This is a genomic window from Myxococcus xanthus (genome assembly GCF_013116825.1).
GTDB lineage: Bacteria > Myxococcota > Myxococcia > Myxococcales > Myxococcaceae > Myxococcus > Myxococcus xanthus_B.
Window position 1 is genome coordinate 56,071 of record NZ_JABFNS010000003.1, and the last position, 94,084, is coordinate 150,154.

Here is a 94,084-nt window from a genome sequence, read left to right on the forward strand (position 1 = left end):
GCTTTGCGGCTCCCTCACCACCATCCAGCGCAGGTCCTTGGACACCGCGAAGCCGCCCGGCACGTACTCGCTCCAGGTGGAGATATCGATGCTCTTCCGCGTGAGGCCGGGTTCGGCCTGGACGAGGAGCGTGCGTCCATCCGGCGCGACCAGGGCTCGCTCCGCCCGGGATTCCAAAGGCCCCTGGCGGAACATCCAGCGCAGGGTTGCCTGGGGAACCCGGATGAAGGGATGGGGGCTCACGGGATTTTCGGCGAACTCGACGGCGCGCCGCCCGTTCTCGAAGAGGCGTCCATGGAGGGGAATGGGCGTCCAGCGTGTCCGCGCCCGGGGGGACGCCGCGCTTCCGGTGGCGTTGCCAGTCCCTCTGTCACAGAAGCGCACGGTGAGCGCCGAGGAGAAGATGTCGTCGAAGGCCGAGAGGCTGCATTCGTCTTCGAAGGACGGCATGAGCGCGTGCCCTTCGAGTTTCGTGAGCGGGCGATGAAGGTCCTGGCCCGAGGGCAGCTCCAGCAGACGGAGGCTGGCATCGCCGCGCCGGTCGCCGAGTACGGCAAGCCTGCTCGAAGGGGAGAAGGCGACCGAGGGGCCTGGGTCATGCGTCGTGATGCACCGGATGAGGCGCACATCGGAGGTCAGGTCATAGAGGCACGTGTGTTCTTCGCCGCCCACCCATGCGTAACGCGAGTCGCCCGACAGCACGGCCTGGGTGCAGGGCTCCTGGAAGGTCAGCTCGCGCAGTGTCCGTCCGGTGTTCGCATCCCAGAGCTTCACCCTGCGGTCGCGGCTGGCGGACAGCACGCGGTCGCCGCTGTCCGAGAACGAGATGGCTGTAATCCTGTCCTGGTGGGCATCCGGAATGGAGGGCACAGCGCCCGGGTGGCTCCACCTGAACAGGGTGCCTCGGCGCCCTCCCAGCCAGAGCGTTCCATCCCCAGGCGAGAAGCCAAAGGCGTGGGTGTCCTCCCCTGAAATGTCGGCGTACAGCGCGTCCGTGCATTCCACGAGCGCGCCTTTCGGGCACAGGTCGGTGGACTCGAACTCGCGCAGCAGGCTGGCGGTGCGGACATCCCAGAGCCGGCTGACGAACCGCATGGATGGAGTCAGCACGACGCCTCGTGTGAGGAGATGACGTGAGTCTGGAGAGAACGCGCCGACGGTGCGCGCCTCGAGCTCCGTGGACAAGGGGGCCGAGTAGAGGAACGCGGCGATGGCCTCGGTCAGCGCTTCGGTCACTTCGTCCTGGGCGGGGTCCGCGCCTGTCGGTGGGTTTCCCGCGAGTTGGATGGCCTGCGTGAGCGCCTCCACCTCGCGGCCAGGGCTCCGCGACAGGCTCACCACGGAGTCGGCCTGGGAGATGCGCAACTGCAGGGAGAGCTGCTTCGAGGTCGCGGCTTCGGCGGCCACGGCAATCTCAGCCGCATCCTTCGCGGCCACGGCCTGCTTCTCGGAATCCACCGCCCGGAGGTAGAACCCGCTCACGCCCAGCAGCGCGCTGACGGAGGCACCCAGGGCGAGCCACAGGTTTCGCCGCGTTCGCCCGTACCGGCGCCGCTCCGCTTCCTGGCCGCGCAGGACATACCGTTGGGCCAGCGCGCTCGTTTGCTGCGGATGGCGAGTGACCATCGCCTGCGCGTGGGTGAGCGCCTCGCCTCGCAGCAGCCGGTGCTCGGCCTCCTGGCGCTGCTGCGCGCGCTCCGCTTCCCACCAGCGCTCCGCGTCGGCCTGCACGGCTTCGTGCCACCGGCGGAAGGCCCGGTCCTCGGTGCGCAGCTTCACGAAGCGCTGCCAGTGCGTGAGGAGCGCGTCGTGAATCAGCTCCACCGTCTCCCGTTGCCGGTGCCCGTCCTGGGCCGTCACCAGGAGCCGTCCGTTGACGAGCACCTGGAGCACCGCGTCCACCTCGGCCTGCTCACCCAGGCGCCCGCGCAGCACCTCCAGCGGCACTCGGCGCCCCTTGTCCTCCAGGCCGCTGTCCGCCTCACCCAACTGCACCAGCTCCAGCAACAGCCGGTCCGCCAGCCGGCGCTCCGAGGGCTTCAGCGGTTCGTAGACACTGTCCGCCCAGCGCGCCAGCGAACCGAGCAGCCCCGCGCTGGCGTTGAAGGCCTCCAAGGTCATCGCGCCATCCCGCGACGCCTGCCACAGCTGCGTCAGCGCGACCTCCAGCAACGGAAGCACGGTGACGCGAGCGCCCGCGCCGGACTCCACGCGGAACTCCTCCTGCGCGGCCAGGGTGATGGAGTCCACCACCTCGGGTGGGTCGAAGCGCAGGCCCACCTCCCGGGCCGGGCTGACGATGATGTCCCGCAGCTCCGAGGGCGTCAGCACCGATGGCATCTGCACCCGGTGCTCACCGAGCAAGGTGCGCAGCCTCGGCGCGCGCTCGGACAGCACCGCGTCGAAGCCCTCGCGCAGCGCCACCACGCACGTCACGGGCAGTGACTCATCCGCGAGCGCGGAGAGCTGCTGGAGGAACCGTTGATGTTGCGCCAGCTCCGTGCTGCTTCCGCGAAGGAGCACGTCCTCCAACGCGTCGATGACCAGCACCAGCCGCTTCCCTGGCTCCGGGTTCGCGGCCCGCCACGCCTGGACGCGCGCGACCAATCCCTCTCCAGCGGGCAGTCCCGCGCCATCCAACGCGGCGAACGGCTCCAGCCCCGGGCGCAGGGCCCGGACGTCCCAGTGCTGGCTGCCTGGAATGAACGTTCCGTCCCGCAGCGCGGGAATCAGCCCCGCGTGGAGCAGCGACGACTTGCCACTGCCCGAAGGGCCGGAGACCTCCACGAACCGGGGCAGCCTCGCGAGCAGCGGCAGCAGCTGTTCGTCCAGCACCCGCCCGCGTCCCTTCCAGAAACGCGCGTCCGATTCACGGAACGACGCCAGGTCCCGGTAGGGGCAGTCCTCCGAAGCACGCAGCTCCGGACAGCGCGCGAGCAGCTGCTCCGTGGGTGTCGCGTACGCCTCCCGGGCCTCCGAGGCCACGGCCTTGAACCGGACCACACCCACCACGCGCCGCGTCTGCTCATCGAAGAGGGGCGCGCCGCTGAAACCCTCCCGGATGTCCGAGCCGTGCAGCAGCAGCTTGCGGAAGTCGCCGTCCCCCGTCGCGTAGCCGATGGTGCCGCGGGCCCACGTCCCCGTGTCATCGAAGCCCCGTGGAAATCCGAACGTGGCGAAGCGGTGGTCCGCGCTCCGCTCCGCACTGCCCAGGGGCAGCGGCGTGGATGGCCCTCGGAGCGGGCGCGTCAGCTCCAGCAGCGCGAGGTCCGCCACCTGCGTGGGGCTCGATGCATCGAGCCGCAGCCGCGCCGTGGCCTTCTCGTGGCTCTGCAGCACCTCCAGGCAGATGGCGTCGCGCTCGCTGTCGCTGAGCGTGTCGAGCACGTGCCAGCACGTCACCACCAGGCGTTCGGTGACGAGGAACCCTGTCCCGAGAACGCGCTGCCGATCCCGGCTCAACACGCGAACGACGCCTTCTCGGAGGTCACTGCCTTTCATGATGCGCGCGAAGCTAGCACGCGCACCCTGCGCTGATTCCAGGCGCACTCACGAGGTGGATTCCGTCTCCGTGAGCGCTTGCACGATTCGGCGGGCGGCCCGTCCCAGGGGAATGCCCGCGTGGTGGTGGAGCTGAGGGCGGAACGCGTGGGTGGCGTCACCGGCCAGCTTCAGGGCCTTCAGCTCGCCCCGGCGCAGCTCGCGGGTGGCCATGTATTCGGGCAGCCATCCGAAGCCCAGCCCCTCCAGGATGGCCGCCTTCTTCGCCGCGAAGTCATTGAGATGCACCGTGGAGCGTGCCTCCAGCTCACCGGTGCTGAGCTGGAGCCGAGGGTCCGAGCCGCGCACCGTGAGCACCAGGTGCTCGGCCAGATCCTCGTCCTTCAACGGTCCTCGCCGCCGGGCCAGGGGGTGGCCCCGGTGGGCCACCAGGATGGCCTTGAGCTCCGGCAGGCGGTACGTGCGCAGGCCCGGCACGGTGGGCGGCAGCAGCGTCACCATCAGGTTCGCCTCCTCGCGCACGAAGGCCGCCTCCACGCCGGAGAGGAACTCCGCGGAGATGTGGAATCGGGTGCTGGCGCCCTCGGCCCGCAGTTCCTTCACCACGCGCAGCAGGGGCTCGGCGGGGAAGATGCCATCGAAGACGATGCGCAGCGCGGGCTCCCATCCAGCGCGAATCTCCGCGCACGCCGCCTCCAGCTCGCGCTCGGCGGCCAGCAGCTTGCGGCAGTGCTCTAGAATCCGTTCCCCGGCGGGCGTCAGCCGGGTGCGGTAGCCGCGCCGGTCGAGCAGCGTCAGCTCCGTCTGCGCCTCGAGCGTGCGCAGCGCGTACATCACCGCCGTGTGTCCCTTTCGCAGGGCCTCCGCCGCGGCGGTGAAGGTGCCGTGGCGGGCGAGGGCGTCCAGGGCGCGGGCATGCTCCAACGTGACGTTCATGCCCGACATTGTGCAGTCTTCAGACAGACACAGGCAGTTCTCTGTGCTCGAGCCGCGTCCTCTGCGCTGGGCCGGCTGCTTCATGACGCATGACGCAGTGCGCCTTATGCCGGGTGTGCGGGCCGCCCTACAGTCCCTCACAGGGAGGTGCTCCGAGAGCACCCATCTCGACGGAGGGGTATATGACGGGAAAGCTGTCTTGGGCCCTGGCTGTGGTGTCACTGCTGGCCTCCACGAGCGCGAGCGCGCAGGAGGAGGCGCAGGCGCTGGAGTCCTCCGCGCGGGATGAGCGCAGGGGCCTGGAGCTCACCGTGGGCGTCGGCTTCCAGGTGGGCGCCGGCTACGTCTACCGGGAGGGTGCGGGGTTGGACCGGCAGGTCCGCGACCTGAAACTCAGCGACGCGGCCAATGGTGGCATCGCCTTCCTGCTGGAGGCGGGCTACCGCGTCAACTCGCGCTGGTACGTGGGCGCGTTCGGCCAGTACTCGCACGTGCTGACGAAGACGAACCCGTACACGTGCCCGGAAGGCTACGACTGCTCCACGTCGCAAATCCGCTTCGGTCCCCACGTGCAGTATCACTTCGCGCCGGACGCCTCGTTCGACCCCTTCGTGGGGCTGGGCGTGGGCATGGTCCTGCTCAACAACAAGGTCTCCGGTCCCATCACCCAGCCCGCGCCCGGAACGGTGGAGATTGACAGCCAGTCGCGCGGCCCTGAGTTCGTGAACCTGACCCTGGGTGGCAAGTGGCGGCTGTCGGATTCGCTGTCGTTCGGCCCATACCTGACGGGTACGTATGCCCGCTACACCACGCGCAGCGGCACCTCGACGGTGAACATCCCCGCCGTCAACCTCACGCAGGAGACGCCGCTGGAGCAGGTGGGTGATGGCCCCTATGGCTTGCTCATGCTCGGGGTTCGCGGGACCTGGAACCTCTAATCCGGAGTAGCCGGGTTTGTGTTTCACGCGCAGTCTCAAGTGACGCGGTGCCAACACGTCGCGTCACATGTTTCGCTATCAGGGACGTCGTCGTTCGGGATTCTCAACGCCTGCCGGCTGCGTAGAGTGCGGGCAGAGACATTCATCCCGAGGAGTCGCCCATGGTTCGTGGTTGGCAGCGGTGGAGCGCGTGCGGAGTCCTGGGGGGATGGGCGCTGCTGAGTCTTCCGGGGGTCTCAATCGCGAAGGCGCCTCCGTTGCAGCAGGTCACCAGCTGGGTGCACCAGTCCGGCGGCCCGCAGGACGAGCTGGCACAGGCCGTCACCACCTCCGGCGACGCCGTCTATACGGCGGGCTACACCAGCGGACAGCTCGGCGCGGAGCCCTCGGCGGGGGGGCAGGACGCCTACGTTTCGAAGTACGACGCCTCGGGCGCGCTGCTATGGACGCGGCAGCTGGGAACGTCCGCGAATGACCGCGCGCTCGCGGTGTCCGCGGATGAAGCCGGCAACGTCTACGTCGCGGGCTACACGTGGGGCAGCTTCAGCTTCTACGAGAACGCCGGTGGCACGGACTTGTTCGTGGCGAAGTACGACGAGAAGGGGGCCTTCCAGTGGGTCCGGCAGTTCGGCACCGCCACGGATGACTACGCCACGGGCATCGCCGCCACGCGGCTGGCGTCGCATGACGTCGTCTTCGTCAGTGGCTACTCTCTGGGGCGCTTCGATGGCTCGGCGCCGCAAGGCAACTACGACGTGGTGGTGGCCAAGTTCGACACGGGCGGCAATCCCTATTGGCTGCGCCAGTACGGCTCCGCGCGCAGTGACGTGGCGCTGGGCGTGGCCGTGAGCCCCAACGAGGACGTCTACGTCACGGGCTACACCTACGGCAGCTTCGACGGCGTGACGAACCCGGGCAACACGGTGGACCTGTTCCTGGCGAAGTACAGCGCCCTGGGAGAGCCGCAGTGGATTCGTCAGCTCGGCTCCTTGCATGACGAGTTCGGCACCGGCGTCGCGGTGGCGGACGACGGCGGCGTCTACGTGTCGGGCTACACCTCGGGCGCGCTGGAGGGGAGCACCCGCCTGGGCTCCTATGACGCCGTGCTGGTGAAGTACGACACCCAAGGCAACCGGCATTGGACGCGGCAGATTGGCACGGCGACCACCGACTACGCGCAGTCCGTGGCGGTGGGCAAGGAGGGCCGAGTCTACCTGGCGGGATTCACCTCCGGCGCCATGGGCGGCGAGCCGTCGCTCGGGAGCTCCGACATGTTCCTGGCCGCCTTCGACATCCACGGCACGTGGCTGGATTTCCGGCAGGTGGGCTCCACGTCGGCGGACCGTGGCACGGGCGTGGCCGTCGCGGCGGACGGCGCCGTCTATCTGGTGGGCTACACCTTGGGGCAGACGTCCAGCTTCCCCAGCGCGGGGGGCTACGACGCGGTGCTGTACCGCTTCCTGGATGGCGCCGCGCTGCCGGATGAGCCAGGGCCGTGGGGGCCCCGGTGGGACTCCAAGTTCCTCTGAGCTGTTCGCCGTCCAGCACGGGACATCGCGCGCGGAGGGAGGCGGCCACCGCGCGAAGCCGCGCTACGCTTCCGCCATGAGCCAGCAGGGCGACGGCGCGGCGAAGGCCCGCTACAAACAAGCGGCCGCCGAATGGGCGGTGGACGGCTTCGTCCAGCCGGGCATGTGGGTGGGGCTTGGCACGGGCAGCACCGCGGCCTTCGTCGTCCAGCGGCTGGCCGCGCTGCGCGCGCGGGGACGGTTGCTGGACGTCGTGGGCGTACCCACCTCGCGCGCCACGGAGGCGCTGGCTCGCTCGCTGGGCGTGCCCGTGTCGACACTGGACGCGCACCCCGAGCTGGACGTCACCCTCGACGGCGCGGATGAAGTGGCGCCGGACCTGTCCCTCATCAAGGGCGGAGGTGGCGCGCTGCTGCGCGAGAAGATCGTCGCGCAAGCAAGCCGGCGCGTCGTCATCGTGGTGGATGCGGGAAAGCTCTCCCCCGTGCTGGGCACGCACTGGCCGGTGCCGGTGGAGGTGGTGTCCTTCGGCTGGCGCTCCCAGGCGCGGTTCCTCGAATCGCTCGGCGCGCGCGTCACCGTCCGGCAGGTCGCCAGCGGCGAGCCCTTCCTCACGGACCAGGGCAACCTCGTGCTCGACTGCACCTTCGGCCCCATCGACGCGCCCGCTGCGCTGGCCGCGAGCCTGGGCGCGCGCGCGGGAATCGTGGGCCACGGCTTGTTCCTGAACCTCACCACGGACCTGGTGGTGGCGGGGCCGAAGGGCGTGGAGCACCGCGCGCGTTGATGTCAACGCGGTGTGAGCGCGCACCCAGAGTCCTGTCTCACCCAGAAGACAAACAGCGGCAACGTAGGCGACTGTGTGGCCTGTATATTCCGTAATCCTTGCATTCACTGGCGTTTGAAGCCAATTCCAGCGCAATCCCGCAGTTCGCCTGGACGCTCAGGGGCACTGAAGCGCCGCGCTAGAATCGTGACGGACCGTGTTGGTGAAGCGGTTAGAATCGTCTGCCAGCCAGCACTTCAGAGGGGGCCAATCTGGGGGTGGCTGGTCCGAGGGTGCCTTGCGTATGCGACTCTTCCGTTTCTCTGTTTCCGCGGCCTTGCTGCTGTCAGCAGCGTCGTGCTCTTCCGACAAGACCCCGCCAGGGGGGGCGCCTCCTGAAGTCGACGAGGCTTCGGCGACGCGTGTGCGACGTATGACGCGTGCGGAGTACGACAACAGCGTCAACGCCATCTTCCCCACGACGGTGCCGCTGGTGATGACGTATGCCTTCGCGCCGGAGGACACCATCCTCGGGTTCTCCACCCATGATCGGCTGCAGGTCACGTCCTTGCTGGCGGACCAGATTGACGTGGCCGCCAACAACCTCGCGGAGTACGGCAAGGTCCAGCTGCGCGCGGACTGGACGTGCGCGGCGGGCGTTCCGGAGCTGGAGTGCGCGGAGAAGTTCATCCGCGGCATCGCCTCGCACGCCTACCGCCGGCCCGTCACCGACGACGAGGTCGCCGACCTCCTGGTGCTGTGGCAGGAGTCGAGCAGGGGGACGGACCCGGGCACCGGGGCCCGCATGGTGCTTCAGGGCATCTTCTCCTCTGCCTCCTTCCTGTACCGCACCGAGCTGGGCGCGGAGGGGGCCGGCGCCAGCCGGGTGGTGCGGATGACGCCGCATGAAGTCGCCACCGCGCTGGCCTTCGCCATCACCGCAGGCCCCGCCGACGCGGAGCTGCTGGCCGCGGCCGAGGCGGGCCAGCTCGACTCTCCGGACGAGCGTGAGAAGCACGCCCGCCGGCTGCTGGCCACGCCCGCGGCGCAGCGGCACCTGTACCGCTTCGTCGAGGAGTGGCTGGGCATCACCGGCCAGGCCAACCTCACCAAGAACAACCAGGTGTTCCCGGTCTTCAGCGCGGCCTTCAAGGTCTCCAGCCAGGCGGAGACAAAGGCCTTCATCAACCACATCCTGAAGGAGCGCAACGGCTCCGTCCGCGAGCTGCTCAACGCCGACTACACCTACGCCGACGCGCGCATGGCGTACTTCTACGGCAAAGAGCCCTCCATGCCGGACGGCACGCTGGGCCGGCTGTCGCTGCCGCCCGAGCGCGCGGGCATCCTCACCCACGCCAGCGTGCTGGCCACCTACGCGCTCTTCGACTCCAGCTCGCCCATCCGCCGGGGCAAGTTCATCATGCACCGCCTGCTGTGCCGCGAGGTGCCGCCGCCGCCGGCGACCATCTCCATCATCCCGCCGGAGCCGGTGCTGGACCGCACCACGCGCGAACGCTTCGCCGCCCACACCAACAACCCGACGTGCGCGGGCTGCCACCGGACCCTGGACCCCATCGGCTTCGGCTTCGAGGACTTCGACGGCCTGGGCAAGCACCGCACGGTGGAGAACGGCCTGGCGGTGGATGCCTCCGGCGCCGTGGAGCTCTCCACGGGGACGGTCCCCTTCACGGGCGCCGCGGCGCTGGCGCGCGCGCTGGCGACCAGCGACGACGTGGGGGACTGCGTGCCGCTCCAGCTCTTCCGCTTCGCCATGGGACGTGACGAGACCCCCGTCGACGAGCACATGCTGGCCGACATGCGGTCCATGTTCCGGGCCAACCCGGAGTGGCGCATGGGCGATGCGCTCGTCGGCCTCGTGCGCTCCCCGTATTTCGTCCACCGGCGTACCTCTTCCCCCGAGTAGCCCCCATGCTCCGCGAACTTTCCCGACGCTCACTGCTCCAGGCGCTGGCCGGCTCGACGGCGGCGCTCCCCTTGGCCAACCTGCTCGGCACCACCGACGCCTATGCCCAGGGCACCACGTCGCCGCTGCGCTTCGTGGCCCTGTTCACCTCGCACGGCTGCCTCCCGGAGCTCTGGAATCCCCAGGGCTCGGAGACGAACTTCACGCTCGACTTCCCCAACTCCATGCTCGCGCCGCTCCAAGAGCACAGGAACAAGCTCCTGGTGCTGGACGGCCTGGACTACCAGGTACTGTACGAGCAGGGCCTGACGGGCCATGAGGGCGGCCCGGTGACGTTCCTCACCGGCAGCAAGGTCAACACCGGCAGCGGTGACCACCTGCCGGAGAGCGCCTCGCTGGACCAGGTGCTGGGCAACCACATCGGTGGTGGCACGCGCTTCCGCTCCCTGCAGCTCAACGCCTGGGAGCAGTTCGGCGGCCAGCACGTCTACAACAGCATCAGCTTCACGGCGAACGGCTCGCGCGTCCCCTTCGAGCGCGACCCGGCCAACGTGTACCAGCGCCTCTTCGGTGACGCGCCCTCGCCGACCGCCGACCCGGCGCAGGTGGCGAGCAGCCGGGCGCGCCGCAAGAGCCTGCTGGACTTCCTGATGAAGGACGCCGCGCGCCTGCGCAACCGCCTGGCGGGCGCCGAGCGCCAGAAGCTGGAGACGCACCTGGAGGCGCTGCGCGACATCGAGCGGCGCCTGGGGGCGCTGGCCGTGGACCCGACGCCGCTCCCCAAGCAGCAGTCCGGCGAGACCGCTTGCGGTGGCGGCGCCGCGCCGCCGTCCTACGGCCTGGGTGGCCTGGGGGACCTCAACAACATGCCGGCGCTGACGCGGCTGCACATGGACCTCATTGCGCGCGCCTTCGCGTGTGATTTGACGCGCGTCATCACCATGACGATTCCGGGGCCGTCCATGCCCTGGCTGCGCATCCACGAGGACACGCACAACGACATCGCCCACCTGCTCGACGTGCAGGATGAGCCCCGCCGGAGCACCATCCGCGGGAAGATGGTGCTGATTCAGCGCTGGTACGCCGAGCAGTTGGCCTACCTGATGACGCAGCTGGGCAACATCCCGGAGGGCAGCGGCACCGCGCTGGACAACACGCTCATCTACTGGGGCAACGAGCTGGGCGACGCGTCCGGCCACATGAACGTGCGCGTCCCCACCGTGCTCGCGGGCGGGGCGGGGGGGCGCTTCCGCATGGGCCGCTTCCTGCGCGTGCGCCCCGCGGGCTCCAACCCGCTGGGCGGCTGGACGGGCCCCGGCACGCCGCTGCATGGCGCCGTGGCGCACAACAAGCTGCTGGTCTCCATTGCCCGGGCCTTCGGCGTGAATGTGAATACGTTCGGCCACCCCGACTACACGGGGGAGCTGCCGGGCCTCACCTGAGCGGCGCTCGGGCTTGAAGTCCGGGCCCCGGTGGGAGCTGCGTGCTTCCGCCGGGGCCTTCGTGTTTCTTCAGGGCGCCGCGGTGTCCGCGCTGCGCCACTTGCGCAGCAGCTCGCTGGCGCTGCCGCCGCGCTCCAACTGCGCGTGGGTCACCGCGTTGGACGCGTCCAGGTGGATGACGAAGGCCAGCGTCGGCTCGCCGCGCAGGTGGTAGCGCAGGTCGGCGATGCGCACCTTCTGGCCTCCTTCTGCCAGCGGCTCCAGGTGGACGAGTGGGAAGCGGGCCCAGGCGAGCGCCTCGCGCACCGTTGGCACGGCCTGCACGTGCTCCGGCAGCGTGCTTCCGGTGGCTTCCGCGCGCCGGGCCTCCGAGGGCGGACCCGCCAGGGGGACCTCTCCCGCGGCGAACACGTCACCGGGCAGCGTGGCCACGTAGCGCCACGTGCTCACGGAGAAGGGCTGGGGAAAGACGCGCACCGCCTGCGCGGCGGGGTAGGCCGCCTCCACCCGCTGCGTCAGCACCGCCCAGGTGGCCACGCGGAAGCCCACGTACGCCACGGAGCAGGCCGCGCTCCACAGCAGCGTCCGCCGCCAGTCCGCGCGCCGGCGCCAGGCCAGGATGGCTCCGGCGAGCAGCGGCAGCGTCACCCAGGGGTCCACCACCATCGTCCAGTCCAGGCTCAGGCGGCTGTCGGAGAAGGGCAGCAGCACCCGCGTCCCCCAGCCCGTCCACAGGTCGGGCAGGAGGTGCGCGAAGACGACGGAGGCCAGGCTGGTGAGGAACACGGGCGCAAGCCGCGCGCCGCGGAAGCAGGCGCGGGCGGCCAGCGTGGCGGTGAGCGCCACCAGCGGCGCGGCGACGAGCGCGTGGGACAGCCCCCGGTGGGCCTGGAGCGCCACCGTCACCGCGTCGCCGCGCGCCAGCAGGGTGTCCAGGTCCGGCAGCTCCGCGGCGAGCACCGACGCCACCAGCACCGCGCGGTCCGTGGGGGAGGCGCGCTCCGGGGCGCTGGGGCGCACGTCGGGCCGGCGCATGGCGCCAATGGCGAGCCCGAGCAGTCCGTGGGTGAGGTTGTCCATGGCGTGGCTTCGTCTATCGCCCCGCGGGCCGCGTGGCCAGCGGCAGGGGAGACGCCACTCGCCCGGCTCCTGAAACGGCGAAGCGGGACGCCGGGAATCCCCGACGTCCCGCTCCAGGTGTGGCGTCACCGGGCCAGGCCCGGCGTCAGCGGCTGGCTACCCGCCCAGCGCGCCGTTGATGAGCGGCGCGACAATCTGCATGCCCGGGTCCTCGGCGTTGTAGCCGTTGGCGGGCTCGTAGATGCGGACGCGCTGGTTGCCGTTGATCCACCGCGACAGGAACGTGTCCATGCCCACGAACTCGCTGTAGCACTTGTACGTCTGGCCCCACGGGAACTCCATGTACTCGTACCAGTAGCGCTTCTTCTCCATCTGCTGGCAGGCGTGCGCGCCGATGAAGGTGATGATGGTGCTGCAGTGGCTGGAGTTGATGGCGCGCTCGTGCGGGATGAAGTAGCTGAAGTTGTTGTACTTGTTCAGCTCCGTGACCAGCGCGTCCTGGTCCTGCTTCCAGTAGCCCAGCACGGACTCCTTGTCGTTGGGCGAGTGGAAGCGGTCATACGAGAAGCGCGAGTAGTTGTAGTCGCGCGAGTAGCCCGTGTAGGCCAGCTGGTCGTTGGGGAACTCCTGCGCCACCATGCGGTTGATGGTGCCGAAGTCGCTCTGGCTGAACGTGCCCGGCAGCAGGGAGAAGACGGAGTCCAAATCCCAAGACTGGCGAATCTTGTCGTGCAGCGCGCGCGAGCGGAAGTTCGCGTTGGGCGCCAGGAAGATGGGGCCGGAGTCGTTGAGCAGGTAGCCACGCTCCGGGTTGATGGCCTTGCGCAGGAAGTAGTAGCCGGCCGACGTCGCCGTGCCACCCGCGCTGTAGCCCGTCATCAGCATCTTCTGGACGTTGGGGAACTGCGTCTTCGCGTAGTTCGCCACCGCCAGCGTGTTGTTGTAGCCGTTGTGGTGCCACGTCAGCGGCGGGTTCTGCCCCGTCGAATCGACGTAGGTGGCCACGTTGTTGCCCACGTGCACGTCACCGGTGCAGTACGGCACGTAGACGATGTTCCAACCCTTCGTCACCAGGTCCGTCTTGCTGCGCCCCGGCAGGCCCGGGTCCGCGCCGTTGACGAGCGGCGACACATACTTGGCCGTGAACTGGGTGATGTAGTCGTCGGCGATGCCGTTCGGATTGGCGGCGCCCAGCACGCCCGCGCGGCCGCTACACGTGTCGTAATCCCAGCACGCGCCGCCACCCTCGAACAGGAACATCAGGTTGGGCGAACCCGTGCGGTGCACCCAGAACTTGAACTGGGAGCCATTGCCACACTTGGTTCCCGGCAGCTCCACCTTCTGCCAGTTGTAGTTGTTTCCACCATCCACCAGCACGTCGACGATGGAGGACATCACCACCTCCGCGCGTGCGGCTGCGGGCACGAGCGCGGCGGCCGTGAGTCCAGCCAGGACAAGGTTCTTCATTCGGGGACCTCCAGGTTTAGTTGGGAAATCCGTGTATACAATGGCATTGCATCCGAGTCAGGAGGATTGTGGTTGTTTCACGTTTCCGACGAGAGGGACGCGGGTGCTGCATTGCGCCAAGGATGCGACGCATTGCGGCATTTGATGTGGTGCGTTGCGCTATCTCGCGGTGGGAGGTTGCCGCGCCCACTCCGTGCGCGGTATTCGGAGCGGCATGGCCGTGAATGCATGGAGAAAGGGCCTGCCCGGCCTTGTGGTGGCGACGGGCCTCGTGGTGGCGGCGCTGGTATACGCGCTTCGTCAGGAGCCGGAGCCGGTGACGCCGGAGTCTCCCGCCGTCGTCAATCAGGGCGCCGCGTCCATGGCGCCGCATTCCGGGGCGCGCACGCCGCCGCCTCCGCCGCGGGCCACGCCGCCGCCGTTGGACCTGACGCGGCCGCCCGAGGAAGTGCCGGACGATAACACGCCCAAGGTGCACCCGGTGGACCTGCAGGTGATTCGCGCGAAGCTGCCCGACAACCTCTACTGGCGGATGGGCGCGCCCACGCAGGACCCGGCGGAGCTGGAGCGCCGCGAAGCGGAGTCCCGCCGCTGGAACGACCTCTACGGCAAGGTGCTGTCCGCCGATGCCACGGTGGAGCAGATTCGTGAGTACTACGGCCACCGCCGTCAGGTGTCCGAGGACTTCATCACCTTCTCCACCGAGGTGTTGTCCCGGTTCGGTGACGTGCTGCCGGAGCGGGACCGCGGGCTCTACGAGCTGAGCATCAACATGCACCGCACGCGGCTGGCGGAGCTGCCGGCGCAGGAGCAGGACGCGCTGGACCGGCGGGAAGCCCAGGAGCGCCGCCGCGAGGCCTGGCGCCAGGGCCTCCAGTCGCCCTGAGCGCGCTCCCGGACGGGCGCGGAGACTGTTCATCTCCGGACAGTGTCTCCGCGGGCGCGCGCGGCACGCCGCGGGGGGGGAAGGGCGTTTCCCCCGCGCGGAGAGAGTGTCGGCTGCCTTGCAGATTTCCGGCGCGTGACAGTGGGGTGGGCGCGGCGGAAATGTTAAGCGGCAGGTACATCGCCTTGGCCCGTTCTCACACCGACCGCGTGGACTCACTCTCGACCGGACACGACCCTGGTGGCGCCAGCCACGGCGGGTCGGAGGCCAGCGGGCTGGATACCGCCCTGCTGGACCAGATGCCGGAAGCGGTCGTTGTCTGCTCGCTGGACGCAGTCTGTGTCCATGTGAATCCTTCCCTGGAGCGGCACCTGGGCCGGCCGCGCCAGGAGCTGCTCGGCCGGAGGCTCTGGGAGCTGCACCCGGAGTGGACGGAGCGTTCCTTCCAGGAGCGTTTCCTCCAGGTGGCCCGGACGGGCGAATCCGCCGAGTTCGAATGCCACGCCGAGCCCCAGGACCGCTGGTTCGTGAAACGGCTGTTTCGCGTCCATGAGCGGGTCGTCCTGTTCTCGCGGGACATCAGCGCGGAGAAGAAGCAGGAGGCGACGCTTCGGGCCCTCTACGACGAGATGCGCCGGGCGCAGCGGCACGCGGCCTTCCTGGCTCAGGCCAGCGAGGTGCTGGCGTCGTCCCTGGAGCACGACCTCATCCTGCAGCGCATGGCCCACCTCGCCGTTCCCATCCTGGGAGACGCGTGCTCGGTGGACCTCCCCATGCCGGACGGGCAGGTGCGCCGCGCCGCCGCCGCCTTCTCCAGGCAGGAGATGGTGGCGCCCGCGCAGGAGTTCCAGGCGCGCTATCCCATCCGCCTGGAGGACGCGGCGGGTATCGGCAAGGTGCTGCGCACCGGCGTCACCGAGTTCACCCCGGACTTCCCCGCCATGCTCGCCGCCACCCAGGGGGGCAGCTCGGCGTACCGGCGGGCCGTGGAGGCGCTGGGCATCAGCGCGTACATCATCGTCCCGCTCATCAGCCGGGGCCGGGTGCTGGGGGCGCTCACGCTGCTCAATTCGGAGTCCCGGCGCAGGTACACGGAGGCGGACGTGCGGCTGGCGGAAGACCTGGCCCGCCGCGCCGCCACCTCGTTGGACAACGGCCGGCTCTACACGGAGGCGCAGGAGGCCGTGCGCGCCCGGGACTCGTTCCTGTCCGTGGCGTCTCACGAGCTCAACACGCCGCTGACCTCGCTCATGCTCAACATCCAGGCGTTGCGGCGCGACATGGAGCCGCGCGCCAGCAATGGCCCCGCGTCACCGGAGGCGCTCTCCACGAAGGTGGTGGCGGTGCAGCGGCAGGTCTCCCGCCTGTCGAGCCTGGTGCGCGAGCTGCTGGACGTGTCCCGCATCACCGCGGGGCGGCTGCGGCTGGAGCGCGAGGACCTGGACCTGGCCGCGCTCACCCGCGAGGTGGTGCCCCGCTTCACCGAGGACCTGGCGCGCGCGGGCTGCGCGCTGCACCTGGATGCGAGGGACGCCGCCACCGGCCATTGGGACCGGCTGCGGCTGGAGCAGGTGCTGCAGAACCTGCTCTCCAACGCCATCAAGTACGGCAGGGGCCGCCCCATCGAGGTGCGGGTGGGGGCGGATGCGTCGCGCGCCTGGCTGTCGGTGAAGGACCAGGGCATGGGCATCCCGCCGGAGGGGCGCGCGCGTCTCTTCCAGCGCTTCGAGCGGCTGGCCAGCGAGCGGCACTACGGCGGACTGGGGCTGGGCCTGTGGATCGTGAAGCAGATTGTGGACGCCATGGAGGGCCGCATCCACGTGGAGAGCGTGCCCGGCCAGGGCTCCACCTTCACCGTGGAGCTGCCGCGCCACCCGGCGTGAGCAGGTGCGAGCGGACGCCGGAGGACACCACCCACAGCTGATGGGAGGTGCGCGTCACCGCCACGTGCAGGCGGCGGCGTGACTCGTCGTCCACCGGGTAGGCCCGCGCCGTCACGTCCGGGAGGATGACGTAGTCGAACTCCAGGCCCTTCACGCTGCCCACGTCGGTGACGTCCACGCCGGGCTCGAAGGTGAACTCGCCGTCGCTCACCAGCCGCGCCCAGGGCTGGTCGGAGACGACGCGGTAGATGGCCTGCGCGGACTCGGGGCTGCTGGCGATGACACCCACGGAGGCGTGGGGCTCGCGGGCCACGAGGTCCCGGAGCGCCTCGCCGATGAAGAGCTGCGCCTGGGCCTCGTCGGGGAAGTGGTGGAAGCCCACCGGAGCGCCCGCGCGGCCGGTGGCGGCTTGCTCCGGGGCCTGCGCGCCCAGCACCTGCCGCGCCAGCTCCACCACGGGCCGGGGGCACCGGTAGGAGACCTGAAGCCGGCAGGTGGCGGCGTCGCGGATGTTGAGCTCGTTGAGGACGGCGGGCCAGCCCGCGAAGCCCGCGTCCGTCTGCTGCATCTCGTCGCCGGCCAGCGTGCAGCTCTTGCCCTTGCCCAGCAGCTGGCGGACGGCGAAGAGCTCGAAGAGGGAGAAGTCCTCGGCCTCGTCCAGCACCACATGCGCCAGCCGCTCCAGGCCCAGCGAGGTGTGCTGGGCCTTGAGGAACATCAGGACGGGCAGGTCGTCCAGGTCCACCGTGCCGGCCATGGCGTCCGGCGTGTCGTCCTCGATGGAGCGCCCATCCACGGTGATGAGCCGCTCCGCGTCGGTGATGTGCTTGAGCGCCTTGGACAGCGGCGTGGCGAGCTGGAGGCGCGTGTGCTCCAGCGTCTCGTCGATGGCGGTGCGAGGAATCTCGCCCTTGGCGGCGGTGACGACGCTCTCCAGGAAGTGCCGGTCCATGTACGCGTCCGTCATCCGCGTGCGCAGCCGCTCCAGCGTGGTGCCCGCGTCTGTCTTTGGCACGCCCACCCGGGCGGCCAACGCGCGCCGCAGGGTGGGGTGGCGCTTGAGCCGGGACACCAGCGGCGGCGTGTCATTCCATAGCTTGATGCCGGGCACGTTGAAGGCGGAGCGCGCGCTGGCGAGCAACCAGGCATCCCGCGTCTGCACGGCCACGTTGCCCAGGCCCAGCGGCGCCAGCAGCCGGCGGGACAGCCGCGCCAGCCCTTCTTCCGGGACGATGAGCTTCATGCGGGCCTGGGGGAACGTCTTCGGGTCGTCGAAGGCCAGCTTCGCCAGCCGGTGCAGCGCCACGGTCGTCTTCCCACTGCCCGCGCTGCCCAGCACCAGCAGCGGCCGGTCCGGACCGGTGCTGAGGGCCTCGTACTGCTCGGCGTCCAGCATGGCGGTGACGCCAAAGGCATCCTCGATGTGCCGCGCGCCCTTGCCGGTGCCCAGGAACTCCGGCCGCGCCGCCGTCCCCGCGCCGCCCGACTGGAGCGTGGCGAAGTCGCGGCTCACGCTGCGCCATGTGCCGTCCGCCAGGCGCTCCAGCACCAGCGCGCCGGAGATGATGCGCGTCAATACGCCGCGCTCGATGATGACCAGCCGGCGCGTCTCCACGCTGCCCTCGGCGAGCCGTTCACCGAAGTACTCCTCGTAGTCGTCGCCTTCCTCGTAGCAATAGAAGACACGGGCCACGGGGGCGAAGCGCCAGTCGATGACGCGCACGCCGGCGCCCACGTCCGCGAACGTGGTGCGGCCCAGCAGGTAGTCGCGCGGGCCGCCTTCGCCATTGAGGCGCAGGTGCGCGAAGTAGGGGGCCTGTGGGTCCGGAAGCTTCACGCCCTCCTGGCGTTCCAGGAGGGAGCGCATCTGGTTCATCTGCGCGAAGATGTGCGGCAGGTCGGCCACGGCCGCGGTGGAGGCGTCGTCCCGCAGCACCTGCAACTGGGCGACAAGTCCCTGGGCGTCCTGTCCACGTGCGGACTTGCGCCGCGCGGCCTCCAGCGTGGACTGAACACGGGCCAGCAAGGCCTCTTCCTCGGCGATGATGGCGCGGGCATGGTCCGGCAGCGACGCCTCGACGTGGCTCATGCGCGGCAAGGTGAACCTCTGCACCGTATGCGTCAACCTGTTGTTTTTCCTGAGGGAAGTGCTGTCTTTTTGGTACTCTGTTCCAGAAAGGGATGGACATGCGCGGTGTGAGCCAGCGGCTGCTGCTGGTGGGGCTGGTGTTCCTGGCATGTACGGCCTCCGCGTCCCGCAAGGTCCTGTACGAGAAGGAATCGCCCTACACGCTCATCTCGGTGACGGAGGATGAGGAGGGGCGCCGGTACCTGGGCTTCGATGCCTCGGGGGCGTTGCAGAGCGTGGTCCGGCCGGGCAAGCCGCTGGACCTGGTGCTGCCCTACACGCAGGTCTCCATGGTGGGGCTGGCCTACGTGCCCGCGCCCAAGCGCATCCTCATCGTGGGACTGGGGGGCGGGGCCATGCCCATGTTCCTGCGCAAGGTGGTGCCCCGGGCGCACATCGACGTGGTGGACATCGATCCAGATGTCGTGGCGGTGGCCAGGCGCTACTTCGGCTTCCGGGAGGACACGCTCCTGCGCGCGCACGTCGGAGACGGCCGGCGCTTCATCGAGGCCGAGCGGCCCGCATATGACCTCATCTTCCTGGATGCCTATGGCCCGGACAGCATCCCCGAGCACCTGGCCACGCAGGAGTTCCTGGCGGCGGTGCGAGCGAAGCTGAGCCCCCAGGGCGCGGTGGTAGGCAACGTGTGGGCCTTTCCGCCCAACCGCCACTATGACGCCATGGTGCACACGTGGCAGGTGGCCTTCACGCAGTTGTATGAGTTCATCGTGCCGCAGAGCTCGAACCGCATCCTGGTGGGCGTGGCGTACGAGGAGAAGGTGGCCGCCAAGACACTGGAAGCGCGCGCGGAGAAGCTGGAGCGCACCCGGGGCGTGCCGTTCGATTTGAGCGGGCTGGTGGATCGGGGCTACACGGACGCGACGGAGCGGCAGCTGCGGGGCAAGGTGCTGAAGGACGCGGACCTGCCGAAGCCCGCGTCTGTGACGACGCCGGCGCAGGTCCGCTGAGCGCTCGTAGGAGGGCTCGGGGCTGCCTCACATCGACGTGTCTGCCTTCAGCGGTCCGTCCATGGGGGGGACCACGCCTTGGGATGCCGATAGCGGTCCTTTCGTGCGTCGAGGTAGGCGCGGAGCTTCGTGAGCGCGGGGTGCGCGTTGTCGCTACGCCAGACCAGGGAGTGTGGGTACACGAGCATCGGGTTGCGGATGGGAATGCGGCGGAGGTTGTACTCGGCCGGCCACACCAGCCGGATGTGTTCGCCTACGAGTGTGGCCAGGCTCGAGGAGCCGGCAATCACCTCCAGGAGCGCATCGATGCCGAAGTCGGGACCGAGGGTGTCGATGGTGAGCCCGAATCTCGCGGCGAGCTCGTCGTAGTAGGCGGCCCACTCTGTTCCTGGGGCGATGAAGGGCATCCACACCTTGTGCTTCGCGAGCTCGGCCGGCGTCAGCGAAGTCGCTGCGGCGAGCCTGTGCGTATGGCTCGTCAGGAGTTCCACGGCGTCGTCGAGAACTCGGGTCGCCACGACGCCGTCGGTCAGTTGTTGCGCGGGCCGGGTGATGGCGCGAAACGTCGCGTCAAGCGTCCCGGCCCGCACAGCGGCCAACGCGGTCTTCGCGTCGAAGAGATGCGTGACGACGTCAATCTCGATTTCTGGATGAGCGCTGTGGAAGTCCCGAAGGATGCGTGCGCTCCCGAGGTTCGGCTTGACCACGTCGACACGCAGTCGACGGCGGCCAGGGCGCACGGAGTCGGCTGCCCGCTCCGCCGCTTCGACGAGGCTGCGAGCGTGAGGCAGGAACACCTGTCCGTCGATGGTGAGCTGAACGCCGCGTGGCGTCCGGACGAACAACCGGGCCCCGAGGCTGGCTTCGAGCGCGGCGATGCGCTTGGAGACGGCTTGCTGAGTCAGTGACAGCCTTGATGCCGCCTCTTGGAACTGTCCCGTGTCGGCGACGGCAATGAAGGTCCTCACCCCATCGAAATCCACGCGGCCCCGCCTCCGTTGCTCCGTGTCGTCGGGGGAGGGTACCGCACGGGATTGGAGGGGGCCAGGGAACGGCACAACCCGCGGTTGTGTCTCAGGGGATATCAAGTTGTTTGATGTCTCAGCGATGCACTGGCTAGGGTCCTGTTCAACGGCACGCACGTCTTCGATGGCTGCCGTGACTCCAGGAGAACCGTTCCATGCATGGCGAGAAGCCGTTCCTTCCCCGGGAGGTGCTGATGGGCACCCCTGAATCAGAGGTCATGTTCAGCAACATCCGGCGAGCGATGCGCCTGGCCGTGGAATTGAACAAGCGCACCTTCGATGATGCCGAGGAGATCAGGGCGCTCTTCAGTGAGCTGACCGGCAGGAATGTCGATAGGACGTTTTCGCTCATCCCGCCGTTCTATACCGACCATGGCGTCAACATCCGCGTCGGGCGGAATGTGTTCATCAACCAGTGCTGCACGCTGATGGACATCGGTGGAATCGACATCGCTGACGACGTCATGATTGGCCCGAAGGTGAACATCCTCACGTCGAGTCATCCCCTGGAGCCCGCCAGGCGGCGTGCTTCCGTGGTCGCGAAGCCCATCGTGCTCGAGCGGAATGTCTGGATTGCGGCGGCCGTCACGATATTGCCGGGCGTGACGGTGGGCGAAAACTCGGTGGTGGGCGCCGGAGCGGTGGTGACCGAGGATGTGGCGCCGAACAGCTTCGTGGCGGGGGTCCCCGCCCGGCTGGTGCGACACCTGACTTGAGGGGCCGGGAGGCACGTCTCGGTGCCCCCTGGCCTCGCTCGATGTCACGCGTTGGCGATGGACTTGGGCGGCAGCTTCAGCACCTGCCCGACCTTGATTTTGTCCGGGTCCTTGAGCTGGTCCTTGTTGGCCTCGAAAATCTTTGGGTACAGCTTCATGTCCCCGTAGATGTCCTTGGCCAGCTTGCTCAGCGTGTCACCCGGCTTGACGGTGTACAGGCCATACGGCGTCTCGTGCGTGACGGTGAGCATGACCATGACCTCGTTCTGCCAGTTCGGATGTCTGGCCTTGATCTGGTCCCACATCCGGTCCCGGTCCCAGGCGTAGTCCACCGTCCCCTTGATGATGAGCTTGCCGTTCTCCTCGCGCGACTCGACCTTGGCGCCCACGTTCTTCGCCACGTCGAGCACGTCCTGGTAATCACTCTGCAAGGCCATGGTTGCTCCCTTTCGCCTGCGCACGCCGGAACGGGCGTGGTGCTGGGCGGGGCGCAATGTAGCCGCCTGACCCGATGTGCCCGTCGCGACTCGATGTCTCTGGGCGCGCGGATGGCGAACGGTCAACAGAGCCTGTCCCGCGCCTGTCTCGGATAGACGGCGGGCGGAGGGAGCGGCGCTCCTCCCGCCCCGCGCGTCAGCGCCATGCGTTCGGCGCGCGGTCACGGACAGTACTGCAGCGCGCACTCGTGCCGCTGGTCGATGCAGACCTGCGTCTCCTCGGGGTCCCCAAGGGCCTGACGAATGCAGACGGTGTAGGTGGCATGGCAGTCTTCACAGGTGGTCAGCGCCTGGACTTCGCTCCGTGCGCCTCGTCCGTGCCGGCGGGGCCGCTCAGTCCCGGGTCCAGGTCGCCACAGCCCGTCCCCATGAAGACCGCGGCCAGTGCCACACTCATCCACGTTGCTCGCATGATGCCTCCCCCGTCGCGGAGACGGTCCTGTTGCGTTGTGGATTGCCACGATTGTGGAGGTGCCTGGAGGTGGCAATCGCGCCAGGAAGTCCCGGCCCTTGGCCTGTCTTCCGTCGGATGGTATGAGCATTCCCTCCGTCTGGCCTTGAGTCCGGGGCCAGCGCGGTTCGTGCACGGTCTTCGCCTCGTCACTGTCGAGATTCACTTCCGCTCGGGGGAGGCGGTGGGGCGTGCCCCAGCGCGCCGCTCCCGGGTTCGTCCTTGGAGCTTGGATGTTTCGCCCGCGTGTCTCCCTCCCTTCCATCTGGCGGCCCCGCGCCGCCGTCGTCGCCCTGACGCTGCTGCTGAGCGCGTGCGCCACGCTGCCCCAGCGTGGGCAGATCGTCATGCGTGACGTGGCCTTCCCGCTGCGGGACTTCCGCTTCCCCTCGGGGCTCCGCGTGGTGGTGGAGCAGGATGCCCGCTCTCCCGTGGTGGCGGTGGTCGCGGTGGTGGGCGCGGGAGGCTCCAGTGACCCGAGTGGCAAGGAGGGCCTGGCGCACGTCGTGGAGCACCTGGCGTTCCGTTCCCGCCACGCGGGGGGGCCGTCGGTGTGGCGGCGCCTGGAGGCGTCGGGCGCGGGCTTCTACAACGCCTCCACCAGTTTGGATTACACGTCCTACGAGACGCTGGGCCCCAAGGAGGCCCTGCCCGCCCTCTTGAAGCTGGAGGGCCAGCGCCTGGCCGCGCCGCTCGCGGGTGTGAGCCCGGAGGTGTTCGCGGTGGAGCGCGAGGTGGTCCGCAACGAGCTCCGCCAGCGCAACGAGACGGGCTACGTGGGACAGGTCTTCAGCTGGTTGAACGCCGCGGCCTTCCCCGGCGGACACCCCTACGCGCGTCCTCTCGCCGGGACGCATGAGTCGCTGTCCGCGCTCAGCCTGTCGGACGCGCAGCGCTTCGCCCGGGCGCACTACCGCCCCGACAACGTCACGCTGGTCATCGCCGGTGACGTGGACCTGGCGGCCGTGGAGGCCACGCTCCGCACCAACCTGCCCGAGGCCTGGGTGGGCACGGGAGCACCCCTGGCGCTGGAGGCGCGCCTGTCCGCGCAGCCCGCGGCCCCGGCCACCACGCCCGCCCAGAAGTCGGTGCCTGTCTTCACTGCCGCCGTGCCCACGCCGGAGGTGTATCTGTCCTGGGTGCTGCCGCGCGGCTTCGACGAGGCCAGCGCGGTCCAGGACTTCGTGCGCGCCACCTTCGGTCAGAACCTCTGGGGCGCGGTGCGCAACGACGGCGACATCGCGGACATCTCCACCAACCTGATTCCGGGGACGCGCGCCTCGCTGCTGGTGGTGCGGGTGCGGCTCAGCCGGGGCGACGACCCGACGCGTTCGGCGGGGAAGGTGTTGGACCAGGTGCAGAACGCGTGGGTCCAGGAGATTCAGCCCGGCTCCGTGCTAGGCCGCGAGTTCGACTTCCAGGCGACGCGCCGGCAGGTGGTGACGGGCATGGTGCTGGAGTCAGAGGACCTCATGTCCCGCACCGAGCGCCGGGCGTTGCTCACCCACTTCACGCAGGACGTGCGCTCCTACACCCGCTCGCAGGTGGCGCTGATGGGGCTCGGCGGCGGCAAGGTGACGGACTTCTCCTACCAGTGGCTGCAGCGGGACCGGGTGCGAATGATTGTCGTCCGTCCCGGTGAGGTGCCGGGCGCGGCGACGGCGGCCGCCACGCTGTCCGCGGACGAGGAGCCCTGGACCACGCCCGCCGAGCAGGTGACGCCGTCCATGACGGCGGCGCTCGATTCGCCCGTGCAGGTGCTCAAGCTGGACAATGGCATGGAGGTGCTGCTCGCTCCGCGTCCGGGCCTCCCGGTGGTCCGCATCGGCGCGGCGCTGGGCGGTGGTTCGTCCCACGGCGCGAAGTCGGGGGTGGCGGACCTGGCCAACTGGGGCTCCTTCCGGGAGGCCTGGTTCGAGGGCCGCCCCAGTGACTGGGGTCTGCATTCGACCTCGTCGTTCCAGCGCGACCACCTGCGCGTCGGCATCTCCGGCACGGCCGGTAACGTCGGCAACATGCTGGCGATGCTGGCTGAGCAGCTCGACTCCACGCGGACCTCCGAGGACGTGGTGCGCTTCTACCGCGAGCAGGTGCTGCCCTGGCGCCAGGCGGTGGACTCGAATCCGGAGCTCCTGGCCGAGCGTCACCTCCAGAAGGCGCTGTATGGCACGCATCCCTTTGCGCGCGAGGCCACCAGCGCGGACCTGTCCCAGGTGTCCTGGACGGAAGCCGAGGCGTGGCTGAAGGACGTGTATCGCCCGGCCAATACGGTGGTCGTCATCGCCGGTGAGTTCGACGTGAAGGAAGTGGAGGGGCTGGCGCGCAAGTACCTCGGCGGTTGGAGCCGGGGGAAGGCGGCGCCCGTCGCCACGCCGGCCGCGCCTGAGCTGCCGGCGGCGTCTTCGGCGACGGTCCTGCTCTCGCCGCGTCCTGGCGCGAGCCAGGCACAGGTGCAGCTGGCCTGCCGGCTGCCCACGGCCACGCCCGAAGCAGAGGCTCGCTACGCGTTGATGGCGGAACTGATTCACAATCATGCCTCGGGGGAGATGCGCTCGCGCCGGGGGGCGACGTACGGCTTCTCCGCGCGGCCCTGGCTGGGGCGCGGCGGCGCGGCCCACCTGGTGGTGGAGGGCGCGGTGGATGCGCAGCGCATGGGTGAAGGCGTCAGCACCGTGAGGGGGCTTCTCTCGTCCTTCGCGAAGGACGTGCCCGAGCACGCGCTGGAGCGGGCTCGCAGGGGGATGCTGGCGTCCCAGGCCGTCTCCTTCATCAGCTCGGAGGCCTGGGTGAACGCGCTGCTGACCGCGCGCGTCCGGGGCTTCGAGCCGGACACGGTGACGCGCCGGCCCGCGCTGCTCCAGACGGTGACGGCCGAGTCGCTTCGGAAGGAGTTCGAGGGTTGCTCCCAGCGGCTCGTCGTCTCCATCACCGCGGATGAGGGCAAGGCGCGGCCCGTCATCCAGGCCATGTCCCAGCCGTAGCCCGCCACGGCCCCCCGCCTGCTGGCCGTCCCGCCTGGCGGGGGCTGTCGTCCACCTCCGTGTCCCTGGCTGCTTATCTTGAGGCCGCCGGGGACCAGCCAGGGGGCGACGCGGGCGTCGGAGCGCGCTGACGGTGTGTCCGTGGGGGCGGGGTCAGCCGAGCCGGTCCACAGGGACCAGCAACACGTCGCGCAGGCGCCAGTCCAGGCGCTTGAGGTCCGCGGCGGCGTTGCCCAGCCGGGTGACGAGCTCCGGTCCCCGCTCCTTCGGCACCAGGCGAACGTCCGCGCAGAAGACGTGTCCGTCCTCTCTCACGCGCACCTGCGCGGCCTCTACCCAGTCCAGGCCGCACAGGGCCTCGTGAATGCGGCGCGGCAGCGGCTCGGCGTGCTTCGAGTCGAGCGTGCGCGGCGTGCGGTCCATCAAGTCACCCAGCGCGGTGCGCAGGTGCCGCTGTCCGTCCCAGGCGATGTCCAGCGCGATGACCCCCGCGGCCACCGCGTCCGCCCACCACCAGCCCATGCCGATGCCGAGCACGCCCAACATGGCGGCGACGGCGGTGAGCCAGTCCGCCTTGTTCATCAGCGCGTCGGCGTGAAGCACCTTGTCGTGGAGCGACTCCGCCAGTGGCAGCTTCGCCCGTCCCAGCAACACGGACGGAATCGCCGACCACAGCAGGGCCGCCAGCATCAGCCAGCCCATCCACAGGGTGTGGCCGAACAGCTGCGTGGTACCGATGGAAGGGTATTCGGCGCGCACCAGCTTGAGTGCGGACTCCACGAACAGCCACGTCCCCATGAAGAGCAGCGCCACCGAGCCCACCAGGTACGCCACGGTGACGGCGCGGTGGTAGCCATAGGGGTATTCGGCGGAGGGCTTCCGGTGCGCCACCTTGCTGCCCACCAGGAAGGAGATGGGCGGGATGAGGCTGAGCAGGTCCTCCAGCCACGCCGCCTTCATGGCCTGGGACGCGCCCAGCGTGAGGTAGATGACGACGATGGCCGACGCCAGGTACGCCAGTGACCAGGCCTCCAGCCGCTGCGCGCGCTTGAGGAGACGGCGCTTGTCGTCAGGCAAGTCTTCCGGGTCCACCGGGCCGCGCGCATGTCCGGCGCGTCGCCGTCGTTGGCGCCAGCTCATCGCCGGTCCTCGTCGGGGGCCGTGGGTGTCTCGCCGGCTCTTGCGGAGGCGAGGAGGCGCCGCCGGATGGGCTCCGCGTGGTCGACGACGAAGCGGTCCACGGTGAGCAGCCAGCGGTTTTCGCCCGCGGGCACTACCCAGATTCGCTGCTCCTCGCGAAGCACGTCTTCGCCCGCGGCGTAGCCCCATCCATCGAGCTGCCAGTCCCAGGCTGCTCGGAGGCCCGGGGCTTCATGCAGCCGCTCCACCTCGCGAACCCGGGCACCCCAGGCCTGAAGCCGCGGCCCGGCGCCACTGCCCGGCGCCACGGAGACGGAAGCACCTTCCAGGGACTCCGGAACGGTCTGCCCCGGCGGCGCGCCCACATGCATCCGGGTGGTGAGGTAGGGCTGTCCCGCGCCCAGCTGCTTCACCCAGGGGGACTTCGCGGTGATTCCTCCGACGACCACGTCCACCGCTCGCTCCTCCAGGGCGTGCATCAGCTCGGCTTCCGGTGCCACCGTCCAGGACACGCGCGCCCCCAGTTGTTCGGCGAGCTTCGCCACCGCCTCGGCTTCGGGCCCCGTGGGCTTGCCGTCCTGGAGGCCCGTCCAGGGCTCATGGCGCACGAGCCCCGCGCGAAGCACGCCGTCTCGAACGATGCGCTCCTGCGTCCCGTGGGTATCCCGGGGAAGGCCACAGGCCCCCAGGAGCAGGGCCAGCCAGCCGAACAGCAACACTCCGACACGCCTTGCACCGCGCACCGCCCGAGCCTCCCTTCGGTCCGTGAATCGCACCGGGAACGGTAGGCACGCGGCGGATGAGGCGCTACGCGCCCCGAGCGCTCCTTGCGGCCACGGCGAAGCGGGGACCGCCTGCCTGCTCGCGGGCCCGGGGCGCGCTCAATCGAGGTAGCCCCAGCGCTCCTCCTCGAAGACGAAGAAGGGGCGCCCGAAGGGAATCCTGTCCGTCCATCCCAGCACGTGACGGCGTGCGTCCGCCGGGCCGCTCACGTCGTAGGTGAAGCCGAAGTGAGGGCCGCTGAACCTGGCGGGTGGCAGCTGGGGGAGGAACTCCGGCACGAGCTGCTCCAGGGTGTCGGGGAGCTGTCCGTGCCGGGCCTGGTAGGCGCGGCATGCCGCGATGAGCGTCTCGGCGTTGCGTTGCGCGCGTTCCGCCTCCTTCTTCCCGGGGCGGAGCGCCATGCACAGCGTCAGGGGAATGCCGACGGCATTCCGCAGCAGCCCCCGGGCAGTGCCAAGGAATCGGTGGAGCGTCATATGGGCGCGACCATCGCATGACTGACGACTGCCTATGTTCTCCAAGAGGAGGACATCGCCATGTCAGATTTGGAAGCGCCGCGCCCGCTGTCCGAGCCGCCAGACGAGGTGGAGGAGCGACAGGGCCGCTACATGGAGGAAGAGCCGGGCCACACGCCGGGGAGCGCGGAGGGCGACGACGAGGACGCCCCCCACCGGGTTCACCCCTACCCGGACCCGGACCACACCCCGGGTCGGGCAGAAGGCTGAACCCAGGGCCGCCGGGAGGGCTGACCTGCGGGTGGGCGAGGTCGGCACCCTCACGGCTCTAACTGAAGTGGCGCTCCAGCACCGCGGCGACGTGCGGGTTCTTCTCCGCTTGGGTGGCCGCAGCTGCCAGGGTGGGGCAGTTCTGGGTGAACCAGTGCTTGTTTGGGCGCCAGTGCGTCATCACGGTGACGTAGAGGTCCAGCGCGCTGAAGCGCTCGCCGAGCACGTGGGGTTTGCCTGTTTGGGCCTCGATTTCGCGCCAGAGGTTGGCGCGGCGTTCCATGACGGTGTCGCGCAGCCGGTCCGCGGCGGGACCGGGAAGGGTCCACTTGGGCGGGTCGTCCGCGTACGTGAACGTCGGGTACACCGCGCCCACGAGGCGAAGCAGGAGGTTGAGGAAGCGCACGCGCTCGGGCGCCGTGGGCTCCGGTACCAGACCGCTCTGGGGCGAGACGTCGTGCAGGTGCAGGATGATGGCCGCGCTCTCTGTCATCACCGCGCCATCGGGGAGAATCAGGGTGGGCACCTGCCCCAGGGGATTGAGCTTCATCAGCCGGTCGCGCCCGGGGCCTGGCTCCAGGTAGGGCAGCTCCGTCAGGCGGTGCGGGATGCCGGCGATGCGCAGCGCCATCTCCACGATGGCCGAGCCACACCCCGGTGAGCCAATCAACTCGTAGTCATTCATGAACTGTTCCGTCATTCCCCAGAAGAGGGCAGTGGCTGCCAGTCGGGAACCAACGCGGGGACGATTTCCCCGGAGGCCGGAATCGTCAACTGCTCCCGGTGGAAATAGAGGTGGCTGTGCCGTCACGGACCTATGGCGACGGGTTTTCGCTCTCGACAGGTTCGTGAGGCGTGGCGTCCAGCAGTGAACCCAGGATGGAAGACCCCGGACGCGTGTGGATGTCACCCAACTCCACATCTCCTTCGAAGGGAACATCGACCGTGAGGGTCCGTGATGCCGCTGCCACTGGGTTGAGTGCTAGTTCCAGGGGAAGATGGGACCCCAGACGGAGTGCGAGCTCAGCGCGATGGGGAGCTTGAGCGTCAACACCAGCCCCACCTCGCGGGCATGTCGCGTCCGCTCCACGCCGCCGGGGCCGATGTCCCGGTCCCCGGCCAGCGGAATCCCGAAGCGCACGCCCAGGCTGCCGAACACGAAGGCCAGGTAGGGCGCGACGTGCAGGCCCGTGGTCGCCACGCGCGTCCGGCTCGCCGTTTCATGCATGACGCCCAGCTCCATCCCCCCGAAGAACAGGGTGCCCTGGAGCCCGGCGCAGAGCCGCGCGCTGCCGCGGTCCATCTTTTGTGCCTGCGCGAAGAGGCCCAGGGCGCCCACGCCCTTGAACCCATTGAGCGTCAACTCCCCGCCTACGCCCGTGCCGGGCTCGTCCGCCCCGAATGCCGCGCTGTACAAGGGGCCCACGGACAGCCAGGTCTCTCTTTCGGGGAACAGCGTGAGGTCCGCCCTCGCGGGCAGGGCGAAGAGCACGGACGCCGCCAGGAGCGGGAGGGGAAGGCGCATGCGGCCGCCCGGATGCAACCACCGGGCCCTGTCTCCGCGCGAAGGGATGGTGCGTCTTGCATGTGCAAGGCACTGCACGTTGCGTCACCGTCCGTTCGCAGTCGCGGGATGGACGGGACGCGCCTGCTCATTTCTTCCGAGGCTTCGGCCCCGCGGGACGAGCCGGCGCGGCGGAGGGCTCCTCGGAACCCAACGTGACGGGGCCTTCGCGGTACAGGGCGTTGACCTTGCCGCCGCGAAGCTCCAGGGCCGCGAGGTTCCGCCCGTACCCGGTGCTCAGCCCGGTGTCGATGAGCAGCGCCTTGCCGTTGAACCGCACCTTCACCTTGCCGTCGCGGTTCGTGGTGTGCCCCATGACCATGCGCCTGGCGCCATAACGCTTCAGCACCGCGTCCAGCGCGGGTTCGGCGTCCTGCGGCTCGCCCAGTGCGTAGCCTCGGAACCACAAGGGGCCCTGTGCGTCCCGCGCGCCGCCGGGCGGATGGTCGGGGAAGAAGTCCTGACGCACCCAGCGGTTGAGCTCGGCCAGGTTTCCGCCGGGAACGCCGGGCGCGACGCCGCCGTGCACGAAGAGGGTGTCGTTGATGCGCACCACGGCGGCGTGCTTGCGCAGCCACTGGCCGTAGCGGCCCTGGAGGCTGTACGCGACGCGGTGCCCGTTGAGGCCGCGGGGGGAGCCGGCGCTGTCCTGCTCGGGGCTCTGGTCGGCGAACGACGCCATCTCCCCGGGGTTCACGTAGCGCAGGTCGCCCAGCATGTTCATGGCTTCATGGTTGCCGAGCAGGGCGTGGACCCGTCCGCCCGCGGCGAGCGCTTCCTGCTCCAGCCGCATGAGCAGGTCGAACGCCGCGCGCGTCTGGTCGCCCCGGTCCGGCACGTCGCCCGTCTGGACCAGGTGCGTCTTTCCGCCAATCCACCGGTCCTTCGCGTCGATGAGGCCGGCGAGCCGCAGGACTTCCTTCAGGGCGTCCACGTCACCGTGCACGTCCCCCACCGCCACCACGCGCTCCACGCCGGTGAAGGTGTCGGGGACCGCGTCCTCCAGCCGAGGCTGCGTCGGGGCATGGGGGGCGGGGGCCGCCGCCAGGAGCAGCGGGACGAGCACGAGCAGGGAGCGCGTGCGAAGCAAAGAGGGGAGCATGGGCATGTCCTCTGGTGAGACGGCGCGCCTGGGCTGGCCGGCCCAGGCGCGCTGGAGGTCCTCAGGGTGTCACGCCCGCGCGGCCCTCGGTGCCTGAATCGTCTCCAGGCACCCGGGGCGCTCGGTCAGGTGACGGAGGGGGCAGCGGTAGTCCCACTTCTGGTTCGGGGCGCCCGTGCGCTCGTAGATGATGCGCCGGGCGCCGCTGGACGTGTTGTGGTTCACGATGTCCACGCACGTGTTGGCGAGCACGCTGACCCAGGTGGACGAAATCGTGGTGGCCTGTCCCTGACGCGCGCGCCGAACTGTGCTGCTCCCTGGATGCAGCACAGCGGGCGACACGCCGGGTGCACGTAGGATGGCGTCACGCCCATGCGCACCCACACTGAGGCCACTCCCTACGAAGTCCACCGCGATGACGGGTTCGTCGCCTCCGACGACCCCGCGCGCATCGACCTGGACGTCGTCCATGGCTACCTGTCCCGCTCATACTGGTCCGCGGGCATTCCCCGGGAGACTGTCGAGCGGGCCGCCCGGAACTCGCTCGTCTTCGGGCTCTATTCCTCTGGTGAGCAGGTGGGCTACGCCCGCGTCGTCACCGACCGCGCGAGCTTCGCCTATCTTTGTGATGTCTTCGTCCTGGAGCGGTACCAGGGGCGGGGCCTCGGCCAGTGGATGATGGAGGCGCTGCTCGAGCATCCCGACCTGCAAGGGCTTCGGCGGTTCTTGCTCGCCACGCGAGATGCCCATTCGCTCTATGCGCGTTACGGCTTTCAGCCATTGGGGGCGCCCGCGTCCTTCATGGAGCGCCATGACCCGGACGTTTATGTCCGAAATCGAGAAGAGGGCGCGAAAGCGAAGGAAGGATGAGGCCGTGGGCATGACAACCGCTCCATGCCTGATTCCCGTTGCTTCCTGCGGTCGATGCGCTGCTGGCTGTCTTTGGGGCTGGGCGCGGTGCTCCGGGTGAGCCAACGCACAGCGTCTTCGCTACTTCACTGAGACAGTTTCTTTCCAGAGATAGCTGTCTGGTTGTCGCGGGAAATAGCGAGTGCAGGACGCTGTTTCTTTGTCAGGCGCTTGTGACAGGCTTCAAGGGTTGGTACCTTGAAATTGCGAAATGCTGTTTATGCCGGGATGCGGATTTTTTGATGAATCTGTCGTCCGAGGAGAGAGCAGCGTGCAACAGATTGAGGTCATCCGGCAGCTCGACCATCGGTTCCAGCATCAGGAGCCGTTTGGAAATTCATCGAAAATCGTGTTGCGTGTCATCGAACGCTACAAGTTCGCCCTGGATGTGTTGTCGCGCCAGGACGCGCGGCTGCGGGCGCTGATGGAGCGCGTCGAGGCGCTGGACACCGCGTCCGTGAATGTCTTGTTCGGTGACCTGCTCGTGCGCGCCGCGCTGGAGACGGCCATCAGCAAGCTGGAGACGACGGGGCCGGTCGGGGCGGTGCGTGACACCTTCCCGGCGGTGCTCGGCGAGGCCCTTGATTCGCTGGAGGAGGGCCGTGGGATGTCCGTCGCGCGCAAGGCGATGGGGCGTGACTTCACGGTGGGCCCTTCGGGCCGCACCTGGGTCTGGGACCTCGCGGACACGCCGTCGCGGGTCGGGGACCTGCTGCGCGACAGCATCCGCACCGGGTTCATGCCAGGTGCCCAGAGCAGCGTCGAAATCATCCGTCCGACGCCGCGCATGGTGGAAGGCCTGGAGCGGGCTTGTGAGCTGCTCAGGCGACTGGTGCCGCAGATGGCGCAGAGCGTCTTCCTGCACCTGCACTGCATCGCCGTGGCGAACATCCGGGGGGCGCGTGGCCGGATGCTCACCGGCTCCGGGGGCGACGGCACGCCGTGCATGATTTTCATCGACCCGGACGAGCTGGAGAACCCGTGGGACACGGCGGGCCACATCCTGCATGAGGCGATTCACCTCAAGCTCTCCGACCTGATTCGCACGGGCGCCATCGTGACGGATGACGACCCGGTGGAGCTGCCCTGGGGACGGCGGACGGCCCTGTCCAACAGCGTCTTCGCCTACCACGCGTACGCGCACATGCAGGTGTTCCGCGAGGCGGTGAAGCACCTGGGGCCGGACTGCTACGCGGAGTTCGGCGCGCCTCGTGACTACGACGCTCCGGCCCACGCGATGTCGGTGGTGAAGAATGACGTCAAGCCCTACTCCCGGGCCGAGGAGCGGCTGGCGTACCTGCACTCGCAGCTCTCGGGCCCACTGTCGCCCCGGGTGACGCCCTACGGGCGCGAGCTCGTCGCGTGGCTCTGGGACACGGTTCGTCCCCTGGTGGACGGAGTCACCACAGGCGGCACCGCTCCGCGCGCCGCGGCCTCCACGCCGTCGCCGGTCAGCTCCAGCCGGGCGCCGTCCTCGGTGCGTTACCGGCAGGGGCGGAACCTCTCGTTGCGCCGCTCTCCGGCGTCGGAGGTGCTGTTCGCGCTGGACCCCACGTCGCAGAAGATCGTCACCCTGAACCTGTCGGCGTGGCTCGCCTTCGAGCTGTGTGACGGCAAGACGGAGGAAGAGGTTCTCACCTCGTACACGTCGTCGCTGGGGCTCGGGGCCGAGCGCGCCTGGGCCCAGCTGGCGCCCACGCTCAGGGGCCTGGAGTCGAGCGGGATGATTGAGCAGGTCGCCGAGGGAGGTGCACCGTGACGAGCGTCCTGGGCGTCGTTCAGACGGCTGACCGTGCGCTGTCGAAGCACCCTGTGTTCGGGGACTCGCCACGAATCCTGGCGAAGGTGCTGACCCGCTACCGCTTTGGCGTGGAGTTGTTCGCGGAGCGGCTCCCGTCCCTGGCGCGCGCCGCGTCCACGGTGGAGGCGCTCAGTGACGCCGACGCGCGCCGCGTCTTCTTCGACCCGCTCGTGCGCCTGACGCTGGAGCAGGCCTTCTCCGGCCTGGAGGCGGGCCACCTGGCGTCGCCGCACCCGCTGGAGGAGATGCTGCCGGGTGCGCTGGAGGCGCTGCCGCTGGGCCTGTGCGAGTCGCGCATGCCCTCGCGCTTTCGGGTGGGCTCGGAGGTGCCGAAGTGGCTGTGGGACGTGGCCCGGCCCGCGGACCCGTACTCCCGGGCGCTGCATGCCGCGTTCGACGGCGTCTTCGGCGCGAAGTCCAAGAGCGGCGGAACGCTCTTGAGCCCGGACGCCACCGCGCAGCGGAAGATCAACGACTCCATCGAGCTGCTCTCCCTGCTGCTGCCTGACTCGGGCGCGAGCGCGCTGACCCACATCGAGGCCATCGCGCTGCTCAGCGCCCGGCTCGAAGGGGGCACCGTCCTGTCCGCCGCGGGGGGCGACCTGACGCCCTCCACCATCTTCCTGTCGTTGGAGGAGCTCGGGAACCCCTGGGACGTCGCCGGATGCCTGCTGCACGAAGGGCTTCACATGAAGCTCTTCGACGCGACGCGCTCGGTGGCGCTCGCGGCCCGTCCGGAGGAGACCATTCAGGTCCCCTGGCGTGACATCCGCTGGTCCATCGTCCGCACGGTGTTCGCCTACCACGTCTACGTGCACCTCTCGCTCTTCAAGGCGGCCGCGCTCACGGCGGACCGCACCCTGACGGAGCGGTTCGGGGACCCCTCGGCGTACGTGTCTCGCCCGCATGCGATGTCGGTGGTGAACAACGACAGCGCCTCGCGCTACGGCCGCTCGGTGGACCGCGCCCGCTACCTGGGAGAGATGTTGCTGACGGAGTGGGCCCACCTGCTCACCCCGCAGGGGCGCGACTTCGTCCGGTGGCTGAGCGAGTCCCTGGCGCCCGTGGACCGCGAGCTCTTCCTCAAGGACGCCGGCCCCCGAGCCCGTGAGCAGGCGCGGGCCGCGTACCGCAAGGTGAACGGGCTGCGGGTCCGCCCGTCGAAGCAGGGCGAGTGCTTGATGGTGTTCTCACCGGCCGCGCCGCGCATCCACTGGCTCGACTTGAATGCGTGGCTGATTTTCGAACTCAGCGACGGCCGGACGTACTCCGACATGGAGCGGGCCTACCTCGAGGTTGTCGGCGCGAGAGTGGCCCCGGACGAGGCGCGCCGACAGTTGCGTTCGGGGCTCGACTCACTAGTACGCAGTACCCTCGTAGAGCCAACACGGCAGCAAGGAGACGTGGCATGAACAACGGATCGCAGTGGCTGGAGACCGTGAAGAACCTGGTGGCCGAGAAGGACCTGCTCCAGGAGCCGAGCGTGACGTGTGGGTCGAGCGCGGAGCGCCAGTGGTGGCCGCCCTACGTCGTCAACGACACGTCCAAGAAGGAGGACTGACCCCCGTCGGGTCAGCCTGAAGCCCTGACGTTCCGCCCGCCGTGTTCGCGCTCGCTTCGAGCCGGATGCGGCGGGCGCTATTCCATGTCTCCATGCCACCGAGGACAGCGAGCGAATGGACACCTATGACATCGTGGTGGCGGGCAACGGCGCGTTGGGCCTGGCGACCGCGCGCGCCTTGACGCGGGTGGACCCCCGTCTGCGCATCGCCGTGGTCGGTCCCGTCAGCCGTCCCGCGGGAGCGTCCCCCGCCGCCGGGGCGATGCTGGGGTGCTACGGTGAGGTGACGGCGCCCCTGCTGCGGACCGCGCCGGGCCGCGCGAAGCATGCCAAGGGCGTGCTCGCCGCGCGCCTCTGGCCCTCGTGGCTGGAGCAGCTCAACGGCGAGCTGCCCGCGGACGCACACGTCCAGGTCCGCGCGGGCACCATTGTCTTCAGCAACGCCAAGTCCGGGACGATTGAGGACGAGAACTTCATCGCAATCCAGCAGGCGGTGAAGGACGAGGACGAGCCGCACGAGCTGCTGGACCCCAACCAGGTGCCGGGCCTGAACCCCGCGGAGGACTGCCGGCCCAAGCAGGCGCTGTTCCTTCCCCGCGAGGGCTCGGTGGACGCGAGCCGCCTGCTGCGGGCGCTCTCCCTGTCGCTGGAGCAGTCGCCGCAGGTGTCCGTCGTGGACGGGGCGGTCAAGGCGCTGGACGTCCAGGGGGGCCGCGTGGCGGGCGTGCGGTTGGAGGATGGCCGCGCGCTCAGCGCCGCGCAGGTGGTGCTCGCCATGGGCGTCGGGACGCAGGCGGTGCTCGACGAGCTACCGGAGCTGGCGCGGCGCATCCCCCGCATCTTCAGCGGCGGCGGGACGTCGCTGCTGCTCCAGGTGCCCCGGCCGTCGCTCCAGCACGTGGTGCGCACGCCGAACCGGGCCTTCGCGTGTGGCCTTCATGGCATGCCCCGCGGAGGGGACCAGCTCTACTTCGGCGCGACGAACATCTTGATGGCGCGGCCGATGCTGCGCACCACGCCGGCCGACATGTACTTCCTGCTGGAGTGCGTCCTGGAGCAGATTGACCAGGACCTCTGCGCCGCGCAGCTCGTCGCCTGGCAGGCGGGAAACCGGCCCGTCACCGTGGACACGTGCCCGCTCATCGGACCGACGTCCGTTGACGGGCTGTGGCTGCTCACGGGCACGTACCGCGACGGGCTGTTCCTCTCCCCGCTGCTGGGGCAGCACATGGCGCGGCGGATGTGCGGGCAGAGCGGCCTGGTGGCCGAGGACTTCCTGCCGGAGCGCAAGCCCATCTCCCTCTACACGCTGAAGGAGGCGCGCGCGGAGGCGCTCAAGCACTACCTGGCCATGGGGTGGGAGCACGGCATCCGGCTGCCCAAGGTGGGCTGGCACCGCGCCTTCCCGCGCTTCTACCAGCAGATGCTGGACTCGCTCTACGACGCGCTGGGGGAGGAGGAGTTCGTCATGCCCCCGGAGCTCCTGGCCATCGTCGACAGCAATCGCGCGGCCATGGTGCCGTTCTTCCGCAACTACTACGCGGAGGTCCGCAAGGCCTGGGCGTGAAGCGGGCCCAGGCCCGGGACGCTCAGTGGCTCTCCACCGCCGTCCGGTTCTGCCGGGCCGTGACGGCCTCAATCACCTGCTCCGGCGGGACGACGCCCTCGCGCCCGAGCAGCACCGCGGTGGACTCGCCCTCCGCCACCACCTTCCCGCGCGAGACGAACTGGTGGGTGGCATAGAAGTACTTCTCGTCCCAGCGGGTAATCGACATGGACACCGTGTACTTCTGGAACGGGCGAAGCGGCTTTTTGTAGTCCATGGTGTGGCGCACGATGATGGGCGCCCACTTCTGCTTGAGCATGAGCGCCAGCAGGCCCGTCCGGATGAACAGGTCGACCCGGCTCAAGTCACAGACGGTGAGGAACCGTCCGTTGTTCATGTGCAGGTTCAGGTCCAGGTCATTGGGCAGGACGCGCTGCTCCAGCGTGCTCGTCAGCGCGTCCACGCGCATCTCCGGCTTCCAGAGCGAGGAGAGCATGACCCACAACATCCTGAGATAGAGATTCATGTGCTTCGGACGGCTCCTGCAGGAAGAACGAGATGAGCCGGGCCGGCGGGTAGTAACCCAGCCCGGAGGAACGCTGATACATGAAACCCAGGTGCCCGCCATGCGGCGTCAGCTCCAGCCGCACGTGCTCCCGCAGCGCGCGTGCGTCGGGGAGCGTGTCCCGGGCGACGAGCGGGTCGTCCTCGGCGTTGAGGACGAGGAAGGGCACCTCGATGCCTGACAGGAATTGCTGGCTGCTGCACCGCTCGTAGTAGTCCTCCGCGTCCTTGAAGCCGTGGAGGGGCGCGGTGAAGACCTCGTCGAAGGCCTGGATGCTGCGCATCCCGTTCAGCGCCCCGACGCGTGAGGCGAACTCCGGCAGGTGGGCCTTGAGCCGCGCGACGCGCTTGTACGAGTTCAACACGCGGAGCTGGTAGAGCTGGTTGATGCCTTCGCAGGCCCGCCGGGCCGTGCTGCCCAGGGAGAAAGTCAGGGACACGGCCGCCGCGGCGGACAGGTGGCTGGCGTGGCCTGTCTCCGCCAGGTAGCGAATCAGCATGCTGCCGCCCAAAGAGAAGCCCACGCCATAGAGTGGCGTGTGGGGCTCCTGCTCACGGACGAAGCCCACCAGCCAGGCCAGGTGGTCGGTGAAGCCCGCGTGATAGAAGGGGGCCCGCCGGTTGGGCACGGCGCCGCCCCGGTGGCACACCACCGCCGCGCGCAGGCCGCGCGGGGACAGCTCCGACAGCAGGCTTCGGACGTAGGTGGAGTCCTGCGTGCCCTGCATGCCGGGCAGCAGGATGAACAAGGGCCCTGGCCGCGTCCGGTTCAGCCAGTACACGTCCACGAAGTCACCGTCCGCCAGCTCGTGGCGGATGTGCTCGGTGACCACGTCGTGCCGGCGCCGGTCCAGGTGGGGGACCACGGTCTGCACGTGGGAGAAGCGCAGCCACCAGGGGACGTGGAAGATGTTCGCAGGCTCAGCCATGGACGGTCCGCGTGGGGGCCTCTTCGGGCAGCGGCATGCCCACCTCGGCCATGACGCTCAGGTCCTTCTCCGTCAGCACGCGGGTGCGCCGCCGCACGATGTCCGCCCCCAGCACCAGGTTGAAGTTGGACACGCCGCCATAGCGGTGGTGCAGGAAGTGGTTGCGGTAGACGGCGCGCATGTAGCGGGTCCGCAGCAGCCACGCCAGCCACCGGGGCGCCGTGCGCTGTCCTTCCTCGAAGGGCATGTGCAGGTACGGGTGGACGAAGTGGCTCATGAAGGGCGGCAACAGCAGCGTCACGCAGCCGGCCAGGAAGGCGATGGGCTTGAGCGTGAAGTAGAACACCGGGAAGAAGATGACCAGCGGGGCCACGAAGACGAAGGCGCCCTCGCCGTGCAGCCGGGTGGCGAAGGCGCCGTTGATGATGGTCCGGCCGTGCTTGCCCCGCTGGAGCAGCTCCTCGGTGAGCTTCTGCTTCTCCTCCTCGCTCCGGAACTGCGTCACGTGGTTGCTCCGGAAAGTCCTCACGTGGTGGATGGTGTGGTGGGAGAAGTGCGTGTTGATCATCGGCCGGAACAGCCGCGGCGCGCGGTTCCAGAAGCGCACCGCCTTCGGGCGCGCGTCGGACACGTACTCGTGCATGAAGGACTCGACGTACGAGGAGATGACGTACCCCAGCACGAGTCCGAGGAGGACATGGACGTAATCAGGCATTTTCAGCGTTCCTCGCCGGAGAAGGTCAGCAGCCGGCCCAGCTGACCTGTCGGCTTGATGGAGGGCGGGGAGGCCAGCGGTGTCCTGGCCTGGCCCGCGGGGACAGGGGGAAAGCCCGTCATCCTGCCGGTGGCCTCGTCGTACACCTTGAGGCGGAAGGCGAGCACCGAGTCGCGCAGACCCAGCTTCACGCCCTCTTCGGCCAGTCCGTGCTGCTCCATGTAGCCGCGCAGCAGGTAGTTGGGAATCTGGGGCTTCAGGTGATGGACGTGGTGCAGGTTGATGGCGCCAAAGAGCCACTCGAAGGCGCGCGGCAGCACCAGGTGACTGCTGCCCTGGAGCGCCGAGCCCTTCAGGGACCACTGCGCCCGGGGCACCCAGTAGGGCCGCTCCACCTGGTGCTGCACGAAGAAGAGCCAGATGCCCAGGCCCGCGGCCACCTGGGTGATGATGAGGTGCACCACCAGCCACCGGGGCCAGTCACCCAGCGCCAGGAACGCGAGGTGGACGGCCACCAGCGCCAGGTTCGTCACCAGGATGGAGCGGCGCTCGGGCCTGCGCTCCTTGGCGACGATGCCCGGCATGCGGAAGCGCAGCAGGAACTGGAAGATGGGCCCCACGCCCAGGAGGACCGCGGGGTGCCGGTACAGCCGGTAGCGCAGGCGCTGGGTGGGCTTGAGCGCCAGGTACTCCTGGGCCGTCATCGTCACGATGTCGCCCACGCCGCGCCGGTCGAGGTCTCCGCTGGTGCTGTGGTGGACCAGGTGCATGGCCCGCCAGTACGCGTGCGGCGCCAGCGTCAGCATGCCCAGCACCACGCCCACCCGGTCATTCGTCACCGGACGCTGGAAGAGCGAGCGGTGGGCACAGTCGTGCTGGAGGATGAAGACCCGGACCAGCACGACGCCCGCGAGCACCGCCAGCGCAACGCCGCCCGCCAGGCTTTGGGCGAAGCAGACATAGCTGGCCCCCGCGAGCAGGACATAGGCGCCCACACATCCCACGAGCTGGACCACGCTCCGCTGGGTGCGCGCCCGCCAATCCTGGGACTGGGCGCGAGAATCGTTAACGGTGGATGCGTCAGATGGCATGGCCGCCCCGAATCCCCAGACCTCCCCCGAGGGCCGTCAATCTAGGGATTTCCGACATAACGCGCGTTGATTCTTGAATCAAGAATCCCCGGGGGGGGGGGGCGCTTGACGTCGTCGGGCGCCGGATTCTCCAGCGGCGCGGGGTCCTCTGGGACCGGGTGCCTGCGGCGCAGGTGCCTCAGCCCGGTGAGACGCCGAGCGCCCCGCAGTAGAAGCAGAGCTCGTCGACGTCCTGCTCGATGAGCGCCGTCAGGGTGGTGCCGCCCCCATGCCCGGAGTCGCGAAGCGGGAGCAGGAGAAAGGGCCCGCCCCGCGTGCCTTCCGCCTGAAGTCTGGCGACCATCTTCAGCGGGTCGTGGGGTGGGGCGGTCCGGTCGTTCAGCGCGGCGACGAAGGCCATCCGGGGGTAACGGAGGCCGGCTCTGACATTGTGGTAGGGCGAGTACCCCGCGAGGTAGGCCCCCTCAACCGGGTCCTCGGGTGAGCCGTATTCGACGGTGGCGGAGCTCAGGTAGCCGAAGCTCGGGAAGCGCAGCATGTCGAGCGTGGGCGCGCGGCAGAAGACGGCCCCAAAGGACGCTGGTGCCTGCATGGCGGTGACGGCGACCAGCAGCCCACCATTGCTGTTTCCTCGCGAGGCCAGCCGGGCAGGTACCGTGTAGCCCTCCGAGACGAGCCAGCGCGCCGCCGCGATGAAGTCGTCGAAGGCGTTCTGCCGGCGTGTCTTGAGGGCCGCCTCGTGCCAGGCGCGGCCGTACTCTCCGCCGCCCCGGACGTTGGCGAAGGCCAGCACGCCGCCGCACTTCAGCCAGGCGGCTTGGAGCGGCGTGAAGCGCGGCTCCACGGAGATGTTGAAGCCGCCGTAGCCACTCAGCCTCACGGGCCACTGTCCGTCGCGCGGCAGGTCCTTCCGGTGGACGAGGAACATGGACACCCGGGTGCCGTCGAGCGACGGGTACCAGACCTGCTCCGTCACGTATTCGGACGCGTCGAGCCCGACGTCGGGGACGTGGTGCGGCGTCAGCAGGTCTGCGTCGTAGTCGTAGCGATAGACAGAGGGGGCCTGCACGTACGACATGAAGTTCACCCACACCTCGTCGCCCCGCCATGGGCCGCTGACGCCGCTGACGATTCCCTCTCCCTCGTTGCGATTCACGGCGCCCAGGGCTGGGAGCTTCAGGTCGCGCAGCCAGGTGCCGTCCTCGGCGTGGATGCGCACGTGGTGCGACGCCGCGCGTGAATAGACGGCGTAGAGCCGGCCGCCGACGCCCGCGACAGTCTGAAGGGTGTGCTCGCTTTCCGGGATGAGCGTCCGCCACTGGGTGGGCGCCGTCAGCGGCGCGGTGCAGAGCCTGCCGCGTGGTGCGCCGAGGTCGGTATGGATGAGCAGGGACTCCCCGATGACCTGCACCTGATTGAGGGAGGTCATGCCTGTCGCCACGGGGAGGTGCGCATCGTCCGCGAGGCGCAGCAGGGTGATGACGTTGGCGTGGACGTAGTCCCACTTCGCGAGCACGGCGAAGCGGCCACACTCGCTCACCTTGACGGTGCACCAGTACTCCTTCTCGTGGTCATCACCGAAGACACGCCGGGCGGGTGCGCCCGAGCCCAGCCGGTGCTCATAGACGGCGTTCCAGTGGGCCTCTTCGCCCGTGGGCACCTCGCCGGGGTCGGGGTTCGCGGCGTAGAAGAACCCGGATGCATCGGGCCGCCAGGCCACCGAGGCGTGGCTGGTGCCTCGGGGGCGGTCCGGCAGCAGCCTCCCCGTCGAGACCTCGAGGACGTGAATCAATGCGCCGTGGGCGCTTCCCACGGCCTTGCCGAACGCGACGAACGCGCCATCCGGGGAGGGGACCGCGAAGACGAGCACCTCGTTGCTCGCCCACGTGTCGGGGTCGAGCAACGTCTCCAACGGCGCGCCTTCGTGGCGCCGGAGCAGGAGCTTGAGCTTGTCGTCGTGGGCCTCTGCCTGCCAGAGGAACTGACGCCCCCCCGGGCCGGCGGAGATGGGCGGGGACCCGCGTGCCTGCCGCGCGGAGCGGGTGACCGCCTCGCGCAGTGCCTGGCGTCCAGGGAGGGCGTGGAGCACCGATTTCGTGAGGGTCTCCTGCTCGGAAATCCACGCCTGCGTCTCCGGCGCGTCGAGCTGTTCCATCCACGCGTAGGGGTCGTCGAAGCGCTGTCCGTGCAGCGTGTAGCCGCTCCGCGCGTCTCTGCGTGCGGAGGGGTACGTCCAGGTCCGGTCCACGGGCGTCATCGGATGTTCCTCCAGGGGGCGTCGGTCCTGGCGCGGACGTGCAGGCAGGAAGGCGCGGCGAGGTTGTAGCCCACCCGCGCGGGGGCACCGTCGCGCGGCGCGGTGTCGGACTCCGGTATTACGCGCGTGAATCCGACGAATTCCAGGAGGCCGTGGTGCTCGGCGCGAAGCGCGTCGTGGAACCTTGTTTGATTCGCGTGAAACGGAAATAATCCCACGTCACTCCATCGGGACGGTTTCAACGTTGTTGCGGATTCGCGAGTCGCAGATGAGTTCGTTGCGCAGCGCCGCGATGGACAACCGCGTCGCGCAGCTCGTCACGGCGCTCCTCGCGGAGCCTTCGGCGGCGGAGCCTGGATGGACCCGCGAGCGGCTCGAGCCGGTGGTGCGCAGGGTGGTGGACCGGGGCATCTTCGCGCTCGTCGACGTGCGCGTGTACGTGCAGCTCGCCGAGTCGCTGGGGGATGACTTCGAGTCACAGCGTCGCCACGCGTGGATGCGCTCGTGGCTGGATGACGCCTCCGTTTCGGACCCCGTCGCGCGTCTGCACCGCGTGGTGCGCGAGCGCCGCCGCCGCGAGGACGTGGCGGCGCAGAACCAGCGGAAGGAAGCGGCCTTCCGCCTCCGCCACGCCCCGCCCGGCGAGGGCCGCTGACTTTTTCACTCCCAGGAACGCCTCATGCCCCCTTCCTCGACTTCACGGCAGGACCCGGCGGTTGCTCCATGCCCATTGCAGGCGGGCAAGGGACAGGTGGAGGTGGTCGTCGTCGATGACCGCGAGACGCCGCTGTCCGGCGTGGCGGTGGAGCTGGCGCAGGGGGCGGCGGACGAGGCGTTGCGCACGCGCACCGACGAGCACGGCGTCGCGCTGTTCGAGGGGCTCGAGGAGGGGCGCTACCGCTTCCGGTTGCTCGACGTGGAGCCCGCGCTGTGGCGGGTGCTCGGCCGGCTTCCCCTGCCTCCGCGCGCCGCGGGCGCAGCGCCTCGCTGGGGCTCCGTCTCGCGGCCGAAGCCGCTGTCCTGGACGTGCGAAGGGACGGAGTCGCTCGCGGTGCTGGCGGCGAAGCTGGGGGTGCGTCCCTCGCGGCTCATCGATGCGAGCACGGGGCAGCCGCTCACCCCGGAGGTGGCTCCCGCTCCGGGAACGCGCGTGGAGGTGCTGCCGTTCGCCCATGAATGGACGACGGTGGAGACCGGCTTCCGGCATGTGGTTCACCGCATCGGGCTTCCCCTGTCACTGGTGGTGGTGCTGCGCGATGGCACGCACCACCCCCGAGCGCACCAGCCCTACCTGTTGAAGGTGTGGCTGGACGACGAGGAGGAGTTGCCCGCGCGCGAGGGCATGACGGACGCGGAGGGCCGCATGGCGCAGGTCCTGCCCGCACGCGCGGCGCGGGGCGAGGTGACGGTGTCGCCCGGCCGCGACGACGAGCGCAAGGTGACGCTGCGCTTCGCGGCGCTGCGCGCGACGAGCGCTCCGGAGGGCTTGCAGGAGCGGCTGGAGAACCTGGGGTTCTCGTGTGGCGGCGAGCGTGGCCAGTTCGGCCCGAAGACGCGCCTGGCCGTGGAGTGGTTCCAGTACGCGCTCGGGCTGCCTCCGAGCGGAGAGGCCGACGAGGCGACCTGCGCCGCGCTGGGCCTGTTGCACCGCTCGTAGCACTGGAGGTCTTTCGTCATGCAGTGCCCCAACTGCGCGCCCGGCACGATGCGCGACCTGTCCGTGACGCCGCCTCGCTGCCTGGAATGCGACGCGGTGCTGGTCCCGGCGCCTCCCATCACGCCCCCCTCCCACGGCTCGATGGAGGCCGAGGTCGAGCGGCTGGAGAGTGGCGACTACGACGACGTCCTGGACGACTTCCTGGACGACGAGGAGCCGCACCGACTCTCCAGCGACGAGATGCGTGATGAGACGCTCCGCGCCTCGCTGGTCACCGACGACATCACGCCCCCGGAGTCGCCACCGTCCAACACGATGGGCGACGACGTCGCCGAGGAGCGCTGTGTTCCGCTGGGCGCGGAGACCACCGTCTCCGACAAGCCCGTCGTTCCGCCGAGCTTCCCGTTGCGGACGCTCCTTTGGAACATCGCGGACCTGGGCGGAGGCCCGAGTGGAACGCTCCCGGTGCGCAAGCCGTGGACCATTGCCGCCCTGGCCCATGTCATCCGCACGGCGAACGCCGACATCGTCACCATCCTGGAGCTGAAGAAGAAGGGGGGCATTCGTCTGGTGGAGCCCAAGCCGCCGACCCCGATGAAGCAGCACGCGGGCCGCGGAAGCAGCGGGATGAAGCTCCCGGTGTTGATGCGCCTGGCGTCGGCATTCGTCGAGCCCGAGGGCTACCGGGTCAAGATCGCCTCCGAGTCACTGGTCGGTCAGCTCGCGGCGCAGGAGGCGGCGCTTCTCAACGACCTGGCGAAGCACTTCGCGGAGCACGTGCGGCGGACCATCTGGCCCCGTGACGAGCAGGGCGCGGACGCCGAGGCGTGGGACCCCTCTCATATCGAGTGGAGCGGGGCCTCGCGGACGTTGGAAACGGACAAACTGGGCATCCTCGAGGGCAGGCTCGATGCGGCCTGGAGGGCATGTGAGCCGGACCTCGTGAAGCGCTTCGGCAGGCCTCGGGTGAGGAAGGACGAGGAAGACGAAGACGACGCGGACCCGCCCGAGGCGCTCGTCGCGACGTCGATCGACGTGTTCGGGAAGAAGCAGGCGAAGCTGGACGCGTACTGCCAGCTCTGTGTGCGGCTGCTCGTGGAGGAGGGCTACTACGATTGGCTCCAGCCCCACACGAACCGCTACTCGCCGAAGGAGAAGGACTCCAAGAAGGGCGGCGCGGAGGCGAAGGAGAAGGAGAAGCGGGACGATCTGGCGAAGCTTGGCGTCGAGCTCCTCCGCAAGCACTGCGGCATCCTGTTCCACCGCTACCTGGCGGTCATCGCGGGCCTGGGCGCCAAGGAGAGCACAGACAAGCAGGAGCAGGTCCTCGAGAACATCCTGCACCGCTCCAACGACGCGCATCTGCAGCGCGTCTACGCAAAGAAGCTCGCCGAGTACCAGGAGCGCAAGGGAGAGGTGGAGGACGCGCCGGAGTCGCACGCGGGTCTGCGCGAGTTCCTTCGCATCCGTGATGCGCTGAACGACCAGTGCAAGGCGCGCGGTGAGGAGGTCTATGCGTCGTGGCCCGCGGAGGTGCCCGACAAGCCCGTCAAGGGGCTCTACACCCAGGATGAGGCGTACGGCGTCCTGTGGCGGAAGTCCAAGCTGGACGTGGACGAATCGGCCATCTCGTACCTCAGTGCCTACGTGGCGAAGCGCTCGCCGGGTGGCGAATCCCCGTCGATGGATGTCGACACCACGATGGGGGACGAGGAAGAGGAAGCGCAGGCGCAGCCCGTCAAGAGCCTCTACAGCAAGCGGGAGCCCATCCGGATTCCGGTGCGGTTGGCGCAGGTGAAGAACGCGCCCGAGGTGAGCGTGGTGGCGTGGCATCCCCCCGCGCCGGGAGACCGCAACAAGAGCGCGCGCGGCACGGACTTCCGCGCCTTCCTCCAGTACTGCAAGGACGAGCGCCGGGAGAAGGTGCTCGGCGTGGTCCTCTCGGACCTGAACATCGACACCGCGCGGCCCAAGGCCGAGCTCGCGAAGGATGGCACGCCGTACATCGATACCTGCGTGGAGCGCCTGTCGTTCCACCAGTTCTTCCAGACGCTGCTGGGGCCCGGGGCGGACGCGAGCCACCTGTACGACATGGCGCCCCAGCTCTCGACCATCGCCAAGAGCAAGTTCGGCAGCTGGGCCGTGGACAGCGAGAATCCGTTCGGGGACGGCTCGCTCAAGACGCTCCGAAGCTTCGTCAACAGCCGGGTGCAGCCGGAGATGTTCGCCCCCTTCAAGACGTCGACGGGCCATGAGCTGCGGCCCATGTTCTCGTCCGCGGAGGACGTGCTGGCCCACATCGAGTCGTTCATCACGCCCCCGCAGCAGCGCTACGGGGCGAGCGGCTACGACAAGATTCTCGTGTACTCGCGGCGGACGGATGGCTGGATGCTGGAGCAGTCGTCGGTCTACGTCATCCCGTTTCCCATGGCGCTCGCGGACGAGAAGGAGAAGGGCCTCTTCTTCATCCACGGCAACCTGCTGCCCAAGCACCTCCAGCCGTTCTGGCGGCTCATCCAACTGGAGGACGCGAAGCTGCCCGAGGACAAGCGGATCTTCGACCAACTGCGTGCCCCGGGCGTGAAGCTCACGGGCTCGGAGGACGCGCGCTGGGAAGCGGTCATGGCCGCCGCGAAGAAGCTGAGCGACCACATGCCGCTCGTCTCCGACCTGCGGCTCATCTACAGCGGCGAGGAGGCGCTGGTCGTGGAGGAGGTGGAGGTCGCCACCGAGACGGCGTCCTCCGAGCTGGGCCATTTGGAAGCGCTGTGCGCCGCCTATCAGCAGTCCCAGGCCACGGATGACGAAGCCACGGAGGCGCTCGGCGCGATTCTGGACGCCGCGGAGAAGGTCCCCGCTTCGGACCACGCCCGTTCCAACGCGCTGGTGGCGGAGGCCATGCAGTGGCGGGAGACGTTCGCCGCGCTGCGGAGCGCGGGCTTCGACCCGGAGGCGTACTGGGACCATCGGCCCGCGCTGAAGTCGGAGGAAGGGAAGGACAAGGGGGGCGGCCAGGGCATCTCGCTGGACACCCACCTGGGCTCCATCCGTCAGGGGCGGGTTCACAACGCGGGCGGGGGGGACTGTCTGTTCCGCTCGCTGTCCCAGTTGTTCTTCGGCACGGAAGCGCACCACCGCGAGGTGCGCCAGGTCGTGGTCAATCACCTGGAGGACCTGCTCGCGGGGCAGTCGCTGGACGACGGGGGCATGGTGGGGCCCTCGACGGCGGCGACGTTCCGACAGGACATGGGGCTGCTGCTCGACTGGCACCGTGTGGCCTGGCCGCAGGAGCCCGCGTATCGTCGGGTGGCGGGCATGGACCCCTGGCGCCAGTACCTGCGGGCCATGAGCCGGGACAGGGCCTGGGGCGACCACGTGGTGCTGGCGGCGGCGTCCCACCTGTTCCAGGTGCGCTTCGAGGTTTTCGCCCAGACGGGGGCGACTTCGTACTGGACGGACCTGGTGGACTTCGTGCCGCGCACCGAGGGGCACGCGGCGCGGCCCCTGCTCCGGCTGGCGAACCTGGGCAACGCGCACTACGAGGCGGTGGGGCCCACGGATGCGCCGCTTCCCGCGGCCACCGCATTCCCCGCCGAACTGGGAGCGCTCAGCGAACGCCGCCGCCGCGACGAGGGGCAGGCACCCCAGCCTGGTTCGACGACGGTCGAGTCTCCGCGGACAGCGGCGACGTCGGCGCAGCGCGCCACCGCCACGTCTGCTCCGCTCACGGTGGGCCCGGTCTGCAAGTGGCCCCACACGCGCTACTTCCAGTTCGACACCCCCACCCACCACCCGCACGCGCTCTTCCTCTTCGGGGAGAACGCCGTCGCGAAGAAGGCCCGATACCCACAGCCGGACACTCAGGCCGTCATCCGGATGAACCCGAACGCGCTCGGGATTCGCACGTGCTGGGTGCCGGGCAAGGGGATGGAGGACAAGGACCTCGCGAAGAACCAGCAGGCCATCGATGAGGACTGTGCCGAGGCCGTCCAACTCCTGAAGAGCGGCAACTACACCACGCTGGTGGTGCCGTGGAATCACTCGCGGGGCCATGTGGACATCGGGACGGGCGTCGCCAGGTTGCCGGGCAACGCGCCCCAGACGTGGGCGTACCTGACGAAGAAGATTGACGAACTCATCGGCTGGGCAAACCAGCACCTGGGCACGGTGCTGGTCGTCCCGCAGGTGAACGTGCTCGTGCCTGCCGTGGTGCGGCAGCAGGCGGCGGACCTCCACGTGCAAGAGGTCTCGGACGTGATGAGCCAGGCTGCCTCCATGGGCGATGACTCCAGCACGAGCGTCCTGGGGCAGCCGAACGTCGTCTCGCTGAGGACGCTGCTCTTCTCCGGCGCGACGTCTCCTGAGACGGGGCTGCTGTCGGACAAGGACTACGAGAAGAACAAGGCGATGTTCGACGAGGACCTGGCCGTGCTCACCCAGAAGGTGGAGAGCGGCCAGTACCGCAGGCTCGTGCTCGAACGAGACGATGAGGGATGCATCGTTCTTGGCACGGAGTTGGGGAAGCTCGACAAGCATGCGCCTCGGACGCTGGATTACCTGCGCGAGCGCCTGGAGGCGCTGTGCAGGCGCTGTACAGAGGTCCACATCACGAGCGCGGCGTGGAAGGGGCTGGTCGTCGAGGACGAGAACGCGATGCAGGGCGTCGAGGAGTCGCAGTCCCTGGACTTCCTGGCCGTCGGCGATGGCCGTATTTCCTCCGAGGGAATCAAGCGCAAGAAGCCCGGCCCCGTCGCCGAGGATTGGGAGGACGACGACGCCACCCAGGCGATGGGCCCAGCGGCCTGGGGGACCGCGGCGTTCTCGAACTCGGGCTTCCGTGGAGGGGCCCCGTCGTCGCAGTCCTTCGCGGGCTCGGGACAGGTTGCGCCGTCGAACCATAAAAAGCGCAAGTTCAACAGGCAGCCTGCGAGCGCCGAAGAGAACGAAGAGGTGCAGCTCATGAATGGCGATGACGTGCCGCCACCGCCTCCCGTCTGGGAGGAGGGGGATGAGGCAGACCCCAAGAAACAGAAGAAGGGGCCGACTGGGTAGGGCCTCGGCATGGGGCAGTCATTTGGAGGCGGCGCGTCAGGCCGTGACGCAGAGCGTGCTGGAGGGTCTCCGGCCTTTCATGAGTCACAAGTCTGGCGCCACTCTCTATCTAAACACATCCAGTGACGGCGACATCCGCTGCGTGGGCCGCCAAAGCCACGCATGCCATCAATACTCGCCGACGGTCCCTGATGCACAAGCGGTGTGACTCCGGCGCGTGACACATCCACTGGGCCGCGTTGGAGGCCAAGCGCATGGACGCTTGCTGCGGCGGCGCGTATGAGAATTGCGCAGCCAACCTGGAGATACCCAACATGAACAGACAACGAAGTGTCTTGGCTGCACTCGGCGTGCTGGCCGTTGCCCTCGGGGTGACGGGTTGCTCGCCCGAGTGCGAAACCTCTTCGGACTGTGCGTCGACGGGGGCGACCCCGTCCGTGTGCGTCGAGGAGAAGTGCGTGCCCGACGCCTCGCCCTGCGCGGCGGGGTGTGGCAGCGGCACCGTGTGCGACGAGGCGGCGGACAACGGACGTGGCGTGTGCGTCCAGTGCTTGAGCGACGCGCAGTGCGGCGGTGATACGCCTGTCTGTGACATCACCAGCAAGAGCTGCAAGACGTGTCTCGAGCGCGCCGATGGCAGCGCCCAGGGCTGTCTGACGGGACAGGTCTGCAACGCCGGTGGCAACGGCGGTCTCGGCGTGTGCGAGGGCTGCGGCACCAACGCCGAGTGTGCCGAGGGCACGCCGCAGTGCAAGCCCGGGACCCCGGGCGTGTGCGTGGAGTGCCTGGAGAGCAGCCACTGCGCCAACGGCGCCCAGCCGGTGTGCAGCGACAACAACGTGTGCGGCTGCACCGAGAGCGCGCAGTGCGGTGGTGAGACGCCACTGTGCGACACCGCTCGGGACAACGGGCAGGGCGAGTGCGTGGAGTGCATCGACAACAGCCAGTGCACCGCGCGGCAGAGCTGCAACGCCGCTGGGCGGTGCGAGGCGCTGACGGGGCTCGACGAGGCGAACGCGCAGATTGCCGCCTTCCACGCGGCCCCCACGGGCGACCTGCCCGAGCCGCTGTCCCTCCATGGCGCCTTCGTCACCGCCATCACTCCGGAGACCGCTGAGCCCCGCGGCTTCTTCGTGCAGGCCACGGCGGAAGGTCCCGCGTTGTTCGTCAGCCACTCCGACGCGGTGCAGGTGGCAGTGGGGGACCGGGTCTCCTTCAAGGTGCTCACGAAGCTCCTCCAGTCCGGCAACACCGCCGCGGATTACAAGCTGGACACCGCGAGCGTCATCTCCGACTTCCAGAAGCTGAGCTCGGGCCACCCCGTGCGGAAGCTCGCGGCGGACGGCGGCCTGGTGACGCACGTCACCGACGACGCGGTGGCGAACCTCGACACGTATGAGAGCCGGCTCGTCCGGGTGACCGGCAAGGTGACCACCACGGCGGGCACCGGAAAGCAGGCGGGCATTGGCTTCAAGATCGCGCAGTTCGCGATGGACGGGACCCCGCTCACGGGCGGCATGGGGCCGCGGCTGCGCATGCCCACCGAGCTTGCGGACCTCGTCGGTGTCGGGCTGAACTGCCGGGTCTCCGTCGAGTCGGGCGTGATGTGGCGCTACGACGACGCGACCAACACTCCCAATCCCCAGACGCCGTATTACCCCATGCCCCTGGTGACGGCCTTCTCGCTGTCGGACTTCTCGGTGGACTGCTCGGAAACGGCGGTCACCCTGAAGGTGCAGACCCTGGTCCCGCTGTCGCCCACGCAGTTGCGGGTGACCTTCGAGCCTGGCATCGACCCGGGCACCGTCGTGGACGTGGCGGCCCAGTTCACCTTCGGTGACAGCGGGCTGACCGCCTCGGACTACACCCTCGACGGGAAGACCCTGGTGCTCACCACGTCCGCGCAGGAGCCCGGCAGGCAGTACGCGCTGTCGGTGGACCCGTCGGTGAAGAGCTACACCGGCGTCAGCGTGAGTGGGACGGCCACCTTCAAGGGCTACCGGGTGCCGGCGCTGCTCATCATCAACGAGGTGAACCCGAACATCACCACGGGCGTCTCCGCGACGAACAACCGCGACCTCATCGAGCTCAAGGCCGTGACGGCAGGGGCCATCGAGGGCATCACGCTCACCGAGGAGGCCACCAGCGTGTCCCGGTTGGCGACCCTGCCGGACGTGACGGTGGCCGCGGGCGACCTCATCGTCATCCACTTCCGTCCGAACTCGGCCGAGCTCGCTGTGGGCAATGACACCCTGTCCAAGGACGAGAAGACGTACGAGACGTTCTACCCGGGGGCGTGGGACGTCGTGACGGGGACCAGCAGCCATCCGACCTTCAATGACCGCCTGCTGCGCCTCGCGAATCCGCAGGGCGACACGCAGGACGTGGTGGCCTTCTCCCACAAGAGCATGACCACCGCCCGTCCGCCCAACTACCCCGTCGTCCTCCGGGCCGCCCAGGAGGAGGGCCACTGGCGTCCGGTGGACTGCCGCGGTGAGACGGCCACCCCGGTGCCCTGCGCCTACGACAGCGCTCCGCTGACGGCGCTCGACGTCTCGGTGGACTGGGGCGTGGTGGAGGAGAACACCCAGAGCGTGTTCCGCCATCAGGGCGCCAACACCCGCTCGATGGCGGACTGGGCCGTCTCGGTGACGTCCAGCTTCGGCGAGGAGAACCCGGCCCGGCCGTAGTCAGGCTGGCGACGCTCCCCTGAAGTAGCGAGGGCCGCGCTCCCAAGCAGGGGGCGCGGCCCTCTTTTTTCATCGGTGCGCCCTGTGCGGAGGAGCGAATCCCTCCACCGCGACAGGGGGACGGATGTCGCTACGCGCGTCGGCGGGTACGAACGGCTCCCGCGAGCAGCCCCATCAGGGAGAGCAGCAGCCCTGGCGATGAGCCGCCCGTGCTGGAGCAGCCACCCGAGGAGCCGCTAGAGGCTGGCTGCACCGTCACCCCGAGCACCGCCGTGCTGGCGCCACCGCGAGCGTCCGTCGCGGTGAGCTCGAAGTGCAGCGTCACGGCCTGCTTCGCCTCGGGCGCGCGGAACGTCACCTGCTCACCCGTGGAGGCGGAGAGGGTGACGGACGGACCCGCCACCTGCTTCCACCCGAAGGTGAGGGCGTCGCCATCCGGATCGCTGGACGCGGACGCGTCGAGCGTCACCTGGGCCCCCGGCCGAGCGTCACCCACCAGCCGCGGGAGGGCCTGGGGCGCCTTGTTGGCGTGCCGCACCGTCACCGTCGCCGTCATCGGGGCGCTGGACAGCCCGTTCGCGCTGGCGATGGCCTCGAAGCGCAGCACCGTCTCCGCGCGCACCTCGGGGGCGGTGAACGACGGGGTCGCCGTGTCGGCTCCCTGGAGCTCCACCGCGGGGCCCTCCACCTGACGCCACGTCCAGGTGAGGGCATCCCCGTCCGGGTCCACCGCGGTCGCGTGGAGGCTCGCGGTGGCCAGCGGGTCCACCACCTGCTCCGAGCCCGCATCCGCCACGGGGGCCCGGTCGACGTTGCGCACCATCACCGCCACGGTGGCCGTCTTGCTCTGGGCCCTGCCGTCGTTCACCACCAGCGTGAAGGTGAGCCGCGTATCGGCGGCCACCTCGGGCACCACGAAGCTCGGCGTGGCGCCAGAGCCCGCCTTGAGCGCGACGGCGGGACCGGACGTCTGCGCCCACTTGTAGGTGATGAACTCCCCGTCCGGGTCGCTCGAGCCGCGGGCATCCAGCATCACGGGCTCCGAGGAGAACTCCGCCACCTCCGCCGGCGCGGTCACCACCGCCGTGGGGACGCGGTTGACGTTGAGCACCCAGGCCCGGACCTGGTGGGCCGCGCTGGTCTCCAGGCCATCGCGCACCACCAGCTGGAACGTCAGGATGGAGTCGTCGGGCACATCCGCCGTGAACGACGGGGTGGCCGTGTCCGCGTTCACCAGGGTGACCGCCGGCCCGCTCACCTGCGTCCAGTGGTAGGTGAGGGGCTGGCCCTCCGGGTCAAAGCTGGCGGTGCCGTCCAGCGAGTGGCGCACGAGCTCCAGTGCCCCCGTCTCGGCGTTCCTCGCGCGTTCGTACACCGGGGCGTTGGGGCTGCCGACGTCACGCCCGGCGTTGGCCACCGGCCGCTGGTTGCAGGTGGTGCCGTCGCCCTGCTCGTCCACCCGGCCGCCGAAGGGCATGCGCTCCACGTTGGTGAAGCGCACGTCGTCCAGGTCGAAGCCGTACGCGCCCACCGCGGTGTCGGTGCCGATGCGGAAGCGGAACTGGACGTTCTTGCCGGCGAGCATGTCCGCCAGCCGCAGCTCGGCGGTGGACCACTCCGGGAAGCGCACCGTCCTGCCGTTCTCCTGCGTGACGTTCTGGCCCACCCACGCGTTGCGGTACATCAGCGGGTTGGGCCCCTGCTCGATGTAGCCCGCGGAGCCGTCCGTCGGGTCGATGGAGTAGATGGAGGTCACGCCCATCGCGGAGATGTCGAACCACTGCAGGCCGTCGTGGGTGAACTCGAGGACGGCGCCGTCGTAGTACGGGAAGATGGAGCCGCCGGTGTAGATGTCGGACTCGAACGAGTGGCGGTAGCGGAAGCTGAACGTGAAGGCGCCGGTCTCATTCACCTTCATCCACGGGGAGATGAGGAACAGGTCTGCCTGCACCGCCGGGTTGGGCGCGTGCATGTAGCGCCCGCCCTCTGGACCCTGGACCTTCCAGTCCGCCTCGCCGTAGGGGTTGAGCCACGTGGACGAGGTCCACGAGGACAGGGCGCCCTCGAAGTCGTCCTCCGCCGCCGCGCCGGGCACGTCGTCGTAGTTCACCCGTGGGTCAAACGTCGTGAGCCTCGCGCTGGCGGGGAGCGAGGGCTCGTCGAAGGTGATGCTCAGGCCGGCGTGTGCGTTCGGCTGCGCGGCGGCCAGCCTCACCGGGAGGGTGGCGGTGGCCGTGCCGGCGCGGCCCATCGAGCCGAAGTTCAGGGTGTTGCCCGAGGGGAACTCCAGCGTGGCCGTGCTGCTGGTGGTGGTGACGGTGCCGGAGAAGGCGCCGAGCGAACCGCCGCCCACGTTGCGCACGCTCACGCGCAGCAGGCCCGTCTCGCCCACGTCGAGCACGCCGTCCCGGTCGCAGTCCACCAGGGAGTCATCGAGCCGCAGGGAGGTGACCTCGATGAAGTTGCCCGCCGCGAAGCTCTCCACCACGCCCACGTGGTCCATGGAGTCACGGTCCGGGGCCTTCGCGCCCATGCCGGCGCCGCGCTTGGCGAAGGCCTGGAGGAAGCGCTGGTAGTCGGCCGGGTCGCTCGCGGCGGTGACCGCGAGCAGCGCGTCACGCGCCTCGAGGAAGGTGGGGGAGACGGGCGTGGCCTTGTACCCGGCGACCAGGTAGCGCTTCATGCGGTCCTGGGCCTCCTGGAAGGGGTGGGCCTGGAGGAGCGACACGTAGCACTCCCAGAGCATGGAGGCCCACACCTCGCCGCTGCTGTGCACGGCGGAGTTGCCGAGGCCCGCCTGGCCATAGGCGAGCGGGTGGCTCGTCGGCAGGGGATTGCCGTTCTCGATGTGCCGGAAGGTCAGCGCGTTGCGGCTCGACGCCAGCGTCGGTGCGGTGGCGTAGGGCGCGCGGCGAACGCCGTAGTAGTAGCCGTCGCCGCCGCCACCGCCTGAAACGTAGCCGCCGACGGCGTAGGCGCCGCGCGCGTAGTCGTCCCCTTCACGCACCATCATCAGCAGCGCGTGCACGTCCGCCCAGCCTTCACCCATGGAGCGGCCCTGGTTGTTGGTGAGGCCGCTGGCGTTACCGATGAGGCGGTTGCTGATGTAGTGGCCCCACTCGTGGGCGATGATGGTGTTGTCGAGCGTGCCGTCACGGTCCAGGTCCTTGGAGCGGTGCAGGCGCACCTGGAGGGTGCTCGCGTTGGCGGCCACCTCCGCCTTCCAGAGGTCCGCCGTCTCCCGGGAGATGGAGGCCACGGGCACGGTGACGCGCGCGTCGTCTCCGCTCATGGAGAGGGGGCCCTCGCCGGCGCTGGTGTTGGCCACGAGGACCGCGATGGCGCCGGCGTTCTGCGCGTTCAGCGCCTTGGTGACGAAGTCGCATGCGCCGCGGTCGAGCAGCGCCACGTGGCCGGCGAAGGTGCCCGTCTCGAAGGGCGTGCAGCCGAGTGTCCGCCCCGTGGGCGCGAGCACCTGCACCGGGCCGTCCAGCGTGTACTCCTGGGCCCCGAAGCGGCTGTCCCCGTTCACGTAGGCACGGGCCAGCGATGCGGGGGCCGTCACCTGGAGGATGGGCATGCCGTCGAAGACGTACATCTGCATGCGGGGCGAGATGCCGTCCGCCGGCGTGGCCATGTTGGCGTTGTTGCGGCCGTTGTAGTCCTGCCCCTCGACGCGCAGCGGGTCACCCTCGATGCCGCCACGGCCGAAGTTCTGCATCTGCGCGTTGCCGGAGGCCTCGTCGAAGCCCGCGTCGTAGTACCAGTCGTGCAGGAAGTTGTTGATGAAGAAGAGGTTCACCACCGAGGCCTTCATCTGCTCGATGCTGGAGCCCGGGGCGCGGTGGGGGTCATAGACGTAGTTGAAGGCGCGCTCACCGGTGATGTCCGCGCGCAGGTCCGCGCCGGGCTGGTAGCCGTCCGGCGCCACCAGGTCCACGTAGGCGTCCACGTTGTTGCCCACGGTCTGCGTGGCGTTGGCGGGCAGCCACGGGTCGTTCCGTGAGAAGGGGCTGTTTCGCAGCTCCACGACGTTGGGCGGCACGTCCAGCGGGGCGTCGTAGCCGTCCAGCTCCTGCCGGGGGAAGGGCGAGCCGGCGGAGCCCTGGGGGCCGTCGAACGGGCGGTACGGCGCGGCCGTCTCCGCCCAGACGGTGTACCGGTACGTGTTCTCCGCAGCGTGGGCACGCAGGTCATTGCGGAAGAGGACCGCGCCGTCCACGGCCGAGATGACGTAGGAGGTGTAGTCCGAGTCCTTGCTGCTCTTGGGGCCCGCGTTGACCTCCACGTACCAGGCGGGCCGCAGGCCGTCGGGCAGGGTGAAGAAGACCTTCTTCGCGCGCGCGGGAACGACGAGCTGGCCGGGCATCACGGTGCGCACGCCGGGCTCGAAGTCGAACAGCGTGTAGCCGCCGCGGGAGTCCACGGCGATGAATGCGTGCGCCCCCAGCGAGGTTCCGCTCTGGTCCGAGTACGCCGCCGCCACGGCGTCCGCCGCGGAGCGCTGGAAGGTGTTCGCGCCGGTGCGCTGCCGGGCCGCGAGGGTGAGCTCGCTCGGCGCCAGGTAGCCAGTGACGGCCACGGGCGCGAGCGCCTGCGTCATCACCACCTTCACCTCGCTGCGGAACACCTCCACGCCCTCCACCGCCTGGCGGAAGGTCACGATGACGGCGCCCTTGCCCGTTTGGTGTACGGCCTGCAACGGCGCGGCGGAGACGTCTTCTCGCTTCAGCCGGTAGAGGTCCGCGACCTGGCCCAGGTAGGCGCGCGCCGCGTCCTCGGGACGGGTGCCTGCGCGGGCCGCGGTCTCCAGGCCCGGGCCGGACTGCATGGACCAGAGGACGGAGGGGACGCCGAGCCGTGCCTCCGTGTGCTCGACTCGCAGGCCGCGGGCATGGGCCTGCTCATCGGCTACGACGAGCGGTGTGCTGCCGGGACGCGCGAGGAATGCGTCGAAGTTCGACCGTGGAGCGGCCGAGGCGCTGGTGCCAAGACATGACGCCAGCAGGACATGGGTGAGCCACTGCTTCCTGAGATGCATCGTTCTTCCGGAGAGGAGGGTAGAGACAACGGGGGGCGCGACCCAGACAGGCCGCGCCCCCGACGTTGCGAAGCGGTTGCGGGGCCGCGCCGCCTTCGGACGCGCCCCCGGGAAAGGGAGGGAGCGGGCGTCAGTCGCGCGGGGCCTGCTCGCGGCGCTTCAGCGAGCGGCGGCGCGTCAGGCCCACGAGGCCCGCGAGCGCGAAGGGCCAGAGGCCGGCGGCCGAGGTGGACTGGCAGCCGCAGCCGCTGTCCGACTCCGGGTTGGGCTGCGGCTCGGGGGTGCCCGGGCCCGCGTCCGGCGGGGTCGTGCCCGCGTCGGGCTCGGTGCCCGCGTCGGGCTCGGGCTCGGTGCCCGCGTCGGGCTCGGTGCCCGCGTCGGGCTCGGTGCCCGCGTCGGGCTCGGTGCCCGCGTCGGGCTCGGGGTCGGTGCCCGCGTCCGGGGCGTCCGGCGTCCAGAGCGAGGACTGGGCGATGTAGAGGGCGGTGCCCCATTCCACCTGGTCCGTCTCCGGCGGGGCCAGGCCCACGCCGAAGCTGATGTCGCTGTGGCGGTTGATGCTCGGCATGCCGGAGAACACCGGGTTGGTGGGGGTCTCCTGGTCCACCCGGGCGTCCCCCTTGTCCGAGGGGAGGATGTCGTGCTCGGTGACCACGCGCTTCAAGTTCTCGCCGTCACCCACCCACACCGCGCGGAACCCGTCCGACTTGCGCGTGGCCCGGAAGACCACGTGTCCTCGGTCGTTGATGTCGGGCGGGAATACCTCCACCGTCCCGATGGCTTCGCCGGGCTCGCCCGGCACGTCCATTCCGTTCTTCGCGACCACCTTCAGCTCGTCGCCATCCCACAGGAGGATGGCGGTGCTCTGCCGCCCAGCCGCCTCCAGCAGCGTGGCCTGGATGGCCACCTGGCCCAGGTTGTTGATGGCGGGCTGCACGGCGGCGAAGCGGAAGATGTTGGAGTCCGGGTTGTGCCCCCGCGTGTCCGCGATGACCTGCGACGTCCCATCCGGGTTGAAGATGCGCAGCTCCTGGTACCAGGCGCTGGAGTTGGGCGCTTGCAGGTCCACCGCCGCGGCGATCTGCCCCAGGTCGTTCGCGCCCGGGGAGTAGAGGAACGTGTAGGGGTAGCCGGGGTCGACGTACTTCTCCGCCGCGAGAACCTTCGCGTCGAAGCCACCCGTCGTATTGGGCGTGTACAGCACGTAGGCGTAGCCCGTGCTCAGCGTGACGCGGGCGGCCATCTGCCCCGCCTCGTTCATGACCAGGCTGGACCAACTGGAGGCGCCCAGCGGCGAGCGGACAATCCGCGGCGGCGCGTCTGGCTCGTCCGCGTTCAGCACGTAGATGCCGTTCTTCGACGCGTCATTCGTCCCGGTGACGGCGAAGACCAACTGCCGGTGCGAGTTGAGGCTGACCTCGCCAAGACGTGCATCCGGCCCCATGCCGTCAGGGAGCAGGTAGATGCGTCCGCCCTCGCCGTTCTGGCCGTACCAGACGCCCGGACGTCCCTCCCGCGTGATGGCGAGCTGGAAGGCCACCTGCCGGTCCGCGGTGATGGGAACGAAATAGCTGCCGGCGGAGGTGAGGCTGCCCAGTTCGACGTTGTAGGAGCCCTCCTCGATGTTGACGGCCAGGTTGGTGCGCGCTTGCAACTGGAACGTGTAGTCCGGTAGCTCGGCCGAGGCTGCTCCCGCCAGCAGGAACGCACCCAGCATCACGCCGCGCTTCCGGTCGTGAGTGGGCGCGACGGTCCGACGACTGCTCTTCAGCGATGCACCACGAGTCATGCGTGCCACCTCTCCAAGGCAGGTAGCCCACCACCATGGAGGGCTGTACTGCCGGTTTCCCGCGCAGGACCCCGTCCCCCCATGGGACCGTCGCTCCGGGCGCGCCGCGCCCGTCACGAGGGCCGCATTCGTCACGGCCTGTTCGCAAAGTTGCTACACACGATTAGCAGGAGCGTCGTTGATTACAAATTGATTCACTCGCAGCGTGCGACGCGGCAGCGGGCCAGAGGTGTCTGACTCGTGCTGGAGCGGGGCATTTCAACGGGAATCCGGGCTGATACACGCCAGGGAGCGGTGAGAAACCGGGACGACTGCTCCGACGGATGGCCCGCACTGTTTGTGTGGTGAGTGTGAGTTGCAAATGTATATTAAGTTGCGAGTTTGGTTGTTTCGAGGTGTCTGGCGCCTGCGCGACGTGTCCCGTCTCCGCCGCATCAGGGCGGCGCGCTGCGTCGTGTATTCATGGTTCAGTCGTGGTTTTTGATTGAATCGCGGAAGCGTGGATATGTCGGCTAGCTCTAAATATCCGCTCTGTCTTGAAATGACATTTGGAGGACAAGAACGTGGCCGTTCTCCAGCGGGGGCGGCTCCTGGGCACGGCGGGCGTACGCGCCCCATCGCCCATGCCTCACGTCCGCGGCCCGTATCGGCACGCGCAGCGTCATGGGGACCGTGAGCGGGCCGGATTCGTTGGTGGGCCGGCTCCCCCACCTGGAGCCCGCGGCGTACGTGAGGCCTCCGGCCAATGCGGAAGCGGTGTTCCACGCCGTGGCGCGGTTGCTCGCGACCTCACCAGGACAACGGGCCCGGGGCTCGAGCGCGTAGCAGCACCCGGGCCGGCGAGTGCGCCAAAGGGGCGTCCGGCCCGGCGCGCAGCCCGCGTGTCATCCTTCAATGGTCTTTTTCAATCCTGTTGCAACAGTTCGCCTCCTTGGGCTTGGTATGACTTTCGACTTGTGACGGGATTTCGCTAGTCTATTGCCCAGGCCGGCATCCCTGCTTTTCGAACCTCCATCTCGCCCGTTGACGGCCAAAGCGCTGCTTCACCTGCATCACGTGAAATGGCGTTCACCAGGTCCCGGCGCGTCCGGGCAGAGAAGCTCAGACATCGTCTGAGTGGGATCGGAGAAACGATATGTCGTTCCCTGTTGTCAAGGCAGCGAACGTGAAGGGAATGAGGTGGAGCGCGGTGCTGCTGGCCGGTCTGGTTGGCTGTGGACAGGAGGCGCGGAAGCCGGCGCCCGAACAGGACGCCATCGAGGCCGTGAAGGCGCAGGCGCAGCAGCTCCAGCCTCCCGCGGGCTGCACCGAAATCACGATGGGGGAGCTGGCCAACGGCATCGGACTGACGCCGACGATGTACTCACCGCAGCCGACGTACCGCGGCAACTTCAACAACTTTGGCGACCCGGCGTTCCCGGACCCGGCGCGTATCCGCCTGGACGTGAACACGGCGCCCGGCGTGTATGACCTGTCGGTGGGGGGAGGCAACACCTTCACCTGTGATCGCTGCGTCTTCGGCTATCAGGATGAGGGCTCGCCCACGGAGAAGTTCTTCGTCGCCGACGCGGGCACGCTCCTGCTCGCGGTGAAGGTGTCGCCGCAGCAGACCCTGGGCGCGCTGACGAACGTGACGCTGCGTGAGTCGGTGGATGCCCCGCCCCTCAACGCGCCGTACTGGGGCAGCGCGGTGGTTCCGGGCGGCGAGTGCCGGTGGATTCGCTTCGCGACGTGGAACACGGTGCGCCAGGACGGGTGCGACCCTCGCCAGGGCTCGCTGACGGCGAACCTGCCGGACACCACCTGCGTCCCGGATGACTACGTCGCCTCCGACGGTACGCTGGAGCGTGCGCTGGGGACCAAGGTCCAGGGAGAGGCCTGCACGAAGACCGCGGCGGCGAGCGAGTCCGAACTGGCCTCGACGGATTGCGAGCAGGGCTTCGCCTGCACCGACCTGCTGTCGGAGAACGCCCAGTGCCTCAAGACGTGTGACTTCATGGCGCCCAACCCCGGCTGCCCCTCCGGCACCATGTGCGGCGTGTACGGCCTGTGCACCGAGCAGTCCGTCCTCGAGCAGAACGGCTTCACGTTCGACCCCGCGCTGACGGGTGAGATCTGCAGCCTGGGCTTCGCGCATTACTGTGGCACCGAGGGCGCGCGTGGTGTGTGTGCCGACCTGGACCGCGACGGCAAGGGCGAGTGCTACCCCTACCACCGCGCCCGCTCCGAGTGCGGCCCGGGCGATGAGCTGGGTTACATGAACTACGCGCTCCCCGGTGGCGGCTTCGACCGCGGCCACGGCTTCTGCTACCACGACGGCCTCTAGCCCTCTCCGCCATTGCCCGGCCCCCACGTGAGCCGGGCAGTGGTGCCTTCCGGGGCGGCGCCCTGCTGAGGAACCTGGCCACGCTGTTGCTGGCGGCAGGCGGGCTGGGGCGCGGCCTGACTTCCGCGGAGTCATGGCGCCGCGAATGACCCGTGTGCCAACTCGTTGGCCTTGTGCCATTGCATTGGCAAAAGGGGGACAGCCTGGCTGGCACGTGGCAATGGGGGCACCACTCACAAGGAGCTAGGCTGAACCATGGCCACTGGTTTCACGACCGAGCGTGTGCTCTCGGTGCAACACTGGTCTGACCGTCTCTTCTCCATCGTCTGCACGCGCGACAGCGGCTTCCGATTCCAGAACGGTCAGTTCGTGATGATGGGCCTCGAGGTCGAAGGTCGCCCGCTCATGCGCGCGTACTCGATGGCGAGCGCGAACTACGACGACACGCTCGAGTTCTACTCCATCAAGCTCCAGGACGGCCCGCTCACCTCGCGGCTGCAGAAGGTCGCAGCGGGCGATCATGTGCTCGTGGGCACGAAGGCGGTGGGCACGCTCACTGTCGCGAATCTCAGGCCGGGCCGTCACCTGTGGATGCTCGCCACCGGCACCGGCCTCGCGCCGTTCCTGAGCATGGTGAAAGACCCCGAGACCTGGGAGCGCTTCGAGCGCGTCACCGTGGTGCACGGCTGTCGCCACGTGAATGACCTCTCGTACTCGAAGTTCTTCGAAGAGGTGCTGCCGAACGACCCGTACCTGGGTGAACTCGTCCGCGAGAAGCTGACGTACCTTCCGACGGTCACGCGCGAGCCGTTCCGCAATCAGGGGCGTATCACCGACCTGCTTCGCGCGCGGCCGCTCTCACCCGAGCATGACCGCGTCGTCATCTGCGGCAGTCACGAGATGATCAAGGAGACCGCGACCATTCTCGAAGGCTTCGGCTTTCAGGAGGGCGACTCTCACGAGCGCGGCGACTTCCTCATCGAGAAGGCCTTCGTCAGTCGTTGAGCCCCCGCCACGCTTCATCGAATGACGATGGGTGCGCCTTGCTGGAGGGGTTCTCCCTGCACGCCAACACGCACCTGAATGCCAACGACAGGCAGGGACTGGAACGGCGATGCCGCTGAGGGGGGGCGGCGCGCTGGCGCTGCAGCGGCTGTCATGAGTGGAGGACGGCCGCATCGCCTATCGGATGAAGCGCCCGCAGCCAGATGGCACCACGCACCTGCTCTTCACCGGGTTGGAGTTGCTGCGTCGCCTGGCGTCCCTGGTGCCTCCTCCTCGCCTCGGGCAAACCTCACGAGGTTCCACGGTGTCTTCGCTTACTCCGCGAGCGATGTTCCGGACAGGGTGGGGGGATGCAACTCGAATGGCGCGAAGCGCAGCGGGCTTGCTTGTCTTGCGTTCGGGCGGCAGGAGCTGACAGGCCGCACTCATGCGCACGGATACTGGGCACCAGCGTTTCCATGAGCACAGGGCCGGCGATGAATCCCGTGTATGCTCCGGTGTTTCCACCACCGTGAGCACAGGGAGGGCTGGCACATGAAGCTGGGCATCAGGGTATTCGGGGGCGTGGCCGTGGGACTGTTGATGATGGAGTGCGGAAGCGTCGCCCCCGAGGTCAAACCCGAGCCGACGTCGGCGCCGGTGTCTGCGCAGCCGCTTGAGCAGGCTCTGGCACAGCCGCCGGCGTCTGAACAGTCATTGGAGCAGGCTCCGGCACAGCCGCCGGCGAAGCCATGTCCCTACGTCGAGGCTCGGGGGACGTACAACACGCGGGAGGAGGCCTGTGCGATGTCGCGTCAGCAGGCGCCTCGGTTCTGTGCGGAGCGTGGCGGCGTGAAGTCCATCGGTGATGACTGCATGGCGACGGACGGTCCGCCCTATCAGGGCGCCTACCGTGTCTGCTGCAACGATTGAGTCTCAGCGCCGGGTGGCCGTGACCCAGACGCCGGGCCTGGGCCGCAGGGAGATGGCGGGCGTGGCCTGGATGTCCTGGCGAGCAGAGTCGCTCCGCAGGACGTTCGACTTCGACGTGTTCGCCTGCGTGAGGTGTGAAGGCAGGGGAGGGGCTTGGCGTACGTGAAGAGGGCCCCCGGGGTGCGGCGATTCCGGAGCACCTGGGCTTGCCCACGGCATGTGCGAGGTAGGCCCTGACCCGAGGGCCACTCCAGGCCGCGGGGTGTTGACGCTCAAGAGGCGCCAAGAGGTCCATGCGCCTGCTGCGCACCTGAAGGTAGCGCGGTCTGGGCAGGCGTGTGCCCAAGGGGGCGCAAGCCAGGGCCCCTCATCCCTCTCATGCGTCAAGTAGAGCGCCGACTGGGTCAGACCTTGCTGCAAGGGGCTGGGACAGGACTCCCTGGATGAGGCGATCAGGCACACGGAGGGGCTCAACTCCGACTCAGGAGGTCAGGAGTGGCGGAGGGCTCTGGCGCGTTGAGAGATGAGCCCCCCATTCTCATGCACGATCCCCGCTCCGCTCTCGTGAACTCCTCTCCAGACGTCATCCCCACTGCCGAGGGCCCGGCGGGACTCCCGCCTCCTCGCCCGCTGGCCCATGCCTCGGTCCTCTTCGCGGAGCCCTTGCCCGGCATCGAGGAGGCTCCAGGCGCGTGGCTCTCGAGACTGGGCCTGGCAGAGCTGGGTTTCACCGTGGAGGTCGGCCAGGGAGTCCGGCTCACGAACGGCCGGCACACCGTGCATGTCTTCAGGGGAAACGGCCCCCTGTCCCGTGAGGGACTGGACCTGCGGCAGTTTCCGAACCTTCCACGAGAGGGCTGCTATCTGACGCTCGCTTCCGGCGTCTCCCTGCGCCAGGGCGGGGAGCAGCCGATGCGAGGCGGCGCCAGGCCGGACCCGTGGGCAGAGGACGGTGTGATGCGCGTCTTCTCGCTGTTGGTCTCACGCCTTGCCCTCAACGGCACGGCGGTGGTTTTGCACCAGGCAGACTCGCTCGTGAAGGACGCTAGGATCTTCGCTCGGCTGCTTCGGGAGTTGGCCCACCCCGACTACCGTCCGTTCCGCGCCTGGGTTGAGCTCTCCCGCCGCCGGGGCAGCCGCTACCTTGAGCTGCGCGGCCTGGAGAGCTTTGGGCTGCCGGATCTCCAGCTCGCGCCGGAGGAGTGGGACACATGGGAGACGTCGCGTGGCCGGGAGGCCCTGTACTTCGCCGCCTATCGCATGGTTCGCGAGAACCGCCCGCTCTCCGCGGATGAGGTCCTGGAGGTGCCGCTGGGCGTTCAGCCCGGCTCCTGGCCCGAGCCATTCGGCGGAGACACCATGCGCTACCGGGTCCGCGCCGGTGAGCCTTCCAGCCTGATGCTCGAGCGCCTCTCGGATGCCGCGGAGCCCTTCACCCGCTGGGCCCGGGCGTCGGCGCCGGGCAAGCCGTTCTCCTCGAGCGTGGGCGTCAATACGTACCAGGCCCTTTTCCGCCATGCCCTGGAGGGCGCCTTACCGGGCGACACCCTCGCCCACATTGCACCTCCGGCCTCGCAGGCGCTCCCCCCGCATGAGGTGCTCGTGCGCACGCGACTGGGACAGAGCGGCTTCACGGTTGTCACCAATGGCTTCGGCTGGGGGCCGCAGGCGAGCGGAAAGCAGGATTCAAGTGCCATCCATGTGGAGTTGGCGGCGTGGATGGACTCGCACAGCCCGGAGCGCGCCCTGGCCCTGTCGGCGCTGGGGACGCTGATGCAATCGAACGAGGGCAGCCAACCGGCCTGGGCACCGGGCGACATCGCCGTCGTCTCCGAGCCGCTCCTGGGGCTGCGCCACTTCGTCATCGCACAGGGGCCCGCCGTGCCCCTGCCTCCAGGCGCGCCCGTGAACCTTCTCTGGGTCATCCCCCTGCTCGCGGCCGAGTTCGAGATGGTGCGGCGGGCCGGTCCCTTGCACTGGGCCAACCAGCTGCTGAAGGACCCGTCCCGCAGGACGGAGTTGGTGCAGCGCTGGAGCCTGGGCGCGAACTGACGCTCCCAGGCCCGCCCGCGCGCTCCGGGAGCTGTCCAGGCGGGCTGGTGCCTCACCTGGGCCACGTCAATGCCGTCCAGCAGCATCGCCAACTGCGTGGCGTCCAGATGCACCACCTGCGCGACGCGAAGGTGAAGAGCTACCCTGAATAGACGTCCTCGCCCCAGGCCTTGCGCGCCAGTTCCATGAGGCCATCGATGGACTTGCGCATGTCCACCGGCTCCATCGTCAGCGCCACGCGCACCGACGCCGACAGGGCAAACACCGTCTTACCACCTCAGCGCACCGACGAGCCGGGCCACGTACTCCACGCCGGTGCCGACCGCGAAGCGAACCTGCGCTCCGCTCGTCGTTACCACCTCCAACATCGACTCCGTTGCCGCTGGCGTCGTCGCCACCTCCGCCGGCTTTGACATTCCCGCAAGGGGCCTCGGCGCCGACTCCTCACTCAACGCCTTTCAGCACGTTCTTGGTCAGATGGATACGGTACTGGAGACGGATTGCTTTTCCGGATTGCTGTGCCCAATGCTTCCGGCGGTTCTGGCAACGAATGGGCCGGGGCCGCTCAAGGGAGGAGAACTGCAATGGCAAACATTACCGTTTTTTACCAAGAGGACTTCGGGGGGACGCACGTCGATCTTCCGCCTGGCAACTACACCCGGGCCCAGTTGGAGGCGCGCGGCATCGATAACAACACCATCAGCTCGGTGAGGGTGCCGCCTGGCGTGAAGGCTGTCCTCTTCAAGGACGATAATTTCACCGGTGACCAGCTCGAAGTGGTGGCCGACGCCGAGGAACTGGGCGCGATGAACAACAACACCTCCAGCATCAGGGTCATCACCGTGCCGGTGCAGCCCAGGGCCAGGTTCTTCTACAAAGAGCAGTTCGATGGCAAGGAGGTGGACCTGCCTCCTGGCCAGTACACCCAGGCCGAGCTGGAGCTGTACGGCATCGACAACAACACCATCAGCTCGGTGAAGCCGCAGGGCCTGGCGGTCGTCCTATACAAGAACGACAACTTCTCCGGCGACACGCTGTCCGTGACCTCCGACGCCCCGAGCCTGGGCGCGTTGAACAACAACACCTCCAGCATCAGAATCTCCTGACGCTGGCGCGCTGGCATTCCAGGTGACGGTCCCTGCCGCGAGGACCGCCACCCTATCGAGCCCCAATGACTCTCGAATCACCTGCACCCACGACGGTTGGGTGCAGACCCACCCCCACTCGGTGCCCCATTCACGCTCACGGCCGAGCTGGTGCCCTGAACGTCTGCGCGCGCTCGCCCCTCCAGTCGAAGACGGCGAGCGCACGCGCCACGTTCGCGTACCAGGGCAGCCCTGGTACGTCCTCGGGCACCAGCGCGCCGATGCTCGAGCGAGGAGCCAACTGGAGGCCGTTGCGGCGCTGCTCCTCTCCGTAGGCGCAGGCTCGAAGTTGCACAGCGTGCCCTTGACGGCGGAGCCGCACTTCTCGAACACGCGACGGCTGCGTGTCGGAAGGTACCCGCGGCCCTCCACGCGGCGTTGCGAAGGCGAGATGGAAGTTCCACGGACGCCATTCATGCAGGCAGGCGTGCGGTAGCAACTCAGAAGAGGGGGAGGATGCTCCGCTCCTGGCCGGACTCCCGGCGGGCCATGCAGGCGGCAACGCATCGTGCCCGTGATGCTCTTTCCCATCATGGCGACCACCTTCAGCGGAAGGAGGGGCCATGTACTTCCAGGCCATCAAGACCGAGGGCCTTGCCCAAATCACCTACATCCTGGGCAGTGACGGCGAGGCGCTCGTCGTCGACCCCCGGCGTGATGTCGACGTCTACCTGGACGTGTTGCGGCGGCAGGAGTTGCGGCTGCGCTACGTGCTCCAGACACACCGCCAGGAGGACTTCGTTGAGGGCACCTCCGCGCTTGCCCGCATGGCAGGCGCGCAGGTGGTGGCTGGCCGGCACCCCATCACCGGCCATGCCGACGTGCGGATGGGCGAGCGAGAGCGGCTACACCTGGGGGCCTTGACGCTGGTGGCGCTTCATACCCCGGGCCACACTCCAGAGAGCATGAGCTGGGCCGTCTACCTGGATCCCCACCATGCCCAGGCTTGGGGCGTCTTCACGGGCGACGCGCTCTTTGCTGGTGAGACGGGGCGCACGGACCTTGCGGTGCCAGAGCGGGTCTACGAGAACGCCGCGCTCCTCTTTGACGCGCTCCATCAGAAGGTCCTGCCCCTGGGCGACCAGACACTGGTCTTCCCGGCCCATGGGGCAGGCTCGGTGTGTGGCAGCGGCATCGCGGACAGGGAGTTGACGACACTGGGCTTCGAGCGCCTGCACAACCCCGTGTTCACCTCCAGCCGGAGCGATTTCATCCAGCGCAAGGTGCAGGAGCGGCTTCACCGGCCCTCGTATTTCTCGCGCATGGAGGAGGCGAACATCCGCGGTGGCGTGCCACTCTCAGCGGATCCATCCGCCCCCCCCTTCCTGGCGCCGAAACACTTTGAGTGGGCAAGTCACAGTGGCCTTGTCCTGGACGCGCGTGAGCCCGAGTCCTTCGCGGGTGGCCACATCCCGGGCTCGCTGAATGTCTGGAGGCAGGGGTTGTCCGTGTTCGGCGGACAGATGGTTCAGCCGGGCACGCCGCTGTTCCTCGTCCTGCCTGCGCACGCGGACTCGAAGGAGGCCGTGCTGGCCCTGGCCCGGGTGGGGCTCGACAAGGTGGAGGGCGTCCTCACGGGGGGGTTCGGGGCATGGCGCAACGCAGGGTTGCCTATCGAGAGCAGCGGCACGCTGACGGCCGAGGCGCTCTTTTCCCAGATGGAGCGCTTCCAGGTGCTCGACGTGCGCGAGCGCTCGGAGTTCGAGCGTGGCCACATCCTGAGCGCACGACATGCGTATGTGACCGAGCTGGAGGAGTGCCTCTCCGGGTTGGGCCTGCGCGAGGACCTGCCGGTCGCGGTGGTGTGCAGCACGGGCCACCGCTCCGGACTTGCCACGAGCATCCTGCTCCGCAACGGCTTCCAGCAGGTCTCGAACGTGCTGGGCGGCATGTCGGCATGGCGGCGGCTGGAACTTCCGGTGCGGACAGGCCCGCCGTCGGAGGTCGAGTTCGAACAAGCAACGCGCTCCATGGGGGCAGAGGAGCAGGACGCTTCTCCACCGTCGCCTTCGTGAGCCGTCAACGAGGTTGTCGTCGGATGGGGGCATCTCCACTTCGGGCGTGGGAAGGAGGCAGTCGTGGAGTCAGGGACGCATCAATTCGAACCGCACGTCAGTGAGGTTCAACTCCGCATCTCAGGCACGGGACTCCCGGAGCTCTTCGAGGAGGCCGGGTATGCGCTCGCGGAGCTCATGCTCGGAGAGGCGCCGTTACCGCAGCCCTCGCCGGAATCGGCCGTCGAGCGCGTTGCGCTCGTGGCGGCGGACACCGAGGCACTGCTCGTCGATTGGCTCAACGAGCTCATCGCCCGCTCGGACCTGACGAAGCGCGTCTACACGGACCTCGTGGTGGACGAGTTCCAAGAGCGGTCGCTGCGTGCCCACGTTCGCGGCGTCTCGCCTCTGGTGCTGAAGACCGCTGTGAAGGCCGCCACCTTCCATGGCCTGGAGCTGAACGAGCACGACGACGGCTTCACGGCCACGGTCGTCCTCGATGTCTGAGACCACCCCCTGTCACGAGGCAAGCATCATGGAGACACTTCCCGAGGTCCCGCACCAGCTCGAGCCGCTCATCCGGCAGATAGGGCCCGCCCTGTATGAGCTGGGCCAGGGCTTCCGAGAGGACATGCGGGTACCGGCCCGCATCGTCGCGGACTCGGAGTTGCTCCAGCAGATGGTCCAGGACCGGAGCGTGCCTCAGCTCGTCAATGTCACCACGCTGCCGGGCATCCAGGGCTTCGCCATCGGAATGCCAGACATGCACGAGGGCTACGGCTTTCCCGTGGGCGGCGTGGCGGGTACGGCGTTGCCGGATGGCGTCATCTCGCCGGGCGGCATCGGGTTCGACATCAACTGCGGCGTGAGATTGCTGGCGACCGGGCTTCGGCACGAGGACGTGAAGGAGGTCCTGCCAGAGGTGGCTCATGACCTCGCGCGGAGCATCCCCACAGGCTTCGGCCGGCATGGCCGCCTGTCGCTGGCTCCCGAGCAGATGGACCGGGTCCTCACGGAGGGCGTCCCCTATCTGGTGGACGAACTGGGACTGGGAGGACCGGAGGACGTCGACTACCTGGAGGCCAGCGGCTGCCTCGATGGCGCCGACACGGCCAAGGTCTCCGTTCGGGCACGGGAGCGGGGGCATGACCAGCTTGGCACGCTCGGAGGCGGCAACCACTTCCTGGAAGTGCAGCGGGTGGAGCGCGTCCTCGACCCGGAGGCGGCCCCGGCGCTCGGGCTGTTCGAGGGCCAGCTCACCGTGCTCATCCATACGGGCTCGCGCGGACTGGGGCACCAGGTCTGCACGGATGCGGTGCGCACCATGGACCGCGCCCTGGCCCGTGAGGGCATCCGGCTCGTGGACCGTCAACTCGCCTGTGCGCCGCTGTCATCGGCGGAGGGGCAGGACTACTTCGCGGCCATGTGCGCCGCGGCCAACTTCGCCTGGGCCAACCGGCAGGTGCTTACCCACCGGGTGCGCGAGGTGTTCCGCCGGTGGTTCGGAGACCGTTCCGCAGCGTGGCCTCGCATCGTCTATGACGTGGCCCACAACATCGCGAAGTTGGAGCCGCATGGAGGCCAGCGCCTCTGTGTACACCGCAAGGGCGCGACGCGGGCCTTCGGTCCAGGGCACCCCGAGTTGCCCGCGGCCTACCATCAGGTCGGCCAGCCCGTGTTCATCCCCGGAAGCATGGGCACCGCGTCGTTCGTGCTGGTGGGGAAGGCGGCGGCCGAGGCCATCTCACTCAGCAGCGCTTGCCATGGGGCGGGACGGCGGCTGAGCCGGGCCGCTTCCAAACGCCAGGTGGTGGGAAGTGAGCTGCGCGCGGCGCTGAATCGTCAGGGCATCGCCGTGGAGTGTCCCTCCAATGCGGAGCTCGCGGAGGAAGCGCCCCTGGCCTACAAGGACGTGGAGCGGGTGGTGGACGTGGTCGAGGCGGCTGGCATCGCGCGGAAGGTGGCGCGGCTGGTGCCGCTCGCGGTGTTGAAAGGCTGAGCGCCGGGTTGCATTGGAGCGGAGGCGTGCGGGGGAATCAGGGGCCCTGAGGACGCTCGTCGCTTGTCTGGGAGGCTCACGTCCACTGAAGGACGAGCGCGCCGTTGCCGTCTGGTACCAGCCGCGTGCGGGTCCCAAGGTCCCGTCCCTGCCGGTCCAGGACGCCGCTCAGCCACTCAGCGTCCTGTCGAGAGGCACGATGGGGGCGGAGTTGGCGCAGCTGCATCGGGAGCATGCGGAGGCCCATCAGCTGACCGGTGGCCGGGGCGATGGACGCCAGGTACAGCAGCGTCAGGTCTGGACGGAAGGCCGTGTGGCCCGAGATTCCCTCATAGTCGTTCAGGAAGTCTCCGCAGCCGTAGAGGATGAGGTGGCCCCGGTGGACCTCGATGCCGCGGGGGTGGTGCGACGAGTGGCCATGGATGATGTCGACGCCGGCCTCATCGATGAGCGCTCGCGCGAAGGCCCGCTGCGCGTCCGGCACTGCATAGCCCCAGTTGCCGCCCCAGTGAATGGAGGCAACGACGATGTCGCCCGTGCGTTTGACGGCCGCGACGCGCTCGCCCAGTTGCCGCACCGCGGTGGGTGAGAGCGCTGGCAGCAGATCCACGCCGGGCCGGTCTTCCGTCGCGGCCCAGGCGGGTGGGATTCCGCTGCTGCTATCACCGAACGAAAACACGGCGACCCGGCCCCCAGTCACATCCAGGATGGCCGGCCGCCGTGCTCGCTCCTGGTCCTCTCCGAGCCCCGCGGTGGCGATGCCCAGGCGCCGGAGGGTCGCCAGTGTTTCGAGGAGCCCCGGATAGCCCCAGTCCAGCACGTGGTTGTTCGCCAGCGCGCAGCAACCGATCCGAGCTGCTGTAAGGCAAGCCGCGTTCTCCGGGTGCATGCGATAATGGATGCCTTTGTCTGGCCACCACGCCTCGCTCGTGGTGACGCTCGTCTCCAGGTTGATGATTCGAACATCCGGCGCGGCTCGCTCCATCTCGTCGAGCGCGTCACCCCAGAGCTCACCGAAGCCGACGGGCGTCCGGATGGGGCCATTGCGTTCCTCTGCCAGCCGGACGTAGTCCCGCGCATCCTTCAGGTAGTCCTCGTGGAGGCCCGGCGGAGCAGGGTGGGGCAGGACCTGGTCGATGCCCCGGCCCGTCATCACATCTCCGCATAGCAGGAGGGTGAGCACCTTCCCCGAGGCCGAAGGCGTCGAGCCATTGGCGCTCCGCTCCCTGTCCGGCGTATCCGGAATCATCGTGAGTCGGCCTCCCGCCACAGGTGTGGCGCGGAGCAAGCCCGGGAGCGCGTCAGAGCGTCAGCCACTTCTTGGTGGTCACGGTATGAACGGTGGAGATGCGCTTCTCCACCTCCTTCGTCTCCTGGCAGCGTGGACACTTGGGCGTTCGCTCATCATGCTCCTTGACGCTCATGATTTCGGTGAAGGGCTCCTTGCACTTGCGGCAGTAGAATTCGTAGACGGGCATCACTCGCTCCTGCTCGGGCCTGATGGCCTCCTATGAAGGGTGGGGATCGAGCGTGATGCGCGGCAGGGCGCAAGCTGCCATCCCTGCGACGGAACGGCGGCTCTTTCGGAGGGCCGGGATGAACTGCGCCCGGTGGGCTCCTGTGAGACCGGGATATCGCGGCCCGGGGGGCTTGCTGAGGCTTTGGGGCGCCCGGTCAGGGGTGGGCCGTGTCGCCGGGCGGCGCGTGACGGTCGTGACCGAGGGTGAGCCGGGCCTGTGCCAGGAGCGTCGCGACTGCTTCATCTGGGACCTGCTGGAAGTCGGCGTACCACTGGCCAATGGCATACAGCGACGGCGTTGAAAGCACGCACACCACGTCATCGGCCAGGGGGGTGAGCTCCGCGAGCGTCTGGGATGCCGCGACGGGGACCGCGAGGATGATGCTGCCGGGCCGGTGCATGCGGAGCGCCTGGATGGCCGCTCGGACGGTACCTCCCGTCGCGATGCCGTCGTCCACCAGGATGATGCGCTGGCCTTCGATTCGAGGCGCCCCGATGCCCTGGCGGAAGCGCGCCACCCGGGCCTTCACTTCATCCGTCTTCTGACGGACGAGGCCTTGCAGGTCCGCCTCGGTGACGCCCACCTCGGTCATCAGCCTCCGGTTGACGAACGCGACACCACCTTCCGCGACCGCGCCGAGGCCCAGTTCCTCGTAGCCCGGCACACCGACCTTGCGGACCACCCAGACGTCCAGCGGTGCGCCCAGTGCTGTTGCCACCTCAAAGGCCACAGGTACACCCCCGCGGGGCAACGCCAGGATGAGCGTACCTTCACCCGTGTAGCCACGCTCGCGCAGCAATTGGGCGAGCCGCCGGCCCGCATCGACACGATCCTCGAAGTACATGGCACCCCCTGCGCTCAAGAGAAGCATGGCCGGGGCTCCTGTCCACCGATGCCTGTCGATGTCCGAGGCCCTGGGGGACCAGGTGGCCTGGTGAGGCGCTTGGCGCTCTGGACCTCACCGGAGGGCGCACGCTGCATTGCGCCCTGGGCGCGCGGAGCGACAGGCGCTCCGGGTGGACCTATGCGTTGGAACCCTTCGGGCTTCAATGGCAATCGAGATGGGGTAACGCTTCAGGATGAGAACGGGAGCGGCGCTCCCTTGAGGAAGACCTCGATGCGCTCCTTGCCCTTGCCAATGTTCTTTCGCTTGAGCTCAATCTCCCCGACCTCACCCGTCCGCTTCAGATGGGTTCCGCCACAGGGAACGCGCGCGAAACCCTCCACTTCCCAGTAACGAAGTCCGGCGGCCTCGTCGGAGAAGGCGCTGATGATAGGCTGATTCGATGTCACGATATGGAGCGCCTGACCGGATATCTCCGGCAAGAGGCTGGCGATGCTCCCTGGATAGACAAAGTCGATACGCGCTTTGTCCTGCGCGATGTGGGCGCCAATCTTTGGAATTCCTTCCACCCGGCGGGAAACCAGTTCCAGAACCAGCTCCGCGGCGAAATGCAATCGCATGAGCCGGTATCTTCGCTCCCATTCGATTCGGACCGTCACCGCCGTGCCTGGCGTCAGACCATGTCCTTCGTCGAGCGCGTAGTCGATGCCGGAGCCCTCCTTGCGAGCCTCGCGTACCCGATGCCCACCAATGGTCCCCTCATCACTCTCCTGTCCACCGGAGAAGGCATAGAAAATCGTATCCTCCAACGTGACGATGGGGCCTCTCACGTCACGGATACGGGTTTCCAGCTCCGTCCAGTAGGGCTCTTGCCAGAACAGCTTTCGCGTCACGCGGCGACTCCTTGCCCCGCTTTCCGCTCGAAGTGCTCGCCTCTCAAGACTGCCTCGCGCACCTGCGCGTTCGGGGCCTTCCAGAAGCCACCATTGTCCCATTCTTCGCGAGCGAAATCTCGCTCCCCAGCTCCTGCACCGTCCGTGTCTGAATAGAACGTGAGGTCGCCGGGTACGTAGCTCTCCCGATAGCCCGAACAACGAATCCCATCCCAGGGGCCCCTCCGAGATGTCACTCCACCAGGTCGAGTTCGTCGAGGCTCCCCTGGCGTCACGGCGTGGCGACACCCCGGGTACGCAGCGTTCGTCAGCGATGAGGGAGCGCTCGGGGCCAGCACGCGTTGCGCTCTCGTTCGGCCTGAACCACGGAGCGCCCTCACGAGGCGAGCGCATCCGCGGTGATGCCCACCACGTTGGAGTGCGACGCTGCTCCGCCCTCAACCACCGCACACCGAGAGGCCGTCCGCTCAGCGGAAGCGGGCCGGGCGGTTCGGCATGCCGGGGCGCTGAACCGTGCCTTCACACCCCTCGAACCCCAGCCCGGTGCAGTCGACATCGTGCGAGCACCGGTCGAATCCTGGCACCAGGCAAGGTACCGGTTGGCGATGCACTCGGGGTAGTTGAGGCCGCTGAGGAGCGGATGGGCACAGCTCCCCTCGCCGTACGAGCAATAGCCGTCCTCGCAGGTTGCCCCGTGCCGGGAGCCGTCGGCCGCGAGGACTCTCTCACTCTTCAACGGGTCCGAAAATCGGGGGGCCGACCACGGGGCCTCGCAAGCTCACGCTTCCCGCGACGCGGGGACACGACGCGCTGCCGTGGGCCTTCAGCGACTCGAGGGGGCCACGGGGAAGACGAGGTCGTCGTGGTCTGTCCAGGCTCCCGGGGCGCAGCTGACCTGGGTGGGATGGGTGCCGAGGATGCCGCGAATCGCCTGGAGCCCTCCCTCTGGCAGCGTGAAGGTGGTGGATAGCTCCTGTGCTCCTGTCACTTCGAGCGGGAGCCGGGCGACATACGTCCATTGGGGGCTGCGCGCGTCGGGCGCGTGGAAGAGGTCCACCGCTTCCAGGAAGGGCACGAAGCCGAAGGCGGTCGCGGTGAGTTTCACCGGCTTGCCGGCGGTGAGAGGGCCGCCGTCCTGGCTGGAGACGCGCAGCCCCTCCAGCGTCGCGGTGATGAGGTAGGTGCCATCGATGCCATCCGCACAGCTCCCACCGAGCGTGTTGGGCGCATGGCGCTCTGGCCCCACGGCGCCCATGCCGCGCACGAGCACGCCGGTGTCGCACGCGAACGCGAGGGTGGCGCAGCGGGGCGCCTGGAGCGTCGAGTCGAAGTCGGCGATGTCGGGGTTGCGCACCGTCACCGTCATGGGCGCGGCGCGCCATGTCTTGAGCGCGGTGTCGTAGGCGCGGACCTCCAGGGTGGCCGGGCCGTTGAGCTCTTCCCGGGTGTCCCAGTCGAACTCGAAGGGGTGGGTGTCGTCACTGGCGCGCAGGAGGCCGTTGACCCAGAGGTCCACGCGTCGGACCGCCGCATCGTCCCAGGCGAGCACCCGCACACGTGAGGTGGCGCGCACGGTGCTCGAGGGGAGGGGCGTTACGACGTGTGCCCAGGGGTGGTGGACGTCCCCCGTCGAGCGGCGGAAGCCCGCCTGGAGCAGCAGGTCGGGGGAGCCTGGCCCGGCGTTCTTCACGCGGCCCGAGATGGCGGCGCCCGCGAGCGCGTCCATCACCTGGGCTGGGGAGGCGGTGGGGTGGAGCTCCAGGTAGAGCGTGGCGGCGCCAGCGACGTGAGGGGTGGCCATGGAGGTACCGGAGAAGACCTCGCTTGCCGTGTCGTTGGCGATGCCAGCGGAGCGAATGTCCTCGCCCGGCGCGTACAGGTCGACGCAGGGGCCGTGATTCGAGAATGACGCGCGGGAGTCCTCCACGTTGGTGGCGCCCACGGTGAGGGCTTCCGCCGCGCGAGCAGGAGACTCGTCGCACGCGCTGACGCCGTCGTTGCCCGCGGCCACCACGGCGGTGACTCCGGCGGCCACGACGTTGCGGACCGCCTGGTCCAGCGCCTCCGAGACCTCCAGCCCGATGCTCAGGTTGGCGACCGCGGGGGACTGGTGATGGGCGGCGACCCAGTCGATGCCGGCGATGATGCCCGACAGGGGGCCTTCTCCGTCACAGTTCAGGATGCGCACGGGATGCAGCGTCACGGCCCGGGCCACGCCCCAGGTCGTGCCACCGAGGATGCCCGCGACGTGGGTGCCGTGCCCGTCGCAGTCCTCCGCGCCACCGTCGGGGTCCACCGCGTCGAAGCCCTCGCCCAGGCGTCCCTGGAACTCGGCATGCGTGGAGCGGATGCCTGTGTCGAGCACGTACGCGTGGACACCCGCGCCGCTCAGCGCCGGGCGATAGAGACCATCCAGGGGCAGGTCCTCCTGGTCCACGCGGTCCAGGCCCCACGCCACCGTCTCCGCCGTGACGAGCGGGCGCACCCATGCATCCTGCTCGATGAAGGCCACGCGCTCGTCGGCGCGCAGCGCCTCCAAGCGCGCGTCGTCCAGCTCCGCCGAGAAGCCCTGGAGCGCATGCTCATAGGTGTGGAGCACCTTCGCGCCATGCGTCTTGGCGAGGTTCGATACGTGCTCCCGCGTCTTCTGGGGCCCCTGGGATGCGGAGCGGGTCTCCGGGCGGAGCACGACGATGTATCGGTTCGGAATGGGGCGCTGGCGCGGGGCCGTATGGGCGAGTGGAGCGGGCGGTTCGGTGCAACTGGTAGTGATGGTGAGCAGACACAGAAGCGGGACGAGATGGAGTTTCCACATGGGGCGTGGGCCTGAGGTGGGACGCCTCTCGCGGAGGCGTCATGCCTGTGCGAGAGCGGCGTCATCGTGCGCCTGGTTGGACGCCACGGGGGTCGGGATTGATCAATCCGGAGGGCCACTTTCTTCTGGTCTCTGCGCATTCCCGTGAGGACCACCGCCGTTCCCCCATCGTTCGACGTGTCTTCTCGAGCGTGAGCGAGGCGCGCGGTCATCACCCTGCCTGGGCGGCTGATGTGCCGGACGGGGCTGGAGGTCCAGGTCGGGGCCCCCGGCTGCAGGGCCCACTGCTCGACGAATGGCAGCGAACACAGGCGGAAGCAGGCCGGCGGTAGAGACCTGAGGGATCCCCTCATTTAGCGAGTTGAGCAGCTGGCGCTCGGTAGGCCGCTGCATGCGAAGGCGATGGCGCACGGGCAGAGACTCGGGCCACCATGACGTTGCGCAATGGCCATCGACGAGGAGCAGGTCCGAGAGTTTCTCACTGCGGTGTTCGAGGACGACCTGCAAGTCAAACGCATCATCTCCCTCGCGCACGCGACACTGCCGCGAGAGCATGCTGTCTTTCAGCAAGCCTTCGGGTTCATCTGATTCAGATGAGGGGATACCTCAGGGCTTCCACCCCAGGGCGAAGGCTGTCGCGGCGCTCGTCGTCTTGTGCTGATGCCCCGCTCCTGTGACACCGGCATGACGTTCACCGCGTCGCTCGCGGAGGTGCGCCCCCCTGATGCGCGTGGTCAGTGGCGCCGTCTGTTCGAGTCGAACGCGCCACCGTAGACAAGCCGCTTGGCTGGCAGGTCGAACACATCCCGACGGGCACCTCGGGCTTTCGGGTCTTGTTCATTCTCAGTGACAGGTAGCCCTGGATTTCGCACGGATTTGCTCTTCAGAGGTAACGTGCGCCCGATCACGACTCGGCGGCCCGCTCGAACGACATTCGGGGTTGCACGGGTGGGGGGCGTCTCGACTGGGAACGTCCCGTGTGCTTTGAACATGTGCTTCTGCATGCCCTTTTTGCTGACGGGAACGCCACACTTGGGACACCGTCGTGGTCGCCGCTTCTGGGCGCGGGCGGAAAGAGGCCCTTGACGTTGGACTGGTAGATTCGAAACAGGACGCTTCGAACAGTCTCGAGTGTGCTCGCGAAGCCTAGAGCGCAGCATTTGTTCGGAGCACCAGCGACATCTTTCGTAGAGAAATGTTCTTGGGCAAGCCTTGAGATGGATGGTGAAGGCTTTCTTCGTCATCAGTGCCCGACAACCTGGGCACTGAATCTTGGGGCCTTCGAAAGGCTTCCGAGTCAATGAGGTCGCGTCAGTCGGAGGCGGTGTACGGGCAACGGCGCTCTTTGGCCTCTTCGTCTTTCCTGTCTCTTGAGGCCAGCCCCGAGCGAATGACGGCGCCGGCTGCGGCGGTTCAGCAAATACACCCTTTCCTCCGCAGAAGTAGCAGGCTTCATTGCTTCCGCCGCATGGGCAAGGCTTCATGCGCACCCCCGCATGAAATTATAGCATAGGACTCTGTGCTTCACTCCACACCAACGGTTCGAGAGCGAACGTTTGTGCAGACTGGGGCGCGCCACATTTCGCTCCGGCGCTGACTTCCAAGCCTGATGCGGCACTGCGAGGGGTGGGTGCTACGCAACCCGCCAGTGGTTGTCGATGACTCCGTGTCCCTGCGTAGTTTCACTGATATGGAGTTCCCATGTTCTTCGGCCGTTCCAGCGAGAATCCGACTTTTATTCCGCACGACCAGATTTCGACGGCGGTTCAGGACCTCATCAAAGAGACCGACCGAGAGCTCGTCCTGGTCACCCCTTACTTCAAGCCCTGGAATCACTTGCAGACTGCGATTCGCGCTCCGGAACCTGTTAACGCGGATGAGACAGTGAGTTCGAGAAATTACTGAGCAGCATCCAGTGGGGCGGAGAGCCGCGCGGGGTCGTTTATCCAGACGGCGGTAGGCGGGGCCTTCGGCACGGGAGCACCGCGAGGGAAGCGCGCAGGGTGAGCGGCGTGGGCAGCGGCGAGCACCGTAGCGCGGGCCGCGAGGCGCGCGGCGGTCAGGCCGTGGCACTCATCGTCGCGCATGTCCTTGACGTGGACCTCGCCGAGGTCGGGGTGATGGCATACTGCCTCCTGGGCAGCTCGGCGGTGAGCGCGTTGGTGGGCCGCCAGCGCATCGAGATGAGGCCCGCGGGCATCCGGGTGTACCCAAGAACGAGGACAAGGGCCTCGGGTTCGTCACTGCAGTGGATGACTGAGGGCTGAGCGTGTCGATGCACATTCGGATTCGTGGCCCGCACGGAGACCCCATGAAGCACGTTCTGCTGCCCCTGCTCTGCATCCTCCCGGCATGCGCCCTGTTCCAGAAGCCGCCGCGCCCGGTCCACGCCCCGCCGGAAGAGGCTGCCTCCGTCGAAATCCCGCTCGCGTTTCCGACTGAGGGACGGCAGGTCATCAACGGCACCACCCTGCGCGCTATCCAGCTCGCCATGGAGGACTACCTTCCATGGGACCGGAAGCTGCCCAGCGATGCCACGCCGCTCTACGAGTGCCTCAACCGCCGCGAGTCATACGTGGTCGCCGCGGCACCTGCCTCGCCGGGCGTCGTGCTCGTCAGCATCATCCCGAACCCGGATGCATGCGACATCGCCACGGCCCCCATCCTGGACGTGGGCGCCACCTATGCGGTTGATGTGAACGGCTGGCGCATCCTCACGGTTCAGGAGTAGTCGCCGCCGGGCCATGCCGGCATCCCCGGTGGGGCAGCTGCGTGCAGCAGCACCTCGTAGTCCGGAGCGTAGGAGGCCGCGCAGTCGCCCATGCCCCTGCGGCTCTTCCACCAAATCAGCGCCCTCTTGATGCGCAAGTGGGCCGGCGTGGCGTCGTGGAAGTCCGGCCTGGGCCGCCAGGTCCCCGAGGCCATGGAGTGCCTACGCGACGGCTTTGCCGCAGCCACCTGCTTCTTCTCTTTCCCAAAGGCCCACTGGAAGCGGCTTCTCAGCACCAACGACCTCGAATGCCTCCGTGGCGAAGTGAAGCGCCGGATCCGCTCGGTGGGGGCCTTCCCTGACCGCGCCAGCGCCCTGCGCCTCATCACAGCCTTCGCCCTCGAAGTCACTGGCACCTGGGATGACCGCCGCTACCTCGACATGGCCCTGCTGACTTCAAACCCAGACATCGCTGAATGAGGCGTCCAAGGAGCCTTCCTCCCCGCAACCCCCTCCGAACCAACTACACACGACCTCGCGGCGGCGCTGGAGTTGGGGGGGTACCATCACCGGGGAGCATGGCGTGGGGGCGCTGAAGCAGGGGTTCCTGGACCGGCAGCCTGGGGAGGAGGGGCTGCGGCTGCACCGCCGCATCAAGGGCGCCATGGATCCGTTGGGCATCCTCAATCCGGGCAAGGTCCTCTGAAATTCAGCCGATAATGCGGCGCCTCGCAGGCGGCCCCCGGAGCGGAAGAACACAGTTGTTCCGCTGACTTGCGAGGCCCGCCGATAATCTTCACGGGGCGATGTCGAGACCTCGCGCGTGGCTCCGACATTCCAATGAACGCGCACCCAATGCCGGGGCGCGGAGGCCCAGAGAAGAGAGAGCCACCATGAAGATGAAGTACATGCTGATGATGAACACCCCGAGCGGCGGTCCGTACCAGGTGATGAGCTGGCCGAAGAAGGACCTCCAGGCGCACATCGCGTTCATGGCGGGCTTCGCGGCGAAGCTCGGGGAGACGGGGGAGCTGGTGGCGGCCGAGGGGCTGGCGGGGCCGGACCAGGCCAGGCGGGTGCGCGCGGGCGCGGACGGCAAGCCCATCACCGATGGCGTGTTCCCGGAGTCGAAGGAGTTCCTCGCGGGCTACTGGATTATCGAAGTGGACAGCCCGGAGCGGGCCTACGCCATCGCCGCGGAGGCCTCGGCGGCGCCTGGGCTCGGCGGCAAGCCGATGAACATGCCCATCGAGGTCCGCCAGGTGATGAGCGGTCCTCCGCCCGACCTGATGTGATGACGGAGTCGAGAGACATTCGCATCGAGCGCCTGTTGCGCGAGCACGCGCCGCGGGTGCTCGGCGCGGTCATCCGGCGGTTTCGGGACTTCGGAGCCTCGGAGGACGCGGTGCAGGAAGCGCTGCTCGCGGCGGCCTTGCAGTGGCCTCGCGAGGGCGTGCCGGACGACCCGCGCGCCTGGCTGATTCAGGTCGCCTCGCGGCGAATCACGGACCACGTGCGCGCGGAGACCGCGCGCCGTCACCGTGAGGCGCTGGTGGTCAGCCTGGTGCCGCCGGAGCTCCAGCTCGTGATGTCCCTGGATGGCGACGAGCTGGCGGGCCGGGATGATGCGCTCGTGCTGCTGTTCATGTGCTGTCACCCGGCGCTGTCCACGGCGTCGGCCATCGCGCTGACCTTGCGCGCGGTGGGCGGTTTGACGACGGCGGAAATCGCCAAGGCCTTCCTCGTGCCCGAGGCGACCATGGCCCAGCGCATCAGCCGGGCCAAGCAGAGCATCAAGAGCTCCGGGGTGCCGTTCCAGAAGCCCACGCCGGAGGAGCGCGCGCAGCGGCTGGGCGCGGTGCTGCACGTGCTCTACCTCATCTTCAACGAGGGCTACACGGCCACCTCGGGGCCGGAGTTGCACCGCACGGACCTGTCGGGCGAGGCGATTCGGCTGACGCGGATGTTGCACACGCTGCTGCCGGAGGACGGCGAGGTGGCGGGGCTGTTGGCGCTGATGCTGCTCACGGACGCGCGGAGGGCGGCGAGGACGGGGCCCGCGGGTGAGCTGATTCCGCTCGACGCGCAGGACCGGAGCCTGTGGGACGCGGGGATGATTGCGGAGGGCATCGCGCTCATCTCCGCGACGCTGTCGCGGGGCTCGGTGGGGATGTACCAGGTGCAGGCGGCCATCGCGGCGGTGCATGACGAGGCGTCGCGCGCGGAGGACACGGACTGGCCGCAGGTGCTGGCGCTCTACGAAGTGCTGATGGGGCTGATGGACAACCCGATGGTGGCGCTCAACCACGCCATCGCGACGGCGATGGTGCACGGGCCGCGGGCGGGGCTGTCGCTGCTGGAGGGGCTGGCCAGGGAGGGCCGGCTGGAGGGGAGCCACCGGCTCGACGCGGTGCGCGCGCACCTGCTGGAGCGCGCGGGGAAGACGGGCGCGGCGGTGGTCCACTACCGGAAGGCAGCCGAGCGCACCACGAGCCTGCCCGAGCGCGACTACCTGCTGACCCAGGCCGCGCGGCTGAGCGACGACATGGCGTAGGCCCCCGAGCGCCGCGCGCTACTTCGCCGTGGCCGTCGCCGCGCCGAGCTCGCGCAGCTTCTTCACGGCGTTGTCGTTCTTCGGGTTCAGCTCCAGCGACTTCTTGTAGCGGGAGATGGCCTCGTCCTTCCGGCCGGCCGCCGCGTAGCCCTCGCCCAGGCTGTCGTGGGTGTTGGCGTCCTCGGGGAAGAGGGACGCGTTCGCCTCGAACAGCTTCACCGCGTCGGCGACCTGGCCCTTGTTCAGCCGCGCGTAGCCGATGACGTTGAGGATGTCCGAGGTGACCTTCTCCTCCGCGGGGGCCGAGCGCTTGTGCGCGGTGAACCAGGAGACGGCGGTGTCCACGCCCTTCGTCCGGACGAGGAGGTCCGTCGTGATGAAGGCATTCTCCAGGTTGTGGGTGATGCCTTTCCAGCCGTACTCGGTCGCCACGCTGGCGACGATGCGGTCGAAGAGGAGCCCGCCGTCATCCGAGTTGGACATGATGGCCACGCCGCTGCCCGTCTCGGCGAAGGCGACGAGGAGCGAGCGGTAGCCCGCGTTCGAGCCGCCGTGTCCGAACCACGCCTGTCCCGGCGGGAGATGGAAGCCGATGCCGAAGGCCTGGGATTGGCGCGTGAGCATCTGCTTCGCCATGGCCTGGGACACCACGCGCTGGGACTTGCCCTGGGCGGCCTTGGAGACCTCCATCGCGATGCGGGCGAGGTCCGACGGCGTGGTCCACAGGCCGGCGGCGGCCTGCTCCGGATAGGTGTGCCAGCGTCCCTCCAGGTTCTTTCCGCCCGAGCGCGCGCCGACAGCGGCGAGGGGCTCCAGGGCCTTGGGCAGCGGCTGCTCGTAGGTGCTGTGCTTCAGGCCGAGCGGCGCCAGCACCGCCTCCTTCATGATTTGGGCGAACGGCTTCTGGAGCTGGTCCGTGAGCATCTGCTGGACGATGGAGGTGCCGCCGCCGCTGTAGCGCGTCAGGGTGCCGGGCACCGTGTCCACGCGGACGGGGGCGGAGTTGGCGGGCTGCTCGCCATCCAGGAGCTGTTGCAGCGTGGGAACGGGCGCCTGGGCCGCGTAGCCGGGGAATCCGTGCACCGTCGTCCCGGCGCTGTGCGAGAGCAGCCGACGCAGGGTGACCTTCTGCTCGCGGGTGAACGCGTTGTCCGGCAGCTTCCAGGAGGTGAGTCTGGCATTGATGTCCTCGTCGAGCGACCACTTGCGCTTCTCGGCGTGGTGCATCGCCGCGAGGGCGGCCACCGGCTTGCTGATGGACGCGGCCTGGAAGAGGGTGTCGACGGTGATGGGCGCGGTGCCTCCGGCCTCCTTCACGCCGTAGCCCTTGGCCCAGGCGAGCGAGCCCCGGTCGAACACGGCGATGCTCAGGCCGGGGATTTCATACAGGGCCATCCACTCCTGGAGGGGCAGGTGGCGGGGCTTCTCTCCGGGGATGGGGATGGAGGGGAAGCCCTGCTCCACGCGGGTGATGCGGGCGGCCTCGGCGGGGCGGGCCATCCACTGGGTGGTGGGCTTGCGTGTGTCCGCTCCGGTGAGCAGGACGACGGCCGAGAGCCCCGTGAGGGTCATGCGGACGGGACGGGGTGTGGGGATGCGACGCATGGAAGACTCCTTGGGGGCACCTGCGCGGTGGGCGGCAGAGACCCTACGCGTCTTGCATGAGGTGATTGCCAGGGCCCCCTCCACGCGCGCCTTCACGGGCCGGAGGAACGTCAGACACTCGGGATACATCATTTCTAGAATCGAGCGTTTACGCCACGCGATGACAAGGCTATGGCGTATGTCGATGCAGTCAGCACCCGTGGGATGGGCGCGCACGCCCCAGGTCCGCGTCGAAGCACCGCCGACATCCGGCCCCTGACGCACCGGGGGCCCTGAATGCACGCGAGGACGTGCGACCTCGTGGTGTGGTTGTCTCGCGAACTCCCCTATGACCTTGAAACTCTCCTGGCTGCGATGCGCCCTGGCCGTCCTCGGCCTCTGGGCATTCGTCCCTGGCTGTAAGAATAGCGAGCCTGATGGAAATACACCGCCGGATGCCGCGGGCGAGCCCGATGCGGGCGGGCCGGATGGGGGCCACGAGCCCACGCCCGATGGCGGACTTCCGGACGGTGGGACGCAGACGTCGGATGGTGTGGGCTTCATCGGCTACGTGCTGCCCGCGTCGAACGCGGAGTCCGTCCCACGCAACGCGCGCGTCATCGTGGGGTTCGCCGAGGCGCTCGATGTCACCACCGTGAGCGCGGAGGTCCTCACGGTGTCGGAGAACGGCGTCGCGGTGACGGGAACGGTGACGCATGACCCCGCCACGCGCACGCTGACCTTCACGCCGGGGCGTCCCTTCGCGGCGGATGCGTTGGTGACGGTGGGCGTCTCCACGGCGCTGCGCCTGGTGACGGGCAAGTCCCTGCCGGCGCCCTACCAATCGGTCTTCACGGTGGGGCTGGAGGCGGACACTTCGCCGCCGGAGGTGCTGGCCACGCGGCCCCGCAGTGGTGAGAGTGATGTGTCGCCGACCTGGCCGGTGTACACGCTCTCCTTCCGAGAGCCGATGGACCCGCGCACGCTCACCGGTGACACGCTCCGGTTCGAGCAGGCGCTGGGGTCGAACCCCGCGGCGCCGCTCACGGGTGTCATCTCCTACGATGCTCCGAGCCAGTCGGTGTCCTTCCGTGTCAGTCCGCTGCCCGCGCCGGGGGCGCTCGTCACCGGGACACTCTCCACGGGGGCGAAGGACCTGGCGGGCAATGCGCTCACGCAGGCGCACGCGTTTACGTTCTTTGTGACGGCGTCGAGCGACACCACCGCGCCGCGGGTGCAGGGGACGCTGCCGGAGGCGACGTCGGTGGGGGTGGCCGCGCGCTATGCGCCCATCATCGTCCACTTCAGCGAGCCACTCCGGCCTGAGAGCGTCACGCCGGACCGCGTCTACCTGGAGGAACTGAACACCGACGGCACGCAGGTGGTCCGCCGGGTTCCGGGCACGCTGCGCTACGACGACGCGAAGCTCCACTCCGCCTTCACGCCGAAAGAGCCGCTGAAGTACCAGACGCGCTACCGGGGGCGGGTCAGCGCCGTGGAGGACCTCGCGGGCAACGTGCTGGCGCCGTTCGACGGCTTCCACTTCGTCACGGAGCTGGAGCCCTCTCCGCCGGTGGTGCGTGATGCGACGCCGGCTCCGGACGCGCGCTTCGTGCCGCTGGGGAGCCCGCTGCGCGTGAGCTTCGACCGGCCGCTGGACCCGGCCACCGTCAACGCGCGGACGGTGGGCGTCGAGGGCGTCACGGGGCTGGTCAACTACGAGTCCTCCACGAACACGGTGGTGTTCCGGCCCGTGCCGCCCTTCGCGCCCGCCACGAACTACACGGTGACGGTGAAGGACGTGCAGACGCCGCAGGGGGCGGGCCTCGCCTCGCCGCAGACGTACACGGTGCGCACGGTGGCTCCCGGGGTGAGGGTGAGCGCGGGGCGTCCCGGTCAGCCGGGGATGTCCGTGTTCGCCACGGGCCCCCGGGGGACGCTGGCCGTGTGGAACGAGGACACGGGGACGGCCATCCAGGTCCGCGCGGCCTTCGACAGCGGCTCGGGCTTCGGGGACTCCGTCCTGGTGGGGGAGGGACGCTCGATGACGCTGGCGCCGCAGGTGTCCGCCTGGGGCGAGCGCTTCGTGGTGGGCTGGTCGGACCGCTCGCTCGCGGGGGGCGCCGTCGCGCTCTTCGATGGGACGGACTTCTCTCCCGTGACGCCCGGCATCAGCGGCCGGCTGTTCGGGGTGGGGAACCATCTCTATGCCCTCAATGGGAAGACCTTCCGGGTCCATGCTGGGACGCAGTGGTCGGAGGTCTTCACGGCGGCGAACCTGGGGTCGCCCGTGTCCCTCCTGCAGAATGGAGACCGGGTGCTGGTGTCGTCGGGGCGGAGCACGACGTTGGAGGTCTCGGTCGTGTTCGACGGGGTGCGGTGGCTGGAGTCCACGGTGTCGTCCCCGGTGGACGCGCAGTACATCCGCGTGGGGGACAGCTTCGGGCGGGCGTGGGTGTCCAACCGGGGGGTGGAGTTCGCGCTCTTCAACCGGGACACGCGCGAGTGGGGGCTGGGGGAGCTCATCACGTCCGAGCAGATGACGAGCCTGCGCATCGCCTCGGATGGCAGCACCATCACGGCGGTCCTCGGCGATACGGGCGGGCTTTTCGCGTCGGTGCGCGCGAACGGGGCATGGCAGGCCCCATCGCTGTTGGACAACCTGGCGGTTCGCGACATCTGGGCGGTGGTGCCCCACCGAGGCAACTACGTCGCGTTGTGGACCGGCATCAACAGCGCCACGCTGGTGCGCGCCGTCTCGCAGACGGGAAGCTCGTGGAGCTCGACCTCGAAGGCCGTGGTCGCGTCGGGGTTGAGCAGCGTGCTCGACGTGCGGGCGTCGGGGGATGACCTGCTGGTCCTGATGCAGAAGACCCAGCCGTCGTCCACGGCTGAAATCTGGGGCGCGGCGCTCACGTCGCAGGGGTGGCAGCCGAGCGTCCAGCTTCGTGGCCGGGAGGCGACTTCCTCGGTGTTGGTGCCGGTGGGGGCTCGCGCGGGTGCGCTCTTCGTGCAGCCGGGGCGGCTCGTGGTGCGCGGCTATCTGGGAGGTGGCCAGTGGGACTCGGGGCTTGAGCTGGTGACGCCGGCGCTCGTCGGCAGCGTGCGGGACGTGGCCGTCCACTTCGAGTCCGACGGGCATGGGGCCGCCGCGTGGGAGCAGTTCGACGCGGGGGCGTGGAGTCTCTTCCTGGCGGAGTTCGACGGGACGGTGTGGATGGAGCCGGTGCGTGTGGGGCTGGCGGGCACGAAGGTCCGCGTGGCGGTGGACGACAACGGGGTGGTGGTGGCGTATCTCCAGCCGTCCACGCAGGCGGGCCTGATGGACATCTGGGTGGTGTCCTCCGAGGCGGGGGTGGTGGGGGCGCCGCAACTGTTGGACAGCGTGGCGGCCACGGACCCGGACCTGGCGCTGGTGCATGGCCCCAGCGGCTTCATGGCGGTGTGGGGCGAGTGGGAGATTCGCGGAGCGCGGAGCGTGGATGGGGTGGCGTGGCGGGACCTGGCGACCCTCATCCCGAGGGTGTTCCAGGAGGCGCGTTGGTACAACACGCGGCTGGTCACGGTGGGTGATTCCTTCGCGCTGTCGGCGCAGCGCAACGAGCTCTACCTGAACATGAGCATCCACACTGCGGGGGTGTGGCAGCCCATCGCGGCCCCGGTCATGCCCAGTGACGTCTACGAGTTCGTCGCGGCGGGCAACTCGGTGATGTTGATGGCGCCCTTCGACGACGAGTTCCGCTACATCTTCCACAACGGCATCGCCTGGTCCGGCCAGAACATCGTCAAGTCGCCGGAGGACGGCCAAGGTGTGCTCGCGGCGGCTCCGAGCGGGTTCCGGATGCACACCGACAAGAGCTGGTGGCGGTGGAGCGGGACGGAGTGGCTGAAAGAGGCGACGGATGTCAGCCGTCCCTATTGGGCGGGCAGCCTGCGCTGTGACGCGAAGGGCTGCGGCCTGGCGACGGGAGCCGCGTTCGATATGCCGATGAACCTGGCGCTGTCCTACGCGTCGGGCACGCGCTCTTTCTGGACGGGGGCCTCGCCCGCGCAGGGAGACTTCCCCGTCCAGGCGGGGAGTGTGACGTGGGACTTCGTGGCGGACACCTACCGCGTCACGTGGCGCCAGCCCGTGCAGCAGGGTGTGCTCGCGCTGCACGCCAGCACGGCCCTGTGAGGGCCTGAGTCCATGAGGAGGGGGCGGTGGATGTGTCCCCGCTCCGTCCTCGTGGCCCGAAGTCCGGAGCCGGGTGCTTCACCTGGGAGAGGTGAGGCGGTCCCAAGGGGAAACACGCATCACACCGGGGCGCCTCGCGGGCCCCGGCGTTGACGTGTCACGAGCCCCCGCAGACGCGTCAACGCGCCCCATCGCAAGCGGCCCCATCGGACGCAAAGCCGTGGAATGACTCGAACGACCCGCGAGGTGCAGGTGGCACGCGTCCTGCTCTGGTGACGCACTGCCCCCCCACACCAGACCTTCGCATGGTGCGAAGGCATCAACGAGGACGTTTCACATGTGCACTGATTTTCTGGTCGCGACCGAGGACTCGAGCGCTGTCGTCGTTGGCCGCAGCATGGAGTTCGGCGTCGACCTCGGCTCCAAGTTCCGGTTCCACGCCAAGGGGCATACGGTCCAGTCTCCGGGTTCCCTCACGCACCTGCATGGCCTCAAGTGGACGACGAAGTTCGACTACGTCGGCCTCACCGTCACGCTCTATGGCGTCACCGTCATCGGCGATGCGATGAACTCCGAAGGCCTCTCCGCCGGAGCGCTGTGGATGCCCACGTCCACGTATCCCCAGGCCGCCAAGGACCCGTCGCGGGGACTGGCGCCCGAGCTCTTCGTGGAGTGGGCCGTGGGTAACTTCGCCACCGTGGACGCGGTGAAGGAGGCCCTGGCGAACGGCGACGCCGAGCTGTGGCACAGCGACTGGATGTCGAGCAAGATCCCGCTCCACTTCGCCCTCCACGACGCGAAGGGCAACAGCGTGGTCGTCGAGTTCACCGACCGGCAGATGTTCCTGTACGCGTCGACGGGTCATGACAACTCGCCGCTGAACATGCACAACCCGGTTGCTGTCCTGACCAACCACCCGACCTTCCCGGACCACCTGGAGAACCTCAAGAACTACGCGAGGCTGTCGTCCCGTGGCGCCACGCCCGTGAAGCTGGGAACCGGCACCTTCGCGCCTCACGGCTGCGGCAGCGGCCTCTTCGGGATTCCCGGCGACTCCACGCCCCCCTCCCGGTTCGTCCGGGCCGTCTACCTCCGTGAGTTCTCCGAGAAGCCCAAGAACGCGGCCGAGGCCCGCTCCCTGGCGCTGCACCTGCTCAACACCGTCGACATCCCCTACGGCACCAGCCGCGACTTGAACGAGGCCACGGGCAAGGACTCTCTCGACTACACCCAGTGGGTCGTCGTGAAGGACCTGACGAACCGCACGTTCGGCGTCCGGACCTACGACAGCCTGGGGCTGCAGACGCTGGACCTGCGCACGGTCGACTTCAAGAAGGCAGATGGCAAGACGCTCGCCATCTCCCCGGTGGATTCGCAGATCGACGCCAACAAGCAGCTGGCGAGCTGAGTTACTGACTCCCCCTCCGTGGCGCGGGGCCGGGCACCTGGCTGCAAACGGGTACCCGGCCCCGTCGCCGCTCAGTGGATGCGAAGCGCGAGCGTGCCCAGGTGGTGACGGCCCACGGCTTCGAGCGCCCGGCCCACCCCCGGGCCGCTGACATGTCAGCAGGCCGCCCGGCGGGCCAACACGGGGGCGAGTCAAGGCCGGACGGCAGCGCTCGCCCCCGTGTCACTGTCTACGAATGCCCCGGGTCTGGGGCTCGGGGACTCACGGCGTGGGCTTGACCGTGCCCAGGTTGAAGCTCGCCTGGATGCCGCACCAGATGGCGTTCTTGGGCGTGTTGGTCGTGTAGGTGAAGCCGTTCGACCAGGTGATCTGGCAGCGCGCGATGTGCTGCGTGATGTTGAACGAGAACGGCAGCGTGTCCGTGCAGTTGTTGGGGAAGCGCCACACCGTCTCGTTGGTGGGCATGTTGTTGTTCCGGGAGAGGACCGGGGTGCCCCGGACGCCGAACTGGAGGAACCCGGTCCAGACCAGGGACCCGGGGCTTCCCACCGTGTACGGCTTCCCGTCACTGGCGGTGTTCATGTTGAACTTCCAGTTTCCCTGCGTGGGCGGGCTCTGGTTGATCACCGCCCAGTCCGTGAGGTTGATGGTCGTCGTCTTGGACGAGTCGTAGGTGGCGGAGACCGAGGCCTCGGGGCCGGAGCTGTCCCCACCGCCCGAGACTCCCAGCGAGAAGCCCGTCGTAGCGGCCACCGACGACGAGTTGACCGCGTTCAGCGGCGCAGTCTTGTCGATGGCGGAGCCCGAGGGCAGGGTGCTGGAGCTGGGGCCGTAGCTGACCTCGATCTGCTCCTGGTAGTACCCGGAGTCCCAATCATTGGGCTGCGGTGAACCGGTGATGCTGCACCCGGTGCCCACCGTCTGGATTTCGAGGTACTTGTAGTTCGGACTGGTGACGGAATAGAGCCCATACATGAAGTTGACGTTGAGCTGCCCGTGGCAGCCGGGCGCGTTCTTCGAATCCGGGGTCCAGGATTGCGGCCCCAGATCGACGTAGCCCTCTCTCTTGGCGTGCTCCGGGAGGTTGTTGCTGCCCGAAGCGAAGAAGGACGTCGTCCCCACAAACTGATCCACCTCGGAGAACTTGTCGAGGTGCGTCCGCACGAGCCGGGCCAGCGCCCCGGGATTGCTGGCCACCCGGTAGACCGGCGCGCTCGACTCGTAGTCCGCGTACGCGGGCGTGAAGGTCTTGCGGCTGGCAGCGCCGCCCTTGGGGCTCTTCGCGTGCATGAAGAGACGGGTCTCCTCCTGGGTGAACCCGATCTGCTGCATGCCGTGAGGATCCAGGATGCTGATATAGGAGGCGCGCCGGCTCTTGAGTGGCTGCAGAAGCACGAGCCGCGCGTTGCAGGTGAAGGCCGAGACCTGAGCCATCGCGTCTGGATCAGACATCTCGTAGAGGACGGGGATGCCCTTCTCGAAGGCCTGAGCGATCAGCCCAGCCTTCACGAGCTCCTGCCCGGAGAGCTCGAAGCCATTGAGGTAGAGCAGTTCCACCCCGGACAGGCTGGCGCCGTCAGCCAGCGAGGCCTGGGAGATGCTCAGCTTCTCATTCTGGCCGACGAGGTCAGCGACAAGGCTGGGAGAACCAATGGAGAGTAGCTTGCTCACGATTTCTGCTCCTGTGTTTTCAGGTGTTGGAGGTGAGAGCGAGTGGCCCTCACGTGCTGCGCCCAGGCGGAAGTGCACGCATGGTGCCAGCACCAGCGATAGCGCGGCCTCAGAGCGAGCCCCGCGAGGGCCGCGTTGTGAAGCGAGGCGGTTGCCGGGCACTGACACGTCATTGGCGTGTCAATGACATGTCAGCGGAGCCCAGCGCAGCGCGGGCCTCTTGATAAGACAGCCTTGGCGCCATCTGAAGCCGTATGGTAAGTGTTCAGGGGAGATGGGCGGTTGAAGAAAGAGCAGGCCGCATCGCCTATCAGATGAAGCGCCCGCAGCCGGACGGCACCACGCACCACCTTTTGACAGGCCAACCCATGGAGGTGTGCTGCAGGACGAACTGCTGAGGGCCGGGTATCGCGTCTACCTCATGGATGCGCGGCGGCACGGAGAGCGGGCGACCCCTGACGCCCGGCTGGGAGCGCTCGCCAAGCGGGCCCATCAAGGCGAGCCCTCGCCGTACATGACGATGATTGCGGACACCGTCCGCGATGCCCACGCGCTGCTCGCCGCTGTGCTGGCGAAAGGCAATCCGCCCCGGGTGCTCATCGCCGGGTACAGCACGGGGGCCCAGGTGGGGCTCCCGCGGCGGCGGCGTGGATGAGGGCCTTGAACGCCTTCGCGTCAAACTCTTCACCCACGTGAATGTCGATGGCGCGCCTGACATTGCCTTCAAGGCTCAAGTTGAAGAGCTTTGAAGAGTCCGCCAGGGAAGCGCCCTTGAAGAAGGTCAGCTTCTCGGCCGACTTGTATGCCTCACCCGTGCAGAGGCCTCCTCCGTGGGACCAGACTGGGGTGCCCCGCTACTTCCATTCCTCCATGACATCCTGGACGGCCTCCTTGATGAGGGCACGCACCCTGGCGAGCGCCTCGCCTCGCCAGTCACCCAGCTCGGCGCTCCTGTCGCTGATGAGCTTGGAGGCCGACTCGCCATCTGTCTTGGGTTGACTCCCGGAGCGCCTTCGAGCCGTTCCGACATGGAGTGACCCGCGATTTCACTTCGCGTTTGAAAGCGGCACGCAGGTCACGGGGTGGCTTGCGCCGGGGGCGTCTGGGGCACGACGGAGACCTTGCCCTGCTCCTGCTGAAGGGTGTGCGTGCTGCCGGGCGCGAAGCGCTGGAACTCCTCGAGTGTTTCGGGGGTGTAGGTGATGGCGGGCTGGTCGTCGCCGTGGAAGACCACGCTGTACCGCGCGTCGCGCGCGTTTCGTTCCTTCTCGCCCTTGCGCAAGGCCTTGGCGGGCCGCAGCTCGGCGTCGGTGGGCCAGCGCGCCTCGAGCGTGGTGCCGTTCGCCTTCACGTCCCGGTCGTGCATCCAGCGCCACTCCTTCCAGGTGTACCAGGTCGCCTGGCGCGGCACGCTCCGGTAGCGCGGCTCCTGGCGTGAGCGCTGCTCGTCCACGTAGCGCGGCTCCTTGCGCTTCTTCGTCACGGAGCAGTACCGGGTGGTGCAGCTCCGATCTCCTCCGGTGCAGGTCGTCTTGCAGGTCGCGAAGCCGTTCCTGTTACTGGTGCACTGCTCGCTGCACTTCTTGGGCGTCGTGGTGCAGTCCTCACCGCAAGCCTCCTTGGCGCGGTAGGTCTCCGTGGTGAATCCCCGTTGGACGCGCTCCGTGTAGCGGACGGTCGTGTAGCCGGCGAGCACCTGGTCGTCATGGTGGTGGCGCTTGCCCTGCGCCTTCACCAGGAGGGCGCCTTCTGGCCGGTCCTCCTCGAAGCCCTCGTCATCCACCAGGCGGTAGCGCTCCACGCTCACCGTGTGCTCCCAGGAGACCTCCTTGACCTGGAGCGTTCGCGTCCTCTCCGGCTCCGCCTTGGGCGCTGTCGTGGCCGCCGTCGCGGGGGCGGTCCCCTTCTTGCCGGAGGACATCCACATGGGACAGCAGCAGCCGAAGAACGCGATGATGAAGAGGATGTAGCAGCCCAGGCGCCTGTTGCTCTTCGCTCCCTTCTTCTCGTCTGGCGTGGGGCGCTTGGGCTCGCCGGGAATCGAGCCTTCGACGGCGGACGCGCCGCAGTGCTTGCAGCCGCCGTCCAGTGCCCGCTGGTCGCTCTCGCAATAGGCGCATCGCCAGTTGGGACCGGCGGTGGCCATCCTCAGCAGGGCCTCGTCGGTCACCGTGACGGCGGACGCGGTGTCTTCCGGCATCTCATACTGCTCGCTGCCGTCCTTGGCGTTCTTGCAGCCCTGGCACACCATGTAGCGGCCGAGGTTGCGGTGGTTGCAGCTCGAACAACGCCAGAACATCTCGATGTGCCGCTCAGACATCCTCTGTTTTCCCCCTCGGGTGCGTACCGCCGAGCGGTGCGGCCTATAGCACGGAGCGAGCCGGACGGGCGGCACGGCGAAGCCCGTGCCGCTCCCGCGTCGCTCGGAGTGCGTGGGGTGACAGCCAGGGAGAAGAACCGCGTGTAGAGAGGCATGGAGACGAATCGACGCGAGGCAATCGCAACCTGCTCGCGCGGGAAGACAGTTTCAGACTGGATTGAACGGTACGCCTGGGCGTTTGGAGTCTTGAAGAGATTGCCTACACTGCCAGCCCGCCGGTGCTCCGAGGACGTGCTTGGAGCGCCAGCGTTCATCCCATACCCCTGGAGTGTCATGCGTCGCATCATCGCCCTGCTTGCCGCGCTGAACCTGGTTGCCTGTGCCCACGGTGGTGGCGCCGCGCCGGAGGCCGCCTCGGTCACGAAGCCCTCGGCGCCAAAGCCCGTCGCCACGCCCGAAGCGAAAGCGGCTGCCTCCGAGGCATCCGGACTGGCCATGAACGGCGACAACGCGCGCGCCCTTCCCCTGTTCCGAAGCGCTTGGGAGGGCGGGGTGCGCGGCAGGAACCTGGCCTACAACGCGGCCTGCGCGGCGTCCTTGCTGGGGGAGCGCGAGGAGGCGCTGGTCTGGCTGGAGCGCGCCGTGGAGGAAGGCTTCGATCACGCGGAGCACCTCCAGAAGGACCCTGACCTGAGCAACGTCCGGAGCCTGCCCGGCTACTCGGTGCTGGAGCAGCGAGTCATCGCCGCCGAGGCGAAGCAATACGAAGCCGCGGACCCTGTGCTGCGGGACGAGTTGCTCAAGCGCATGGAAGAGGACCAGGCGGCGCGCAGTGCCCTCGTCGCCTCGAACTTTCAGGACGAGGCCGCCAAGGCGAAGATGATGGACGTCGATGCGCGCAACACCACCTGGCTCAAGGGCGTCATCGCGAAGCATGGCTGGCCGGGAAGCGCCCTGGTGGGCCGGCGCGGTACCTTCGCCGCGTGGTTGATGGTGCAGCACGCGGACCAGGATGTGGCCTTCCAGAGCGAGGTCCTTCCGATGCTGGAGAAGGCCGTGGCGCAAGGGGAGGGCTCCGCGAAGGATCTCGCGTACCTCACGGACCGGGTGCTGGTGAATACCGGCAAGCCGCAGCGCTACGCCACCCAGTTGGAGGAGGTGGACGGAAAGACGGTGCCCAAGGCGCTGGAGGACCCCGAGAAGGTGAACGAGCGGCGCGCCGCCGTGGGGCTCGATACGCTGGAGGAGTACATCGCGGCCTTCGAGCGGATGAAGGCCGCGGCCACCCAGCAGAAGCCCTGAGCCGCAGGGCGGGCTGATGGCGGCCGTGCCGAGTGGCGCGGCCGCCAGGCGCTGCGTCATTCATCTGCTGCCCTGCGATGCTTCACGGGCACGAGGCGCTTGCGCGCCAGCCCGGCACGAAGGCCACCCCAGGCCGCGTGGGGTTGAGGCTCAAAAGACGCCAAGAGGTCCAGGCCCCTGCTACGCAGCTGATGGGAGCGCGGTCTGGGCAGGCGTGTACCCCAAGGGGGCTCAAGCGGCCTGTCCACCGGACGGGAGCATCACTCGGGCGGCCCCGTCGGCGGCTCTCCTCGGCCCCTCTGCACCCTCCCCTCAACAGGGCCCCATCCTTCTTACTTATGCGTGCCGCTGCTCGACACGAGGTGAGGGAGGGGCCCGCTCGCGTTGACCTGCCTCAGGGCGCCAGGTCGGTTCCTGGTCGTGCCAGATAGGCGACGGCCTCGACTTCTCCCGGCCGGCCAGGAGGGCTCTTGAGGGCGGCCATGAAGGGCCCGTCCCAGGAGGTGGCGTCGTTGATGAGCCCATCGCGAATGAAGTGTTGGAACGCCTCCAGGTTGGCGTGGACCATCTCCAAGCGGCACATGGAGCTGCGGCACTCCATGGACAGGAATCGCGCGCCCTGGGGGAGCTGGGTGCGGAGGCGCTCGGCGCGCTGCGTGGCTTCATGGCTCCAGGTCTGGTCCACCCCTTCGCCGAAGAATCGCGCATCCAGGCGCGTGACGGCCTCCTCAGGTGTCATCTCCTGGCGACGCTCCGCCGCGCTCTCGGTGTCCTGCTCGGGCTCGGCGGGATGGGCGGGGGCGGAGGGAGCCGCTGGAG

The 94,084-nt window shown here is 68.7% G+C and carries 72 protein-coding genes and 3 pseudogenes (1 of these 75 cut by a window edge); 40 read left to right on the forward strand and 35 right to left on the reverse strand.

Features of this window, described 5'->3' with window-relative positions:
* Positions 1-3,501, reverse strand: partial view of an nSTAND1 domain-containing NTPase gene (locus HNV26_RS01700; protein WP_216611710.1) — the 5' portion only. 1,215 nt of this gene lie to the left of the window's left edge; only the first 3,501 of its 4,716 coding nucleotides appear in the window; its start codon is at positions 3,499-3,501; its stop codon lies off the left edge, out of view.
* Between the two features lie 48 nt (positions 3,502-3,549).
* Complete coding sequence (locus tag HNV26_RS01705; protein WP_171445020.1) at positions 3,550-4,446, reverse strand: LysR family transcriptional regulator; 897 nt, start codon at positions 4,444-4,446, stop codon at positions 3,550-3,552.
* Positions 4,447-4,619: 173 nt separating this feature from the next.
* On the opposite strand from HNV26_RS01705, the gene HNV26_RS01710 reads away from it, so the two are divergent.
* The 5 genes from HNV26_RS01710 (at position 4,620) to HNV26_RS01730 (ending at position 11,036) form a co-directional block, all read left to right on the forward strand.
* Complete coding sequence (locus HNV26_RS01710) at positions 4,620-5,375, forward strand: outer membrane beta-barrel protein (RefSeq protein ID WP_171445021.1); 756 nt, start codon at positions 4,620-4,622, stop codon at positions 5,373-5,375.
* A gap of 161 nt (positions 5,376-5,536) precedes the next feature.
* A complete protein-coding gene (locus HNV26_RS01715) occupies positions 5,537-6,904 on the forward strand; it encodes an SBBP repeat-containing protein (protein WP_253816087.1) in 1,368 nt (455 codons plus the stop codon).
* A 76-nt stretch (positions 6,905-6,980) separates the two neighbouring features.
* Positions 6,981-7,691: a ribose-5-phosphate isomerase RpiA gene (gene rpiA, locus HNV26_RS01720; RefSeq protein WP_171445022.1), complete on the forward strand. Its 711-nt coding sequence runs from the start codon at positions 6,981-6,983 to the stop codon at positions 7,689-7,691.
* Positions 7,692-7,887: 196 nt separating this feature from the next.
* Positions 7,888-9,594 (forward strand): DUF1592 domain-containing protein, encoded by a 1,707-nt coding sequence (locus HNV26_RS01725; protein WP_171445023.1) that lies wholly within the window; start codon positions 7,888-7,890, stop codon positions 9,592-9,594.
* 5 nt (positions 9,595-9,599) lie between these two features.
* Positions 9,600-11,036: a DUF1552 domain-containing protein gene (locus HNV26_RS01730; protein ID WP_171452757.1), complete on the forward strand. Its 1,437-nt coding sequence runs from the start codon at positions 9,600-9,602 to the stop codon at positions 11,034-11,036.
* Positions 11,037-11,105: 69 nt separating this feature from the next.
* Here the strand turns inward: HNV26_RS01730 and HNV26_RS01735 are convergent, their stop codons facing one another.
* Both HNV26_RS01735 and HNV26_RS01740 read right to left on the reverse strand, forming a co-directional pair.
* On the reverse strand, positions 11,106-12,116 hold the full coding sequence (locus tag HNV26_RS01735; protein WP_171441674.1) for a metal-dependent hydrolase: 1,011 nt from the start codon (positions 12,114-12,116) through the stop codon (positions 11,106-11,108).
* 156 nt (positions 12,117-12,272) lie between these two features.
* Complete coding sequence (locus HNV26_RS01740; protein WP_171441673.1) at positions 12,273-13,583, reverse strand: pectin acetylesterase-family hydrolase; 1,311 nt, start codon at positions 13,581-13,583, stop codon at positions 12,273-12,275.
* Positions 13,584-13,797: 214 nt separating this feature from the next.
* Between HNV26_RS01740 and HNV26_RS01745 the strand changes: the two genes are divergently transcribed.
* Both HNV26_RS01745 and HNV26_RS01750 read left to right on the forward strand, forming a co-directional pair.
* The gene (locus tag HNV26_RS01745) at positions 13,798-14,469 is read left to right on the forward strand and encodes a hypothetical protein (protein ID WP_216611712.1); all 672 of its coding nucleotides are present in this window, start codon (positions 13,798-13,800) and stop codon (positions 14,467-14,469) included.
* A 161-nt stretch (positions 14,470-14,630) separates the two neighbouring features.
* Positions 14,631-16,352, forward strand: coding sequence for a PAS domain-containing sensor histidine kinase (locus HNV26_RS01750; protein ID WP_253818046.1), 1,722 nt, complete (start codon positions 14,631-14,633; stop codon positions 16,350-16,352).
* Here HNV26_RS01750 and HNV26_RS01755 read toward each other — a convergent pair.
* On the reverse strand, positions 16,321-18,441 hold the full coding sequence (locus HNV26_RS01755) for an ATP-binding domain-containing protein (protein ID WP_171441670.1): 2,121 nt from the start codon (positions 18,439-18,441) through the stop codon (positions 16,321-16,323). The two genes, HNV26_RS01750 and HNV26_RS01755, sit on opposite strands and share 32 nt — an antisense overlap.
* Before the next feature lie 92 nt (positions 18,442-18,533).
* Between HNV26_RS01755 and HNV26_RS01760 the strand changes: the two genes are divergently transcribed.
* Positions 18,534-19,448: a spermidine synthase gene (locus tag HNV26_RS01760; protein ID WP_171441669.1), complete on the forward strand. Its 915-nt coding sequence runs from the start codon at positions 18,534-18,536 to the stop codon at positions 19,446-19,448.
* 47 nt (positions 19,449-19,495) lie between these two features.
* Here the strand turns inward: HNV26_RS01760 and HNV26_RS01765 are convergent, their stop codons facing one another.
* Positions 19,496-20,416, reverse strand: coding sequence for a LysR family transcriptional regulator (locus tag HNV26_RS01765; RefSeq protein WP_366816721.1), 921 nt, complete (start codon positions 20,414-20,416; stop codon positions 19,496-19,498).
* Between the two features lie 212 nt (positions 20,417-20,628).
* On the opposite strand from HNV26_RS01765, the gene HNV26_RS01770 reads away from it, so the two are divergent.
* Positions 20,629-21,189 carry a sugar O-acetyltransferase gene (locus HNV26_RS01770; protein WP_171441667.1) on the forward strand — a complete coding sequence of 187 codons (561 nt, stop codon included), beginning with the start codon at positions 20,629-20,631 and terminating at the stop codon, positions 21,187-21,189.
* Between the two features lie 44 nt (positions 21,190-21,233).
* Here the strand turns inward: HNV26_RS01770 and HNV26_RS01775 are convergent, their stop codons facing one another.
* Together HNV26_RS01775 and HNV26_RS38855 are read right to left on the reverse strand one after the other, a co-directional pair.
* Entirely contained in the window at positions 21,234-21,626 is a 393-nt protein-coding gene (locus HNV26_RS01775; RefSeq protein ID WP_171441666.1) for a LysM peptidoglycan-binding domain-containing protein, read from the reverse strand.
* A gap of 343 nt (positions 21,627-21,969) precedes the next feature.
* Complete coding sequence (locus tag HNV26_RS38855) at positions 21,970-22,098, reverse strand: hypothetical protein (RefSeq protein WP_301338467.1); 129 nt, start codon at positions 22,096-22,098, stop codon at positions 21,970-21,972.
* 272 nt (positions 22,099-22,370) lie between these two features.
* Between HNV26_RS38855 and HNV26_RS01785 the strand changes: the two genes are divergently transcribed.
* Positions 22,371-25,118, forward strand: coding sequence for a M16 family metallopeptidase (locus HNV26_RS01785; RefSeq protein ID WP_171441665.1), 2,748 nt, complete (start codon positions 22,371-22,373; stop codon positions 25,116-25,118).
* A 153-nt stretch (positions 25,119-25,271) separates the two neighbouring features.
* On the opposite strand, the gene HNV26_RS01790 is transcribed toward HNV26_RS01785, so the two are convergent.
* The 3 genes from HNV26_RS01790 to HNV26_RS01800 all read right to left on the reverse strand — a co-directional run bounded on the left by HNV26_RS01790 (position 25,272) and on the right by HNV26_RS01800 (position 27,517).
* Positions 25,272-26,258 (reverse strand): cation diffusion facilitator family transporter, encoded by a 987-nt coding sequence (locus tag HNV26_RS01790; RefSeq protein ID WP_171441664.1) that lies wholly within the window; start codon positions 26,256-26,258, stop codon positions 25,272-25,274.
* A complete protein-coding gene (locus tag HNV26_RS01795; protein ID WP_171441663.1) occupies positions 26,255-27,001 on the reverse strand; it encodes a transporter substrate-binding domain-containing protein in 747 nt (248 codons plus the stop codon). The genes HNV26_RS01790 and HNV26_RS01795 overlap by 4 nt, the downstream gene beginning before the upstream one ends.
* Positions 27,002-27,139: 138 nt before the next feature.
* Positions 27,140-27,517 (reverse strand): hypothetical protein, encoded by a 378-nt coding sequence (locus HNV26_RS01800; protein ID WP_171441662.1) that lies wholly within the window; start codon positions 27,515-27,517, stop codon positions 27,140-27,142.
* 60 nt (positions 27,518-27,577) lie between these two features.
* Here HNV26_RS01800 and HNV26_RS01805 point away from each other — a divergent pair, with 60 nt between their 5' ends.
* Entirely contained in the window at positions 27,578-27,766 is a 189-nt protein-coding gene (locus tag HNV26_RS01805; protein WP_171441661.1) for a hypothetical protein, read from the forward strand.
* Between the two features lie 58 nt (positions 27,767-27,824).
* On the opposite strand, the gene HNV26_RS01810 is transcribed toward HNV26_RS01805, so the two are convergent.
* From HNV26_RS01810 to HNV26_RS01825, 4 genes are all read right to left on the reverse strand, one after another.
* A complete protein-coding gene (locus HNV26_RS01810; RefSeq protein WP_253816093.1) occupies positions 27,825-28,466 on the reverse strand; it encodes a glutathione S-transferase family protein in 642 nt (213 codons plus the stop codon).
* Between the two features lie 282 nt (positions 28,467-28,748).
* Positions 28,749-29,291 (reverse strand): hypothetical protein, encoded by a 543-nt coding sequence (locus tag HNV26_RS01815; protein WP_171441660.1) that lies wholly within the window; start codon positions 29,289-29,291, stop codon positions 28,749-28,751.
* A 127-nt stretch (positions 29,292-29,418) separates the two neighbouring features.
* Positions 29,419-30,438: a metallophosphoesterase gene (locus HNV26_RS01820; protein WP_171441659.1), complete on the reverse strand. Its 1,020-nt coding sequence runs from the start codon at positions 30,436-30,438 to the stop codon at positions 29,419-29,421.
* 63 nt (positions 30,439-30,501) lie between these two features.
* Positions 30,502-30,774 carry a ricin-type beta-trefoil lectin domain protein gene (locus HNV26_RS01825; protein ID WP_216611723.1) on the reverse strand — a complete coding sequence of 91 codons (273 nt, stop codon included), beginning with the start codon at positions 30,772-30,774 and terminating at the stop codon, positions 30,502-30,504.
* Between the two features lie 30 nt (positions 30,775-30,804).
* Here HNV26_RS01825 and HNV26_RS01830 point away from each other — a divergent pair, with 30 nt between their 5' ends.
* The 5 genes from HNV26_RS01830 (at position 30,805) to HNV26_RS01850 (ending at position 36,270) form a co-directional block, all read left to right on the forward strand.
* Entirely contained in the window at positions 30,805-31,302 is a 498-nt protein-coding gene (locus HNV26_RS01830) for a GNAT family N-acetyltransferase (protein WP_171441658.1), read from the forward strand.
* Positions 31,303-31,612: 310 nt separating this feature from the next.
* Positions 31,613-33,100 carry an aKG-HExxH-type peptide beta-hydroxylase gene (locus tag HNV26_RS01835; protein ID WP_366816722.1) on the forward strand — a complete coding sequence of 496 codons (1,488 nt, stop codon included), beginning with the start codon at positions 31,613-31,615 and terminating at the stop codon, positions 33,098-33,100.
* Positions 33,097-34,554 carry an aKG-HExxH-type peptide beta-hydroxylase gene (locus tag HNV26_RS01840; protein ID WP_171441657.1) on the forward strand — a complete coding sequence of 486 codons (1,458 nt, stop codon included), beginning with the start codon at positions 33,097-33,099 and terminating at the stop codon, positions 34,552-34,554. The genes HNV26_RS01835 and HNV26_RS01840 overlap by 4 nt, the downstream gene beginning before the upstream one ends.
* Positions 34,551-34,703, forward strand: a complete 153-nt coding sequence (locus HNV26_RS01845) for a hypothetical protein (RefSeq protein ID WP_163884630.1) — start codon at positions 34,551-34,553, stop codon at positions 34,701-34,703. Before HNV26_RS01840 ends, HNV26_RS01845 begins: the two co-directional genes overlap by 4 nt.
* A gap of 115 nt (positions 34,704-34,818) precedes the next feature.
* Entirely contained in the window at positions 34,819-36,270 is a 1,452-nt protein-coding gene (locus tag HNV26_RS01850) for an NAD(P)/FAD-dependent oxidoreductase (RefSeq protein ID WP_171441656.1), read from the forward strand.
* A gap of 22 nt (positions 36,271-36,292) precedes the next feature.
* On the opposite strand, the gene HNV26_RS01855 is transcribed toward HNV26_RS01850, so the two are convergent.
* From HNV26_RS01855 to HNV26_RS01875, 5 genes are all read right to left on the reverse strand, one after another.
* Positions 36,293-36,745, reverse strand: a complete 453-nt coding sequence (locus HNV26_RS01855; protein ID WP_253816095.1) for an acyl-CoA thioesterase — start codon at positions 36,743-36,745, stop codon at positions 36,293-36,295.
* Positions 36,666-37,742 carry a YheT family hydrolase gene (locus tag HNV26_RS01860; protein ID WP_171441655.1) on the reverse strand — a complete coding sequence of 359 codons (1,077 nt, stop codon included), beginning with the start codon at positions 37,740-37,742 and terminating at the stop codon, positions 36,666-36,668. The genes HNV26_RS01855 and HNV26_RS01860 overlap by 80 nt, the downstream gene beginning before the upstream one ends.
* Complete coding sequence (locus tag HNV26_RS01865; protein ID WP_011555420.1) at positions 37,735-38,457, reverse strand: hypothetical protein; 723 nt, start codon at positions 38,455-38,457, stop codon at positions 37,735-37,737. The genes HNV26_RS01860 and HNV26_RS01865 overlap by 8 nt, the downstream gene beginning before the upstream one ends.
* Positions 38,458-38,459: 2 nt before the next feature.
* Positions 38,460-39,452, reverse strand: a complete 993-nt coding sequence (locus tag HNV26_RS01870; protein ID WP_366816723.1) for a fatty acid desaturase — start codon at positions 39,450-39,452, stop codon at positions 38,460-38,462.
* A gap of 274 nt (positions 39,453-39,726) precedes the next feature.
* Positions 39,727-41,805 (reverse strand): prolyl oligopeptidase family serine peptidase, encoded by a 2,079-nt coding sequence (locus tag HNV26_RS01875; RefSeq protein WP_171441653.1) that lies wholly within the window; start codon positions 41,803-41,805, stop codon positions 39,727-39,729.
* 268 nt (positions 41,806-42,073) lie between these two features.
* Between HNV26_RS01875 and HNV26_RS01880 the strand changes: the two genes are divergently transcribed.
* From HNV26_RS01880 to HNV26_RS01895, 4 genes are all read left to right on the forward strand, one after another.
* Positions 42,074-42,460, forward strand: coding sequence for a hypothetical protein (locus HNV26_RS01880; RefSeq protein WP_253816097.1), 387 nt, complete (start codon positions 42,074-42,076; stop codon positions 42,458-42,460).
* Positions 42,461-42,484: 24 nt separating this feature from the next.
* Positions 42,485-43,462, forward strand: a complete 978-nt coding sequence (locus tag HNV26_RS01885) for a peptidoglycan-binding domain-containing protein (RefSeq protein ID WP_216611714.1) — start codon at positions 42,485-42,487, stop codon at positions 43,460-43,462.
* 18 nt (positions 43,463-43,480) lie between these two features.
* Positions 43,481-48,514: an OTU domain-containing protein gene (locus HNV26_RS01890; protein WP_171441652.1), complete on the forward strand. Its 5,034-nt coding sequence runs from the start codon at positions 43,481-43,483 to the stop codon at positions 48,512-48,514.
* 458 nt (positions 48,515-48,972) lie between these two features.
* Positions 48,973-51,204, forward strand: coding sequence for a lipoprotein TP_1001-related protein (locus HNV26_RS01895; protein WP_171441651.1), 2,232 nt, complete (start codon positions 48,973-48,975; stop codon positions 51,202-51,204).
* A gap of 130 nt (positions 51,205-51,334) precedes the next feature.
* On the opposite strand, the gene HNV26_RS01900 is transcribed toward HNV26_RS01895, so the two are convergent.
* Positions 51,335-56,245 (reverse strand): myxosortase-dependent M36 family metallopeptidase, encoded by a 4,911-nt coding sequence (locus HNV26_RS01900; protein ID WP_171441650.1) that lies wholly within the window; start codon positions 56,243-56,245, stop codon positions 51,335-51,337.
* Positions 56,246-56,375: 130 nt separating this feature from the next.
* On the reverse strand, positions 56,376-58,034 hold the full coding sequence (locus HNV26_RS01905; RefSeq protein WP_171441649.1) for an MXAN_5453 family MXYO-CTERM-anchored protein: 1,659 nt from the start codon (positions 58,032-58,034) through the stop codon (positions 56,376-56,378).
* A gap of 1,135 nt (positions 58,035-59,169) precedes the next feature.
* On the opposite strand from HNV26_RS01905, the gene HNV26_RS01915 reads away from it, so the two are divergent.
* The 4 genes from HNV26_RS01915 to HNV26_RS01935 all read left to right on the forward strand — a co-directional run bounded on the left by HNV26_RS01915 (position 59,170) and on the right by HNV26_RS01935 (position 64,329).
* On the forward strand, positions 59,170-60,360 hold the full coding sequence (locus HNV26_RS01915) for a hypothetical protein (protein WP_171441648.1): 1,191 nt from the start codon (positions 59,170-59,172) through the stop codon (positions 60,358-60,360).
* A gap of 255 nt (positions 60,361-60,615) precedes the next feature.
* On the forward strand, positions 60,616-61,365 hold the full coding sequence (locus HNV26_RS01920; protein ID WP_171441647.1) for a ferredoxin--NADP reductase: 750 nt from the start codon (positions 60,616-60,618) through the stop codon (positions 61,363-61,365).
* A 534-nt stretch (positions 61,366-61,899) separates the two neighbouring features.
* Positions 61,900-62,277 carry a hypothetical protein gene (locus HNV26_RS01930; protein ID WP_253816102.1) on the forward strand — a complete coding sequence of 126 codons (378 nt, stop codon included), beginning with the start codon at positions 61,900-61,902 and terminating at the stop codon, positions 62,275-62,277.
* Between the two features lie 540 nt (positions 62,278-62,817).
* Positions 62,818-64,329: a hypothetical protein gene (locus HNV26_RS01935; RefSeq protein WP_253816104.1), complete on the forward strand. Its 1,512-nt coding sequence runs from the start codon at positions 62,818-62,820 to the stop codon at positions 64,327-64,329.
* Positions 64,330-64,468: 139 nt separating this feature from the next.
* Here the strand turns inward: HNV26_RS01935 and HNV26_RS37830 are convergent, their stop codons facing one another.
* Positions 64,469-64,594 (reverse strand): transposase, encoded by a 126-nt coding sequence (locus HNV26_RS37830; protein ID WP_216611716.1) that lies wholly within the window; start codon positions 64,592-64,594, stop codon positions 64,469-64,471.
* Positions 64,595-64,598: 4 nt separating this feature from the next.
* Positions 64,599-64,745 (reverse strand): hypothetical protein, encoded by a 147-nt coding sequence (locus HNV26_RS01940; RefSeq protein WP_171441630.1) that lies wholly within the window; start codon positions 64,743-64,745, stop codon positions 64,599-64,601.
* Between the two features lie 168 nt (positions 64,746-64,913).
* Between HNV26_RS01940 and HNV26_RS01945 the strand changes: the two genes are divergently transcribed.
* On the forward strand, positions 64,914-65,435 hold the full coding sequence (locus HNV26_RS01945; protein ID WP_171441645.1) for a beta/gamma-crystallin domain-containing protein: 522 nt from the start codon (positions 64,914-64,916) through the stop codon (positions 65,433-65,435).
* 136 nt (positions 65,436-65,571) lie between these two features.
* Here HNV26_RS01945 and HNV26_RS01950 read toward each other — a convergent pair whose 3' ends face one another.
* Positions 65,572-65,769 (reverse strand): hypothetical protein, encoded by a 198-nt coding sequence (locus tag HNV26_RS01950; RefSeq protein WP_171441644.1) that lies wholly within the window; start codon positions 65,767-65,769, stop codon positions 65,572-65,574.
* A 268-nt stretch (positions 65,770-66,037) separates the two neighbouring features.
* On the opposite strand from HNV26_RS01950, the gene HNV26_RS01955 reads away from it, so the two are divergent.
* From HNV26_RS01955 to HNV26_RS01965, 3 genes are all read left to right on the forward strand, one after another.
* Positions 66,038-67,489 carry an MBL fold metallo-hydrolase gene (locus HNV26_RS01955; protein WP_171441643.1) on the forward strand — a complete coding sequence of 484 codons (1,452 nt, stop codon included), beginning with the start codon at positions 66,038-66,040 and terminating at the stop codon, positions 67,487-67,489.
* A 63-nt stretch (positions 67,490-67,552) separates the two neighbouring features.
* A complete protein-coding gene (locus HNV26_RS01960; protein ID WP_171441642.1) occupies positions 67,553-67,975 on the forward strand; it encodes an archease in 423 nt (140 codons plus the stop codon).
* 28 nt (positions 67,976-68,003) lie between these two features.
* A complete protein-coding gene (locus HNV26_RS01965) occupies positions 68,004-69,467 on the forward strand; it encodes an RtcB family protein (RefSeq protein ID WP_253816106.1) in 1,464 nt (487 codons plus the stop codon).
* A 76-nt stretch (positions 69,468-69,543) separates the two neighbouring features.
* Here the strand turns inward: HNV26_RS01965 and HNV26_RS01970 are convergent, their stop codons facing one another.
* The 5 genes from HNV26_RS01970 to HNV26_RS01990 all read right to left on the reverse strand — a co-directional run bounded on the left by HNV26_RS01970 (position 69,544) and on the right by HNV26_RS01990 (position 75,413).
* Positions 69,544-70,716 carry a CapA family protein gene (locus tag HNV26_RS01970; RefSeq protein WP_171441640.1) on the reverse strand — a complete coding sequence of 391 codons (1,173 nt, stop codon included), beginning with the start codon at positions 70,714-70,716 and terminating at the stop codon, positions 69,544-69,546.
* A 52-nt stretch (positions 70,717-70,768) separates the two neighbouring features.
* Positions 70,769-70,945 carry an FmdB family zinc ribbon protein gene (locus tag HNV26_RS01975; RefSeq protein ID WP_011555386.1) on the reverse strand — a complete coding sequence of 59 codons (177 nt, stop codon included), beginning with the start codon at positions 70,943-70,945 and terminating at the stop codon, positions 70,769-70,771.
* A gap of 196 nt (positions 70,946-71,141) precedes the next feature.
* Entirely contained in the window at positions 71,142-71,858 is a 717-nt protein-coding gene (locus HNV26_RS01980; protein WP_253816107.1) for a phosphoribosyltransferase, read from the reverse strand.
* A 203-nt stretch (positions 71,859-72,061) separates the two neighbouring features.
* Positions 72,062-72,724 carry an alanyl-tRNA editing protein gene (locus tag HNV26_RS01985; RefSeq protein WP_171441639.1) on the reverse strand — a complete coding sequence of 221 codons (663 nt, stop codon included), beginning with the start codon at positions 72,722-72,724 and terminating at the stop codon, positions 72,062-72,064.
* An 823-nt stretch (positions 72,725-73,547) separates the two neighbouring features.
* Positions 73,548-75,413 carry a S8 family serine peptidase gene (locus tag HNV26_RS01990; protein WP_171441638.1) on the reverse strand — a complete coding sequence of 622 codons (1,866 nt, stop codon included), beginning with the start codon at positions 75,411-75,413 and terminating at the stop codon, positions 73,548-73,550.
* A 570-nt stretch (positions 75,414-75,983) separates the two neighbouring features.
* Between HNV26_RS01990 and HNV26_RS01995 the strand changes: the two genes are divergently transcribed.
* From HNV26_RS01995 to HNV26_RS02030, 8 genes and pseudogenes are all read left to right on the forward strand, one after another.
* Positions 75,984-76,127 carry a hypothetical protein gene (locus HNV26_RS01995; protein ID WP_171441637.1) on the forward strand — a complete coding sequence of 48 codons (144 nt, stop codon included), beginning with the start codon at positions 75,984-75,986 and terminating at the stop codon, positions 76,125-76,127.
* Positions 76,128-77,240: 1,113 nt separating this feature from the next.
* Positions 77,241-77,444 carry a hypothetical protein gene (locus HNV26_RS02000; RefSeq protein WP_171441636.1) on the forward strand — a complete coding sequence of 68 codons (204 nt, stop codon included), beginning with the start codon at positions 77,241-77,243 and terminating at the stop codon, positions 77,442-77,444.
* Positions 77,445-77,542: 98 nt separating this feature from the next.
* Positions 77,543-77,806 (forward strand): hypothetical protein, encoded by a 264-nt coding sequence (locus HNV26_RS02005; protein ID WP_171441635.1) that lies wholly within the window; start codon positions 77,543-77,545, stop codon positions 77,804-77,806.
* 44 nt (positions 77,807-77,850) lie between these two features.
* Positions 77,851-78,270, forward strand: a complete 420-nt coding sequence (locus HNV26_RS02010) for a hypothetical protein (protein ID WP_171441634.1) — start codon at positions 77,851-77,853, stop codon at positions 78,268-78,270.
* 159 nt (positions 78,271-78,429) lie between these two features.
* Positions 78,430-78,729: pseudogene (locus HNV26_RS02015) on the forward strand (transposase); the annotation flags it as partial.
* Between the two features lie 76 nt (positions 78,730-78,805).
* A pseudogene (locus tag HNV26_RS02020) lies at positions 78,806-78,955 on the forward strand (FAD-linked oxidase C-terminal domain-containing protein); the annotation flags it as partial.
* Positions 78,956-79,142: 187 nt separating this feature from the next.
* Complete coding sequence (locus HNV26_RS02025; protein ID WP_216611718.1) at positions 79,143-79,544, forward strand: YciI family protein; 402 nt, start codon at positions 79,143-79,145, stop codon at positions 79,542-79,544.
* Entirely contained in the window at positions 79,544-80,803 is a 1,260-nt protein-coding gene (locus tag HNV26_RS02030; protein ID WP_171441633.1) for an RNA polymerase sigma factor, read from the forward strand. Before HNV26_RS02025 ends, HNV26_RS02030 begins: the two co-directional genes overlap by 1 nt.
* Before the next feature lie 18 nt (positions 80,804-80,821).
* Here the strand turns inward: HNV26_RS02030 and HNV26_RS02035 are convergent, their stop codons facing one another.
* Positions 80,822-82,408 (reverse strand): serine hydrolase domain-containing protein, encoded by a 1,587-nt coding sequence (locus HNV26_RS02035; RefSeq protein ID WP_171452758.1) that lies wholly within the window; start codon positions 82,406-82,408, stop codon positions 80,822-80,824.
* A gap of 328 nt (positions 82,409-82,736) precedes the next feature.
* Here HNV26_RS02035 and HNV26_RS02040 point away from each other — a divergent pair, with 328 nt between their 5' ends.
* Together HNV26_RS02040 and HNV26_RS02045 are read left to right on the forward strand one after the other, a co-directional pair.
* Positions 82,737-86,564, forward strand: coding sequence for an Ig-like domain-containing domain (locus HNV26_RS02040; RefSeq protein ID WP_171445227.1), 3,828 nt, complete (start codon positions 82,737-82,739; stop codon positions 86,562-86,564).
* Positions 86,565-86,901: 337 nt separating this feature from the next.
* Positions 86,902-87,972: a linear amide C-N hydrolase gene (locus HNV26_RS02045; RefSeq protein WP_171445228.1), complete on the forward strand. Its 1,071-nt coding sequence runs from the start codon at positions 86,902-86,904 to the stop codon at positions 87,970-87,972.
* 261 nt (positions 87,973-88,233) lie between these two features.
* Here HNV26_RS02045 and HNV26_RS02050 read toward each other — a convergent pair whose 3' ends face one another.
* Positions 88,234-89,643 carry a hypothetical protein gene (locus HNV26_RS02050; RefSeq protein ID WP_171445229.1) on the reverse strand — a complete coding sequence of 470 codons (1,410 nt, stop codon included), beginning with the start codon at positions 89,641-89,643 and terminating at the stop codon, positions 88,234-88,236.
* Positions 89,644-90,019: 376 nt separating this feature from the next.
* Here HNV26_RS02050 and HNV26_RS02055 point away from each other — a divergent pair, with 376 nt between their 5' ends.
* The gene (locus HNV26_RS02055) at positions 90,020-90,298 is read left to right on the forward strand and encodes an alpha/beta fold hydrolase (protein WP_253816110.1); all 279 of its coding nucleotides are present in this window, start codon (positions 90,020-90,022) and stop codon (positions 90,296-90,298) included.
* Here HNV26_RS02055 and HNV26_RS38105 read toward each other — a convergent pair.
* Together HNV26_RS38105 and HNV26_RS02060 are read right to left on the reverse strand one after the other, a co-directional pair.
* Positions 90,240-90,605: pseudogene (locus tag HNV26_RS38105) on the reverse strand (DUF1801 domain-containing protein). The gene HNV26_RS02055 and the pseudogene HNV26_RS38105 overlap by 59 nt on opposite strands.
* Positions 90,606-90,718: 113 nt before the next feature.
* Entirely contained in the window at positions 90,719-91,963 is a 1,245-nt protein-coding gene (locus HNV26_RS02060; RefSeq protein ID WP_171445230.1) for a hypothetical protein, read from the reverse strand.
* Between the two features lie 333 nt (positions 91,964-92,296).
* Here HNV26_RS02060 and HNV26_RS02065 point away from each other — a divergent pair, with 333 nt between their 5' ends.
* Positions 92,297-93,265 carry a DUF6624 domain-containing protein gene (locus HNV26_RS02065; RefSeq protein ID WP_171445231.1) on the forward strand — a complete coding sequence of 323 codons (969 nt, stop codon included), beginning with the start codon at positions 92,297-92,299 and terminating at the stop codon, positions 93,263-93,265.
* A 394-nt stretch (positions 93,266-93,659) separates the two neighbouring features.
* Here the strand turns inward: HNV26_RS02065 and HNV26_RS02070 are convergent.
* On the reverse strand, positions 93,660-94,084 hold a 425-nt coding region (locus HNV26_RS02070), incomplete at its 5' end, for a hypothetical protein (RefSeq protein WP_301340290.1).

Bases quoted from the DNA above. Each gene is read 5' to 3' on its own strand.
- HNV26_RS01760 (WP_171441669.1), top strand. From the start codon at position 18,534: ATGGACATGCGCGGTGTGAGCCAGCGGCTGCTGCTGGTGGGGCTGGTG.
- rpiA (WP_171445022.1), top strand. From the start codon at position 6,981: ATGAGCCAGCAGGGCGACGGCGCGGCGAAGGCCCGCTACAAACAAGCG.
- HNV26_RS01785 (WP_171441665.1), top strand. From the start codon at position 22,371: ATGTTTCGCCCGCGTGTCTCCCTCCCTTCCATCTGGCGGCCCCGCGCC.
- HNV26_RS01800 (WP_171441662.1), bottom strand. From the start codon at position 27,517: ATGACGCTCCACCGATTCCTTGGCACTGCCCGGGGGCTGCTGCGGAAT.
- HNV26_RS01890 (WP_171441652.1), top strand. From the start codon at position 43,481: ATGCAGTGCCCCAACTGCGCGCCCGGCACGATGCGCGACCTGTCCGTG.
- HNV26_RS02030 (WP_171441633.1), top strand. From the start codon at position 79,544: ATGACGGAGTCGAGAGACATTCGCATCGAGCGCCTGTTGCGCGAGCAC.
- HNV26_RS02035 (WP_171452758.1), bottom strand. From the start codon at position 82,408: ATGCGTCGCATCCCCACACCCCGTCCCGTCCGCATGACCCTCACGGGG.
- HNV26_RS01940 (WP_171441630.1), bottom strand. From the start codon at position 64,745: ATGTCAAAGCCGGCGGAGGTGGCGACGACGCCAGCGGCAACGGAGTCG.
- HNV26_RS01860 (WP_171441655.1), bottom strand. From the start codon at position 37,742: ATGGCTGAGCCTGCGAACATCTTCCACGTCCCCTGGTGGCTGCGCTTC.
- HNV26_RS01740 (WP_171441673.1), bottom strand. From the start codon at position 13,583: ATGAAGAACCTTGTCCTGGCTGGACTCACGGCCGCCGCGCTCGTGCCC.
- HNV26_RS01810 (WP_253816093.1), bottom strand. From the start codon at position 28,466: ATGACGGAACAGTTCATGAATGACTACGAGTTGATTGGCTCACCGGGG.
- HNV26_RS01965 (WP_253816106.1), top strand. From the start codon at position 68,004: ATGGAGACACTTCCCGAGGTCCCGCACCAGCTCGAGCCGCTCATCCGG.
- HNV26_RS01855 (WP_253816095.1), bottom strand. From the start codon at position 36,745: ATGCTCTCCTCGCTCTGGAAGCCGGAGATGCGCGTGGACGCGCTGACG.
- HNV26_RS01915 (WP_171441648.1), top strand. From the start codon at position 59,170: ATGTCGTTCCCTGTTGTCAAGGCAGCGAACGTGAAGGGAATGAGGTGG.
- HNV26_RS01935 (WP_253816104.1), top strand. From the start codon at position 62,818: ATGCACGATCCCCGCTCCGCTCTCGTGAACTCCTCTCCAGACGTCATC.
- HNV26_RS01750 (WP_253818046.1), top strand. From the start codon at position 14,631: ATGTTAAGCGGCAGGTACATCGCCTTGGCCCGTTCTCACACCGACCGC.
- HNV26_RS02045 (WP_171445228.1), top strand. From the start codon at position 86,902: ATGTGCACTGATTTTCTGGTCGCGACCGAGGACTCGAGCGCTGTCGTC.
- HNV26_RS01830 (WP_171441658.1), top strand. From the start codon at position 30,805: ATGCGCACCCACACTGAGGCCACTCCCTACGAAGTCCACCGCGATGAC.
- HNV26_RS02025 (WP_216611718.1), top strand. From the start codon at position 79,143: ATGAAGATGAAGTACATGCTGATGATGAACACCCCGAGCGGCGGTCCG.
- HNV26_RS01980 (WP_253816107.1), bottom strand. From the start codon at position 71,858: ATGCTTCTCTTGAGCGCAGGGGGTGCCATGTACTTCGAGGATCGTGTC.
- HNV26_RS01955 (WP_171441643.1), top strand. From the start codon at position 66,038: ATGTACTTCCAGGCCATCAAGACCGAGGGCCTTGCCCAAATCACCTAC.
- HNV26_RS01865 (WP_011555420.1), bottom strand. From the start codon at position 38,457: ATGCCTGATTACGTCCATGTCCTCCTCGGACTCGTGCTGGGGTACGTC.
- HNV26_RS01815 (WP_171441660.1), bottom strand. From the start codon at position 29,291: ATGCGCCTTCCCCTCCCGCTCCTGGCGGCGTCCGTGCTCTTCGCCCTG.
- HNV26_RS02060 (WP_171445230.1), bottom strand. From the start codon at position 91,963: ATGTCTGAGCGGCACATCGAGATGTTCTGGCGTTGTTCGAGCTGCAAC.
- HNV26_RS01710 (WP_171445021.1), top strand. From the start codon at position 4,620: ATGACGGGAAAGCTGTCTTGGGCCCTGGCTGTGGTGTCACTGCTGGCC.
- HNV26_RS01745 (WP_216611712.1), top strand. From the start codon at position 13,798: ATGGCCGTGAATGCATGGAGAAAGGGCCTGCCCGGCCTTGTGGTGGCG.
- HNV26_RS01885 (WP_216611714.1), top strand. From the start codon at position 42,485: ATGCCCCCTTCCTCGACTTCACGGCAGGACCCGGCGGTTGCTCCATGC.
- HNV26_RS02000 (WP_171441636.1), top strand. From the start codon at position 77,241: ATGTTCTTCGGCCGTTCCAGCGAGAATCCGACTTTTATTCCGCACGAC.
- HNV26_RS01850 (WP_171441656.1), top strand. From the start codon at position 34,819: ATGGACACCTATGACATCGTGGTGGCGGGCAACGGCGCGTTGGGCCTG.
- HNV26_RS01755 (WP_171441670.1), bottom strand. From the start codon at position 18,441: ATGAGCCACGTCGAGGCGTCGCTGCCGGACCATGCCCGCGCCATCATC.
- HNV26_RS01705 (WP_171445020.1), bottom strand. From the start codon at position 4,446: ATGTCGGGCATGAACGTCACGTTGGAGCATGCCCGCGCCCTGGACGCC.
- HNV26_RS01995 (WP_171441637.1), top strand. From the start codon at position 75,984: ATGGCCATCGACGAGGAGCAGGTCCGAGAGTTTCTCACTGCGGTGTTC.
- HNV26_RS01945 (WP_171441645.1), top strand. From the start codon at position 64,914: ATGGCAAACATTACCGTTTTTTACCAAGAGGACTTCGGGGGGACGCAC.
- HNV26_RS01900 (WP_171441650.1), bottom strand. From the start codon at position 56,245: ATGCATCTCAGGAAGCAGTGGCTCACCCATGTCCTGCTGGCGTCATGT.
- HNV26_RS01770 (WP_171441667.1), top strand. From the start codon at position 20,629: ATGCATGGCGAGAAGCCGTTCCTTCCCCGGGAGGTGCTGATGGGCACC.
- HNV26_RS01715 (WP_253816087.1), top strand. From the start codon at position 5,537: ATGGTTCGTGGTTGGCAGCGGTGGAGCGCGTGCGGAGTCCTGGGGGGA.
- HNV26_RS01875 (WP_171441653.1), bottom strand. From the start codon at position 41,805: ATGACGCCCGTGGACCGGACCTGGACGTACCCCTCCGCACGCAGAGAC.
- HNV26_RS01805 (WP_171441661.1), top strand. From the start codon at position 27,578: ATGTCAGATTTGGAAGCGCCGCGCCCGCTGTCCGAGCCGCCAGACGAG.
- HNV26_RS01820 (WP_171441659.1), bottom strand. From the start codon at position 30,438: ATGCCCATGCTCCCCTCTTTGCTTCGCACGCGCTCCCTGCTCGTGCTC.
- HNV26_RS02065 (WP_171445231.1), top strand. From the start codon at position 92,297: ATGCGTCGCATCATCGCCCTGCTTGCCGCGCTGAACCTGGTTGCCTGT.
- HNV26_RS38855 (WP_301338467.1), bottom strand. From the start codon at position 22,098: ATGCGAGCAACGTGGATGAGTGTGGCACTGGCCGCGGTCTTCATGGGG.
- HNV26_RS01730 (WP_171452757.1), top strand. From the start codon at position 9,600: ATGCTCCGCGAACTTTCCCGACGCTCACTGCTCCAGGCGCTGGCCGGC.
- HNV26_RS01880 (WP_253816097.1), top strand. From the start codon at position 42,074: ATGAGTTCGTTGCGCAGCGCCGCGATGGACAACCGCGTCGCGCAGCTC.
- HNV26_RS01775 (WP_171441666.1), bottom strand. From the start codon at position 21,626: ATGGCCTTGCAGAGTGATTACCAGGACGTGCTCGACGTGGCGAAGAAC.
- HNV26_RS01970 (WP_171441640.1), bottom strand. From the start codon at position 70,716: ATGATTCCGGATACGCCGGACAGGGAGCGGAGCGCCAATGGCTCGACG.
- HNV26_RS01735 (WP_171441674.1), bottom strand. From the start codon at position 12,116: ATGGACAACCTCACCCACGGACTGCTCGGGCTCGCCATTGGCGCCATG.
- HNV26_RS01975 (WP_011555386.1), bottom strand. From the start codon at position 70,945: ATGCCCGTCTACGAATTCTACTGCCGCAAGTGCAAGGAGCCCTTCACC.
- HNV26_RS01790 (WP_171441664.1), bottom strand. From the start codon at position 26,258: ATGAGCTGGCGCCAACGACGGCGACGCGCCGGACATGCGCGCGGCCCG.
- HNV26_RS02040 (WP_171445227.1), top strand. From the start codon at position 82,737: ATGACCTTGAAACTCTCCTGGCTGCGATGCGCCCTGGCCGTCCTCGGC.
- HNV26_RS01845 (WP_163884630.1), top strand. From the start codon at position 34,551: ATGAACAACGGATCGCAGTGGCTGGAGACCGTGAAGAACCTGGTGGCC.
- HNV26_RS01905 (WP_171441649.1), bottom strand. From the start codon at position 58,034: ATGACTCGTGGTGCATCGCTGAAGAGCAGTCGTCGGACCGTCGCGCCC.
- HNV26_RS01920 (WP_171441647.1), top strand. From the start codon at position 60,616: ATGGCCACTGGTTTCACGACCGAGCGTGTGCTCTCGGTGCAACACTGG.
- HNV26_RS01930 (WP_253816102.1), top strand. From the start codon at position 61,900: ATGAAGCTGGGCATCAGGGTATTCGGGGGCGTGGCCGTGGGACTGTTG.
- HNV26_RS02010 (WP_171441634.1), top strand. From the start codon at position 77,851: ATGAAGCACGTTCTGCTGCCCCTGCTCTGCATCCTCCCGGCATGCGCC.